Here is a 110,827-nt window from a genome sequence, read left to right as displayed (position 1 = left end):
CAACCGTTCGCCCTATCCCATCCTTCACCTGCTGCGCGAGGACAGCATCGACAAGGCCGTCGAAGCCTTTCCCGAGGCCGAGGCGATCTACGAGCACAACATGCAGACGCTGGAAAAGCTGGGCATCGAAGGCTGGCTGGACCTGGGCGTGGGCCCGCGCTGCCCCGTGACCGGCCAGGCGGCCAAGGACGCCAGGTAATGGCGCGCTCGGACAAGCAGGGCGCGAAGAAGGCGCCGCAGGATCCGTTCGAGCAGCTCGAGCTGCGCCCCGGCCAGTCGATCGAGCTGCTCAAGGCGCTGCACATCCTCACGCGCGAGGGCAAGATCAACCAGGATTCGCGCCGCAAGCTCAAGCAGGTCTATCACCTGTACCAGTTCATCGAGCCGCTGCTCAAGGAACTGTCGGCCAACGAGCACGCGGTGAAGCTGGCCGACCATGGCGCGGGCAAGTCGTATCTGGGCTTCATCCTGTACGACCTGTTCTTCAAGCCGCTTGGCCGCGGCGAGATCTACGGCATCGAGACGCGCGCGCCGCTGGTCGAGGCATCGCAGGCGCTGGCCGCGCAGCCGGGCTTCGAGCGCATGCACTTCCTCAACATGTCGGTGGCCGAATCCGCGCGCGTGGAATCGATGCCCGAACGCTTCGATATCGTCACCGCGCTGCATGCCTGCGATACCGCGACCGACGATGCGATTGCCTTCGGCCTCGAAAAGAAGGCCAGGGCCATGGTGATCGTGCCCTGCTGCCAGGCCGAGGTCGCGGCCTGCCTGCGCGAAACCAAGGCGCTGAGCCTCACGCGCACCCCGCTGGCCGAACTCTGGCGCCACCCCATCCACACGCGCGAGATGGGCAGCCAGATCACCAACGTGCTGCGCTGCCTGTACCTCGAAGCCTCGGGCTACCAGGTCACGGTGACCGAGCTGGTCGGATGGGAGCACAGCATGAAGAACGAACTGATCGTCGCGCGCTTCACGGGCAACAGGAAACGCAGCGCGGCCGAGCGGCTGCAGCTGCTGCTGCAGGAGTTCGGGCTGGACAGCCTGGGCGAGTCGCGGTTTCGATTGCCGGTGGCGCAGCAGGCCTGATTTGTCGGTGGGGACGTTCACCCTTCGACGCGCTCAGGGCGAACGGTGTGCTCGATGGGCTTGTGTCCTGGCACAAGACGGGCGGCTTTTGATTCCGATCGTCCTGAGCTTGTCGAAGGATGACGGTCTGACGTAAGCTCGTGCGCCGCCGCCCAGGCACGCAAGAAATACGAATCACCCATGGCCCGTCTCCCCCGCCTGACCCTCGCGTCTCTACCGCACCACCTGATCCAGCGCGGCAACAACGGCGCCCAGATCTTCGTCGACGCCGCCGATTACACGCAGATGCTCGATCTGCTGCGCGAGATGGCCCGGCGCTTTGGCGTGGACATCCATGCCTATGCGCTGCTGCCCAGCGAATTCCAGCTGCTCGCGACACCCGAGACCGCCGAGGGGCTGCCGCAGTTCATGCAGTCGGTGGGGCGCAGCTACGTGCGCTATTTCAACAACCGCCATGGCCGCAGCGGCACGCTGTGGAACGGCCGCTACCGCGCGAATGTCGTCGATCCCAAGCAGTTCCTGCTCGACAGCATGGTGGCTCTCGACTGGCTGCCGGTGCGCGCGGGGCTGGCGCGCGAGCCTGCCGACTATGCGTGGTCCAGCTACGGCCACAACGCAGGCCTGCGCTACACGACGCTGGTGCACGCGCATCCGTCGTTCTGGGCACTCGGCAATACGCCGTTTGCGCGCGAGGCGGGCTACAAGGCCGCGGTGGAGCAAGGCCTGTCCGCGGAGCAGGTCGAGACCATTGAACAGTCCGCGTTGCGCGGCTGGGCGCTGGGTTCGCCGCAATTTGTCGCGGAGCTGCAAAACCGTACCCAGCGCCGTGTGGTGCGCCAGCGCGCGGGACGTCCGCCGAAATTAGATAGCACCCCCTGAGCGGCTTCGCCGCTTCCCCCTCTCAACCTTCGGTGGAGGGGGACGGCAGCCTCGGTGCGGGGCGGCCCTTCCTCGCTGCCCCCTGGCTGGAGCACGCCAGTTTTCAAGCTCGGTGGTTGCGGACAGGCAGTGAATCAAAGAGATCAGCGTGTACCTGTTTTGCCGACAAGTTTTTGGAGCGCTTTTCTGCTCTTAATTTTGATGTGTCCCTTATTTAATTTCCGAAGAATTTCCTTGGTTAATAATTGAATCTGACCCTAATTATATTTTCTTGCATAGGTTCATGCTCTGTCGTACTCTCGGGCTCCCTGCGAAAATAACTGAGGATTCCGCCATGACGACGGCTGCCGAGATTTCCCATCTCCAAGAACACGGTCTGTATTCCAAGAGCAATGAGCACGATGCCTGCGGCTTGGGATTCGTCGCCCATATCAAGGGTGTCAAACGCCATGACATCGTCACCGGTGCGCTGAAGATCCTCGAGAACATCGACCACCGCGGCGCCGTCGGCGCCGACAAGCTGATGGGCGATGGCGCGGGTATCCTGATCCAGATCCCCGACCAGCTGTACCGCGAAGAAATGGCGCTGCAGGGCGTCGCGCTGCCGCCCGCGGGCGAGTACGGCGTGGGCATGATCTTCCTGCCCCAGGAACACGCTTCGCGCCTGGCCTGCGAGCAGGAGATGGAGCGCGCGATCAAGGCCGAAGGCCAGGTGCTGCTGGGCTGGCGCGATGTGCCCGTGAACCTCGACATGCCGATGTCGCCCACGGTGCGCGCCAAGGAACCCGTGCTGCGCCAGGTGTTCATCGGCCGCGGCAACGACGTGATCGTGCAGGACGCGCTCGAGCGCAAGCTGTACGTGATCCGCAAGACCGCGAGTGCCGCCATCCAGGGCCTCAAGCTCAAGCACAGCAAGGAATACTACGTTCCCAGCATGAGCAGCCGCACCGTGGTCTACAAGGGCCTGCTGCTGGCCGACCAGGTGGGCGTGTACTACAAGGACCTCGAAGACGAACGCTGCGTCTCGGCCATCGGCCTGGTGCACCAGCGCTTTTCGACCAATACCTTCCCCGAGTGGCCGCTGGCCCACCCGTACCGCTATGTCGCGCACAACGGTGAGATCAACACCGTCAAGGGCAACTACAACTGGATGCGTGCGCGCGAAGGCGTCATGGCCTCGCCGGTGCTCGCCGAAGACCTGAAGAAGCTCTATCCCATCAGCTTTGCCGACCAGTCCGATACCGCGACCTTCGACAACTGCCTGGAACTGCTGACCATGGCCGGCTACCCGATCAGCCAGGCCGTGATGATGATGATTCCCGAGCCCTGGGAACAGCACGAGTCCATGGACGAGCGCCGCCGCGCGTTCTATGAATACCACGCGGCGATGATGGAGCCCTGGGACGGCCCGGCCTCGATCGTGTTCACCGACGGCCGCCAGATCGGCGCCACGCTGGACCGCAACGGCCTGCGCCCCTCGCGCTACGTCATCACCGATGACGACCTCGTGATCCTGGGCTCCGAAGTCGGCGTGCTGCCCGTGCCCGACAGCAAGATCATCCGCAAGTGGCGTCTGCAGCCCGGCAAGATGCTGCTCATCGACCTGGAGCAGGGCCGCCTGATCGAAGACGACGAGCTCAAGGCCAACATCGTCAACACCAAGCCCTACAAGCAGTGGATCGAGAACCTGCGCATCAAGCTCGACAACGTCGGCGGCCAGGCTGCCGTGCAGCCGCCCGAAGCCGCGCTGCCGCTGCTCGAGCGCCAGCAGGCCTTTGGTTTCACGCAGGAAGACATCAAGTTCCTGCTGGCGCCGATGGCCGCCAAGGGCGAGGAGGGCGTGGGCTCGATGGGCAACGACAGCCCGCTGGCCGTGCTGTCGGACCGCAACAAGCCGCTGTACAACTACTTCCGCCAGATGTTCGCGCAGGTCACGAACCCGCCGATCGACCCGATCCGCGAAGCCATCGTGATGTCGCTGGTGTCCTTCATCGGCCCCAAGCCCAACCTGCTGGACATCAACCAGGTCAACCCGCCGATGCGCCTTGAAGTGCACCAGCCGGTGCTCGACTTCGCGGCCATGGACAAGCTGCGCAACATTGCCGAGCACACGCAGGGCAAGTTCAAGAGCGAGACCATCGACATCACCTACCCGCTCGCATGGGGCAAGCAAGGCGTCGAAGCCAAGCTGGCGTCGCTGTGCGCGCAGGCCGTCGATGCGATCCGCGGCGGCGCCAACATCCTGATCATCAGCGACCGCGGCCTGTCGGCCACCCAGGTGGCGATTCCCGCGCTGCTGGCGCTGTCGGCCATCCACCAGCACCTGGTTCGCGAAGGCCTGCGCACCACGGCCGGCCTGGTCGTCGAGACCGGCACCGCGCGTGAGATCCACCACTTCGCCGTGCTTGCCGGCTATGGCGCGGAAGCCGTGCATCCCTACCTGGCGATGGAAACGCTGCTGGCCATGGACAAGGACCTGCCGGCCGACCTGTCGGGCGAGAAGGCGGTCTACAACTACGTGAAGGCGATCGGCAAGGGCCTGGCGAAGATCATGTCCAAGATGGGCGTGAGCACCTACATGAGCTACTGCGGCGCGCAGCTGTTCGAGGCCATCGGCCTGAACACCGAAACCGTCGACAAGTACTTCACCGGCACCGCCAGCCGCATCGAAGGCATCGGCGTCTTCGAGATCGCCGAGGAAACCATTCGCAGCCACCTGGCCGCGTTCGGCGACGACCCGGTGCTTGAAACCATGCTCGAAGCCGGCGGCGAGTACGCCTGGCGCGCGCGCGGCGAGGAGCACATGTGGACGCCCGACGTGATTGCCAAGCTGCAGCACGCCACGCGTTCGAACAACTTCAGTACCTTCAAGGAATATGCCCAGCTGGTCAACGACCAGAGCCAGCGCCACATGACGCTGCGCGGCCTGTTCGAGTTCAAGTGCGAGCCGGCGCAGGCGATTGCGCTCGAGGAAGTCGAGCCCGCGGCGGAAATCGTCAAGCGCTTCGCCACCGGCGCGATGTCGCTGGGCTCGATCTCGACCGAAGCCCACGCGACGCTGGCCGTGGCCATGAACCGCATCGGCGGCAAGAGCAACACCGGCGAAGGCGGCGAGGACCCGACGCGCTACCGCAACGAACTCAAGGGCATCCCGATCAAGCAGGGCGAGACCCTGGGTTCGGTGATCGGTGCCGACCAGGTCGAAGTCGACGTCGAACTGCAGGCCGGCGATTCGCTGCGCTCGAAGATCAAGCAGGTGGCCTCGGGCCGTTTCGGCGTGACCGCCGAGTACCTGTCGTCCTCCGACCAGATCCAGATCAAGATGGCGCAGGGCGCCAAGCCCGGCGAAGGCGGCCAGCTGCCCGGCGGCAAGGTCACCGACTACATCGGCCGCATGCGCCACTCGGTGCCGGGCGTGGGCCTGATCTCGCCGCCGCCGCACCACGACATCTACTCGATCGAGGATCTGGCGCAGCTGATCCACGACCTGAAGAACGTGGCTCCGCATGCCGACATCTCGGTCAAGCTGGTGTCCGAAGTGGGCGTCGGCACCGTGGCCGCGGGCGTGGCCAAGTGCAAGAGCGACCACGTGGTGATTGCCGGCCATGATGGCGGTACGGGCGCTTCGCCGCTGTCGTCGATCAAGCATGCGGGCGGTCCCTGGGAAATCGGCCTGGCCGAAACCCAGCAGACGCTGGTGCTCAACCGCCTGCGCGGCCGTATCCGCGTGCAGGCCGACGGCCAGATGAAGACCGGCCGCGACGTCGTCATCGGCGCGCTGCTGGGCGCCGACGAGTTTGGTTTCGCCACCGCTCCGCTGGTCGTCGAAGGCTGCATCATGATGCGCAAGTGCCACCTCAACACCTGCCCGGTGGGCGTGGCCACGCAAGACCCGGTGCTGCGCAAGAAGTTCACCGGCAAGCCCGAGCATGTCGTGAACTACTTCTTCTTCATTGCCGAGGAAGTGCGCCAGATCATGGCCCAGCTGGGCATCCGCAAGTTCGACGAGATGATCGGCCGCTCCGACCTGCTCGACACCCGCAAGGGCCTGGAGCACTGGAAGGCCCAGGGCCTGGACTTCAGCCGCCTGTTCGCCCAGCCCATCGTGCCGGCCGACGTGCCGCGCTTCCATGTCGACACCCAGGACCACCTGCTGGACAAGGCGCTGGACGTCAAGCTGATCGAGCGCTGCAAGCCGGCCATCGAGAACGGCGAACCGGTGCGCCTGATGGAAGTCGCGCGCAACGTGAACCGCTCGGTGGGCGCGATGCTGTCGGGCGCCGTGACCCGCGCCCATCCCGAGGGCCTGCCGGACGACACCATTCGCATCCACTTCGAAGGCACGGGCGGCCAGTCGTTCGGCGCCTTCCTGTGCAAGGGCATCACGCTCAACGTCACCGGCGACGCCAACGACTACACCGGCAAGGGCCTGTCGGGCGGCCGCATCATCGTGCGCCCCAGCCATGCCTTCCGCGGCGCCTCGGTGGCCAACACCATCGTCGGCAACACCGTGATGTTCGGCGCGACCAGCGGCGAAGCCTTCTTCAGCGGCGTGGCCGGTGAACGCTTCGCGGTGCGCCTGTCGGGTGCGACGGCGGTGGTCGAAGGCACGGGCGACCATGGCTGCGAATACATGACCGGCGGCACCGTGGTGGTGCTGGGCAAGACCGGCCGCAACTTCGCGGCCGGCATGAGCGGCGGCGTGGCCTACGTCTATGACGAGGACGGCCTGTTCGCGCAGCGCTGCAACACCGCTTCGGTGACGCTCGAGAAGGTGCTGCCGCACAGCGAGTTCGCGGCCAGCGTGCACCCCGGCATCTGGCACCGCGGCGAGAGCGACGAGCAGCAGCTGCGCGCGCTGGTCGAAGCCCACAGCCGCTGGACCGGCTCCAAGCGTGCGCGCGACCTGCTCGACAACTGGGCGGCCGCACGTGCCAAGTTCGTCAAGGTGTTCCCGTCCGAGTACCAGCGCGCCCTGTCTGAAATCCATGAACGCAAAGCGAAGGAAGCCATTGCTGCGAAAGCAGAACTAGCTACGGAGTCCGAGCCCGTCGTTGCCATCTGAGCAGCCGACAAGCCACAGCCATTCGCCAATCATTCAAGGACAGTTTCATCATGGGAAAAGCCACCGGTTTTCTGGAGTACGAGCGCATCGAGGAGGGCTACAAGCCCGTTGCCGAGCGCCTGAAGAACTACAAGGAGTTCGTCATTGCCCTCACGCCCGAGCAGGCGCAGGTGCAGGGCGCACGCTGCATGGACTGCGGCACGCCGTTTTGCAACAACGGCTGCCCGGTCAACAACATCATTCCGGATTTCAATGATCTGGTGTACCGCGACGACTGGGCCAACGCGATCAAGGTGCTGCACAGCACCAACAACTTCCCCGAGTTCACGGGCCGCATCTGCCCCGCGCCCTGCGAGGCCGCCTGCGTCGTGAACATCAACGATGCGCCGATCGGCATCAAGAGCATCGAGCACGCGATCATCGACCGCGCCTGGGCCGAAGGCTGGGTCAAGCCCATGCCCGCGGCCGTCAAGACCGGCAAGACCGTGGCCGTCATCGGCGCCGGCCCCGCCGGCATGGCCGCGGCCCAGCAGCTGGCACGCGCCGGCCACAGCGTGACGCTGTTCGAGAAGAACGACCGCATCGGCGGCCTGCTGCGCTACGGCATTCCCGACTTCAAGATGGAGAAGTCGCACATCGACCTGCGCGCCAAGCAGCTCGAAGCCGAAGGCGTGGTCATCCGCACCGGCGTGCTGGTGGCGGGACCCGAAGGCCTGGGCAAGGGCTCCAAGGTCACCAACTGGGCCAAGGAAACCGTGTCGCCCGAGCAACTGATGGCCGAGTTCGACGCCGTGCTGCTGTCGGGCGGTGCCGAGCAGTCGCGCGACCTGCCCGTGCCGGGCCGCGAACTCAACGGCGTGCACTTCGCCATGGAGTTCCTGCCCCAGCAGAACAAGGTCAACGCCGGCGACAAGCTCAAGAACCAGATCCGCGCCGACGGCAAGACCGTGATCGTGATCGGCGGCGGCGACACCGGCAGCGACTGCGTGGGCACTTCCAACCGCCATGGCGCGGTCAGCGTGACCCAGTTCGAGCTGATGCCCATGCCGCCCGAGCACGAAGACAAGCCGCTGGTCTGGCCCTACTGGCCCTACAAGCTGCGCACCTCGTCGAGCCATGAGGAAGGCTGCGAGCGCGAGTTCGCGATTGCCACCAAGGAATTCATCGGCGAGAAGGGCCAGCTCACGGGCGTCAAGACCGTGCGCCTCGAATGGAAGGACGGCAAGATGGCCGAGGTTCCCGGTTCGGAGCAGATCCTCAAGGCCGACCTGGTGTTCCTTGCCATGGGTTTCGTGAGCCCGGTGGCGTCGATCCTCGAAGCCTTTGGCGTCGACAAGGACCAGCGCGGCAACGCCAAGGCCACGACCGATGCGGCCGTGGGCTACGCGACCAGCGTGCCCAAGCTGTTTGCCGCGGGCGACATGCGCCGCGGCCAGTCGCTGGTGGTCTGGGCCATCCGCGAAGGCCGCCAGGCGGCGCGCGCGGTCGATGCCTTCCTGATGGGCAAGAGCGCGCTGCCGCGTTGAGCTGTTTTGAACAGTTTAAGGCGTCTCTTCGGGACGCCCTTTTTTTGTCACCGTGTGCTTTTGCTGAGGGCGGAGGCCGGGTCTCGGCCCGGCAGCCGAGTTCATTTTCTTGTACGCACAAGAAAACGAACCAAAAGAAAGCGGCCCTGCTGTCTGCGACCCTGCGCTTCGCTCCGGGCAACCTGCCGTGCTCGGTCCCGGGCTGCACCGCAGAACTCGCTACGCGGCTGCGGCTAGGCGCCCCCGCCGCTCCGCTCGAACAACTGCGGTGAGTCAGTTTACGAAGCAGGTGTGTCCTACGGCACACCTGCCAGCCCGGGCCCTGCGCGCGGCAGGCGCAGCCAGAAGGGCGGGGCCGGGATAGCTTCTTTGTGGCGCGAGCGACGATGAACTTTTCCTAGCGCAGAAGCTGCAGGCGCGGGATGGCATGTTCTTCGCACCAGACCACGGCGTTCTGCTCGTAGAGACGGCCCCATTCACCTGCGGTTTTTTCGTTCATGTTTTCGACGAAGCAGCCGACTTCGGATGGCCAGGCGTTTTCAGGGTGCTTGCCCACTGCGCGTACCCATTTCCAGCCGGCTTGTTGCAGCGCCTGCTCCAGCCCGGCCTGGCGCGCCTGGTTGTCGGCATCGGACAAAGGCTGGCTATAGGGGTTCCAGGCGGTGATCAGACAGCCGGATTCGATTCCGCGCTGCTGGAAATACGCGGCCAGCGCAGCGCTGGGTGCGTCGACATGCAGCACGAAGTCGGGCCCGGCATGCACGATGTAGTCGGTCTCGCGGTAGGCCTGGAGCAGGGCGGGCGAAATGCTGGAAGAGGCAGATGTGGTCATGGCGTCACGAAAGTCAGGGTAAACCAGAGGCCGATTTGCAAGACCGGCATGCGTTTCCGGGCGGTCTGGGCGACAATAGCCGTCTTCACTGCAGGCCGGCGCGCTGAGCGCATCCTTGGTCGGCCTGCCCTTGTTTCCTCATCTGTACCGCCATGAAAAAACGTAACCTCGTCGCAATGCTGGCCCTGAGCGCCATTTTGGCTGCCTGTGGCAAGAACGAGCCGGCCAAGCCCGTTGCCACCGATGCACCGGCGCCCGCCGCCGCCGTGACCAAGGTGGTCGTGGGCCTGGACGACAATTTCCCGCCCATGGGATTTCGCGACGAGAAGAACGAACTGGTCGGCTTCGACATCGACCTGGCGCGCGAAGCCGGCAAGCGCATGGCCGTCGACATGGAGTTCAAGCCCATCGACTGGAGCGCCAAGGAAGCCGAGCTCGCGGGCAAGCGCGTCGACATGCTGTGGAACGGCCTGACCATCACCGAGCAGCGCAAGGAAAAGATCGCGTTCTCCGCGCCCTACATGGAGAACCACCAGATCATCGTGGTGCTGGCCAATGGCGCGATCAAGACCAAGGCCGATCTGGCCGGCAAGGTCGTGGGCGCGCAGGACGGCAGCTCGGCCGTCGACGCGATCAAGAAGGACGAGGCCGTGGCCGCGAGCTTCAAGCAGCTCAAGACCTTCGGCGACAACATCACCGCGCTGATGGACCTGTCCGCAGGCCGCCTCGATGCCGTGGTGGTCGATGAGGTCGTGGGCCGCTTCCACGTCGCCAAGAAGGCCGAGGAGTACCGCGTGCTCGACGAGAACTTCGGCGTCGAGGAATACGGCGTGGGCCTGCGCAAGGAAGATGCGGACCTGCTGGCACGGCTCGAATCGGCCATGGCCGACATGAAGAAGGACGGCAAGGCCGCCGAAATTGCCACCAAGTGGTTTGGCAAGGACATCATCAAGTAAGCGGACCGTCCAAAGCTTCGCACCGGCTGCGCCGTCACAGGCCTGCCGGTGTTTTGCGTTTCTGGACCACAAGGCAATCGCATGGAATACGTTCTCTCACTGCTGGGGCCCCTGTCCCAGGGAGCGCTGGTCACCCTCAAGCTGTTCGTGATCACGCTGGCGCTGGCAGTGCCGCTCGGGCTGGCGCTGGCGCTGGTGCGCGTGTCGCGCTTCCGTGCGCTCGCGCGCCTGGTCGGCGGCTACATCTGGCTGATGCGCGGCACGCCGCTGATGCTGCAGATGCTGTTCATCTACTTCGCGCTGCCCTTCGTGCCGGTGGTCGGCGTGCGCTTCGACGATTTTCCTGCGGCCGTCGTGGCCTTCGCGCTCAATTACGCCGCCTATTTCGCCGAGATCTTCCGCGCCGGCATCCAGTCGATCGACCGCGGCCAGTACGAGGGCGCCAAGGTGCTGGGCCTGAGCTACGGCCAGACCATGCGCCGCATCGTGCTGCCGCAGATCTGGCCGCGCATCCTGCCGCCGCTGAGCAACGAGACCATCACCCTGGTCAAGGACACTTCGCTGATCTACGTGCTGGCGCTCAACGACCTGCTGCGCGCGGCGCGCGGCATCGTGCAGCGCGACTTCACGACCACGCCGTTCATCGTGGCTGCGTGCTTTTATCTCGTCATGACCCTGGTGCTGACCTGGGGCTTCCAGTACCTGGAGAAACGCTATGCCAAATACGATGCCTGAAGCGTTGCCGGAAAGCCGCGAGGTGATGATCAGCGCGCAGGACATCTGCAAGGCCTTCAACGGCCAGCCGGTGCTGCGCAAGGTCTCGCTGGACCTGATGCGCGGCGAGGTCGTGGCCGTGATCGGCCCCTCGGGCTCGGGCAAGAGCACCCTTCTGCGCTGCCTCAACCACCTCGAGACCATCGACAGCGGCCAGCTGCTGATCGAGGGCGAGGTGCTGGCCGAGACCAATGCCGCGGGTGTGTGCAGCTATGTGCCCGAAGCGCAGATCCGCCGCATCGGCCGCAAGATGGGCATGGTGTTCCAGTCGTTCAACCTGTTTCCTCACCTCACGGTGCTGGAGAACGTGATCGAGGCGCCGATGGTCGTCAAGGGCCTGGCGCGCGCCCAGATCGTGCCGCGCGCCGAGGCGCTGCTGGCCAAGGTCGGCCTGTTGGAAAAGCGCAACAGCTACCCGGCACGCCTGTCGGGCGGTCAGAAGCAGCGCGTGGCGATTGCGCGCGCGCTGGCGATGGAGCCCGACATCCTGCTGTTCGACGAGCCCACCTCGGCGCTCGATCCCGAGCTCACGGGCGAGGTGCTGCGCACCATGCGCGAACTTGCGCAGGAAAAGATGACCATGCTGGTCGTGACGCATGAAATGGGCTTTGCACGCGAGGTCGCCAACCGCGTGGCGTTCATGGACCGGGGCGAATTGATCGAGTCGGGTCCGGCTGCGGAATTCTTTGCGCAACCAAAACACGCACGCACGCAGGCGTTTCTGCACAATATGCTTTGACCTCGGTACCGGCTTGGGTGGAGCCTGTCCATGCCGGTACGCTGCCGGGGTTTGTGTCAGCAAACATACACGAATGTATGTAATCGTTTAAAATCCAACCCGTGAAGCATTTTCCCCTTTCCCTGTAGGAGCCGAAGGTCGATGACAGTCCCCGCGCCCCTGGTTGAACTGCGCAACGTAACTTTTGGTTATGGCGAGCGGGTGATCCTGCGCGACCTCAGCTTGCAGATTCCGCGCGGCAAGGTCACGGCGCTGATGGGCGCCTCCGGTGGCGGCAAGACCACGGTGCTGCGCCTGATCGGCGGGCAGCAGCGCGCCCAGCAGGGACAGGTGCTGTTCGATGGCCAGGACGTGGGCCGCATGACCCAGAACCAGCTCTACCAGGCGCGCCGGCGCATGGGCATGCTGTTCCAGTTCGGTGCGTTGTTCACCGACATGAGCGTGTTCGACAACGTTGCCTTTCCCCTGCGCGAGCACACCGACCTGCCCGAGGACCTGGTGCGCGACATCGTGCTGATGAAGCTCAACGCGGTGGGCCTGCGCGGCGCGCGCGCCCTCAAGCCCAGCGAGATCTCGGGCGGCATGGCGCGGCGCGTGGCCCTGGCGCGCGCGATCGCGCTCGATCCCGAACTGATCATGTATGACGAGCCGTTTGCGGGGCTCGATCCGATTGCCCTGGGCACGGCCGCGCAACTGATCCGCCAGCTCAATGACGCCATGGGGCTGACCACGGTGCTGGTATCGCACGATGTGGTGGAAACCTTCCAGGTGGCCGACCATGTGATCATCCTGGGCCCGGCCTGCGTGGCCGCGCAGGGCACGCCAGCCGAGGTGCTGGCCAGCACCGATCCGCTGGTCGAGCAATTCGTGCATGCGCGGGCCACGGGGCCGGTGCCTTTCCATTACCCCGGGCCCGACGCGGCCCAGGATTTCGGCCCGGGAGCGCGCCTGTGAACCGTCTGCATCCTGCCCGCATCGGCCGCGCCGCGCGCGAACATTGCGCCGCCATCGGCCGGGCCGCGCGCCTGCTGCTGCAGCTGTTCCTGCTGCTGGGCGCTGCGCTGCGCCGGCCGCGCCTGATGGGCGACCAGATCCATTTCCTGGGCAATTATTCGCTGGCCATCATTGGCGTGTCGGGCCTGTTCGTCGGCTTCGTGCTGGGGCTGCAAGGCTATTACACGCTGCAGCGCTACGGTGCCTCCGAGGCGCTGGGCCTGCTGGTGGCGCTGTCGCTGGTGCGCGAACTCGGTCCGGTGGTCACGGCGCTGCTGTTTGCGGGCCGCGCGGGCACGGCGCTCACGGCGGAGATCGGCTTGATGAAGGCCGGCGAGCAGCTCAGCGCGATGGAAATGATGGCTGTCGACCCGGTGCGCCGGATCCTCGCGCCGCGCTTTTGGGCCGGCGTGATCGTCATGCCGCTGCTGGCCGCGGTGTTCAGTGCCGTCGGCGTGATCGGCGGCTGGATCGTGGGCGTGCTGATGATCGGCGTGGACGGCGGCGCGTTCTGGGGCCAGATGCAGCAGGGCGTCGACTGGTGGGCCGACCTGGGCAACGGCGTGATCAAGAGCGTGGTGTTCGGTGTGGCCGTGACCTTTGTCGCGCTGCTCCAGGGCTACCTGGCGAAACCGACGCCCGAAGGCGTTTCCCGCGCGACAACGCGCACCGTGGTCATGGCCTCGCTGGCCATCCTGGGGCTGGACTTCCTGCTCACGGCCACGATGTTCAGTATTTGATGCTCCCACCAGGTGGGTGAGAGGAAAAAGTCATGCAGCAATCGAAAAGTGACGTGTGGGTGGGCCTGTTTGTACTGCTGGGCGCAGCCGCACTGGTGTTCCTGGCCCTGCAGTCGGCCAACCTGCTGAGCCTGAGCTTCCAGCAGACCTATGATGTGACGGCACGGTTCGACAACATCGGCGGGCTCAAGCCCAAGGCCGCGGTGCGCAGCGCCGGCGTGGTCGTGGGCCGCGTGCAGGCCATCACCTTTGACGACACGACCTTCCAGGCCAATGTCCACATGGCGCTGGAAAAGCGCTACAGCTTTCCCAAGGACAGCTCGCTGAAGATCCTGACCACCGGCCTGCTCGGCGACCAGTACATCGGCATCGAGGCCGGTGCGGATGAAGCCAACCTGGCGCCTGGCGACCGGATCGTCGCCACGCAATCGGCCGTGGTGCTGGAAAACCTCATCGGGCAATTCCTCTACAACAAGGCGGAAGAGGGTGGCACCAGCGCGCCTGCACCGGAAAAACAATGAATTTCACATCCCTGGCGGGCGCGTCCCGCACCCCGGCGTCCATCGCCCTGGCGCTGACGCTGGCACTTGCCGGCTGTGCCACCACGGCGCAGCCGCAGCCCATGGGCGAAGCGGCCACCGAAACGGCTGGCACTGCTGCGCCTGCGGCGGCCAATCCCGCCGACCCGTTCGAGTCTTTCAACCGCAGCATCTACAGCTTCAACACGGCGGTGGACGATGCCGTGGTCAAGCCCGTGGCCACGCTCTACCGCGACATCACGCCGGCCGTTGCGCGCGAAGGCGTGGGCAATTTCTTCGCCAACCTGAGCGATGCCTGGTCGTTCCTCAACAACCTGGCCCAGGCCAAGGGCGAGGGCGCGTACTACAGCATCGTGCGCTTCACCGTGAACACGGTGTTCGGCATTGGCGGGCTGTTCGACGTCGCCTCGGAAATGGGCGTGCCGCGCAGCACGCAGGATTTCGGCCTGACGCTGGGCCGCTGGGGCGTGCCTTCCGGCCCCTACCTGGTGCTGCCGGTGCTGGGCCCCTCGACGGTGCGCGACGCCGCGGCGCTGCCCGTGGACGTCAAGGGCAACCCGCTGGGCTACATGGACGATGTGAGCGCACGCAACAGCCTGGCCGTGCTGGGCCTGGTGGACAAGCGCGCGCGGCTGCTGCAAGCCGGCGACATGCTCGATGCCGTGGCGCTCGACAAGTACAGCCTCACGCGCGACGTCTACCTGCAGCTGCGCCAGCAGCGTGCGCAGGGCGCCGACAGCGGCTATTCGGAAGATTTTTCCGAAGACGACGATGCCGGCATGCTGCCGCCCGAAGAGTAAGGACGGCTTGCATCCGCTTGCATCCGCTTGCAACCCTTGACATGCGCGTCATCATCCCCGGCGCGCGCTGAAGCACAATCGAAGCCGACCAGGTCTATCCGGCCTGCGCTTCAAAAAGGAAAAAGACGATGATGAATCGACGTATCTGGGCAGCCACCGCTGCCGCCTGGCTGGCCCTTTCGGCAGGCCTGCCGATGACGGCCGCGGCTGCCGAGGAAACGCCCGACGCGTTGGTCAAGCGGGTCTCGGCCGACGTGCTCGAGACCATCCGCAAGGACCCTTCGCTCAAGACCGGCGATGTGGCGCGCATTGGCGCGCTGGTCGACAAGATGGTCATGCCGCATGTGAACTTCCAGCGCATGACGGCCGCCGCCGTGGGCCCGCAGTGGCGCCAGGCCACGCCCGAGCAAAAGCAGCGCCTGCAGGCCGAGTTCAAGTCCTTGCTGATCCGCACCTATGCGGGCGCGGTGGCCCAGGTCAACGACCAGACCGTGGTCGTGAAACCGATGCGCGCGGCCGCGGGCGACAAGGACGTGCTGGTGCGCACCGAAGTGCGCGGCAAGGGCGACCCGATCCAGCTCGACTACCGCCTCGAGCAGAGCGCGGATGGCGCCTGGCGCATCTACAACCTGAACGTGCTGGGCGTGTGGCTGGTCGAGACCTACCGCAGCCAGTTCGCGCAGGAAGTCAATGCGCGCGGCATCGACGGCCTGATCCAGGCCCTGTCTTCGCGCAACAAGGGTTGAGGCGCAGCGCCATGGCCGACGCAAGCCTGCAACTGCCCGCGCAGCTGACGCATGCCCAGGCCGGCGCCTGCGCGCAGGCACTGGCGGCGCAGGTCGCCGCTGCCACCCACGCCCGGGTGGAGATCGATGCCTCGCCGCTGCGCGACTTCGATTCCTCGGCGCTGGCCGTGCTGCTGGCGTGCCGGCGTGCGGCGCTGTCCGCGGGCAAGTCGCTGGCCGTGACCGGGCTGCCCGCCGGGCTGCAATCGATTGCCACGCTGTATGGCGTGCGCGCCCTGCTCGAGTCCGGGGCCGGCACGCAGCCTGCGTGAGGCAGGTGGCCGCGCCCGGCTTTAGCGGGCGCCGGCAGCGCACATTGCGGGGCCGGGCTTAAAATGCCAAGTTCCCATGCCCGCTGTCTCATTCCAATCCATCTCCAAGACCTACCGCACGCCCAAGGGCGTGTTCCGGGCCCTCAATGACGTCAACCTGGACATCGAGGAGGGCGAGTTCTTCGGACTGCTCGGCCCCAACGGTGCCGGCAAGACCACGCTGATCAGCATCCTCGCGGGCCTGGCGCGCGCCGATGGCGGCCGCGTGCTGGTGCAGGGCAGCGACGTGCAGGCCGATTACGCCGAGGCGCGGCGCAAGCTGGGGATCGTGCCGCAGGAACTGGTGTTCGATCCGTTCTTCAACGTGCGCGAGGCGCTGCGTTTCCAGTCGGGCTATTTCGGCGTCAAGCACAACGATGCCTGGATCGACGAGTTGCTGCACAGCCTGGGCCTGAGCGACAAGGCCGAATCCAACATGCGCCAGCTGTCGGGCGGCATGAAGCGCCGCGTGCTGGTGGCGCAGGCGCTGGTGCACAAGCCGCCGATCATCGTGCTGGACGAACCCACGGCCGGCGTCGACGTGGAATTGCGCCAGACACTCTGGCATTTCATTGCCAAGCTCAACAAGCAGGGCCACACGGTGCTGCTCACCACTCATTACCTCGAAGAAGCCGAAGCGCTGTGCAGCCGCGTCGCCATGCTCAAGCAAGGCGAGATCGTGCGCCTGTCGAGCATGTCCGATCTGCTCAAGTCGGCTTCGGCCAACGTGCTGCAGTTCAAGACCAACCACCCGCTGCCCGAACACCTGCGCACGCTGGCGCGCGTCACCGGGCGCATCGTGCAGATCCCCGCGCATGACGCGGGCGACATCGAGGGCTACCTGTCCGCGCTGCGCGAAGCCGGCGTGGCCGTCGAAGACATGGAAATCCGCCGCGCCGACCTCGAAGACGTGTTCCTCAACATCATGGGCGAAGCCCGGACAGCTACCGGGAGCGTCGCATGAGAGGCTGGCAGACCCTGTTCTACAAGGAAGTGCTGCGTTTCTGGAAGGTCAGCTTCCAGACCGTGGCGGCGCCGGTGCTGACCTCGGTGCTCTACCTGCTGGTGTTCGGCCATGTGCTCGACGGCCGGGTGCTGGTCTATGACCGCATCAGCTACACCGCGTTCCTGATTCCCGGCCTGGTGATGATGAGCGTGCTGCAGAATTCGTTTGCCAACAGCTCGTCGAGCATCGTGCAGAGCAAGATCATGGGCTCGATGGTGTTCATCCTGCTCACGCCGCTGTCGCACTGGGCCTGGTTCACGGCCTATGTCGGCTCGTCGGTGCTGCGCGGGCTGCTGGTCGGCCTGGGGGTCTTCATCGTCACGCTGTTCTTTGCCGTGCCGGAATTCGCCGCGCCGCTGTGGATCCTGGTGTTCGTGGTGCTGGGCGCGGCGCTGCTCGGCACGCTGGGGGTCATTGCCGGGCTCTGGGCCGACAAGTTCGACCAGATGGCGGCGTTCCAGAACTTCCTGATCATGCCCATGACCTTCCTGTCGGGCGTGTTCTACTCCATCCACTCGCTGCCGCCGTTCTGGCAGACCGTGAGCCATATGAACCCGTTCTTCTACATGATCGACGGCTTCCGCTACGGTTTCTTCGGACAGAGCGACGTCTCGCCCTGGATCAGCCTGGCCATCGTCGGCGGCGCCTGGCTGGCCGTGAGCGCGCTGGCCATCCACTTGCTGCGCACCGGCTACAAGATCCGCCATTGAGTCGCCATGGCGCGCCTTCCCTGCAATCCTTTCCCGGCGCCGGCCATTTGTGCGGCGCCAACCCTGACATGACTGCCGACCAACTCAAAGCCATCATCGGCGCGGGCCTGCCCTGCGAATACCTCGAACTCGAAGGCGACGGACGCCACTGGTTTGCGACCATCGTCTCCGCCAGCTTCGAGGGCCAGCGCCTGGTGCAGCGCCAGCGCCTGGTCTATGCGACGCTGGGCAACAAGATGCACACCGACGAGGTGCATGCCCTGTCGATGAAGACCTTCAGCCCGGCCGAGTGGGCCAACCGCGCCTGAGCGCTGCGGGTCATGCCCTTGCGGCCGTTTTAACCTTTTTTTGGGCTTACCAGCCATGGACAAACTCTTGATTCGCGGCGGTCATCCGCTGCACGGCGAGGTCACGATTTCCGGCGCCAAGAATGCCGCCCTGCCTGACCTGTGCGCCGCGCTGCTCACGGCCGAACCGGTGGTGCTGCGCAATGTGCCGCGGCTGCAGGATGTCGCGACCATGCTCCAGCTGATCCGCAACATGGGCGTCGAAGCCGAGCATGCGTCCGACGGCTCGGTGCGCATCGATGCCAGCCGCCTGTCGACTCCCGAGGCGCCGTACGAGCTGGTCAAGACCATGCGCGCCTCGGTGCTCGCGCTGGGCCCGCTGCTGGCACGCTTCGGCGAAGCCACGGTGTCGCTGCCCGGCGGCTGCGCCATCGGTTCGCGCCCGGTCGAGCAGCACATCAAGGGCCTGCAGGCCATGGGCGCGCAGATCGTCGTCGAGCATGGCTACATGATCGCCCGGCTGCCCGAAGGCCGCACGCGCCTGCAAGGCACGCGCATCACGACCGACATGGTCACCGTGACCGGCACCGAGAACTTCCTGATGGCCGCGGCGCTGGCCGAAGGCGAGACGGTGCTCGAGAACGCGGCCATGGAGCCGGAGATCGTCGATCTGGCCGAGATGCTGATCAAGATGGGCGCGCGCATCGAAGGCCACGGCACGAGCCGCATCACCATCCAGGGCGTGGAGCGCCTGCATGGCTGCGACCACCAGGTGGTGGCCGACCGCATCGAAGCCGGCACCTTCCTGTGCGCCGTCGCGGCCACGGGCGGCGATGTCGTGCTGCGCCATGCGCGTGCCGACCATCTGGGCGCGGTGCTCGACAAGCTGCGCGACGCGGGCGTGCAGATCGAGGCGGTGGAGGGTGGCCTGCGCGTGAAGTCCGCGGGCCGGCTCAAGGGCCAGAGCTTCCGCACGACCGAATACCCGGGTTTTCCGACCGACATGCAGGCGCAGTTCATGGCGCTCAACGTGATCTCGCGCGGCGCGGTATCGGTGACCGAGACGATTTTCGAGAACCGCTTCATGCACGTCAACGAACTGGTGCGCCTGGGCGCGAAGATCCAGATCGACGGCAAGGTGGCCATGGTCGAAGGCGTCGAGCGCCTGTCGGGCGCCACCGTGATGGCCACCGACCTGCGCGCGTCCGCGAGCCTGGTGATTGCGGGCCTGGTGGCGACGGGCGAGACCGTGGTCGACCGCATCTACCACCTCGACCGCGGCTACGACTGCATGGAAGCCAAGCTGCGCGCGATCGGCGCCGATATTGAAAGAATCTGATGATTACCCTTGCCCTGTCCAAAGGCCGCATCTTTGAAGAAACCCTTCCGCTGCTGGCGGCCGCCGGCATCGAGGTGCTGGAAGACCCGGAAAAGACGCGCAAGCTGATCCTGCCGACCAACCAGCCCGACCTGCGCGTGGTGCTGGTGCGCGCCACCGACGTGCCGACCTACGTGCAGTACGGCGGCGCCGACCTGGGCGTGACCGGCAAGGACACGCTGATCGAGCATGGCGCCGAAGGCCTGTACCAGCCGCTGGACCTGCAGATCGCGCAGTGCCGCGTGAGCGTGGCGGTGCGCGCCGATTTCGACTACGCCCATGCCATGACGCAGGGCTCGCGCCTCAAGGTCGCGACCAAGTACACCGCCATCGCGCGCGACTTCTTCGCCAGCAAGGGCGTGCACGTCGACATGATCAAGCTCTACGGCAGCATGGAACTGGCGCCGCTCACCGGCCTGGCCGATGCCATCGTCGATCTGGTGTCCACGGGCAATACGCTCAAGGCCAACCAGCTGGTCGAGGTCGAGCGCATCATGGACATCAGCTCGCACCTGGTCGTGAACCAGGCCGCGCTCAAGCTCAAGCAGGCGCCGATGCGCCGCCTGATCGACGTGTTCGCACGCGCCACGCAGGCCAAGGCCTGAATCCCACGCCCTCCACCGTTGCCTGAAGCCGCCCACATGAAAGCCACGCCTCTTCGCCTGCGCACCGACAGCGCCGATTTTGAAACCGCCTTCCAGGCCCGCCTGCATTGGTCGGCCGACACCGATGCGGCCATCGAGCAGCGCGTGGCCGACATCCTGGCCGACGTGCAGCAGCGCGGCGACGCCGCGGTGCTCGAGTACACGCAGCGTTTCGACGGCCTCGCCGCCACCGAGATGCACGCGCTGGAGCTCACCGCCGCCGAACTCAAGGCTGCATTCGACGGCCTGCCAGACGTCCAGCGCCAGGCGCTGCAAGCGGCGGCCGAACGCGTGCGCCGCTACCACGAGGCGCAGAAGAAGGCCAGCGGCGAGAGCTGGAGCTACCGCGACGAGGACGGCACGCTGCTGGGCCAGAAGGTCACGCCGCTGGACCGCGTGGGCATCTACGTGCCCGGCGGCAAGGCCGCCTATCCCTCCAGCGTGCTGATGAACGCGATTCCCGCGCAGGTCGCCGGTGTCGGCGAGATCATCATGGTCGTGCCCACGCCCCAGGGCGCGAAGAACGCGCTGGTGCTGGCCGCGGCGCATGTGGCTGGCGTGCACCGCGCGTTCACGATTGGCGGCGCGCAGGCCGTGGCCGCGCTGGCCTACGGCACGCAGACCGTGCCCAAGGTCGACAAGATCACCGGCCCGGGCAATGCGTATGTGGCCAGCGCCAAGAAGCGCGTGTTCGGCACGGTGGGTATCGACATGATTGCCGGGCCCTCGGAAATCCTGGTGCTGGCCGATGGCAGCACGCCCGCCGAATGGGTCGCCATGGACTTGTTCAGCCAGGCCGAGCACGATGAACTCGCGCAAAGCATCCTGCTGAGCCCCGACGCCGCCTACCTCGATGCCGTGCAGCGCGAGATCGACCGCCTGCTGCCCGAGATGCCGCGCGCCGGGATCATTGCCAAGAGCCTCAACGACCGCGGCGCGCTGATCCTCACGCGCGACATGGAAGAAGCCTGCGCGATCAGCAACCGCATCGCGCCCGAGCACTTGGAAGTCTCGAGCCAGGACCCGCAGCGCTGGGAGCCGCTGCTGCGCCACGCGGGCGCGATCTTCCTCGGCGCCTATACCAGCGAATCGCTGGGCGACTACTGCGCCGGTCCCAACCACGTGCTGCCGACCAGCGGCACGGCGCGCTTTTCCTCGCCGCTGGGCGTCTATGACTTCCAGAAGCGCTCGAGCCTGATCGAGGTCAGCAAGGCCGGCGCGCAGACCCTGGGGCGGATCGCCTCGGTGCTGGCGCATGGCGAAGGCTTGCAGGGGCATGCCCGCGCCGCCGAGATGCGCTTGAAGGATTGAGGCAAAGCTGGCACAGGACTCGTGTAACACGAACTTCGTGTCACACGAATCTCGTGTAAAATCACGTCCATGAAAAACGTGACCATTACCGTGGACGACAATGTGCTGGAATGGGCGCGTGTCGAAGCCGCGCGGCGTGGCACCAGCGTGTCGCGCATGGTCGGAGACTTCCTGGCCGAGATGCAGCGCCGCGAGGACGCTTATGAACGCGCCTACTTGGCGTGGCGCACCGATGAGCGCACCTGGCAGGCCGGTCCGGCCAAGGAGGCCGCGCGCAGCGTGTGCCTGGCGCGCACGGGCGCCGGAGAACGCGCATGAGCCGCGCCAATGCCTTGCGCCAGCCGGTGTTCGTCGATACCTCGGTGCTGGTCAGCGCCGAGAATGCCGCCGATCCTTCCCACGAAGCCGTGCTCGGCTGGCTCGACCGGCTGTGGCGCGAGCGCCTCGGGCGCGTGAGCTCGCAGGGGCTGGCCGAGTTCTATGAAGCCGTGACCGGCGCCGAGCCGCGGCCCATGTCGCAAGGCGATGCGCGCGCCGCGATCCGCCGCTACAACACCTGGACGCCGTGGCAGATCGATGCCGCGACGCTCGAAACCGCCTGGGCCGTCGAGGCCCGCCACCAGCTGGCCTGGGGCGACTGCCTGGCGCTGGCCGCGGCCCAGCACAGCGGCTGCGAGAGCCTGCTGTCGCTGCAGCTGCCGCACGGCGCGCAGTTTGGCGGCGTGCAGATCATTCATCCCGGCCGCCAGCCTCTTGCGGATGCGCCCGGGACACAGGACTGAAGACCAATGACAGAACCCGAGAACCTGGCGCGTGCACTGCAGCGCATCCGTCCCGACGTGCGTGCCATGCATGCCTATGTGGTGCAGCCCGCGGGCGGCATGCTCAAGATGGACGCGATGGAAAATCCGTTTGGCTTGCCGCCGCAGTTGCAGGCCGCGCTGGGCGCGCGCCTCGGGGCGCTGGCGCTCAACCGCTATCCCGGCGAGCGGCTCGAAGACCTCAAGCAGGCACTGATGCAGTACGCGGGCGCGCCCGCGGGCTCGGCCATCGTGCTGGGCAATGGCTCCGATGAGCTGATCTCGCTGCTGGCCCTGGCCTGCGCCCAGGCCGGCGCGGGCCAGCGTGCCAAGCTGCTCGCGCCCATGCCCGGCTTCGTGATGTACCCGATGAGCGCCCAGCTCCAGGGCCTGGACTTCGTCAATGTGTCGCTGACGGCCGATTTCGAGCTGGACGAAGCCGCGATGCTGGCGGCCATTGCCGAGCACCGCCCGGCCATCACCTATCTGGCCTATCCCAACAATCCCACGGCCACGCTCTGGGACGAAGCCGTGGTGCAGCGCGTGATCGACGCCGTGGGCGCGCAGGGCGGCATCGTGGTCATGGACGAGGCCTACCAGCCGTTTGCAAGCCGCAGCTGGCTCGCGCGCATGCAGGCCGAGCCGGCACGCAACGCCCATGTGCTGCTGATGCGCACGCTCAGCAAGTTCGGCCTGGCCGGTGTGCGCCTGGGCTACCTGATCGGCCCGGCCGCGCTGGTCGGCGAGATCGAGAAGGTGCGCCCGCCCTACAACGTGAGCGTGCTCAACTGCGAGGCCGCGCTGTTCGCGCTCGAGCATGCCGAGGTGTTTGCCGCCCAAGCCGCCGAGCTGCGCGCCGCGCGCAGCGAACTGCTGGCCGCGCTGCGCCGCATGCCCGGCGTGCTCAAGGTCTGGGACAGTGAAGCCAACATGGTGCTGATCCGCGTGGCCGACCCGGCTGCCGCCCATGCGGGCATGAAGGCCCGCGGCGTGCTGGTGAAGAATGTCGCGGCCCTGCATCCCCTGCTGGCCCAATGTTTGCGTCTGACCGTTGGCAGCTCGGCCGACAATGCCCTTATGCTTGCCGCACTGGAAGCTTCGATATGACCTCCTCCGCCCTCATTCCCTCCACCTCCGGCGCGCCGCGCGTGGCCGAAGTCAGCCGCAACACGGCCGAGACCCGCATCAGCGTGCGCATCAACCTCGATGGCACGGGCCAGAACCAGCTCAGCAGCGGCATTGGCTTTCTCGACCACATGCTCGAGCAGATCGCGCGCCACGGCCTGATCGACATGGACGTGCAGTGCGAAGGCGACCTGCATATCGACGGCCACCACACGGTCGAGGACATCGGCATCACGCTGGGCCAGGCCTTTGCGCGTGCCGTTGGCGACAAGAAGGGCCTGCGCCGCTACGGCCACGCCTATGTGCCGCTCGATGAGGCGCTGTCGCGCGTGGTCATCGACTTCTCGGGCCGCCCGGGCCTGCACATGGATGTGAAGTTCACCGCCGGGCGCATCGGCCAGCTCGATACGCAACTGGTCTACGAATTCTTCCAGGGCTTCGTGAACCACGCCGGCATGACGCTGCACATCGACAACCTCAAGGGCTTCAACGCCCACCACCAGTGCGAATCGGTGTTCAAGGCCTTTGCGCGTGCGCTGCGCGCGGCGCTGGAGATCGATCCGCGCGCCGCGACTTCCATTCCTTCGACCAAGGGTTCGCTGTGAACAAGGCCATCCAAGCCAAGACCGTTGCCGTGGTCGACTACGGCATGGGCAATCTGCGCTCGGTGTCGCAGGCGGTGAAGGCCGCCGCGCAGGATACCGGCTGGCAGGTCGTGGTGACCGCCGATCCCGACGTGGTGCGCGCCGCCGACCGCGTGGTGTTGCCCGGCCAGGGCGCGATGCCCGACTGCATGCGCGAGCTGCGCAGCTCGGGCCTGCAGGAGCCGGTACTCGAAGCCGCGCGCAGCAAGCCGCTGTTCGGCGTGTGCGTCGGCATGCAGATGCTGCTCGACCACAGCGAGGAGGGCGATACGCCCGGCCTGGGCTTGATTCCGGGCGTGGTGCGCAAGTTCCAGCTCGAAGGCCGGAGCCAGCCCGACGGCAGCCGTTTCAAGGTGCCGCAGATGGGCTGGAACCAGGTCCAGCAAAGCCAGCCGCATCCGGTCTGGCAGGGCGTGCCCGATGGCAGCTTCTTCTATTTCGTGCACAGCTTCTATGCCCAGCCCGAAGCGGCCGCGCATTGCGCCGGTGAAACCGACTTCGGAGGCCGCTTTGCCGCCGCCATCGCGCGCGACAATATTTTCGCCACCCAGTTCCACCCCGAGAAGAGCGCCGACCAGGGCCTGGCCCTGTTTCGCAACTTCCTGCACTGGAAACCCTGATTCCCGTTCCCCGCCGGCGCCGCCGGCAACCTTTCCTTTCGAACCATCATGCTGCTCATTCCCGCCATTGACCTCAAGGACGGCCACTGCGTTCGCCTCAAGCAGGGCGACATGGACCAATCGACCACTTTCGGTGAAGACCCCGCGGCCATGGCGCGCAAGTGGGTCGATGCCGGCGCACGCCGCCTGCACCTGGTCGATCTGAACGGCGCGTTCGCGGGCGCGCCCAAGAACAATGCGGCCATCAAGTCGATCCTGGCCGAAGTTGGCAGCGAGATCCCGGTGCAACTGGGCGGCGGCATCCGCGACCTCGACACCATCGAACGCTACATCGATGCCGGCATGCGCTACCTGATCATCGGCACGGCCGCGGTGAAGAACCCGGGTTTCCTGCAGGACGCCTGCACGGCGTTCGCGGGCCACATCATCGTCGGCCTCGACGCCAAGGACGGCAAGGTTGCGATCGACGGCTGGAGCAAGCTCACCGGCCAGGACGTGCTGAGCGTGGCCAAGCGTTTCGAGGACTGGGGCGTCGAGTCCATCATCTACACCGACATCGGCCGCGACGGCATGCTCTCGGGCATCAACATCGATGCCACCGTGAAGCTCGCGCAATCGCTGTCGATTCCGGTCATCGCTTCGGGCGGCCTGGCCGGCATGAGCGATATCGAGCAGCTGTGCGCGGTCGAGAGCGAAGGCGTGCAGGGCGTGATCTGCGGCCGCGCGATCTATACCGGCGACCTGGACTTCGCGGCCGGCCAGGCGCGGGCCGACGAGCTCAACGGTGCTTGATTCGGGCTTTGCGGCCGGAGCCGCCGAATGGCAGGACCTGCCGGCCATCCGGCTGGCGCTGCCCGGCGGCGACAGCGCGCTGGTGGCCTTGCAGGGCGCGCAGGTGCTGTCGTGGGTGGCGGACGGCGCCGAGCAGCTGTTCCTGAGCCCGCTGGCCGCGCATGACGGCCACACGCCGATCCGCGGCGGCATTCCACTGTGCTTTCCGCAGTTCAACCAGCGCGGTCCGCTGGTCAAGCATGGGTTTGCGCGCACGCTGGCCTGGCAGGCCCGCGCCGAGGAGGCGCGCACCGACGGCGACGGCCTGCGGCTCACGCTGCGGCTCGAAGACAGCGCCGCGACGCGCGCGGTCTGGCCGCATGCGTTTGCCGCCGAACTCGAGGTCTGGCTGCAACCCGGTGCGCTGACGGTGCAGCTGTCTGTGCACAACCCGGGCGACGCCCCGCTGGCCTTCACGGCCGCGCTGCACAGCTATCTGCGCGTCGATGACGTGGCCACCACCACGCTGTCCGGTTTCGACGGCCTGCGCTACTGGGATGCGGTCGAAGACACGCATCCGCAGCAGCAGGGCGCACTGGCGTTTGGCGCCGAACTCGACCGGGTCTACCCGCGGCCCGCGCAGCCCATGGTGATCCATGCTGCGGGCGTGGAGCGGCTGCGCATCGCGCAGGACCCGGCCTGGGCCGACACCGTGGTCTGGAACCCGGGCCCGCAGCTGTGCGCGCGCCTGGCCGACATGCCAGCCGACGGCTATCGGCATATGCTGTGCGTGGAGGCCGCGGCCATCGATGCGCCGGTGATGCTTGCGCCGCAGGGCCGCTGGCACGCGGCGCAGCGCCTCGAACGGCTGCCGCGCAGTGCGCACACCGCAAAGGAAACCCCATGATTCTCGTGACCGGCGGAGCCGGCTTCATCGGCTCGCATACCTGCGTGGAGCTGGCCGCGGCCGGCGAAGCGTTTGTCATTCTGGACAATTTCAGCAACAGCCAGCGCGGCGTGCTCGAGCGCCTGGCGCAGATCACCGGCCAGGCACCGCTGTTCGAGGAAGGCGATGTACGCGATGGCGCCTTGCTGGCCCGGCTGTTTGCCAAGTACCCGATCGATGCGGTGATCCATTTCGCGGCCTTCAAGGCCGTGGGCGAATCGGTGGCCAAGCCGCTGGCCTATTACGACAACAATGTCGGCGGCACGGTCACGCTGCTGCAGGCCATGCAGCAGGCCGGTGTGCGCACGCTGGTGTTTTCGTCCTCCGCCACGGTCTATGCTGAATCGGCCGTCCAGCCGATCGCCGAGGATTTCCCGCTGTCGCCGAGCAACCCCTATGGCCAGACCAAGCTGATGATCGAGCAGGTGCTGGCCGACCTTGATGCGTCCGAGCCCCAGGCCTGGCGCCTGGCGCGGCTGCGCTATTTCAACCCGGTCGGCGCGCATGAAAGCGGGCTGATCGGCGAGGATCCGCAGGACACGCCCAACAACCTGATGCCTTTTGTCGCCCAGGTCGCCACCGGCCAGCGCGCGCAATTGCGCGTCTTCGGCAACGACTACCCCACGGTCGACGGCACGGGCATGCGCGACTACATCCATGTGACCGACCTGGCCAAGGGCCACCTGGCCGCACTGCGCTACCTGCGCCAGCACCCCGGCCTGCTGACCGTGAACCTGGGTTCGGGCCGGCCGGCATCGGTCTTGCAACTGGTCGACAGCTTTGCGCGCGCCAGCGGCCGGCCGATTCCCTACGAAGTCGCCGAACGCCGCGCTGGCGACCTGGCCCAGTACTGGGCCGAACCCGCGCTGGCCGAGCGCCTGCTGGGCTGGCGCGCCGAACTCGACCTCGATCGCATGTGCGCCGATGCCTGGCGCTGGCAGGACGGCGAAGCCCGCCGCCGCGCCGCCGCCGCACCGGCCGCCTGACCCTTTTTCCTTTCCGAGAGCCACAGCGCCATGCTTGCCAAACGCATCATTCCCTGCCTTGACGTGACCGGCGGCCGCGTCGTCAAGGGCGTCAATTTTCTCGAGCTGCGCGATGCCGGCGATCCGGTGGAGATCGCCGCGCGCTACAACGGGCAGGGCGCGGACGAACTGACCTTTCTCGACATCACCGCCACCAGCGACGGCCGCGACCTGATCCTGCCGATCATCGAGGCCGTGGCCAGCCAGGTCTTCATTCCGCTCACCGTGGGCGGTGGCGTGCGTACCGTCGAAGACGTGCGCCGCCTGCTCAATGCGGGCGCCGACAAGACCAGCTTCAACTCCGCCGCGCTGGCCAACCCCGATGTGATCAACGCCGCTTCGCAGAAGTACGGCGCGCAGTGCATCGTGGTGGCCATCGATGCCAAGCGCCGCACGCCCGAGGACGCGCAGCGCCCCGGCGCCGACGGCCTGCCCGTGGGGCCGGGCTGGGATGTCTACAGCCATGGCGGCCGCAAGAACACCGGCCTCGACGCCGTGCAGTGGGCCAGCGAAATGGCGCGCCGCGGCGCGGGCGAGATCCTGCTGACCAGCATGGACCGCGACGGCACCAAGTCGGGATTCGACCTGGCGCTCACGCGCGCCGTGAGCGACGCCGTGGGCGTGCCGGTCATTGCCTCGGGCGGCGTCGGCAATCTCGACCACCTCGCCGATGGCGTGCAGCAGGGCGGCGCCGATGCAGTGCTGGCGGCCAGCATCTTCCACTATGGCGAATACACCGTCGGGCAGGCCAAGCAGCGCATGGCCGACCGCGGAATCCCTGTTCGGCTGTGACGTAACCCCCACGCTTGCCCACTGCGTGTGGCTGCGCTGCCTCCCCGAGGGGGCCGTGCCCCGCCTTGGGGGGGCCGCCCAGGCGCGGCCCGGCGGCGGCGCTGACTTCAACGAAAACTCAACGACAATCAAAGCATGAACTGGCTCGATCAAGTGAAATGGGATGCGCAGGGCCTGGTGCCCGTCATTGCGCAGGAGCACGCCACGGGCGACGTGCTGATGTTTGCCTGGATGAACCGCGAAGCGCTCGAGAAGACCGCCGAGCTGGGCCGTGCGGTCTATTTCAGCCGCTCGCGCAACCGCTTGTGGTTCAAGGGCGAGGAGTCGGGCCATGTGCAGCAGGTGCATGAGATGCGCCTGGACTGCGACAACGACGTGGTGCTGCTGAAGATCACCCAGCTGGGCCACGAGCCCGGCATCGCCTGCCATACGGGCCGCCACAGCTGCTTCTACAGCGTGCTCAAGGACGGCGCCTGGACACCGGTGGAGCCGGTGCTCAAGGACCCTCAAACCATTTACCGGTAATTTCCAGATGACTGCTCCCGAAAATCATTCCAGCGAAGGCGCGCTCGCGCGGCTGGCCGCGGTGATCGAAAGCCGCAAGGTGGCCAATGGCGGCGACCCCGAGAAAAGCTATGTCGCGCGCCTGCTGCACAAGGGGCCCGACGCCTTCTTGAAGAAGATCGGCGAGGAGGCCACGGAAGTGGTGATGGCGGCCAAGGATGTCGACCATGGGGCCGATCCGGGGAAACTGCTTTACGAGGTGGCCGATCTCTGGTTTCATACGATGGTGGCACTGTCCCACTACGGGCTCGATCCCGCAGAGGTGATTGCCGAGCTCGAGCGCCGCGAAGGCACGAGCGGCCTGGAGGAAAAAGCCCTGCGCAAAGCGCAAAAGCGCGCCATTGATGAAGGAGAAGTTGCATGCGTGATGACATCGTCGACGTCCAAACCGTAGATCCGGAGCGCTTTGAAGGCCTCAAAGCCTGGGGCTGGGTCAGCTATGTCCTGCACCTGGTCGTGGCGGTGGCTGCCGTGGTGCCTGCGGCGCAACCCAGCATCGCGCTGTTGGTGATCGCACTGGTGATCGATCTGGTCAAGCGCAGCGATGCCGCCGGCACCTGGCAGGCCAGCCATTTCTCCTGGCGCATCCGCAGTGTGGTCTGGGCCGGTGTGCTGTACCTGGTCACGGCGCCGCTGTGGCTGCTGTTCTTCTTCCCCGGCTGGATTGCCTGGGTGGTCATTTCCATCTGGTTCCTGTACCGCATCGTGCGCGGCATGGTGGCAATGAACCGGAACCAGGCCGTCGAAGCCTGAAGAAGCGTTTTTCCCCTGCGCGGCAGGCCGCCAGGCCGGCCGCGGCCCTTTTCCTGTGTTCACACTGACATGCACGATCCCGACTGCCTTTTCTGCAAGATCATTGCCGGCCAGATTCCCTCGCGCAAGGTGTACGAGGACGATCAGGTCTTTGCGTTTCACGACATCCACCCCGGCGCGCCGATCCACTTCCTGATGCTGCCGAAAAAGCACATTGCATCGATGGCCCAGGTCCAGCCCGAGGATGCCGGCCTGCTGGGCCACATGCTCACGCTCGCGCCCCAACTGGCGCAGGAACAGGGCGCGAATCCCTATCCCGAAGGCGGCTTCCGCGTGGTGATCAACACCGGCACCGAGGGCGGGCAGGAAATCCACCACCTGCACATGCACATCATGGGCGGTCCGCGTCCGTGGCTCAAAGGTTAATGACGGCTGTGTGGCGAAAAGGGCGATTCATCAAGCCTTCACGCACGCCGTCTAAAATGTTCCGAATTCGTTAGGAGATACACATGGGTTCCTTTTCCATCTGGCACTGGCTGATCGTGCTGCTCATCGTCGTCATGGTGTTCGGCACCAAGAAGCTCAAGAACCTCGGCTCCGATCTGGGCGGCGCGGTCAAGGGCTTCAAGGATGGCGTCAAGGACGGCGGTACGGATCCGGCAGCGCCGGGCACTGCCACGCCGGGCGTCACGCCGGCTCCTGGCCAGGTCGTCAACCAGACCGCGGCCGACAAGGCCACCATCGACGTCGAAGCCAAGCAAAAGCTCTGAAGCGCTGAGGCGCTGCATGCATGATTGATATTGGCCTGTCCAAGATGGCGCTGATCGGCGCGGTGGCATTGATTGTCATCGGGCCGGAGAAGCTGCCGCGCGTGGCGCGTACCGTGGGGACCTTGCTTGGCAAGGCCCAGCGCTATGTCGCCGATGTGAAAGCCGAGGTCAACCGCTCGATGGAGCTCGATGAGCTCAAGAAGATGAAGGAATCGGTGGAAGGGGCGGCGCGCGATGTCGAGCAGACCATTCACACCAGCGCCAGCGACTTCGAGAAGGACTGGAATTCCAGCCTCGGCGATGCGTCGGACACCGCTTCCGGCAGCTACACGCCGTCGTATGAAGACCTGGGGCGCAGCGTGGTGCCCGCCTACACCCATCCGCGCAAGAACTGGCGCGTCAAGCGTGCCGCCGTGCCCCAGTGGTACAAGGCGCGTGCGGGCGTGCGCAGCAAGGCACAATCGGGTGCGGCGCGCGTGGCGCGCTTTCGTCCGCAGAAATTCCGCTAGGCCTGCCTTTGGGCAGGCACGGGGCGAGGGCCGCGCAGTCATCGTGCTGCGCGCTTTTTTATTGGTCTTTCCGAAATGTGTCAGGGCCTGACGGCCCGCAACCCCACCATGGCAGACAATTCCTCCAAAGAAGACGAGCTGGCCGGCACCGAGCAGCCATTCGTGCAGCACCTGCTGGAGCTGCGCAACCGCCTGCTGTATTGCATCTACGGCATTGCCATTGCCGTGGCGCTGCTGGCGCTGTGGCCCGGCCCGAACGGCCTGATCGATTTCATCTCGCATCCGATCAAGGCGCACATGCCGCCCGACGCCAAGCTGATTGCGGTTGGCGTGTTCACGCCGTTCTTCGTGCCGATCAAGGTGCTGGGCATGGTCGGCGTGCTGGCTACGCTGCCGTGGATCATGTACCAGATGTGGGCCTTCGTGTCTCCCGGCCTCTACAGCCATGAGAAGCGCTTCGCGCTGCCGCTGATCCTTTTCGGCAGCCTGCTGGCCTATGTCGGCATTGCCTTCGTGCAGTTCTTCGTGCTCGACAAGATGTTTGCCTTCATCCAGGGCTTCACGCCCGACAGCGTGGCGGCCACCCCGGACATCGCGTCGTATGTCGAGGCCATCCTGTCGCTGTATCTCGCGTTTGGCCTGGCGTTCCAGGTGCCGATCGTGGTGATGCTGCTGGTGCGTTTCAATCTGGTCGAAATCGCCAAGCTCAAGGCCTTCCGCGGCTACTTCGTCGTGGTGTCGTTCGTCATTGCCGCCGTGGTCACGCCGCCCGATGTGATCTCGCAGCTGGCGCTGGCGATTCCGATGTGCATTCTTTACGAAGTCGGCATTCTCGGCGCGGGCTGGTTCAACCGGGTCTCGCGCTCGCCAGGCAGCGAAGAGGAAGAAGCGTCGGCCTCACCGGACAAGTGATCCGGCTTTGCAGGACATGAAAAAAGCGGCCATCGGCCGCTTTTTTTCATGGCTTGCCTGGACCGTCAGCGCCGGGGTTGCGCGCCGCGTTGCGCCTGGTTGGGGCGCGCCGTTGGCGTGACCTTGATGGTGACTTCCGAATCACCGCGGCGCAGCTCGAAATCGGCGGCGGTGCCCGGTGTCAGGCCGGCCACCGTGGTGAGCAGCTCGGACACGGTGCGCACCGGTTTGCCGTCGACCTGCTGGATCACGTCGCCGGGGCGCATGCCGGCCTGGGCCGCGGGGCCGGCCTGGAGCACGCCGGTGACGATCACGCCCGCGCCCGGCTTGACGCCAAAGGTCTCGGCGAGTTCGGGCGAGAGCTCGTTGGGTTCGACGCCGATCCAGCCGCGCGTCACATGCCCGTCCTTGACGATGCTGTCGAGCACCATCTTGGCCGTGGACACCGGAATCGCGAAGCCGATACCCATGCTGCCGCCCGAGCGCGAGTAGATCGCGGTATTGATGCCCAGCAGGTTGCCGTTGACGTCGACCAGCGCGCCGCCCGAGTTGCCGGGGTTGATGGCGGCATCGGTCTGGATGAAGTTCTCGAAGGTGTTGATGCCCAGCTGGCTGCGGCCCAGCGCGCTGACGATGCCGCTGGTCACGGTCTGGCCCACGCCAAACGGGTTGCCGATGGCCAGCACCTGGTCGCCGACCGCGAGCTGGTCGGAATTGCCCAGCACGATGACCGGCAGCTTGTCGAGCGCGATCTTCAGGATCGCCAGGTCGGTTTCGGGGTCGGTGCCGATGACGCTGGCCTTGGCCTGGCGGCTGTCGGTCAGCGTGACTTCGATGTCGTCCGCGCCTTCGACCACATGGTTGTTGGTCAGGATGTAGCCGTCGGGGCTGATGATGACGCCGCTGCCCAGGCCGGTCTGCTCCTGCGTGCCCTGGTCGCCAAAGAAGAACTGGAACCAGGGGTCGTTGCTGCGCGGGTGGCGCACGGCCTTGCTGGTGTTGATGCTCACGACGGCAGGCGCGGCCTTGCGCGCGGCGCCGCTGAAGCTGCCCGGCGCGACGGTGCCCGCGGGGACCGGCGGCGCCTCGATCAGCGACACGCCGGCACTGGTCATGGTCGTACGGCCGCGCAACCAGTCAGGCTGCAGCGTGGCAACAACGAAATAGGCGGCAACCAGCACGGTCACGGCCTGGGAAAACAAAAGCCAGGTGCGCTTCATGAAATCCATCTGCAAGGTGAAACAAGCAGCCATTGTGCTGCAAGCGCATGGGCGCGCAAGCAGCATGGTCCGGCCCCGGAGTACCGGGGTTGCGCATACAGGTTAGGGTGAAACCCTAGAATTGCAACAACTGCGCCAGGCTGCGTTCACTAAAGTCCCGTTACATCCTTGCGGGAGGCTAGTCACTTTTTCCTCACCCAGGCATTGGAAGAACCGGTTGCCGTCCACCATCCGTGGTTGCGGCAGCTGCGCTGTTTTGTTGTTGACTCTTTTCTGCGAACGCCATGACTACGCTTGATTACTCCACCGGCAAGGCCTTGCCCGACGGTGCGCCGGCCCGACCGTTGACGAAGAAGGACTACAAGACCCTGGGGCTGTCGGCCCTCGGCGGAACGCTTGAGTTCTACGACTTCGTCGTCTACATCTTCTTTGCCAATGTGCTGGGCCGCCTGTTCTTCCCCGAGCAGATGCCCGAATGGCTGCGCCAGCTGCAGACGCTGGGCATCTTCGCCGCCGGCTACCTGGCACGGCCCCTGGGCGGCATCATCATTGCGCACTATGGCGACATCCTGGGCCGCAAGAAGATGTTCACGCTGTCGATCTTCCTGATGTCGCTGCCGACGCTGGTGATCGGCCTGTTGCCGACCTACGAGGCCATCGGCATTGCCGCGCCGCTGCTGCTGCTGGCGATGCGCGTGCTGCAAGGCGCGGCCATCGGCGGCGAAATGCCTGGCGCCTGGGTCTTCGTGGCCGAGCACGTGCCGCAAAAGCACTACGGCCTGGCCGTGGGCACGCTGACGGCCGGCATCACCGGCGGCATCCTGCTGGGCTCGCTGATTGCCGTGGGCATCAACAGCTGGTTCAGCACCAGCGAGATCAATGCCTATGCCTGGCGCATTCCGTTCATCCTGGGCGGCGTATTCGGCATGGTGTCGGTGTACCTGCGCCGCTTCCTGGAAGAGACGCCGATCTTCAAGGAACTCGCCGAACGCAAGAAGATCGGCCGCGAGCTGCCGCTCAAGACCATCCTGCGCGAGCACCGTCCGGCCATCGTGCTGGTGGCGCTGATGACCTGGGTGCTGTCCACGGCCATCGTCGTGGTGATCCTGTTCACGCCCGCCTATCTGCAGAAGGTGTTCCAGATTCCCGCGGCGCTGTCGCTGCAGGCCAACGTGGCCGCCACGCTGATGCTTACCATCGGCTGCCTGTTCACGGGCTGGGCCACCGACCGCTTCGGCACCAAGGCGGTGATGATCGTCGGCTGGGGCGGCATGACCGTGACCGCCTACCTGTTCTACCTGGGCCTGCCGGGTACGCCCACATCGCTCATCGCGCTGTACGCGCTGGTCGGTTTCTTCGTCGGCTCGATCTCGCTGCTGCCCATCGTCGGCGTGCGGGCTTTCCCGCCGGCCGTGCGCTTCTCGGGCTTGTCGTTCTCCTACAACATGGCCTATGCGGTGTTTGGCGGCCTGACGCCGGTGCTGATCAGCGTCGGCCAGCAATACGACCACCTGTTCCCGGCCCACTACGTCGGTGCGATGGGCATCCTGGGCGTGGCACTGGCTTTCTGGCCCCTGTCGTACAAGGGCTGGCAGGTCCGCAGCGAAAAGTCCTGAGGTTCGGGGGCATGGATGCGACAATCGCGCCATGACCCTCTCGCGCCAAGACCTGCTGGGCAGTCTCGATGACCTGCTGCAGCCCCAACGCTTCAAGGACTACGGACCCAACGGCCTGCAGGTCGAAGGCAAGCCCCGCATCTCCCGGCTGGTCAGTGGCGTCACTGCCAGCCGGGCACTGATCGAGGCCGCCATCGACCTGCAGGCCGATGCCATTTTCGTGCACCACGGCCTGTTCTGGCGCGGCCACGACGGCCGTGTCACGGGCTGGATGAAAGAGCGCCTGCGCCTGCTGCTGGCGCATGACATCAACCTGTTTGCCTACCACCTGCCGCTCGATGCGCACCCCGAGCTGGGCAACAACGCGCAGCTGGGCCTGCGCCTGGGCTGGGAGGCGCAAGGCCGCTTCGGCGAACAGGAACTGGGCTGGCTTGGCGCCTTGCCCGCGCCCGCCACCGATGCGGCGCAGGTCGCGACGCATGTGCAGCAGGTGCTGGGCCGCGAGGCGGTATGCCTGCCGGGCGACGGCCGGCCCATCCGCCAGATCGCCTGGTGCACGGGCGGCGCGCAGGGCTTCTTCGAGCCGGCCATTGCCGCCGGCGCCGACCTGTTCCTGACCGGCGAGATCTCCGAACCGCAAGCCCATCTGTCGCGCGAGACCGGCGTGGCCTTCATTGCCGCGGGCCACCATGCGACCGAACGCTATGGCGCGCCCGCGGTCGCGGCCCATGTCGCGGCCGCGCATGGCCTGGACCATGTGTTCGTTGAAATCGACAACCCGGCCTGAGCCATGACCCTGCCTGAATCCGCGGCCCGCGCCATTGCCATCACGCAGGGCGACTGCGCCGGCATCGGCCCCGAAACCATTGCCAAGGCATTCCGCGATGCGCCTGAAACGCTGCGCGGCTGCTTCATCGTCGGCGAGTTGCAAACGCTGCGGCGCGCCGCAGCCGCGGTGACGCGTGCCGGCGACACGGCGCTGCCGGTGGCGGTCATCGACCATCCCGAGGAGGCCTGGAGCGTGCCGCCGCGCTGCCTGCCTTTGCTGCCGCTGGCTGGCCTGCCCGGGCCCGCGCCCTGGGGCGAGATTTCACGCGATGCCGGCGTTGCGGCCGCGCGCTGCGTCGAATGGGCGGCCACGGCGGCGTTGCAGGGGCGTATCGCGGCGCTCGTCACCGCCCCATTGCACAAGGAAGCGCTGGCGCTGGCCGGCGTCGATTTCCCCGGCCATACCGAACTGCTGCAGGCCGCGGCCGCGGCCCATGCGGGAGTGACGCTGGCCGAGATGCCGGTGCGCATGATGCTGGCCAACGACGAGCTGCGCACGGTGCTGGTGAGCATCCACATGTCGCTGCGCGACGCGCTCGAGGCCGTCACCGAACCGCAGGTGCGCGAGACGCTGCGCATCACCCATCTGGCACTGTCGCGCACGCTCGGGCGCGCGCCGCGCATTGCCGTGGCCGGCCTCAATCCGCATGCGGGCGAGGGCGGATTGTTCGGCCGCGAGGAGATCGAGACCATCGCGCCGGCCATTGCCGCCGCGCGGGCGCAGGGCATGGATGTGCATGGCCCGTTTGCGCCCGACACGGTCTTCATGCGCGCGCGCAACGCGCCCGGCCATCCGGGCGAGTTCGACGTGGTGCTGGCGATGTACCACGACCAGGGCCTGATCCCGGTGAAGTACCTCGGAGTGGAGCAGGGCGTCAATGTGACCCTGGGCCTGCCGCTGGTGCGCACCAGCCCCGACCACGGCACGGCCTTCGACATTGCGGGCCAGGGCATCGCGGATGCATCGAGCCTGATTGCCGCCGTGCACATGGCACGGCAGCTTTTAGGATAAGCAGGACGTGCCCAATGGAACTGGTAGTTAGGCGCGGAGTGCCGTTTTCAGTCCCTGGCCTATAAAGCCACCTTGCTCCAGCAAGGGAACACCGAGCAAGGGCCGCCCCGCAGCGATGGTGGCGTCCCTCAGCCGGGCGCCCCCCTCCACCGAAGGTTGAGAGGGGGAAGCCGGGGCCCGCCCAGGGCGTGAGCGGCTCAGGGGGTGTTTCGAATGAGGCTGTCGCGGATCTCGCGCAGCAGGACCACATCCTCGGGCGTTTCCGCCACCACCACCACGGGCGGCGGCGCGTTGCGCTTGAGGCGGTTGATCTGCTTGATCATCAGGAAGATGATGAATGCCAGGATGAGGAAGTTGACGGCCACCGTGATGAAGCTGCCATAAGCCAGCACCGGCACGCCGGCCTTGCGCAGTGCGTCGAGCGTGCGCGCCGTGCCCTCGGGCACCGTTCCCAGCACCAGGAACAGGTTGGAGAAGTCGAGCTTGCCGAACACCAGGCCGACGACGGGCATGATCAGGTCGGATACGACCGAGTCGACGATCTTGCCGAACGCGCCGCCAATGATCACGCCTACCGCCAAGTCAATGACGTTTCCCTTGACGGCGAACTCACGGAATTCCTGCATCATGCCCATGCGAATGCTCCCGGTTGGTGGATCGGCAAATATCCCAGTATTGCTTGACCTAGGTCATTGTCAACGGGCAAATACCGCATGGAATAACCACACTCACCCCGCTACAATTTGCCGTTGACCCCCCAATAATAGCGATCTATATCGAGGATCCCCATGAGTGATACTCCAATCGACTCCAGCAAGCGCACGTGGATCATCACGTCGGCCTGCGCGGGTGCGGTGGGCGGCGTGGCAACTGCCGTCCCTTTTGTGAGCACCTTCCAGCCGTCCGAAAAGGCCAAGGCAGCAGGCGCGGCAGTTGAGGTGGATATCTCCGCCCTCAAGCCCGGCGAGAAGGTCACGGTGGAGTGGCGCGGCAAGCCGGTCTGGATCATCAAGCGCTCGCCCGAGCAGCTTGCCGACCTGCCCAAGCTCGATGCGCAACTGGCCGATCCCAAGTCCGAGCGCAAGCCCGCGGAACTGACCCCCGAATACGCACGCAACGAGCACCGCTCGATCAAGCCCGAGATCCTGGTCGCCGTGGGCATCTGCACCCACCTGGGCTGCTCGCCCACCGACAAGCTCCAGGCCGGCCCGCAACCCTCGCTGCCCGATGACTGGAAGGGCGGTTTCCTGTGCCCCTGCCATGGCTCGACCTTCGACATGGCCGGCCGCGTCTTCAAGAACAAGCCGGCTCCGGACAACCTGGAAGTGCCGCCCCACATGTACCTGTCGGAGACCAAGCTCCTGATCGGTGAAGACAAGGCCTGAGGGACCACGACATGGCACACGAATTCAAGGACATCTCCCCCAACGCCACGACGGGCGCGAAAGTCACGAACTGGTTCGAGAACCGGTTTCCCACGGCTTTCGATGCCTACCGCGTCCATATGTCGGAGTACTACGCTCCGAAGAACTTCAACTTCTGGTACATCTTCGGCTCGCTGGCGCTGCTGGTGCTGGTGATCCAGATCGTCACCGGCATCTTCCTGGTGATGCACTACAAGCCCGACGCGGCCAAGGCCTTCGAGTCGGTCGAGTACATCATGCGCGACGTGCCCTGGGGCTGGCTGATCCGCTATATCCACTCGACGGGCGCCTCGGCGTTCTTCGTCGTGGTCTACCTGCACATGTTCCGCGGCCTGCTCTACGGTTCGTACCGCAAGCCGCGCGAGCTGGTCTGGATCTTCGGCTGCGCGATCTTCCTGGCGCTGATGGCCGAAGCCTTCATGGGTTATCTGCTGCCCTGGGGCCAGATGTCGTACTGGGGTGCGCAGGTGATCGTCAACCTGTTTGCCGCGATTCCCTTCATCGGTCCCGACCTGGCGCTGCTGATCCGCGGCGACTACGTGGTGGGCGATGCCACGCTCAACCGCTTCTTCAGCTTCCACGTCATTGCCGTGCCGCTGGTGCTGCTGGGCCTGGTCGTGGCCCACCTGCTGGCGCTGCACGACGTCGGCTCGAACAACCCCGACGGCATCGAGATCAAGGGACCGAACGCACCCAAGGACGAAAAAGGCCGCCCGCTCGACGGCGTGCCCTTCCATCCCTACTACACGGTGCACGACATCCTCGGTGTCTGCGTGTTCCTGTTCCTGTTCTCGGCCGTGGTGTTCTTCGCGCCCGAGTTCGGCGGCTACTTCCTTGAATACAACAACTTCATCCCGGCCGATCCGCTGAAGACGCCGTCGCACATCGCGCCGGTGTGGTACTTCACGCCCTTCTATTCGATGCTGCGCGCGATCACCACCGAGATGATGTATGTGCTGATTGCCTGCGTGGCGCTGGGCGCCGGCTTCGGCGTGTTCAAGTCGCGCCTGCCGTCGGTCGTGAAGGGCGGGGTGGCCGTGGTCGCAGTCGTGGCCATCGCACTGATGCTGGCCATCGACGCCAAATTCTGGGGCGTGGTCGTGATGGGCGGCGCGGTGGTGATCCTGTTCGCGCTGCCCTGGCTCGACCACAGCCCGGTCAAGTCGATCCGCTACCGTCCCGACTGGCACAAGTATGTCTACGCGGTGTTCGTCGTGAATTTCATTGTGCTGGGCTACCTGGGCGTGAAGCCGCCGTCGCCGGTGTTCGAGCGCATCTCGCAGGTGGGCACGCTGTTTTATTTCGGCTTCTTCCTGCTGATGCCCTGGTGGAGCCGCCTGGGCACGCCCAAACCCGTGCCCGACCGCGTGACCTTCAAGCCGCACTGAGCCGGAGAACAAGAATGAAAAAACTGATCCTCACGCTGATCGCCGCCCTGGGATTCGTTGCCGGCGCGCAGGCTGCCGAAGGCGGCATCGCCTGGGACAAGGCGCCCGTCAAGACCAACGACCAGGCCTCGCTGCAAAACGGCGCCAAGCTGTTCGTCAACTACTGCCTGAGCTGCCACTCGGCGGCGTTCATGCGCTACAACCGGCTCAAGGACATCGGCCTGACCGACCAGGAGATCAAGGACAACCTGCTGTTCACGACCGACAAGGTCGGCGAGACCATGAAGGCCGCGATCGACCCGCGCCAGGCCAAGGACTGGTTCGGCGGCAATCCGCCCGACCTGACGGTGATCGCGCGCTCGCGTGCCGGCTCCGGCGGCTCGGGCGCCGACTACCTCTATACCTTCCTGCGCACCTTCTACCGCGACGAAACCAAGCCCACGGGCTGGAACAACCTGGCCTTCCCCAGCGTCGGCATGCCGCATGCGCTGTGGCAATTGCAGGGCGAGCGCCGCGCAGTGTTTGAAGAGCACGACGTCCACGGCAAGAAAACCCAGGTTTTCAAGGGCTGGGAACAGGTATCTCCGGGCGCGATGACGCCCGTGCAGTACGATCAGGCCGTTGGCGACTTGGTGAATTACCTCCAGTGGATGGGTGAGCCCGCACAGAACAGCCGTATTCGCATCGGTGTCGGCGTGCTGCTTTTCCTCGGAGTCTTCATCGTGATTGCCTGGCGCTTGAACGCCGCATTCTGGAAAGACGTCAAGTAACGGACGGTCCATGCCCGGGGACGCTTGCGTGTTCCCCGCCGGATCGGTGCAGAGTGGGCGCTTCAGGCGTCCCACTCTTTTTGATTTTTAGGAGCCTTCACCATGATGGTGCTTTATTCGGGAACGACCTGCCCCTTTTCCCACCGCTGCCGCTTCGTGCTGTTTGAAAAGGGCATGGACTTCGAGATCCGTGATGTGGACCTGTACAGCAAGCCCGAAGACATCAATGTGATGAACCCCTACGGCCAGGTGCCCATCCTGGTCGAGCGCGACCTGATCCTGTACGAGTCGAACATCATCAACGAGTACATCGACGAGCGCTTCCCCCATCCCCAGCTGATGCCCGGCGACCCGGTGGACCGCGCGCGCGTGCGCCTGTTCCTGCTGAACTTCGAGAAGGAACTGTTCGTGCACGTGAACATCCTCGAGGCGCGCAACGTCAAGGGCAACGAAAAGGCCATCGAGAAGGCGCGTGCGCACATCCGCGACCGCCTGACGCAGCTGGCGCCGGTGTTCCTGAAGAACAAGTACATGCTGGGCGAGAACTTCTCCATGCTCGACGTCGCGATCGCGCCGCTGCTGTGGCGCCTCGACTACTACGGCATCGAACTGAGCAAGAACGCCGCGCCGCTGCTGAAATACGCCGAGCGCATCTTCTCGCGTCCCGCCTACATCGAAGCGCTGACGCCTTCGGAAAAGGTGATGCGCAAGTAAGCTGGAGATCCACGCCATGACTGCCTCGGAATCCAGCTCCACCCGTCCGTACATGATCCGCGCGCTGCATGAGTGGTGCACGGACAACGGCCTGACCCCGTATCTCGCGGTGCGCGTTGACCACACGGTCCAGGTGCCGCGCGAGTTCGTCAAGGACGGCGAAATCGTGCTCAACACCAGCTACGACGCCACCGGCAGCCTGCAGCTGGGCAACGACTTCATCGCGTTCAAGGCCCGCTTCGGCGGCCAGCCGCGCGACATCATGGTGCCCGTGGGCCGGGTCATCGCGATCTATGCGCGTGAAACCGGCGAAGGCATGGCCTTCCCGTTGTCGGAGGAAACCGCGCAGCAGGTCGAAGCCGCCGACGAGGGCCGGGACGCCGCGCCCGCCGAAAGCGATGCCGAGGCACCGGTGATGCAACTCGTGACGCCGGACGACGACACGCCCGTGCCGCCGCGCCCGCCCACACCGGCAGGCGCGCGCCCGGCGCTCAAACGCGTCAAATAAAAATCCGCGTTTTGGATGGGTCCCCGTTTTCCATAGGCTAGAATCCGGGCTTCGCCGGTTTAGCTCAGTTGGTAGAGCACCCGCCTTGTAAGCGGTAGGTCGTCAGTTCGATTCCGACAACCGGCACCAGAAACAGAAACCCGCATGCGCACGCATGCGGGTTTTTTGTTTTCTTGCCGCTCGATCCTCGCTGGCTGAGCCTCACCGGCTGCGCCTTGCCGGCCGCACCTTGCCGGCCGCACCTATGCATTGACCTTCAGGCGGATTTCCGTCACATCCCAGCCCTTCACGCGCAGATGCGCCGCAAATGCCGGCAGCAGCTGGCGCAGCTTGGCGGCCGCGGCATTGCTGTTGACCAGCAGGCACCAGCAGCTGCCCTCGATCGGCCCGGCCTGCACCACCTTGCGCAAGGTGATGGGCATCAGCGGCTGGATGGCCTGCAGGCGGGCCGAGGAATCCTGCGTCATTGCCACCAGCTTGGCCAGCGTGGGCGAAGACGCGGCCGCCTGTTGCAGGGAAATGGGGTAGTTGCGTCGGTTCATTGGGCAAGGCATGCCCCGCACGGAATGAGGCAGTTAGAATCATTGAATCAATCAGTCTCCGCATTATGGATTCTTGCTGTAGAAATTCCATGGGGCGGCCCCATCTGAAATCCATTCTTCTTAGGGACTCTGGTTTCCTTGAATGCCCTGGTGCAGGCAAGGTGAATCTGTTTGCATGGCTACCAACTTCCTCACCAAACTATTCGGCAGCCGCAATGATCGGCTTCTCAAGCAATACCGCAAGACGGTGGCCCGCATCAATGCGATGGAGCCCGAACTTGAAAAGCTCAGCGACGAGGCGCTGCGTGCCAAGACGCAGGAGTTCAAGGAGCGCGTGAGCCAGGGGCAAAGCCTGGACGATCTGCTGCCCGAGGCCTTTGCCGTCGTGCGCGAAGGTTCCAAGCGCGTCATGAAGATGCGCCACTTCGACGTGCAGCTGCTGGGCGGCATGGCCCTGCACCACGGCAAGGTCGCGGAAATGCGCACCGGCGAAGGCAAGACGCTCACCGCCACGCTGCCGGTCTACCTGAATGCGCTGGCCGGTGTCGGCGTGCATGTGGTGACCGTCAACGACTACCTCGCCAACCGCGATGCGCAGTGGATGTCGCGGCTGTACAACTTCCTCGGCCTGACGGTGGGCATCAACCTGCCCAACATGCCGCGCGAGGAAAAGCAGGCCGCCTACCGCGCCGACATCACCTACGGCACGAACAACGAATACGGCTTCGACTACCTGCGCGACAACATGGTCTACGAGTCGGGCGACCGCGTGCAGCGCCAGCTCAACTTCGCCATCGTCGACGAGGTGGACTCGATCCTGATCGACGAAGCGCGCACGCCGCTGATCATCAGCGGCCAGGCCGACGACAACACCGCCATGTACCTGGCGATGAATGCCATCGTGCCGATGCTCACGCGCCAGATCGGTGAAGCCGATCCGCGCACCGGCGAGGGCGTGACCACGCCCGGCGACTTCACGCTGGACGAGAAGACGCAGCAGGTTTTCCTGACCGAGCAGGGCCATGAAACCGCCGAACGCGTGCTGGCCAATGCCAAGCTGATCGCCGAGGGCGCCTCGCTCTATGATCCGGCCAACATCACGCTGATGCACCACCTGTACGCCTCGCTGCGTGCCAATCACCTGTACCACCGCGACCAGCATTACGTGGTGCAAAACGGCGAGATCGTGATCGTCGACGAATTCACCGGCCGCCTGATGGCCGGCCGCCGCTGGAGCGACGGCCTGCACCAGGCCGTCGAAGCCAAGGAAGGCGTGACCATCCAGGCCGAGAACCAGACCCTGGCCTCGATCACCTTCCAGAACTATTTCCGCCTCTACAACAAGCTCGGCGGCATGACCGGCACGGCCGATACCGAAGCCTACGAATTCCAGGAAATCTACGGTCTTGAAACCGTGGTCATTCCGCCAAACCGCCAGAGCCGCCGCGAAGACCAGCTCGACCGCGTCTACAAGACCACGGCCGAGAAGTACGCGGCCGCGATCAAGGACATCCGCGAGTGCCACGAGCGCGGCCAGCCGGTGCTGGTCGGCACGACCTCGATCGAGAACTCGGAAATCATCGACCAGCTGCTCAACGAAGCCAAGCTGCCGCACCAGGTGCTCAACGCCAAGCAGCATGCGCGCGAGGCCGACATCGTGGCCCAGGCCGGCCGCCCGGGCATGATCACCATTGCCACCAACATGGCTGGCCGCGGCACCGACATCGTGCTCGGCGGCAACGTCGAGAAGCTGGTTGCCGAAGTCGAGGCCGATGCCTCGCTGGATGAAGCCACGCGCGCCCAGCGCATCGCCGAAGTGCGTGCGCAATGGCAGGTCGAGCACGAGAAGGTCGCGGCCCTGGGCGGCCTGCGCATCATTGCCACCGAGCGCCATGAGTCGCGCCGCATCGACAATCAGCTGCGCGGCCGTTCGGGCCGCCAGGGCGACCCCGGTTCGTCGCGCTTCTACCTGAGCCTGGACGACACGCTGCTGCGCATCTTTGCCGGCGACCGCGTGAAGGCCATCATGGAACGCCTGAAGATGCCCGATGGCGAAGCCATCGAAGCCGGCATCGTGACGCGTTCGATCGAATCGGCGCAGCGCAAGGTCGAGGCGCGCAACTTCGATGTGCGCAAGCAGCTGCTCGAGTACGACGACGTCGCCAACGACCAGCGCAAGGTGATCTACCAGCAGCGCAACGAGATTCTCGATGCGGTCGACCTGAACGACCTCATTGGCGTGATGCGCGAAGAGACCGTGACCGACATCGTGCGCCAGTACGTGCCCGCCGACTCGATGGAAGAGCAGTGGGACCTGCCCGGGCTGGAAAAGCATCTGCTCGACGAGTGGCGCCTGGAGCTGCCGCTGGTGCAGGAAGCCGGCACCGCCGAATCCATCACCGACGAGGAAATCCTCGACAAGGTGCTGCAGGCCGCGCAAGCCGCGTTCGATGCCAAGCTGCAGCTGATCGGCCGGGAGAACTTCACCCAGTTCCAGCGCGCGGTGCTGCTGCAGAGCTTCGACACGAACTGGCGCGACCACCTGGCCGCGCTCGACTACCTGCGCCAGGGCATCCATCTGCGTGGCTATGCGCAGAAGCAGCCCAAGCAGGAGTACAAGCGCGAGGCGTTCGAGCTGTTCCGCCAGCTGATCGACCAGGTCAAGACCGAAGTCACGCGCGTGCTGATGACGGTGCAGGTGCAATCCAACGAGCAGCTCGACCAGGCCACCGAGGTGCTGGGCCAGCGCGCCGAGCATATCTCCAACGTCACCTATACCTCGCCCACCGAGGACGGCAGCCAGACGACGGTGCGCGCCGACGAAGCCGCCGCCAGCGAAGGCGCGCCCATGGTGCGCGTCGGCCGCAACGATCCCTGCCCCTGCGGCAGTGGCCTGAAGTTCAAGCAATGCCACGGCAAACTGGCTTGAGCATCTTGTGACCATCGCAAGGCACGGGCTGCGGCCCGTGTTTTGCATTGAAGCACTGCGTTCTTCCGCATAATCCGTCTGACTCCCTTTTCACGAAAGACATTCGCATGCCTGTGAATCTCTCCGCCCCCGTTGCCGCCGAGCTGCTTGCCATCGACGGTGTCCGCATTGGCGTCGCCGAAGCTGGCGTGCGCAAGGCCAACCGCAAGGACCTGACGGTGTTCCTGCTCGATGAAGGCGCGGCCGTGGCCGGCGTGTTCACGCAGAACCGCTTCTGCGCCGCGCCGGTGCAGGTCAGCCGCGAGCATCTGGCGCAGGGCGCGGCAGTGCGCGCCATGGTCATCAACACCGGCAACGCCAACGCCGGCACGGGCGCGCAGGGCCTGGCCAACGCGCGCGCCACCAGCGCCGCGCTCGCCGAGCTGCTGGGCGTGGCTGCGCACCAGGTGCTGCCGTTCTCCACCGGCGTGATCATGGAACAGCTGCCCGTCGACCGCATTGCCGCCGGCCTGCCCGCGGCGCTGGCCGACGCCCAGCCCGACCATTGGGCGCGCGCCGCAGAAGGCATCATGACCACCGACACCCTGCCCAAGGCTTTCAGCCGCCAGCTGCAGATCGGCGGCGCGACGGTCTCGATCTCGGGCATCAGCAAGGGCGCGGGCATGATCCGTCCGAACATGGCCACCATGCTGGGTTTCCTGGCCACCGATGCCAACATCGCGCCCGAATTGCTGCAGCCGCTGGTGACCAGCCTGGCCGAAGGCTCGTTCAACCGCGTGACCATCGATGGCGACACCTCGACCAACGATTCGTTCGTGCTGATTGCCACGAACCGCGCCCAGCACGCGCAGATCACGTCGCTCACCAGCGCCGAAGGCCAGGCGCTGCAGGCCGCGCTGCTCGAAGTCTCGCAAAAGCTGGCCCAGGCCATCGTGCGCGACGGCGAAGGCGCGACCAAGTTCATCACGGTGCGCGTCGAAGGCGGCAAGACCGGCGCCGAATGCCGCCAGGTGGCCTATGCCATCGCGCACTCGCCGCTGGTCAAGACCGCGTTCTACGCCAGCGACCCGAACCTGGGCCGCATTCTCGCCGCCGTGGGCTATGCGGGCATTGCCGACCTGGAGCAGACCGGCATCGATCTCTACCTGGACGACGTGCACGTGGCGGTCAAGGGCGGCCGCAACCCCGACTACCGCGAGGAAGACGGCCAGCGCGTGATGCAGCAGCAGGAAATCACGGTGCGCGTGCTGCTGGGCCGCGGCGATGCCGTCGATACGGTCTGGACCTGCGATTTCAGCCACGACTATGTGACCATCAACGCTGACTATAGGTCTTGAGCCAGCGACGACCCTGCCCGATGGAGCCAGTGGGTTGAACCGTTCGTGATGAGCCTGTCGAACCATGGACGTCCATCCTTCGACAGGCTCAGGACGAAAGGTAACCGAACGGTAACCGAACGGTAACTTCCTACCGTCATGGCCTCGGCAGGGGCTACCCATAAAGACAGTCTGAGAGACAAGAACCCGTCATGACCCTGCCCGCCGATACCAACCCCCTCGAGCGCCTGGTGGCGCGCGCCGAACAGTTGATGCAGCGCATTGAATCCGTGCTGCCCCAGCCACTGCAATCGCCCCAGGACTGGAGCGAGGCCATTGCCTGGCGCTACCGCAAGCGCGCCAACGGCTGCGGGCTGCTCGAGCCGGTGCGGCATATCGGCGCGATGCAGTTGTCCGACCTGCAGAACATCGACGGGCAAAAGGAAAAGATCGCGCGCAACACCGAGCAGTTCGTGCAGGGCCGCACCGCCAACAACGTGCTGCTCACGGGGGCGCGCGGCACGGGGAAGTCGTCGCTGATCCGCGCCTGCCTGCATGCCTACGCGCCGCAGGGCCTGCGCCTGATCGAGGTCGACAAGCAGGACCTCACCGACCTGCCCGACATCGTCGATGTGGTCGCGGGCCGGCCCGAGAAGTTCATCATCTACTGCGATGACCTGAGCTTCGAGGAAGGCGAGCCCGGCTACAAGGCCATGAAGTCGATTCTCGACGGCTCGGTCTCTGCTGCGAGCCCCAACGTGCTGGTCTACGCGACCAGCAACCGCCGCCATCTGCTGCCCGAGTACATGACAGACAACCTGTCGGTGCAGCGCGGCGACGATGGCGAGATCCATCCCGGCGAGGTGATCGAGGAAAAGATCTCGCTGTCCGAACGCTTTGGCCTGTGGGTCAGCTTCTACCCGTTCAGCCAGGACGAATACCTGGCCGTGGTCGCGCAGTGGCTGTCGGCGTTGGGCGTCAATGAAGAAGCGATAGCCGCCGCGCGCCCCGAAGCCCTGGTCTGGGCGCTGGAGCGCGGCTCACGCAGCGGCCGTGTCGCGCACCAGTTCGCGCGCGATTATGCGGGCCGCGAAACGCACGCCGCAGCCACCAGAGGCATTGCCGATGTCAACGACCTGACCGAGGAAGCCGAGCTGTGAACGCGCATTCCACGCCGCGCAAGCACACCGAAGTCGCGGTGGGCGTGCTGATCCGCGCCGATGACGCGCTGTTGCTGACCTCGCGCCCCGAAGGCAAGCCTTGCGCGGGCTTCTGGGAGTTCCCGGGCGGCAAGCTCGAAGCCGGCGAATCGGTCGAGCAGGCGCTGCGCCGCGAACTGATCGAGGAGCTGGGCGTGACGATTGGCGCGGCCGAGGTCTGGAAGGTCACCGAGCATGACTATCCGCATGCGCTGGTGCGGCTGCACTGGTGCAAGGTACGCGATTGGGAAGGCAGCTTCGAGATGCGCGAAGGCCAGTGCATGGCCTGGCAGCAGCTGCCGCTCGATGTCAAGCCGGTGTTGCCGGGCGCGCTGCCGGTGCTGGAATGGCTGGCGCAGGAGCGTGGCCTGGCATTTGATGCCGAGCACTACACCCGGCATCTGCCCGTGGAGGCCTGAAGCCTGGCTTCAATCCTGCTCGCGCGGGTCGCCGTGGGGCGCGCCCTCGGGCGGGGTCGCCGAAGGCACGCGGAACTCTTCATTGGCCCAGGCGCCCAGGTCGATCTGGCGGCAGCGCTCGCTGCAAAACGGCCGCCAGCGGTTTTGCGGCCCAAAGACGCTCGGGCCGCCACAGGTCGGGCAGCGCACGATGGGTGCGGTGGACGGGGTCGTATCGGTCATCGGGGCATCAGGCACACAGGGTGATTTCAAAGGCTGCGTTTTCGGGGCAGGGCTGCAGCTTGCCGTTTTCATCCGCGCGCATCATGCGCACCGACACCAGCAGCCGGTTGCCGCTGATCTCGGGCACCAGGTCGAGTGTCGGGTCGATGCGCAGCCGCAGCAGCTGGAACGAGCGTCCCGTGGGCAGGTTCTGCTGGAACTGGCCGTTCTCGGCAACGACGCGCTGCGGCACGCCGGTGTCGCGCAGCATCTGCATCAGCACGAACAGCGCATCGGCCAGCGGACTCAGGGCCGCGGTCCAGCCTTCGAGCGCCTGTTGCCGCACTGCGGCGTCCTGGTGCTGCCACGCGTGATAGGCCGGCAGGTCGAAGCCGCAGGTGCCGCCCGGAATGCTGATGCGGCTGCGGATGGCCATCAGCCAGTCGTTCTCGGTCAGCACCTGGCCGGTCTTGCCATTTTGCGCATTGAGCGCGGCGAAGCACTCGTCCAGGCGGCCGATGATCTGGTCCAGCACTTCGGTGGCGATCGAGGGGTTGCCGCGGTAGCTGTCGAGCAAGGCCTTTTGCTTTTCAATGTCCTTGAGCACATCGGCCTTGAGATCGACCCGGGCCGCGACATCCATGATCTCGAAGATCGTGACCAGCGCGAAATGGTGGTCGGTGGGAGACGGGCGCGCAATCAGGTCGCCCAGGCGGCGAAACAGGCATTCGAGCCGGAGATAGGTTCTCAGGCGTTCGTTGAAAGGATATTCGTAGAGGATCACGCTTGCAGGGCTCCTAGGGCCTGTTCACCTTGTTCTCAGCGGTGGGAACGGGACAAAACCGCGCCAATCCTGGTGCGGGACGACGCCCACGCGGCGTGCGGCGGGAGGCCAAGCCATGGCCCATCATAGCCCGAACAACGCGGCGATCCGAACCGCATGCGCGCGCAAATGCTCCAGATCTTGCGTGTCATTGTAAATAATCATATCGGCCGCGGCCCGGCGCGCCTGGCGCGAGGCCTGGGCCGCAAGGATGCGCTCGATGGCTTCGGGCGCCAGCTGGTTGCGCTGCATGACGCGCTGGATCTGTGTCGCCTCGCGGCAATCGACCACCAGCACCTGGTCCAGTTGGGAGGTCCAGCGCCCGGACTCCACCAGCAGCGGAATGTCCAGCACCACCAGGGCGGCGCCGGATTGTTCGGCCAGCGCGATGCGCTCGGCCGTGGCCTGGCCCACCAGCGGGTGGACGATGGCTTCGAGGCGCGCGCGTGCCGACGCATCGGCGAACGCCAGCGCGCGCATGCGCTCGCGGTGCAGGCCGCCGCGCTCGTCGATCAGCTCGGGGCCAAACGCCGCGGCAATCGGCGCCATGGCCAGGCCGCCCGCAGTGGTAACGCTGCGCGCGATCTGGTCGGCATCGACATGCACCGCGCCGCGCGCGGCCAGCATTGCCGCGAAGCTGCTCTTTCCGCTGCCGATGCCGCCGGTCACGCCCAGGCGCGGCGTACGCCAGCGCAGATGGTGCAATTGCGCCGCGGCCATCACAGTCCCAGCACGCCCAGGAAGCGCTCGAGCATGCGCTGCGGCCCGAACAGCAGCGCCGCGAAACCGGCGCCCGCCAGGAACGGGCCGAAAGGAATGTAGCCGCCTTCGCGCAGCTGGCTGCGCAGCTTCATGGCAATGCCGACGATGGCGCCAATCACCGAAGCCGCGAGGATCATGGGCACCAGCGCCTGCCAGCCGAACCAGGCGCCGAGCGCGGCAAACAGCTTGAAGTCGCCATAGCCCATGCCGTCCTTGCCGGTGGCCAGCTTGAAGCCCCAGAACACCAGCCACAGCGACAGATAGCCCGCGGCCGCGCCCCACACGGCGTCGGCCAGCGCCACGTCCGTCCAGCGCAGCGCCGCGGCCAGCAGGCCGGCCCAGAGCAAGGGCAGGGTGATGTCGTCGGGCAGCAAGGTGGTGTCCCAGTCGATCAGCGCCAGCGCCAGCAGCGCGGCGCTGAAGCCGCACCACGCAAGGCCGGCCGGGGTGGGCCCCCAGTGCGCCAGGCAGAAGGCGAACAGCGCGCCGGTGGCCAGCTCCACGACGGGATAGCGCGCGCTGATGCGCGCCTGGCACGAAGCACAGCGCCCGCGCAGCGCGAGATAGCTCAGCACCGGAATGTTCTCGTACCAGCGGATCGCATGGCCGCAGTGCGGGCAGCGCGAACGCGGCTTGCTCAGGCTGATGCGCGGGCCGGCGTCGTCAGGCGACGCCAGCAAGGGCTGGCCTGCGGCCAGCGCCTGCTCCCGCGCGTGTTCGCGGCATTCCTCGGCCCACTGCTGCTCCATGATCTTCGGCAGCCGGTGGATCACGACATTCAGAAAGCTGCCGATGAGCAGACCCAGTACGCCGCCCAGGGCGGCCATTTCCCAACCCATGGACATCAGACCACCTGGCCCAACTGGAAGATCGGCAGATACATGGCCACCACGATGCCGCCGATGATGACGCCCAGGAACACGATGATGATCGGCTCCATCAGGCTGGACAGGCCGGCCACCATCTCGTCGACCTCCTCCTCGTAGAAGTCGGCAGCCTTGCCCAGCATGTGGTCGATCGAGCCCGACTCCTCGCCGATGGCGGTCATCTGCAGCACCATCGAGGGAAAGACATTGGTGGAGGTCATGGCCGCGGTGAGGCTGGTGCCGGTCGATACTTCCTGCTGGATCTTCTCGGTGGCCTGTGCATAGACCGCATTGCCCGCCGCGCCGCCGACCGAATCCAGCGCCTCGACCAGCGGCACGCCCGCGGCAAACATCGTCGACAGGGTGCGCGTCCAGCGCGCCACGGCGGATTTTTCGATCAGCACGCCGAAGATCGGCAGCTTCAGCAGCAGCCGGTCCATGGTCATCTGGATGCGCGGGCTGCGTTTCCAGGCCTGGATGAAGAAGTAGATGCCGCCGCCCAGCAGGCCGAAGATCAGCCACCACCACTGCACGAAGATCTCGCTGATGGCCATGACCAGCAGCGTGGGCGCCGGCAGGTCGGCGCCAAACGAGCTGAACACCTCCTTGAACGCCGGCACCACGAAGATCATGATCACCGCGATGACCACGAAGGTCACAACGATCACCGCGCTCGGATACATCAGCGCCGACTTGATCTTGCCCTTGATGGCTTCGGTCTTTTCCATGTAGACCGCGAGGCGGTCCAGCAGCGTCTCCAGGATACCCGCCGACTCGCCGGCCTCGACCAGGTTGCAGTAGAGGCTGTTGAAATACATCGGATGCTTGCGGAACGCCGCGTTCAGCGAGGTGCCGACCTCGACGTCCGCGCGGATGTCGTTGAGCAGCCGGGTCACGCTGGTGTTGGTGTTGCCGCGCGCGACGATGTCGAACGACTGCAGCAGCGGCACGCCGGCCTTCATCATGGTGGCCAGCTGGCGTGTGAACAGCGCGATGTCCTTGGGCTTGATCTTCTTGCCCGAGCGCATGCGGCGCTTCTTGATCTTGGTCGGGAAGATGCCCTGGCGGCGCAAGGTGGCCTGCACCTGGTTCTCGCCGCCAGCGCGCGTCTCGCCGCGCACGATCTTGCCATGCCGGTCCTTGCCTTCCCACTCGAAGACAAAATCCTGGATACCTGCAGTCGCCATGCCGTTCCCTCGTTTTTTTATTCGTTGGTCACGGCCAGCACTTCTTCCAGCGAAGTCAGTCCCAGGCGCGCCTTGTACAAGCCGGAGTCGCGCAGCGAACGCACGCCTTCGAGCTTGGCCTGGGCCGCGATCTCGAGCGCGCTGCCGTCGCGCAGGATGATGCGCTGGATTTCCTCGGAGATCGGCATGACCTGGTAGATGCCGACCCGGCCCTTGTAGCCGTTGTTGCAGGCCTTGCAGCCCACGGGCTTGTAGGTGACCCAGCTGCCATCGAGGTCGTTGGCGTCGTAGCCGGCATCGAGCAGCGCCTCGCGCGGGATGTCGGCTGGCTGCTTGCACTGCGGGCACAGGCGCCGGGCCAGGCGCTGCGCGGTGATCAGTATCACGCTCGAGGCAATGTTGAACGGCGCGATGCCCATGTTGCGCATGCGCGTGAGCGTGGTGGGCGCGTCGTTGGTATGCAGCGTGGACAGCACCAGGTGGCCCGTCTGCGCGGCCTTGATCGAGGTATCGGCGGTTTCCAGGTCGCGGATTTCACCGACCATGATGATGTCGGGGTCCTGGCGCAGGAAGGCCTTGAGCGCGGTGGCGAAGGTCAGCCCGGCCTTTTCGTTGACGTTGACCTGGTTCACGCCGGGCAGGTTGATTTCCGACGGGTCCTCGGCCGTGGCGATGTTGACGCCGGGCTTGTTGAGCAGGTTCAGGCAGGTGTAGAGCGAAACGGTCTTGCCCGAGCCCGTGGGGCCGGTGACCAGGATCATGCCGTAGGGGCGGCTGATCGCATGCATCAGCCGGTCCTTTTCCTCGGGCTCGTAACCCAGCGCCTCGATGCCCATCTTGGCGCTTTCGGGATCGAGGATACGGATCACGATCTTCTCGCCGAACAGCGTCGGCAGCGTGCTCACGCGGAAGTCGATGGTGCGGTTGGGGCCGACCTTGAGCTTCATGCGCCCGTCTTGCGGCACGCGCTTCTCGGAAATGTCCAGGCGCGAGATGACCTTGATGCGCGAGGCCAGCTTGTCCTTGATCGCAATTGGCGGCGAGGCGATCTCGCGCAGCTCGCCATCGACGCGGAAACGCACCCGGTAGTTGTGCTCGTAGGGCTCGAAGTGCAGGTCGGAGGCGCGCATGTTGAACGCGTCCAGCAGCATCTTGTGCAGAAACTTGACGACCGGCGCATCCTCGACATCGGAGCCTGCGGTATTGGCGCTGTCGTTGGCTTCCTCGGCTTCCTCGGCCTTGATGTCGTCGAAATTGAAGTCACCCGACGAGGTATAGGACTGCAGCGATTCGGAAACGCTCTTGTGCATCGACTCGCACAGTTGCACCAGCTTGTCGTACTCGGCAATGATCCAGTCGATCCCCATCTGGGAGGTGAACTTGATGCGTTCCGCGGCCTCCTGGTCGGTGGGATCGGCGGCGGCAATCGTCAGGCGGTTGTTGCGCTTGCTCAGCACCACCACGCGGTAGTTCAGGCAGAGCTTGGGCGCAAGCAGCCCCTGGGGCAGCAATGCGGGATCGATGGCGTCGAGATCGATCAGCGGCGCGCCGAAGACGCTCGACAGCGTATGCGCCACCTGCGCCGACGTCACGGTGCCGGAACCTATGAGTTCGGAGATGAAGCTGGTGCGCGCAGCCTGGGATTTGCGGTGCAGATCCTCGGCCACCTGGGCCGTGATCGTGCCGGCGGAAATCAACGCGCGTCCCAGGCCGGGAAGCGCCATGCTGGATGTGGACGGAGTGACGGAGTCAGCAGCGGGCATGAAGCAGGAGAGGGGCGGCGGAAGTGAAGTCTTCCTATCATCCCTCATTCGCGGTAGGCTGCATAGACGCGCGGCAAATTTTGCGGCCCATACCCAGGAAACCTGTGATGGCGCGTCGCGTCAGCGCACATAGGTCAATGGCAGGGCGGTGGTGTACTTGAGCTCCTCCATTGCAAAGCTCGAGGACACATCCAGCAGCTGGGTGCCGGCAATCAGGCGCTTGTAGACCTTGTCATAGGCGGCTATGTCGGGCACCACCACGCGCAGCAGGTAGTCCACGTCGCCGCTCATGCGGTAGAACTCCACCACTTCGGAAATCGCCTCGACCGTGGCGCGGAAGTTGTCGAACCATTCCTGGCTGTGGGTGCTGGTGCGCACCGCGACAAACACGGTGACGCTGACATTGGCGTGGCTGCGGTCGAGCAGCGCCACGTTGCGCGTGATCACGCCGGCCTCCTTGAGGCGCTGGATGCGCCGCCAGCACGAGGTCTGCGACAGGCTGGCTTCGGCGGCCAGATCGGCCAGCGGCATGTCGGCGTTCTGCTGGAGTTTTTCCAGCAACTGCCGATCGATGGAGTCAATTTTCATTTATGCATTCAAGCTCGGAAAATCATTGCGCAAATGTGCGCAATGAAGCGGTGTTTTGCAAGACCCATCCGGGGTTGGTGCTGGAAAATTTCCAGCCATGGAAATCTATCTCGACGCAAACGCCACTACGCCCGTTCTTCCCGCTGCGCAGCAGGCCGCGCTGGCCGCCATGGCCGACGGCTTCGGCAATCCCAGCAGCATCCACGGCAGCGGCCTAAAGGCCCGGTTCCTGGTCGACCAGGTGCGCGCCAGTGCGCGGCGCGTGCTGGGGGCGCCCACCGGGCAGTTGTTCTTCACCAGCGGCGCCACCGAAGGCATCCATACCAGCGTGCTGTCGGCACTGAGCGAGCTGCGCCGCCGGCGCGACGCGGGGGAGTGCGCGGCCCAGGCGCTGCTCTATGGCGCCACCGAACACAAGGCGGTGCCGCAGGCGCTGCACCACTGGAATGCGCTGCTCGGGCTGGATCTCCCGGTGCTGGCCATTCCCGTCGATGGCAATGGCCGCCATGACCTGGCCTGGCTGCGCGCGCAGGCGCCCAAGGCCGGACTGGTCTGCACCATGGCCGCGAACAACGAGACCGGCGTCATCAGCGACCTCGACGGCATTGCCGATGCCCTGCGCGGCAGCGCGGCGCTGTGGCTGGTCGACGGCGTGCAGGCGCTGGGCAAGCTCTCCCTGCAGCTGATCGAACGGCGCATCGACTACGCGCCGTTCTCGGGCCACAAGTTCTACGCTCCCAAGGGCATCGGGCTGCTGTACGTGCGCGCCGGCGCGCCCTTCACGCCGCTGCTGACGGGCGGCGGGCAGGAAGCCGGATGGCGCGGCGGCACGGAAAACATTGCCGGCATCGCGGCGCTGGGTGCGGTGCTGAGCGCCTGGGAGGCGGGAGACCTGTTCCAGCCGCCGGCGGCGCTGGCCGCGCACCGCGCGCAACTGGTCCAGGCGCTGCGCGAATCGTTTCCCGGGCTGGTGCTCAACTGCGGCGACGCGCCCTGCCTGCCGACCACCCTCAATTTTGCGGTGCGCGGCGTCGGCTCCCGGCTGCTGCTCGACCTGTTCGATGCTGCCGAAGTACGCGTCAGCGGCGGCTCGGCCTGCAGCGCCGCCAAGGCCGAACCCAGCTATGTGCTGCAGGCCATGGGCTTGCCCGAATGGCAGACCCAGGCCGCGGTGCGCCTGTCCTTTGGCGCCCTGGACGGCCCCGAATTCATTGCCGCGGCCTGCGCCCGGCTGCGGCGCTGCGGCCAGGTGCTGCGCGCGCGCGGCCTGAGCAGCGAGTCGCCGGCCCAGGCCTATGCGCCGCCGCTGGTCACGCGCATGCAGCATGGCAGCGCCTGCTGCTACCTGCTGGCCGATGGCGACAGCGGCGAATGCATCGTGGTGGATCCGGTCGCTGAACTGGTCGAGCCCATCACCCGCTGGCTGCATGGCCGGCATCTGGCGCTGCGCGCGGTGCTGTGCACCGAGGAGGCTCCAGCGATCGACGCCGCGGCCTGGCGGCTGCGCGAAGCCACCGGCCGGTGCCGCGCCGGCACCGGACCGGCGCACGCCTGGTCCGCTGACGCGGACCGGCCCGTGCTCGCGGGGCATGAGTTGATTGTGCTGCCGGGGTTGCCACGCGGCCGGCAAGCCTGGGGGCTGCGCCAGGACGCCAAGCTGCGCTACGTGCTGGCGGGCGACCTGCCGCAGAGCGCTGCGCCGACGCGCATGCCGTGGCTCGACCACTGGGCCGCACTCGGCGCGGTTTCCGGGACTCTGCTGTTGCCGCGCGCTGATGGCGCCGGACTGTTTGCCGCGCGGCTGGGTGCCGCGGGCAGCGCCTCGACCTGCATGGGCGATGACACCGCGGTCATGCTGGACGGCGCGGCGGCAACCGCCCTGCTGGCGCAGGGCGCAGGGCTGTGGGTGGATGTACGTGAAGCCCATGAGCGCGACGTGCAGGTGCCGGGCCGGGGGATTGCGGCCTCGCGGTCGGTGCCATTGTCGGGCTTGCTCTCGGCTTTGCCGCAGTGGCTGGAGCAGGAGGTGCATACGCCCGTGGTGTTCTATTGCCGCAGCGGCAACCGCAGCGCCCAGGCCGCCCGCGCGTTGCGCCGCCTGGGCCATGCATCCGCCTGGAGCCTCGCAGGCGGTTTGGCGTTGTGGAGCGCACCCGCGGTGGATTGCTCCCCGGAGTCCGTCGCCTGACCTTTGCTTTCGGAGGACATTGCCTCACAAGATGTGAACTATGTGTCGGATGGCATCCCAAAACACCGGGAAAACGCCTTTGCCATAGGGATGCTCGAACAGGGGCGCGGCGGAGCGCCTTCGGCCAGCGTGCTCAACCGGCTCGCAGAAAGTCTGTTGCTCACCGAACTGGAGCGCCAGCATCTGTTCATGCTGGCGCTGGGCAGGCCGCCCGAGTGGCGCTACCGTCCGGTCGAAGGCATCACGCCGCGCCTGCAACGGGTGCTGGATGCCTTTCCCGCCAGCGCCGCCATCGTCAAGACCGTCACCTGGGACGTGGTTGCGTGGAACCGCGTCGCGACCGTGCTGCTCACCGACTACGGCAAGCTCTCCCCACCAGAGCGAAACATCCTGCGACTCCTCTTCTGCAGCCCAAAGGCCCGACAGGCGCAGAAGGATTGGAGCAAGGTGGCCCGCGTGGTCGTCGGTGCGTTTCGCGCCGACGTGACCCGCGCTGGAAGCAGCCTGGAGGCATCGCGGCTCATCGATGAACTGTCCACTGTGAGCGCCGAGTTCAAGGCGTTGTGGGCCGATACCGATGTGGTGGGTATGAGCGAAGGGGTGAAGCGCCTGCGTCATCCTGTCGCAGGCATCATCAACCTGGAGTTCTCGAACTTCTCGGTAGAAGGTCGTCCGGAGCTGGGCGTGGTGGTATTCAACCCCGCCAAGCCGGCGGATGTTCGCCGGGTGCAGACGCTGCTATCTTCAGCATGAAGCCCGGCGCTCGAAAAGTTCGAACACACCCATGCCTGCCAGCATCGCGGCCACGAAGACAAGGGCCTTGACCTCACCCATTCCCAGCGAGACGAGACCTGGCCCCGGGCAGAAGCCCGCGATGCCCCAGCCGATGCCAAAGAGCACGCTTCCCGCGACTAGGCGGCGGTCAACATGGCGCGCCGACGGCAGGCGCATTTCAGCGCCCAGCAAGGAGGCGGTGCGTCGGCCAGCCAACGCGAAGGCGACTACGCCGACGGCAATGGCGCCCCCCATGACGAACGCAAGGGACGGGTCCCAGTGACCAGCCAAGTCCAGAAATCCGAGCACCTTGGCCGGATTGGCCATGCCCGACATGAGAAGGCCGAGGCCGAACACCAAGCCGGCGAGCAACGAAGCAATGACAGTCATGACGACCTCCTCAGAGACCCAGCAGATGGCGCGTCACGAATACCGTGGCGAAACCGGCGCCCATAAAGGCAGCCGTGGCAACGAGCGAGCGCGGCGAAAGTCGAGATAGCCCGCAGACCCCGTGCCCGCTGGTGCAACCGGAGCCATACCGTGTGCCGATGCCGACGAGTAGGCCAGCCAGAATCAGCGCGCCGTAATTTGCGTCGATCTCTGGTTGAGGCAACGCCGCGAACAGCGCGTAGACCCAAGGTGCGCCGATCAGTCCGAGGATAAAGGCGACGCGCCAAAGCGTGTCGCCCTTGCGGGTCCTGAGCAGCCCCCCGAGCACTCCGCTGATACCCGCGATGCGTCCGTTGAACAGAGCGAGCATCGCCACCGCAGTTCCGATAAGCACGCCTCCTGCCAGGGCGGCGAGCGGCGTGAAGTGGCTCCAGTCGATGGACATCATTCTTCCTTTGGACAGTAGAGACTGTAGAGCAGGGCGAGAATTTCGAGCATCGCAGGGTTGGCCACGCTGTAGAAGACGTTCTTGCCTTCACGGCGCGTGCTGACCACCCCCTCGTTGCGCAATACACCCAGCTGTTGCGATAGCGTCGGTTGGTGAATGTCCAAGGTTTCTTCAAGGTCGCTGACACACATCTCTCCCCGTGACAGCTGGCACAGCAGGAGCAGGCGGTCTTCATTGGCGAGCACCTTGAGCGCCGCCACTGCGGTGCCCGCGGCGCCGCGCAGGGCCTGTGGATCGATAACTGGTGACTGTTTCATTGGATGCTAGACGGTTTATATAGATATATTATATATAAATATATATTGTTAGCCAATAGATTTCATCTTCACGCTGCCTGATGCACTCATGGCGAACCGCACCACGGCCCAGAGCTTCTTCGACCCTTTGGACGTGGACCGTTTCTGACGTCGCATGGGACCACGCGACCAGGTGGGCCGTGGTCATTGACCCGATCGTGGACTTCGACCTGAAGCCGGGACGCACCAGCACCGCTTGCGCCGACTGCCTGTTGGCCTGCGTCCAAGACAATGGCCTGGAGGTCGACTGGATTCTGAAGACCCGTGCCCACGCCGACCCTCTGTCGAGGGCGTGCCATGTGTGGGACAAGATCGGAGGCGCATCGCCATTCGACGAACATCCGTGTCGTACAGGCGACCTTCAAGAAGCTTTTACCTAGCGCGCAGCTTTTTGCCGGATGGTATTCAAGATGGGGAAGACTGAAGCAACGGCGTTGCTGGTCCCTGGGTATGCGCCTGCCGACATGGCTTGTCTGAACGACGCTTTACGTCGGTAAAGCAACAAGGTTTGCCACCAAATGCCCACCAACAGCGCTGTAGAAACAACAAAGCCCCATGGCTGGGGCTTTGTAAGTCCTTGAATTTCAAGGAAAATCCTGGTCGGGGTGAGAGGATTCGAACCTCCGGCCTCTACGTCCCGAACGTAGCGCTCTACCAGGCTAAGCTACACCCCGAATGTCAGTTCCGGCAAACGCCTCAGGTGCGTCTGTCGAGTAGCTGAGCCGCCAATTGTAGCAAATTTGCGGTGTGCAAATTGTCTGGCAGCATTTTTAATGCATCGATCGCGCGCTCGGCCTCGGCGTGCGCCGCGGCACGCGCCACATCCAGGGCGCCGGTGGCTTGCACGATGGCAATCACCGCGGCCAGCTGCTCGGTCGAGCCCTGCTCGATGGCCTCGCGCACCACAGCGGCTTTCTCGGGCGTTGCGCGCTGCATCGCGGCGATCAGCGGCAGCGTGCACTTGCCTTCGCGCAGGTCGTCGCCCAGGTTCTTGCCCATCTCGGTGGTGTCGCCGGTATAGTCCAGCACGTCATCGATGATCTGGAACGCCGTGCCCAGCGCCTGGCCATAGGTGGCGCAGGCCTGTTCGACCTCGGGGCTGCTGCCGGCAAGCACCGCGCCCAGCTGGGCGCTGGCCTCGAACAGCTTGGCGGTCTTCGAGCGGATCACATGCAGGTAGCCGTCCTCGTCGAGCGAGGCGTCATGCATGTTCATCAGTTGCTGCACTTCGCCTTCGGCAATGATGTTGGTGGCATCTGACAGGATCTGCAGCACGCGCGTGCTGCCGGCTGCGACCATCATCTGGAACGAGCGGGTATGCAGGAAGTCGCCGACCAGCACGCTGGCCGGGTTGCCGAAGGCCTCGTTGGCGGTGGCGCGGCCGCGGCGCATGGTCGATTCATCGACCACGTCGTCGTGCAGCAGCGTGGCGGTATGGATCAGCTCGACCACGGCCGCAAGGTTGAAGCGCTGGCTTCCCTCGTAGCCCAGGGCCTTGCAGATCATCAACAACAGCGCCGGGCGCAGCCGCTTGCCGCCGGCGGCAATGATGTACTGGGAAATCTGGGAGATCAGCGGAACACTGGTATGCAGGCGGTCGGCGATGACGCTGTCCACCTCGCGCATGTCGTGGGCGATCAGGGAAAGGGGATTGTTGGGGGTGATAGCTGTGGTCAAGATTGTGGCCGCCCTGTGAGCCGCTGATTATAGGAACTGTCGGCCGCAAATGACGGCAGCGCGCGTTGGCCACCGTCGGTGGCCGGGCCGGGCGTGCCGCATGCACAGGAAATTCTGCCATGGTACAATCGCCGGCTCTGCGGAAATTCGTCTGCGGAAACTCTCAATTAAAGAGGTCAACATGTACGCGGTCATAAAAACCGGCGGCAAGCAGTATCGCGTTGCTTCCGGCGAAAACATCAAAGTAGAACAGATTGCTGCGGACGTAGGCCAGGAAATTGTGATCGACCAGGTTCTGGCAGTCGGCAACGGCGCTGAACTCAAGGTCGGCACACCCCTGGTGTCCGGCGCAACTGTGAAGGCAACTGTGGTTGCTCACGGCAAACACGACAAAGTGCACATCTTCAAGATGCGCCGTCGTAAGCACTATCAGAAGCGTCAGGGTCACCGTCAGCAGTTCACCGAACTGCAGATCGTGGCAATCGTTGCTTAATAGGAGCTGAGTCATGGCACAGAAAAAAGGCGGCGGCTCTACGCGAAATGGGCGCGATTCCAAGCCCAAGATGCTCGGCGTGAAGGCTTTCGGCGGTGAGTTGATCACGGCTGGTTCCATCATCGTTCGCCAGCGCGGCACCAAGTTCCATCCCGGCGAGAACGTCGGCGTGGGCAAGGACCACACGCTGTTTGCATTGGTCGAAGGCCATGTGTCCTTCTCCACCAAGGGCGCACTGTCCAAGCACACGGTCAATGTGACGCCTGCCTAAGGCCTGTCACTTCGACGCACGGCGAAGCCCCGACATGTCGGGGCTTTTCCGTTTGAGGGATATGCTCCCTCTTTCAGAGCCCCGTTCGCCGGGGCCTTATGCTTTTGCGCAGGGCGGATACGCCGACTGCTGCACGAAAGCACACTGTTTTGTAAACTGGATGCCTCATGAAGTTCGTCGATGAAGCTTATATTGACATTGCTGCCGGTGATGGCGGCAATGGCTGCGTCTCGTTCCGGCACGAGAAGTACAAGGAATTCGGCGGCCCCAATGGGGGGGACGGCGGCCGCGGCGGCCACGTCTTCGCGGTAGCGGATTCCAACCTCAACACCCTGGTCGACTTCCGCTATGCGCGCCGCCACGAAGCCAAGCGCGGCGAGCACGGCATGGGCTCGGACATGTTTGGCGCCGCGGGCGCCGACATCACGCTGCGCGTGCCGGTCGGGACCATCTTTTCCGACCAGGAAACGGGTGAAGTGCTCTATGAGCTGCTGACACCGGGCGAAGTCGTGACCATCGCCAAGGGCGGCGATGGCGGTTTCGGCAACATGCGCTTCAAGAGCGCGATCAACCGCGCGCCGCGGCAGAAGACACCGGGCTGGCCCGGCGAGCGCAAGAGCCTCAAGCTCGAGCTCAAGGTGCTGGCCGATGTCGGCCTGCTGGGCATGCCCAACGCGGGCAAGTCGACGCTGATCTCGGCGGTCTCGAACGCGCGCCCGAAGATCGCCGACTATCCTTTCACCACGCTGCACCCCAACCTGGGCGTGGTGCGCGTCGGTCCCGAGCAGAGCTTTGTCATTGCCGACATTCCCGGCCTGATCGAAGGTGCTTCGGAAGGCGCGGGCCTGGGCCATCTGTTCCTGCGCCATCTGCAGCGCACGCGCCTGCTGCTGCATGTGGTCGACATGGCTCCGTTCGACGACGCCGTGGACCCGGTGGCACAGGCCAAGGCGATTGTCGGCGAGCTCAAGAAGTACGACGCTGCGCTGTATGAAAAGCCGCGCTGGCTGGTGCTCAACAAGCTGGACATGGTGCCCGAGGACGAGCGCGAAGCGCGCGTGAAGGACTTCGTCAAGCGCTTCAAGTGGAAGGGCCCGGTGTTCGAGATCTCGGCGCTGACGCGTGAAGGCTGCGAGCCGCTGATCAAGACCATCTTCCAGCATGTGCAGGCCGAGCAGCGCGCCGAGAACATGCCGGTCGAAGTCGACCAGCGCTTCGTGGGCGATGCGCCCGCGGAAACCGATCCGCGCGACCCGCGCTTTGCGGGCGGCGACGAGTGACAGGGCCGGGCGGGCCGCAAGGCCTGCCGGGGGAGGGGCCCTCGGGCCGTTGACTGACCAGCGCCTGCGGCCTGCGGGGCAGGCGCCCAAGAACAATCTGAATCATGGCTTCCAGTGTTTTGCGTGATGCGCGGCGTATCGTGGTGAAGGTCGGCTCCAGCCTCGTGACCAACGAAGGCCGCGGGCTCGATGAAGAGGCGATCGCGCAGTGGAGCCAGCAGCTGGCGGCACTGGTGCGCGGCGATGGCGATGGCGTGCGCCGCGAAGTCGTGATGGTCTCGAGCGGCGCGATTGCCGAAGGCATGAAGCGCCTGGGCTGGAAAACACGTCCCAAGCAGGTGCATGAACTGCAGGCGGCCGCGGCCGTGGGCCAGATGGGCCTGGCGCAGATGTACGAGACCAAGCTGCGCGAGCAGAACGTGGGCAGCGCCCAGGTGCTGCTGACCCATGCCGACCTTGCCGACCGCGAGCGCTATCTGAATGCGCGCACCACGCTGCTGACGCTGCTGGGGCTGGGCGTGGTGCCGGTCATCAACGAGAACGACACCGTCGTCAACGATGAAATCAAGTTCGGCGACAACGACACGCTGGGCGCGCTGGTGGCGAATCTGGTCGATGCCGATGCGCTGGTGATCCTGACCGACCAGAAGGGCCTGTACACGGCCGATCCGCGCAAGAACCCCGATGCACGCTTCGTCGACGAAGCCCAGGCCGGCGATCCGGCGCTCGAGGCCATGGCCGGCGGCGCGGGCTCGAATATCGGCAGCGGCGGCATGATCACCAAGATCCTTGCCGCCAAGCGCGCCGCGGGCTCGGGCGCCTCGACGGTAATTGCCTGGGGCCGCGAGCCGAACGTGCTGGGGAGGCTGGTCGCGGGCGAAGCCATCGGCAGCCTGCTGGTGGCACAGACCGGCAAGAAGCAGGCGCGCAAGCAGTGGATTGCCGACCATCTGCAGCTCAAGGGCGCGGTCAGTGTCGACCAGGGCGCGGCCGACAAGCTGCTCGAGGAAGGCAAGAGCCTGCTGCCCATCGGCATGACGGGCGTGGAAGGCAATTTCTCGCGCGGCGACGTGATTGCCGTGCGCAATCCGCAGGGCCGCGAAATCGCGCGCGGCCTGGCCAACTACGCCAGCGCCGAAGCACGGCTGCTGTGCCGCAAGAGCTCGTCGGAGTTCGAGCACCTGCTGGGCTACAGCGCCGAATCCGAGATGATCCACCGCGACAATATGATCGTTGCCGGACATTGAGGCCATGCGCCAGGGCAGGGCCTGGCGCCAGGCTCAGGATGGTTTGCGCTGGCTCGCCGCGCTCAGATCGGTCTGCGGGTCGGGGTCGAAGCTGGCACCGGGCGGCAGTTCAAGGCCTGGATGCAGCAAGCCCAATGCGGTGCGTGACGGCAGGGCGGTGGCCGGCGCCGTGGTGCCGTCTTGCTCGCGGTTGCGCATGCCGCTGCGCAGGTAGCGGTTGCGCTGCTCCTGGCGCGGCACAAAGCGCGCCAGCTCGGTCAGCGCCATTTCATAGACGCCGCGCTTGAATTCGACAACCACCTCGAGCGGAACCCAGTAATCGTTCCAGCGCCAGGCGTCGAATTCCGGATGGTCTGTGGCCCTGAGGTTCAAGTCCCAGTCATGGCCCAGCAATTGCAGCAAATACCAGATCTGCTTTTGTCCGCGGTAATGCCCACGCGCATCGCGTCGGATATACCGGTCTGGCACCTCGTAGCGCAACCAGTCCCGGGTTCGGGCGACCACGCGGACGTGGTCGGGCCTCAGACCCACTTCTTCATGCAATTCCCGAAACATCGCCTGCTCAGGAGATTCCCCGCGGTCTATGCCGCCTTGCGGGAACTGCCAGCTGTGGGTGCGAATGCGTTTTCCCCAGAACACCTGGTTCTTGTGGTTGAGCAGGATGATGCCGACGTTCGGGCGAAATCCGTCCCGGTCAAGCATAATCGAACCCCAATTTTTTGAATTGCGTCCATTATGCATGGTGCCATGCCCCCGGCAAGCGCGCCCGCCTGATTTCCGCTGTACTGTCGCCCCATGAAAGCCTCTCAATTCTTCATCTCCACCTTCAAGGAAGCTCCGGCCGATGCCGAGGTGGTCAGCCACAAGCTCATGATGCGTGCGGGCCTGATCAAGCGCCTGGGTGCGGGCATCTACAACTACATGCCCATGGGCCTGCGCGTGATCCGCAAGGTCGAGGCCATCGTGCGCGAGGAGATGAATCGCGCCGGTGCCGTGGAGATCACCATGCCGGTGGTCCAGCCCGCCGAGCTGTGGCAGGAAACCGGCCGCTTCGAGAAGATGGGTCCCGAGCTGCTGCGCATCCAGGACCGCCATGGCCGTGACTTCGTCATTCAGCCGACCAGCGAGGAAGTGGTAACGGATATCGCGCGCCAGGAACTCCGCAGCCACAAGCAGTTACCCAAGAACCTCTACCAGATCCAGACCAAGTTCCGCGACGAGCGCCGCCCGCGCTTCGGTCTGATGCGTGGCCGCGAGTTCACCATGAAAGACGCCTACAGCTTCGACAAGAGCCGCGATGCGGCGCAAGTGAGCTACCAGAACATGCGCCAGGCCTACCAGCAGATCTTCGATCGCTTCGGCCTGCGCTACCGCGCCGTGCGCGCCGACAGCGGTGCGATCGGTGGCGACCTGAGCGAGGAGTTCCAGGTCATTGCCGCGACCGGCGAGGACGCGATCGTCTATTGCCCCGACAGCGATTACGCGGCCAATCTCGAAAAGGCCGAGGCACTCGCGCCCACGGGCACGCGCCCTGCGGCCTCGCTGCCCATGAGCCAGGTGGCGACACCGGGCAAGAGCACCTGCCCCGATGTGGCGGAGCTGCTGGGCGTGCCGCTGTCAACCACCGTCAAGTCGCTGGTGCTGGCCACCGATGAGCTCGACGACAAGGGCATCGTGGTCAAGAGCCAGGTCTGGCTGCTGCTGCTGCGCGGCGACCACGACATGAACGAGATCAAGGTCGGCAAGGTGCCCGGCCTCGACGCCGGTTTCCGCTTCGCGACACAGGCCGAGATCGAATCGCACTTCGGCTGCAAGCCCGGCTACCTGGGCCCGCTGAACCTGCTGCAGCCGGTGAACCTGGTGGTCGACCGCGATGTGGCGATCATGGCCGACTGGATCTGCGGCGCGAATGCCGAAGGCTTCCACATGATCGGCGTGAACTGGGGCCGCGACCTGCCCGAGCCCAGCGTCGTTGCCGATCTGCGCAATGTCGTGGCGGGCGACCTGTCGCCGGACGGCAAGGGCCAGCTGGCGATCGAGCGCGGCATCGAAGTCGGCCATGTGTTCTACCTCGGCGACAAATACTCCAAGGCCATGAACGCCACGTTCCTCGCCGAGAACGGCAAGCCTGCGTTCTTCGAGATGGGCTGCTACGGCATCGGCATCACGCGCCTGCCGGCTGCGGCCATCGAGCAGAACCATGACGAGCGCGGCATCATCTGGCCCGACGCGATCGCACCGTTCACCGTGGTGCTGTGCCCCATCGGCATGGCGCGCAGCGAAGCCGTGCAGGCCAGCGCCAGCGCGCTCTATGACGCGCTGCTCGCGCTGGGTGTCGATGTGATCCTCGACGACCGCGACGAGCGCCTGGGTGCGATGCTGGCCGACTGGGAACTGATCGGCGTGCCGCACCGCGTGGTGATTTCCGACCGCGGCCTGAAGGAAGGCACGGTCGAATACCAGCACCGCCGCGATACCGAAGCCACCAAGGTGGCGCAGGACGGCATCCTCGCCCATCTCAAGGGACGCCTGGGCCTGTGAACCCCGCCGGCCGCACCATCGCAGCGCTGCGGCCCCAAGCCGCGGGATTGCGACGGCGCGGCCTGCTTGCCGCGGTGCCGGCCTGGCTGGCCTTGCCGGCGCAGCCTGCGCACGCGGGCGGCCAGCTCGAGGAACCGCTGGCCGACTCGGTGCGCAGTGCGCTGCGCGCGGCCGTGGCCAGCGCCGGGCCGCCCGAGCTGCAGTTCGCGTCCACCGAAGCCAGGCTGTCCTATCTGCGCTGGCTCACGGCCATGAGCGACCGTCTGTACCGGCGCAAGCCCGACGATGCGTCGCGGCGCGAATTCCTGCAGACCATCTGGTACGAAGCGCGGCGCGCGGGCCTGGATGTGAGCCTGGTGCTGGGACTGGTCGAGGTCGAAAGCGCGTTCCGCAAATTCGCCATCTCCAGCGTCGGCGCGCGCGGCTATATGCAGATCATGCCGTTCTGGACGCGCGTGATCGGCGATGGCGACGCCGCAACGCTGTTCCACATGCAGACCAACCTGCGCTTCGGCTGCGTGATCCTGCGCCACTACCTGGACCGCGAGCGCGGCGACATGTTCATGGCGCTGGGCCGCTACAACGGCAGCCGCGGCCGGCCGCCTTATCCGAATGCGGTGTTCGCGGCGCAGCGCAAGTGGGCGTTCGATCCTGCAGGCCGGGCCTGATCAGTTCGACGCCGCCGCAGGCGCGGGCGCCTCGGGATCGATGCGCGAGACCATCACCTGGTCGATGCGGTAGCTGTCGACGTCCAGCACCTCGAACTTGTAGCCGCCCCAGTTCACGCTGTCGGTACGCCGCGGCACGCGGCGCAGCATCACCATCAGGAAACCGCCCAGCGTCTCGTATTCTTCCTCGTGCGGCAACTCGTCCAGCGACAACGCGCGCAGCACGTCCTGCACCGGCGTCACGCCGTCGATCAGCCAGGAGTTGGCATCGCGGCGCACGATCTGCTCCTCGTCGTCGGAGTCGATCATGTCGCCCATCACGGTGCTCATCACGTCGTTGAGCGTGACCACGCCGACCACCAGGCTGTATTCGTTGACGATGATGGCGAAGTCTTCGCGCACTTGGCGGAACTGGTCGAGCACCTCGGTCAGCGTGAGCCGGTCGGGGACCACCAGGGCCTTGTGCACCAGGCCCTCGTCGCGCAGGGAGATCGGCTGGTTGGTCAGCGCGCGCTGGAACAGGTCCTTGGCATCGACATAGCCCACCACATGGTCGATATCGCCATCGCAGACCGGGTAGGTCGAAAATGGCTCGGCGGCAATGCGCAGCCTCACCACCTCGTCGGAGTCGTCGCGCAGGAAATAGGCAATGCGGTCGCGCTGGGTCATGGCCGAAGACACCGTGCGCGACTCGAGCTCGAACACATTGGCGATCATCTGCTGCTCGCGCTGGCCCATCATGCCGGTGCGCGCACCGGCTTCGGTCATGGCCAGGATGTCGTCGGAAGTGATGCGCTCGTCGCGCTGCGTCGGCAGCTTGAACAGCTTGAAGATGCCGTCGGTACTGCGGCTGTAGAGCCAGACGATGGGCTTGAACAGCGTCATGCAGGTTTGCATGGGTCCGACCACGCGCAACGCCACGGCTTCGGACTCGGCCATGCTCAGGCGCTTGGGAATCAGGTCGGCAAACACGATGAACAACGACGTGATGATGAGAAATGACGCCAGGAAGCCGAGTGTTGCAGCCGTGCTCGCCGCAAACCAGAGTTCGAGCACGCGCGTGAAGTAAGGGCTGAAAGCGCCCTCGCCGACGATACCGCCGAGAATGGCGATCGCGTTCTGTCCAATCTGCACCACCGTGAAATAGTTGCCCGGCTGCTCCTGCATGCGCAGCACGGCGTCGGAGCGCGTGTCGCCCTCGTCGGCCAGCAGCCGCAGCCGCAGCCGCCGGGAGGCCGCCAGCGAGATCTCGGCCATGGAGAAGAAGGCGCTGAGGGCAATCAGCACGGCAACGGTGAACAGACTTTGGGACAGGCTCATAGGCAAAAGAACGAGATGCTGCGAAACAGCCCTCGCAGCAGGGACATTGGCGCCATTGCATCACAAAAGCGGTAGCTGCCGTGAAGGCGCGCAGCGCAAGCACAAAAAAACCGCCCTGGAGGGCGGTTAGCAGGAACAGGCCGGGCTCAGGCCTTGCTGTCGAGCAGTTGTTGCAGCTCGCCCGATTCGTACATCTCCATCATGATGTCCGAGCCGCCAATGAATTCGCCCTTGACATAGAGCTGGGGAATGGTCGGCCACTGGCTGTATTCCTTGATGCTCTGGCGGATTTCCTGGTCTTCGAGCACATTGACGGTGGCGATGGTCTTGGTGTCCACGCCGCAGGCCTTGAGGATCTGCAGCGCGCGGCCCGAGAAGCCGCACTGGGGGAAACTGGCGTTGCCCTTCATGAACAGCAGGATGTCGTTGGTCTTGACGAGTTCGTCGATGCGTTGGTGGGTAGTGCTCATGGTTGGCTCCAAAAGTGGGCGGCCGCGCGTGCGGCATGGGTACACCCGGGATTATTTCACTGTCTGCCCAGATCCGTCATGCACCCGCCGGTACAACGGGCAATGCCCGCCAGATCATTGCGGCTTTGCACCTGCGCAAAACCCGCAGTTTGCAGCAAAAGCTGCACCGCCGGCGCCTGGTCCCAGCCATGCTCGATCAGCAGCCAGCCGCCGGATGCCAGGTGCGCGGGCGCCTGCTCGACAATGGCGCGGATATCGTCCAGGCCATCGCGGCCACTGGCCAAAGCCGACAGGGGTTCGTGCGTCAGGTGGGTCAGATGGGGATCGTTGGCGGCAATATAAGGGGGGTTGGTGACGATCATGTCAAAAACCTGCGCGGGGGCGAGCGCTTCCAGCCATGAGCCCAGGGCAAACTGTACGCCCAGGTCGAGGCGCTGGGCATTCGCGCGCGCCACATCCAGTGCATCGGCGCTGGCGTCCACGGCCCATACCTCGGCATCCGGGCGCTCATGCTGCAACGCCAGCGCAATCGCGCCGCTGCCCGTGCCAAGGTCGACGATGCGCGGCGCGGGCCAGTCGCCCAGCACCTCCAGGGCCCAGTCGACCAACGTCTCGGTGTCGGGGCGCGGGTCGAGCACACGCGCATCGACCTGGAGCGCCAGGCCGTAGAACTCCTTGCGGCCCGTGAGATAGGCCACGGGCTCGCCCGCCAGCCGGCGTGCGCAGAGCGCATCGAAGGCCTGCTGCTGCGCGGGGGGCAGGGCATCGGTGTCGTGGGTCAACAACCAGGCGCGTCCGGCTTCGGGACGGCCCAGCACATGCAGCAGCAGCAACTGGGCGTCGATGCGCTCGAGGCCGGCCTGCTGCGCCTGGCGCAGGGCTTGCTGCAACGTCATGCGTTGACTTCCAGCTCGGCCAGCTGTTCGGCCTCGCGCGCATGCTGCAGTGCCTGCAGCACATCGCCGAGATCGCCTTCCATCACATACAGCAGCTTGTAGAGCGTGAGGTTGATGCGGTGGTCGGTGAGCCGGCCCTGGGGGAAGTTGTAGGTGCGGATGCGGTCGGAGCGGTCGCCGCTGCCGATCAGGCCCTTGCGCTGGGCGGCTTCCTTGGCGGCGCGTTCGCTGCGCTCCTTTTCCTGGATCCGCGCCTGCAGCACCTGCAGCGCCTTGGCCTTGTTGGCGTGCTGGCTGCGGCCGTCCTGGCATTCGGCGACGATGCCCGTGGGCAGGTGGACCACGCGCACCGCGGAGTCGGTCTTGTTGATGTGCTGGCCGCCGGCGCCGCTGGCGCGGAAGGTGTCGATGCGCAGGTCGGCCGGGTTCAGCGTGATGGCCTGGGCCTCGTCGGGTTCGGGCATCACGGCCACGGTGCAGGCGCTGGTGTGGATGCGGCCCTGGGTTTCGGTGGCCGGCACGCGCTGCACGCGGTGGCCGCCCGACTCGAAGCGCAGCGTGCCGTAGACCTGCTCGCCGGACACATGCAGCACGATTTCCTTGTAGCCGCCGATCTCGTTGTCGTTGGCGCTCATGACTTCGACCTTCCAGCCGATGCTTTCGCAGTAGCGCGTATACATGCGCGCCAGATCGGCCGCAAACAGCGCCGATTCGTCGCCGCCCGTGCCGGCGCGGATTTCCAGGTAGGCATCGCGCGCATCGTCGGGGTCCTTGGGCAGCAGCAGGCGCTGCAGCTCGTCTTCAAGCTGGGCCAGCTCGGCCGTGGCGCCGGCGATTTCCTCCTGCGCCATCTCGGCCATGTCGGGGTCGCCGAGCATTTCCTGCGCCGCGGCCAGATCGGCCTCGCGCTGCACGAAGCGCGCATAGCGCCCGGCCACGGCCGTGACCTCGGCGTGCTCGCGCGAAATCTTCCGGTACTGGGCCATGTCGGCCATGATGTCCTCGCGCGACAGCAGGAAGTCAAGCTCCTCGAGGCGCTGGGCGAAACGTTGCAGCTGGCTGCGGAGAAAGGTTTGCATGGCGAAGCAGGGCGGTTGCGCTATGCCGGGCATAGCTGGAGAAAAGGGCAACGGGACAGGCGCGCGCGGCGCAGAAAAGCCGGCGCGGGTGCGCCGCAGCAGGCCGCGTCGCTACAGCGTGCTCTTGCTTTGCGCGCGCAGGAACAGCCGCGAGACGGTCTGCACGGTCTGGGCACGCTGCTCGGCGTCACCCGAATGCAGCTCGGCCAGCGTGCCATGCAGCATTTTCTGCGTGAGGCCGCGCGACAGCGCTTCAAGCACGGCATCGATGTCCTCGCCCTTGGCCAGGCGCTTGCGGGCGCGCGCGATCTCGGCGGCGCGCCAGACATCGGTCTGCTCGTGCAGTTGCTGGATCAAAGGCACCACGCCGGCCTGCGGGCTGCGCTGGTCCATCCAGTGCAGGAAACTCTGCACGCCGCTGTCGATGATGGCTTCGGCCTGGGCCACGGCAGCCTGGCGGTGCGCCTGGGCGGTCTGCACCACATGCGCCAGGTCGTCGACGGTATACAGGTAGACGTCGCGCAGCGCCTTGACTTCGGGTTCGATGTCGCGCGGCACGGCCAGATCGACCATGAACATCGGCCGGTGCTTGCGCTTCTTCAGCGCGCGCTCGACCGCGCCCAGGCCGATGATAGGCAGGCTCGAGGCGGTGCAACTGATCACCGCATCGTATTCATGCAGGTGGTCGGGCAGCTCGGACAGGCGCATGACCTCGGCGCCGAAACGCGCGGCCAGCTTCTCGCCGCGCTCCATGGTGCGGTTGGCAATCGTGATGTGCTGCGGGTTCTTCGCGGCAAAGTGCGTGGTGGCGAGCTCGATCATCTCGCCGGCGCCGACGAACAGGATGCGGATCTTGCCCAGGTCCTCGAACAGCTGGCCGGCCAGGCGCACGGCGGCTGCGGCCATGCTGATGCTGTGCTCGCCGATCTCGGTCGAGCTGCGCACTTCCTTGGCGACCGCGAAGCTGCGCTGGAACAGCTGGTTGAGCGTGGTGCCCAAGGCGCCCGCGGTCTCGGCGGCGCGTACCGCGTTCTTCATCTGGCCCAGGATCTGCGCCTCGCCCAGCACCATCGAGTCGAGGCCGCTGGCCACGCGGAACGCATGGCGCGCGGCCAGGCCTTCTTCGAGCTGGTAGGAGTGCGAGCGCAGCACGTCGGGGCTCACGCCGCCGCTGCGCGCCAGCCAATCGAGCGTATGGCCGATGGCCGGCGTGTTGGCGGCGCAATAGATCTCGGTGCGGTTGCAGGTCGACAGGATGGCGGTTTCGACGCTGTCGTGCTGGCCGCCACCCGCCAGCGACTGGCGCAGGCCTTGCAGCGTCGGCGCGATCTGGTCGAGCGCAAACGCAAAACGACCCCGCAAATCAAGCGGAGCCGTGTGGTGGTTGATGCCTAACGCCCAGACTGCCATAGAACGCCATTATAAAATTTATGCGCCAGCTTGGCATCCTCCGCTTTCATAAGCCTTGATCTAGGTCATTCCATGGGTTTCGCCGCCGCGCTCGCACATCTGCTGAATTTCGTTGCTCCGGCCCTGCTGCTGGCTCTGGGGCTGGCTGCGGCTGCGCGCCTTCTGGCACCGAAAACCATGCAGATCACTGGCTGGTGGCAGCAGGTTGCTATCAATTTCACAGTCGGCAGCGGCGTGCTGCTGGCCGGGCTGGCCTGGTTCGGGAGCGATGGCAAGCTCGCCACCTATGGCGCGCTGGTGCTGCTATGTGCTTGCTGCCAGTGGGTTCTCTCGGGCGGCTGGCGCCGCTGAGGACGGCAGCGCGGCCTGCTCCAGCAGCCAGCCGCGAAAATCCAGCAGCGCCGGCGCCGGTGCGCGGCCCGCAGGCCGGCACAGGAAGTAGCCGCGCTCGATCTGCACCGGCTGGTCGATGGCCACCACGATGCGGCCCGCGGCGAGGTCGTCATCGATCAGGCAGCGCTGCACCACGGCCACGCCCATGCCGGCAATCACTGCCTGCACCAGCATCGACACCAGTTCGAAGTCGGCCGCGGGCGCTGGCACTTCGCCTGGCCAGCCGGCATGCGCTGCCCACTGCGCCCAGTTGCGCGGGTAATTGGTGTGCGCCAGCAGCGGGCGGCGCAGCAGGTCGGCGGCGCTGCGGATGGCGCTCGCACCCTCCAGGTCCCGGGGACGGCAGATCGGCACCAGTTCGCGTCCGACGATGTAGTCGGCGGCGATGTGCGCAGGCCAGGGGTCCTGGCCGATGCGCAGCCAGCCGTCGATTTCGGGCGCGCTCAGAGGGTCGTCGCGGCGGTACGGCGCAAACGACAGCATGACGCCGGGAAACCGCGCGCTGAAATCGGGCAGCCGCGGAATCAGCCAGTGGCTGAACAGCGTGGGTGTGGCCGACAGCCGCAGCTGCATGCCCGGCTGCGGGCGGCGCAGATGGGCCGAAGCCGATTCAATGGTCACGATGGCCGGCCCGACCGCATCGAGGTAGGCGCGGCCCGCGGCGGTGAGCACGCTGCGCCGGCCCTGGCGCTCGAACAGCGCCACGCCCAGATGCTCCTCCAGCCGCGCAATGGCCCGGCTGATCGCTCCTTGCGTCACATGCAGGTCGTCGGCCGCAAGCGAGTAGTTGCCCAGGCGCGCTGCCGTGGCAAAGGCGTGCAGTTCGGACAGGGAAGGGGAGTGCATGCGCATGGCGCGGCAATTATGACGGCTGGTAATAGTTGCTTTGCCATTTTGTCGCTTTTCGCCGCATGGCCCGCTGCCGAGAATCTGTGCTTCATAACCACATTCCAAAGAGAGACCCCCGATGGCCCTGCGTCGTACCCTGTTGTCCAGCCTTGCCGCCTGCGCTGCCGGCGCCGTGCTGGCGCCTCTGGCCCATGCCCAGGCCGACTATCCCAACCGTCCGCTGCGCCTGATCGTGCCGTTTGGCGCAGGCGGCTCGACCGACATGGTCGCACGCCTGCTGGCCGACAAGATGGGCCAGGTGCTGGGCAAGCCCATCGTGGTCGAGAACCGCGGCGGCGCGGGCGGATCGATCGGCGCCGACGCGATTGCCAAGGCCGCGCCCGATGGCTACACCATCGGCATGGCCACGGTGTCCACGCATGGCGCCAACCCGGCCATCATGGCCAAGCTGCCCTACAGCGCGACCAAGGACTTTGCGCCGATCACCAACGTGATGTCGGTGCCCAGCGTGTTCGTGGTGCACAGCAGCGTGCCGGCGAAAACCATGCCGGAATTCATTGCGCTGGCCAAGGCCAGCCCCGGCAAGTACACCTTCGCCTCGCCCGGCACGGGCTCGCTGGGCCACGCCAACATCGAGAACTTCATGAACCTCGCGGGCATCGACCTGCTGCACATTCCCTACAAGGGCGCGGGCCAGGCGATCAACGACGCGCTCGCGGGCCAGGTCTCGGCCATGACCGACAACCTGCCCTCGACGCTGCCGCACATCAAGTCCGGCAAGCTGCGCCCGCTGGCCGTGCTGGCGCTCAAGCGCAGCGAGGTGCTGCCCGATGTGCCGACCTATGCCGAACTGGGCTATCCCGGCATGGGCGACGGCGGCTGGTTCGGCCTGGTCGCGCCCGCGGGCACGCCGCCGGCCATCATCGCCAAGCTCAATGCCGCGGCGCACAAGGTCATGGCCATGCCCGACTACCTGGAAAAGCAAAAGGGCATCTCGGGCGAATCCATGGGCAACACGCCCGCCGAGTTCGGCAAGCAGATCACGGCCGCGATCGAGCGCTACACCGCCGTTGCCAAGCGCGCCAACATCCGCATTGATTGATGCAGCTGCCTGACTTCCTGCAACCCCGGCCGTGCACTCCGGTCGAGGTCTTCGCGCCCTGCGCGCCAGCGCTGCCGCTGGTCTGCGACTCGCCGCACAGCGGCACCGCCTACCCCGCAGATTTCGGCCATTGCGTGCCGATGGAGTTGCTGCGCCGCGGCGAGGACACCGATGTGCACCGGCTGTGGCAGCGCTGGCCGGCGCATGGCGCGACGCTGCTGGCGGCGACCTTTCCGCGCACCTATATCGACGTCAACCGCTCGGCCGACGATATCGACCCGGAGCAGCTCGAGTCGGAATGGCCGACGCCGCTTGCGCCGGGCATCAAGACGCGCCAGGGGCTGGGCTTGATCTGGCAGCGCATCGTGCGCGACGGCGTGGCCACGCCGCTCTACGACCGCAAGCTCGGCGTGGCCGAGGTGCAGTCGCGGCTGCTGCGCTACTGGCATCCGTACCACCGCGCGCTGCAGCAGGCCATCGACGACAGCGTCGCGCGCTTCGGCGGCGTCTGGCATCTGAACCTGCATTCGATGCCCAATGACGTCTATCGCCGGCTGGGCCGCACGGACGCCCAACTGGCTGACTTCGTGCTGGGCGACCGCGACGGCACGACCTGCGCGCCCGGGTTCATCCGGCTGGTCGGCGAGCTGCTGCAGTCCGGCGGCTACAGCGTCGCCTACAACGAGCCCTACAAAGGGGTGGAGCTGATCGGCCGCATCGGCCAGCCGCAGCTCAACCGTCACAGCCTGCAGATCGAGATCCGCCGCCCGATCTACATGGATGAAGACACGCGCGAGCCCAATGCCGGCTTCGCGCCGCTGCAGGCGCATCTGGAAAAGGTGATGCAGGGCGTGGCCGAGCATGTGCGCGCGCAACTGCCGCTGCGCCGCCCATGAAAAATCCCGGCCATGGCCGGGATTCCTTCTTGCGGGGCGGTGATCAGGCCGCGGGACTGAACAGATCCACCCGGTCGCTGATGATGCCGTCCGTGCCCAGGTCCAGCAGCCGCTGCACGGCCCAGTCGTCGTTGACCGTGTAGCTGATGCAGCGCATGCCCAGGTCGTGGACCTGCTGCACGCGCCCGGCATCCCACAGCGCGTGGTTGAAGACCATGGCCACGCAGCCCAGGTCTTGCGCCGTCTGGAAGTCGGCGTCGCCCTCAGCCAGCTTGTCGACCAGCAGGCCGCGCGGGATGTGCGGCGCGGCTTGCCGGGCGGCCTGCAGCGCCGCGGGCTTGAACGAGGTGAAGAACGGCTGGACGATGTCGCGCGGCCAGATGCGGTTCATCAGCTCGGCGACCACGCGCCCGGTTTCGGCTTCCTGGCCGGGCGTGGGCTTGATCTCGACGTTCAGGAAGAAATGGTTGGCCAGGCACCAGCGCGCGAGCGCCTCGAGCGTGGGCAGGGCCTCGCCCGCGTAGGCGCGCGAATGCCAGCTGCCGGCGTCGAGCTGGGCGATCTCTCCCAGGCTCAGCGCGCTGCCCGTGCCGCGGCCGTTGGTGGTGCGCTCGAGCGTCGCGTCATGCAGCAGAAAGGGCACGCCGTCGCTGCTGAGCTTGGCGTCGCATTCGAACATGCGCCAGCCATGCGCCGCGCCCAGGCGGAAGGCGCTCATGGTGTTCTCGGGGGCGAGCTTACCGGCGCCGCGGTGGGCGATCCAGCGGGGATAGGGCCAGGAAGTAGAGGGGGCGGTCATCGCAGATCCAGTAAAAGTCGATGGGGAATGTGAAAAGAGAGCCGCTAGGGCTCTCTTCGGGGCAGTGCTTAGATGCGCTTTCCTGTTTCAGCGTTGAACCAGTGCAGCCGGCGCTCTTCACGGGGTTGGATGCGGATGGTGTCGCCGGCCTTGGGGAAGGATTGGGCTTCCTCGATGCGCACGGTGACCATTTCACCGCCCACGGTGCCGTAGACCAGGCGCTCGGCGCCCAGCAGTTCGACGGTGATGACGTCCATTTCCCAGCCGCCGCTGGCAACGATGTCGATGTGCTCGGGGCGGATGCCCAGGATCTGGCCGGCGCGGCCGCCCGGAGCGTTCTTCAGCAGGTTCATCGGCGGCGAGCCGATGAAGCTCGCAACGAAGGTCGTGGCCGGGGTGTTGTAGACCTCTTCGGGCGTGCCGAACTGGTCCATGACGCCGCCGTTCATCACGATCATGCGCTGCGCCAGCGTCATGGCTTCGACCTGGTCGTGGGTCACGAACAGGCTGGTGATGCCCAGCTCGTTGTGCAGCTTCTGGATCTCGATGCGGGTCTGCGCGCGCAGCTTGGCGTCGAGGTTGGACAGCGGTTCGTCGAACAGGAAGACCTTGGGCTGGCGCACGATGGCGCGGCCCATGGCCACGCGCTGGCGCTGGCCGCCGGACAGCTGGCGCGGCTTGCGGTCGAGCAGGTGGCCCAGCTCGAGGATCTTCGCGGCCTTGTCGACGCGCTGCTTGATCTCGTCGGCCGGCACCTTGGCGATCTTCAGGCCGTAGGCCATGTTTTCGTAGTTCGTCATGTGCGGGTACAGCGCATAGTTCTGGAAAACCATGGCGATGTCACGCTGGGCGGGCTCGAGGTTGTTGACCACGCGGTCGCCGATGCTGATGTCGCCGCCGGAGATTTCTTCCAGGCCGGCAATCATGCGCAGCAGCGTCGACTTGCCGCAGCCCGAGGGGCCGACGATGACGATGAATTCGCCGTCCTTGATGTCGGCGTTGACGCCGTGGATCACGGGCACTGCGGTCTTGCCGCTGCCGTAGCGCTTGACGACGTTCTTGAGGGTAATGGATGCCATGGGAGTATTCGTTCAGATCGTTCGTAGATTCAAAAGGAGCGGATGCAGGGCTTACTTCTCGGTATCGACCAAGCCCTTCACGAACCACTTCTGCATCAGCATCACCACGGCCGCGGGCGGCAGCATGGCGACGATGGCGGTGGCCATCACGATGTTCCAGTCAACAGCGGCTTCGCCACCGGCCAGCATGCGCTTGATGCCGATCACCACCGGGTACATGTCTTCGCTGGTGGTCATCAGCAGCGGCCACAGGTATTGGTTCCAGCCATAGATGAACTGGATCACGAACAGCGCCGCGACCGAAGTCTTGGACAGCGGCACCAGCACGTCCTTGAAGAAGCGCATCGGGCCCGCGCCGTCGATGCGCGCGGCTTCGACCAGCTCGTCCGGCACCGTCAGGAAGAACTGGCGGAACAGGAAAGTGGCGGTGGCCGAGGCAATCAGCGGCAGCGTGAGGCCGGCGTAGCTGTTGAGCATGCCGAGTTCGGCGACGACCTTGTAGGTCGGCAGGATGCGCACTTCCACGGGCAGCATCAGCGTCAGGAAAATCGCCCAGAAGCACAGCATCTTGAACGGGAAGCGGAAGTAGACGATGGCAAATGCCGACAGCAGCGAGATCGCGATCTTGCCGACGGTGATGACCATCGCGGTCACGAAGCTGACCCACATCATGTGCATGACGTTGGTGTTCGAGCCCAGCTTGCCCGAGCCGAACAGCGCGGCCTGGTAGTTTTCCCACAGGTGCGCGCCGGGCAGCAGCGGCATCGGGGACTGGACGATCGCATCCGCGGTGTGCGTGGATGCGACAAAGGCCAGGTACAGGGGGAAGGCCACGATCAGCACGCCCACGATCAGCACGAGGTGGGAGAGGACGGTGATCCAGGGACGGCGGTCAACCATGGGAGGACTCCAGATTCACAAAGAGAGGTGCGGCAGAGAGGGCGGACATCAGTACTGCACCTTCTTTTCGACATAGCGGAACTGCACCACCGTCAGCACCACCACGATGACCATCAGGATCACCGACTGGGCTGCGGAGCTGCCCAGGTCCAGCGACTTGAAGCCGTCCTGGTAGACCTTGTAGACCAGGATCGAGGTCGACTGGCCGGGGCCGCCGGCCGTCGCCGCGTCGATGATGCCGAAGGTATCGAAGAACGCGTAGACGATGTTGATCACCAGCAGGAAGAAGGTGGTCGGCGACAGCAGCGGCAACTGGATGTTCCAGAAGCGGCGCCATGGGCCGGCACCGTCGATGGACGCGGCCTCGATCAGCGACTTGGGGATCGACTGCAGGCCGGCCAGGAAAAACAGGAAGTTGTACGAGATCTGCTTCCACACCGAAGCCAGGACCACCAGCGCCATGGCCTGGTTGTCGTTCATGATGTGGTTCCAGTTGTAGCCCAGCTCGCCCAGGTAGTGGGCCACGACGCCCAGCGAGGGCGAGAACATGAACATCCACAGCACGCCGGCAATGACCGGAGCCACGGCGTAGGGGACGATCAGCAGGGTCTTGTAGAGCATGGCCGCACGCACGATGCGGTCGGCAAAGATCGCCAGGATCAGCGATACCGAAATCCCCAGGCCCGCCACCAGCACCGAGAACAGTGCGGTGCGCATGAAGGAATTGAGGTAGGTCGGATCGTCCAGCAGGTTGGCGAAGTTCTCCAGGCCGACCCATTCCGTGCTCATGCCGAAGGCATCTTCGATCTGGAACGACTGGAGCACGGCCTGGCCTGCAGGCCAGAAGAAGAAGATGCCAATGATCAGCAGCTGGGGCAGCAGCAAGACCCAGGGCAGCCATGTAGAGCGGAAAAGTACGCGTTTTTCCATGGGGTTCACAAACAAAAAAAACCGCCGAACCCCTTGTCTTGGGATTCGGAGGATTGGAAGGCGCTGGCCACCACGGGTGTAAAAAGCGAATCTAAACGAACCGAGTCGAAACGCTTAATCCAGCGAATATGCGCGTATTGTGCCTAGCTGGCAGCGGCTGTGCCAGCGTAAAAACCGCTAGGCCCTCAAATAAAGGGCTTTAGCTTGTATAAATTGCTTACTTCTTGTTGGCGCGCTCGAAACGCACCAGCAGTTCGTCGCCACGCTTGACGATGGAGTCCAGCGCGTCCTTGGCGGACTTCTTGCCGCTCCAGACCTGTTCGAGTTCTTCGTCCTCGATGGTGCGGATCTGCACGTAGTTGCCCAGGCGGATGCCGCGCGAGTTGTCGGTGACCTTGCGGATCATCTGTTGCACGGCCACATCGGTGCCGGGGTTCTTCTGGTAGAAGCCCGACTTTTCCGTCAGGTCGTAAGCCGCCATGGTGACCGGCAGGTAGCCGGTGCGCTGGTGGCTCGCGGCCTGGACCTTGCTCTGCGACAGGAAGTCGAAGAACTTGGCCACGCCCTTGTACTCTTCGGCCTTCTTGCCGGCCATGACCCACAGCGAGGCACCGCCGATGACGGTGTTCTGCGGCGCGCCCTTGACATCGGGGTAGTAGGGCAGGGGAGCCAGCGCGTAGGCGAACTTGGCGTTCTTGGCCACGTCGCCGTAGAAGCCCGACGAGGTCTGGATCATGGCGCATTCACCCGAGGTGAACGAAGCCTGGGCCGAGGAGGCGCGGCCCTTGTAGACGAATTCGCCGGCGGCGGCAGCCTTGCCCAGCGCGTCGATGTGCTTGACGTGCAGCGGCGAGTTGATCTTCAGGCGCGCGTCCATGCCGGCCAAGCCGTTGGACTTGGTGGCGAACTCGACGTTGTGCCAGGTCGAGAAGCTCTCGAGCTGGGTCCAGCCTTGCCAGGCCAGCGTCATCGGGCAGCTGTGGCCGCTGGCCTTGAGCTTCTTGGCGGCTTCGAACACTTCGGGCCAGGTCTTGGGCGCGACGTCGGGGTTCAGGCCGGCCTTCTTGAAGGCGTCCTTGTTGTAATAGAAGATCGTGGTCGAGCTGTTGAACGGGAAGCTCAGCATCTGGCCGTTGGGCGCGGTGTAGTAGCCAGCGACGGCGGGGATGTAGGCCTTGGGGTCGAACGTCAGGCCGGCGTCGGTCATGACCTTGCCCACGGGCACGGTGGCGCCCTTGGAAGCCATCATGGTCGCGGTGCCGACTTCGAACACTTGCAGGATGTGGGGCGCGTTGCCCGAGCGGAAGGCGGCGATCGCGGCCGTCATGCTTTCGTCGTAGACACCCTTGAAGGTGGGTACGACCTTGTATTCCTTCTGGCTTTCGTTGAACTGCTTGGCCAGGTCATTGACCCACTCGTTGTTCACGGCCGTCATCGAATGCCACCACTGGATTTCGGTTTGGGCTTGGGCAGAGGCGCAGGTGGCGGCGATGGCCGCAGCAATGGCCAAAGATTTGAAATGCATGAAGACTCCTGGGGTCAGTCGAAGGAACAATCCGCCCATGCTAGGCAGGACGTGTGACAGATTTGTGTCCTGATTGTGCGCATATGCCGCTGGTCACATCAACGCGTAAACCCGAAATCCGCTGGAGCGGGCCGAGGATTTGTGGCAAAAATATGAAAGAGGCGTAACGCGGGCGTGTTGGCATTCTAGGGCCCGCAACCCGGTTGACCAGCGCGACGACCTAGGGAAAACACCGATTGCGACTGCATCGATTGCGTTCCTTTTGCGCTCCTTTGTGCGCGCTTTTGATCGCTGCAAACGCCCGCGGCGCCGGGGGCCATCGCCGGGGTGGATGCATAAGGTAACAGTCCACCGCTTAAAATCCATATCCCCCATGGTCAAAGGGCGTACCAAACGCCCAACACGGTCTACCTCCATGAATCTTCCGATTGCGCAGGCCGCCTTGCTCGCCAAGGCCGCCGAACCTGCCCGTCTCCGAGAAATCCCCTATAACTACACCTCGTTCTCCGACCGGGAGATCGTGATCCGGTTGCTGGGCACGTCCATGTGGGATGTATTGAACCAGCTGCGCGAGGAGCGCCGCACGGGCCGCTCGGCACGCATGTTGTACGAGGTGCTGGGCGATATCTGGGTGGTGCAGCGCAACCCCTATCTGCAAGACGATCTGCTGGACAACCCCGACCGCCGCAAGGCGCTGGTCGATGCGCTCCAGCACCGCCTGGCCGAGGTCGACAAGCGGCGCGAGCCCGGCATGGATGCCGAGCGCGACGCGCTGGTGGGCCAGCTGGTCGAGGCCGCACGCGGCGCGATCGCTGAATTCAATACCACCTTCGAGGCCGCCGCCGAGCTGCGCCGGCGCGTGCAGCGCACGCTCAAGCGCCTCACGGCCAAGGACAACATCAAGTTCGACGGCCTGTCGCGCGTGAGCCACGTGACGGACGCCACCGACTGGCGCGTCGAGTATCCGTTCGTGGTGCTGACTCCCGATACCGAGGCCGAGATGGCCGGTCTGGTCAAGGGCTGCATCGAGCTGGGGCTGACCATCATTCCGCGTGGGGGCGGCACGGGCTACACCGGCGGCGCGATTCCGCTGACCTGGCGCAGCGTGGTGATCAACACCGAGAAGCTCGAGGCCATGACCGAGGTCGAGATGCTGCGCATTCCCGGCCAGGAGCAGGAAGTCGGCACGATCTGGACCGAAGCCGGCGTGGTCACGCAGCGCGTGGCGGATGCGGCCGAGCGCGGCGGCTTCGTGTTTGCCGTCGACCCGACCTCGGCCGAGGCGTCGTGCATCGGCGGCAACGTGGCGATGAATGCGGGCGGCAAGAAGGCCGTGCTGTGGGGCACGGCGCTCGACAACCTGGTCAGCTGGCGCATGGTCACGCCCAACGCGCAGTGGCTCGAAGTCACGCGCACCGACCACAACATGGGCAAGATCCACGATGCCGAGGTCGCGACGTTCGAGCTGCGCTATTTCGAAGCCGATGGCAAGACGCCGGTGCGCAGCGAGACGCTGAGCATTCCCGGCAAGAGCTTCCGCAAGGAAGGCCTGGGCAAGGACGTGACCGACAAGTTCCTGTCGGGGCTGCCAGGCATCCAGAAGGAAGGCTGCGACGGCCTGATCACCAGCGCGCGCTGGGTCGTGCACCGCATGCCCCAGCACACGCGCACCGTCTGCATGGAGTTCTTCGGCAATGCCAAGGACGCGGTGCCGAGCATCGTCGAGATCAAGGACTTCATGTTCGCCGAGCAAAAGCGCTCGGGCGTGCTGCTGGCCGGCCTCGAACACCTGGACGACCGCTACCTCAAGGCCGTGGGCTATGCGACCAAGAGCAAGAAGGGCAACGGCCATCTGCCGAAGATGGTGCTGCTCGGCGACATTGCCGGCGACAACGCCGACGACGTGGCGCGCGTGGCGGCCGAGGTCGTGCGCATCGCCAACTCGCGCAATGGCGAAGGCTTCACGGCCGTGAGCGCTGAGGCGCGCAAGAAGTTCTGGCTCGACCGCAAGCGCACGGCCGCGATCTCGCGCCACACCAACGCCTTCAAGATCAATGAAGACGTGGTGATTCCGCTGCCGCGCATGGCCGAGTACACCGACGGCATCGAGCGCATCAACATCGAGCTGAGCCTGCGCAACAAGATCCAGCTGTGCGACGCGCTGCATGACTTCTTCGCGCACGGCAACCTGCCGCTGGGCAAGCAGGACGACGCGGGCGAGATCCCTTCGGCCGAACTGCTCGAAGACCGCGTGCAGCAGGCGCTGGAGCTGATTGCCGGCGTGCGCGCCGAGTGGGCCGGCTGGCTGGCCGATGTCGAAGCGCTGTTCCCGCAGCTGCAGGACCACAGCCTGCGCGCGAGCTGGAAAACGCAGCTGCGCGCGCCGCTGGCGCAGGTGTTCTCGGGCGGCGCGTTCAAGCCCATCCTCGACGAGATCCAGGCCATCCACCAGAAGGTGCTCAAGGGCCGTGTCTGGGTGGCGCTGCACATGCATGCCGGCGACGGCAACGTGCACACCAATATTCCGGTCAACAGCGACAACTACGAGATGCTGCAGACCGCGCACGAGGCCGTGGCGCGCATCATGGTGCTGGCGCGCAGCCTCGACGGCGTGATCTCGGGCGAGCATGGCATCGGCATCACCAAGCTCGAATTCCTCACGGACGAGGAACTGGCGCCGTTTGCCGCCTACAAGCAGCGCGTCGACCCCGAGGGCCGCTTCAACAAGGGCAAGCTGATCCGCGACGCCCACCTCACGGCGGGCGAGATGGCGCACGACGGGCAGGCGGCGCGCGAATCGCTGATGTATTCGGACCTGACCAATGCCTATACGCCGAGCTTCGGCCTGATGGGCCATGAATCGCTGATCATGCAGCAGTCCGATATCGGCGCGATTGCCGATTCGGTCAAGGACTGCCTGCGCTGCGGCAAGTGCAAGCCGGTCTGCGCCACGCACGTGCCGCGCGCCAGCCTGCTCTACAGCCCGCGCAACAAGATCCTCGCGACCTCGCTGCTGGTCGAGGCCTTCCTCTACGAGGAACAGACGCGGCGCGGCGTGTCGCTCAAGCACTGGCAGGAATTCGAGGACGTGGCCGACCACTGCACGGTGTGCCACAAGTGCTTCAATCCCTGCCCGGTGAAGATCGACTTCGGCGACGTGACCATGAACATGCGCAATCTGCTGCGCAAGATGGACAAGAAGAGCTTCAATCCGGGCAACAAGCTCACGATGACCTTCCTGAACGCGACCAACCCGGACACCATCAAGGTGATGCGCCAGGCCATGGTCGGCGTCGGCTTCAAGGCCCAGCGCCTGGCCGTGGACGTGTTCAAGGCCGTGGGCCGCAAGCAGACCAATCATCCGCCGTCGACGGTGGGCAAGCCGCCGCTCAAGGAGCAGGTGATCCACTTCGTCAACAAGAAGCTGCCGGGCGGCCTGCCGAAGAAGACCGCGCGCGCGTTGCTGGACATCGAGAACAAGGACTACGTCCCGATCATCCGCAATCCCAAGACCACGCAGGCGGAAACCGAGGCGGTGTTCTACTTCCCGGGCTGCGGCTCGGAGCGCCTGTTCAGCCAGGTCGGCCTGGCCACGCAGGCCATGCTGTGGCACGCAGGCGTGCAGACCGTGCTGCCGCCGGGCTACCTGTGCTGCGGCTACCCGCAGCGCGGCAGCGGCCAGTTCGATGTCGCGGACAAGATGATCACGGACAACCGCGTGCTGTTCCACCGCGTGGCCAACACGCTCAACTACCTCGATATCAAGACCGTGGTGGTGAGTTGCGGAACCTGCTACGACCAGCTCCAGGGCTACGAGTTCGACAAGATCTTCCCGGGCAGCCGGATCATCGACATCCACGAGTTCCTGCTGGAAAAGGGCATCACGCTGGGCCAGGCCGGTGGTTACCTGTACCACGACCCCTGCCATACGCCAATGAAGCTGCAGGACCCGATGAAGACCGTCAAGGGCCTGATGGGCGACCAGGTGCTCAAGAGCGAGCGCTGCTGCGGCGAGTCGGGCACGCTGGGCGTGAGCCGGCCCGACATCTCGACGCAGATCCGCTTCCGCAAAGAGGAGCAACTGCGCAAGGGCGAGGCCGAACTCAAGGCCAACGGCGCGCTCGCGGCCGACGACAACGTCAAGATCCTGACCAGCTGCCCGAGCTGCCTGCAAGGCCTGAGCCGCTACGGCGACGACCTGCAAAACGGCTTGCTCGAAGCCGACTACATCGTGGTCGAGATGGCGCGCAAGATCCTGGGCGAGAACTGGATGCCCGAATACGTCGCGCGCGCCAACGCCGGCGGCATCGAACGGGTGCTGGTATGAGCGAGCGCAACTGCGTGCTGTGCACCACGCCGGGCGGAGCGCTGGTCTGGCAGGGCGCGCGCTTGCGCGTGATCCGTGCCGACGAACCGGGGTTCCCGGCGTTCTACCGCGTGGTCTGGACCGACCACGCGGCCGAGTTCTCCGACCTGTCGCGTGACGAGCGCGTGCTGTGCATGGAGGTCGTGGCGGCCGTCGAGAGCGTGCTGCGTGCGCAGTTGCAGCCGACCAAGATCAATCTCGCGGCGCTGGGCAACATGGTGCCGCACCTGCACTGGCATGTGGTGGCGCGCTTTGAGTGGGACAGCCACTTTCCCGCGCCGATCTGGGCCGCGGCCCAGCGCGAACGCCCCCTGGAGCAGGAGGCCGCAATCGCGGCGCGCCTGTCCGAAGTGGATGCGCTGCTCGTGGCAGCATTGCAGCCCTGGTCTTGAACTTTTTACCAACACAGGTGACGCCATGGCAGGCTTGAAGTCCACAACCCCGACCCCCAAATCGCTGACCGTGCATGGCGCCTCGCGCGTGCTCGAAGTCGGCTACTCCGATGGCGCGCAGTTCCGGCTGCCGTTCGAGCTGCTGCGCGTCTATTCGCCCTCGGCCGAAGTCCAGGGCCACGGCCCGGGCCAGGAAGTGCTGCAGTACGGCAAGCGCCATGTCGAGATCGTGGCCGTCGAGCCGGTGGGCAACTACGCGATCAAGCCGGTCTTCAGCGACGGCCACGAAAGCGGCCTGTTCACCTGGGCCTACCTCTACGAGCTGGGCAGCCAGCAGGACGAGCTGTGGGCGCAATACCTGCAGCGGCTGGAAGCCGCGGGCGTGGACCGGGATACGCCGATGCCGCCAAAATCCTCGGGCCACGGCTGCTCGAGCCACTGAGCAGGCCAGGCCTCGTCGTGAGCGCGGGCCGTTCATGGTTCGACAGGCTCACCGCGAACGGGGGCAGGCTCATCACGAACGGGGGCAGGCTCACCGCGAATGGGGGGCAGGGTCACCCAATGGGCTAAGGACAATCCCCTGGGCAGGCAGCGCCGGATGCTATATTAATAGTAGCTTCAGCCGCAGAATCAGCCTGCGCTGTAGACGAATTTCCATTTTGATGCAGGCCTGGCAAGCCCTGCGACGCCACGGGGTTGTCGCTGTACGCCAGGCGCATGCTCGGCTTAGCATGGATGGCATATGAGCACCACACATTTCGGTTTCGAGTCGGTCGATGAAAAGGACAAGGCACGCCATGTGCGCGGCGTCTTCGACTCGGTCGCGTCCAAGTACGACGTCATGAACGACCTGATGTCGGGCGGCCTGCACCGCGCCTGGAAGGCCTACACCGTCATGGTGGCCAACCTGCGCGAAGGCAGCAAGGTGCTCGACATCGCAGGCGGCACGGGCGACCTGGCGCTGGCGTTTTCCAAGAAGGTCGGCAGCACCGGCGAGGTCGTGCACACCGACATCAACGAGGCCATGCTGCGCGTGGGCCGCAGCCGGCTGATCGACAAGGGGGTGCTGCTGCCGACGCTGGTCTGCGATGCCGAGCACCTGCCGTTTCCCGATGCGCATTTCGACGTCGTGAGCGTGGCCTTCGGCCTGCGCAACATGACGCACAAGGACCAGGCGCTGCGCGAGATGTGCCGCGTGCTCAAGCCCGGCGGCCGGCTGCTGGTGCTGGAGTTCTCGCGCGTCGCCAAGCCGCTCACCAAGGCCTATGACTGGTATTCGTTCAAGGTGCTGCCGACGCTGGGCAAGCTGGTCGCGGGCGACGACGCCAGCTACCGCTATCTGGCCGAATCGATCCGCATGCACCCGAGCCAGGACGAACTCAAGCTCCTGATGAAGCAATGCGGCTTCGGCCATGTCGACTACCACAACATGACCGGCGGCATCGTGGCGCTTCATGTGGGTATCAAGTGCTGAGTAGGATAGGAGGCAAGCGTCGAGATGGCGTTTCTTACAATGAATAATGGAAGGAAGATGACATGATGAAGCTTTGGTCTGTCGTACTGGTGGCGATGCTGTCAGTGGTGCATCTGGATGCCGACGCCAAGCGCATGGGCGGCGGCAAGTCCATGGGACAGCAGTCGAACAACGTGACGCAGCGCAATTCCGCCGCGCCCGGCAATTCCGCTGCGCCGACGCAGAATGCCACCAACAACGCGGCGGCCCGTCCCGGCACGCCCGCGCCCGCAGCGGCGGCGCCGAAGAAGCCCTGGGGCGCCATGCTTGGCGGCTTGGCCGCGGGCCTGGGCCTGGCCTGGCTCGCGAATTCGCTGGGCTTTGGCGAGGCGTTTGCCAACATGCTGATGTTCGGCCTGCTGGCAGCGGCCATCATGGTGGTCGTGGGCATGGTGATGCGCGCCCGCAAGGCCAAGGCGGCCAATGCGCCCGCAGCCCGCAGCCCGTTTGCCTTCCAGGGCGCAGGCACCGGCGCAGGCACTGGCGCGGGCGGTGCCGCCGAAGTGCCCATGGCGCGCCAGTACAGCCCGGACAAGGTCGGCAACGATGCCTCGGCCCGTCCCTGGGAAAACCAGGCCGCGGCCTTCGAGTCGGCGGCTCCCGCGGCTGCCGGCGGTTCGCTGATCGGTTCCGGCCTGGCGGCGAACTGGAGCGTGCCCGAAGGCTTCGACGCCCAGGGTTTCCTCACGGCCGCCAAGCGCAACTTCGTGACGCTGCAAGCCGCCTGGGACCGTTCCGACATCGCCAGCCTGCGCGCGATGATGACCGACGGCATGCTGTCGGAAATCCGCACCCAGCTGGCCGAGCGTGAAGCCGAGCATCCCGGCGCCGTGAACCAGACCGACGTGCTGATGATCGAAGCCCAGCTGCTGGGCATCGAGGACCTGGGCGACGGCTACATGGCCAGCGTCGAGTTCTCCGGCATGATCCGCGAGGAGGCTTCGGCCAGCCCGAGCCCCTTCCGCGAAGTGTGGAACATGACCAAGCCCAAGAGCGGCAACAGCGGCTGGCTCGTGGCCGGCGTGCAGGCTTTGCAGTGATTTGCGCGCAAGCGCCCGAGGGAACCTGACGCAACGGCGTTTCAAGGGTTTTGTCGGGCGCGACAACTAGGGAATAATCGGGGACTATGGCAACACAGTCCCCTTTCTCTTTCCTGAACGGCCTCCTGGAACGCGTTGTGACAGGCCCACAACTTCCGTCCTGGCTGGTGCACGAAGTGCAGCAGCGTACGGTGCTGTTCCTCAACCATGTGCTGATGCAGGAAAAGGCGGCAATGGAGCGCCTGGTACGGCAAAAGGGCCGTGTCGCGCGCGTGCAGTGGCGCTCGTACACGATGGCGCTGGCCATCACGCCTGCGGGCCTGCTGGATCTGGCCGAAGCCGATGCCGTGCCAGACCTGCAGCTTGAAGTCACCGACACCTCGCCGCTGGCGCTGGCCCAGGCCGCGCTGCGCGGCGACAAGCCGGCCATCCGCATCGAAGGCGATGTGCAACTGGCGGCCGATATCAACTGGCTGGTCGACAACGTGCAGTGGGACATCGAGGAAGACCTGGCGCGCGTGATCGGCGATGCTCCCGCGCATACCGTATCGCAGGTCGCGCGCAAGGCGGCGCAGACGCTGCGCCAGTTCGTCGGCGCACGCGCGGCAGACAAGACCCGCAGCGGGGAAATCGGCGGCCGGAACCTGCCATGAGCCGCATGCTGCGTGGGTTGACCATCCTCTGGGTGGTGTTTCGGTACGGGCTCGATGAACTGGTACTGTCGGGCTTCAAGCATCCTTCGCTGCGCCTGCTGAGCCGCGTGCTCACCGTGGGGCGGCGCTTCCACACCCCGCGCGGCGTGCGCCTGCGCCAGGCGCTGGAGCAGCTCGGCCCGATCTTCGTCAAGTTCGGCCAGGTGCTGTCGACGCGCAGCGACCTGCTGCCGCCCGACGTGGCGCTCGAGCTGGCCAAGCTGCAGGACCGCGTGCCGCCGTTTCCGCCCGAAATTGCGGTGGCGACCATCGAGCGCTCGTTCCAGCGCCCGCTGTCCGAGATCTTCGTCAGCTTCGAGCTCGAGCCCGTGGCCAGCGCCTCGATTGCCCAGGTGCATTTCGCCGTGCTGCGCGACCGCCATGGCGCGGAGCACGAAGTCGCGGTGAAGGTGCTGCGTCCCGGCATGCTGGCCGTGATCGACAAGGACTTGCAGCTGATGCACATGATGGCGCGCTGGGTGGAGCGCCTGTCGGCCGATGCCAAGCGCCTCAAGCCGCGCCAGGTGATTGCCGAGTTCGACAACTACCTGCATGACGAGCTCGACCTGATCCGCGAAGCCGCGAATGCCGCGCAGCTGCGCCGCAACATGGAAGGCCTGGACCTGGTGCTTATTCCCGAGATCTACTGGGATTTCTGCCATCCGCAGGTCATGGTCATGGAGCGCATGAAGGGCGTGCCGATCAGCCAGGTCGAGCGCCTGCGCGAAGCCGGCGTCGACATCCCGCAGCTGGCGCGCGACGGCGTCACGCTGTTCTTCACCCAGGTGTTTCGCGACGGCTTCTTCCACGGCGACATGCACCCGGGCAACATCCAGGTCAGCCTCGATCCGCAGACCTTCGGGCGCTATATCTCGATCGACTTCGGCATCGTCGGCACGCTGACCGAGTTCGACAAGGAATACCTCGCGCAGAACTTCACCGCCTTCTTCCGCCGCGATTACAAGCGCGTGGCGCAGCTGCACATCGAGAGCGGCTGGGTGCCGCCGACCACCCGCGTCGAGGAGCTGGAGTCGGCCATCCGCTCGGTCTGCGAGCCGTATTTCGACCGTCCGCTCAAGGAGATCTCGCTGGGCATGGTGCTGATGCGCCTGTTCCAGACCTCGCGGCGCTTTCAGGTCGAGATCCAGCCGCAGCTGGTGCTGCTGCAGAAGACGCTGCTCAACATCGAAGGCCTGGGCCGCCAGCTCGACCCCGACCTCGATCTGTGGAGCACGGCAAAACCCTTCCTCGAGAAGTGGATGCTTGACCAGATGGGGCCGCAGCGCCTGTGGCGCGAACTGCGCAACGAGGCGCCGACCTATGCCAAGCTGCTGCCCGAGCTGCCGCGCCTGCTGTACCGCGCGCTGCAGCACAACAACGACGACCAGACCAAGGCCTTGCACGAGCTGGTCAAGGCCCAGCACCGCACCAACAGCCTGCTGCAGGCGCTGGTCTATGGCGGCGTCGGTTTCCTGCTGGGACTGCTGGTGATGCAGATCCTGGTGCGCGTGCGTTTCTACTGAGGCGCACGGGATTGCCTTGAAAGCCCTGCGGGCCCGGGTCGCGGCGCGCAGGGCTTTTTCATGCGCGCATCATTTGCACCACAGATGGCCGGAGGATGGCAAGGAGGGCGCCTATTGCCTTGATAATCCGCAGCGGTTTTGACAATACCCGGGGTTGGAAAGAGCTGCCATGCTGATCACATTCATCGTCCTGTACCTGCTGGCGTCCATCGCGATCGGCTTGTACGCGGCCACGCGCGTGAAGAACACGTCCGACTATGCGGTGGCCGGCCGCAGCCTGCCGCTGGCGGTGGTGGTGGCCACCACGTTCGCCACCTGGTTCGGCTCGGAGACGGTGCTCGGGGTCTCGGCGCAGTTCGTCAAGCAAGGCCTGGGCGGCGTGGTCGAGGACCCGTTCGGCGCCGGCATGTGCCTGGTGCTGGTCGGCCTGTTCTTCGCGTACAAGCTCTACCAGAAGAACCTGATCACCATCGGCGACTACTACCGCCTGCGCTTCGGCCGCACCATCGAGATGCTGTGCTCGATCATCATCATCTTCAGCTACCTGGGCTGGGTCGGCGCGCAGGTCACGGCGCTCGGGCTGGTCTTCAACCTGCTGACCCAGGGCGCGATGTCGGTCACGACCGGCATGGTGGTCGGCACGCTGATCGTGCTGGTCTACACGCTGTTTGGCGGCATGTGGTCGGTGGCCATGACCGACTTCGTGCAGATGATCGTGATCGTCGTCGGCCTGGTGCTGATTGCCTGGTATGCGGCGGACCTCGCCGGTGGCGCGGGCCGCGTGATCGACTATGCGGCCACCGCGGGCAAGTTCCGCTTCTTTCCCGAGAACGCGAGCGCGCACGACTGGCTGTTCTTCATTGGCGCGGGCATCACCATGATGCTGGGCTCGATCCCGCAGCAGGACGTGTTCCAGCGCGTGATGTCGGCGAAGAATGCCTCGACGGCGCGGCGCGGCCCGATCATCGGCGGCATCTGCTACATCCTGTTTGCGTTCGTGCCGATGTTCGTCGTGACGGCGGCGGTGCTGGTCATGCCCGAAACCGCGGCGGCGCTGCTGGCCGACGACCCGCAGAAGCTGCTGCCGACGCTGGTGCTCGAGCGCATGCCGCTGGCGCTGCAGATCGCATTCTTCGGCGCGCTGCTGTCGGCCATCATGTCGACGGCCTCGGCCACGCTGCTCGCGCCGTCGACGGCATTTGTCGAGAACATCCTGCGCAACCTGCGCCCGAACATGTCCGACCAGGCCACGCTCAAAGCCATGCGCCTGTCGGTGCTGGCGTTCACGCTTTGCGTGCTGACCTATTCGATCACCATGCAGGGCAGCTCGATCTACGAGATGGTCTCGGGCGCCTACCAGGTGCCGCTGGTCGGCGCGCTGGTGCCGCTGGCCGCGGGCCTGTACTGGAAGCGCGCCACGACCCAGGGCGCGCTGGCCGCGGTGTTCCTGGGCCTGGGCGTGTGGCTGCTGTTCATCGTCGTGCCGGGCTGGAGCGAGTTGTTCCCGCAGCAGCTCGCCGGCCTGCTGGCCGCGGCGTGCGGCATGTGGGCCGGATCGCTGCTGCCGCAGTGGTTCGGCAACCAGCGCGAGGCGGTGCAGCATTTCGCCCAGAGCGCAGCCTGACAGTGCGGACGGGGCTTGCCAAGCCCTGCCGGCCCCGGGTTCGGGGCGCACGCCTATAATTGAAGGTTTTGCACTTTCCCTCGATTCAAGCGCCATGCCCATTTACGCGTACAAGTGTGCCTCCTGTGGTCACGCCAAGGATGTGCTGCAGAAAATGTCCGATGCTGCGCTGACGCAGTGCCCGGCCTGCAATGCCCAGGCTTTCTCGAAGCAGCTCACGGCTCCGGGCTTCCAGCTAAAGGGCACGGGCTGGTATGCCACCGATTTCAAGAACGGCGGCAGCAAGTCCGCGCCGGCCGCCGCTCCCGCGGCTGAGGCCGCTGCGCCCGCCGCTGCTGCCGCGCCGGCCGCCGCACCTGCCACGCCGGCTCCCGCAGCCGTCGCGGCCGATTGAGTCCCATGGCTGCCTTGCGCAAATGGCTGTTCACCGGCCTGCTGGTGATCGTTCCCGGCGTCATCACCGTGTGGGTGCTGAACTGGATCGTCGGCACGCTCGACCAGACGCTGACCATCCTGCCCGAGAGCTGGCAGCCCGACCGGCTGCTGGGCCTGCACATTCCCGGCTTCGGCGTGCTGTTGACGCTGGCCATCTTGCTGCTGGTCGGTTTCGCCGCCAGCAACTTTGCGGGCCGCAAGCTGGTATCCTGGGGCGATGCCGTGGTCAGCCGCATCCCTGTGGTGCGCTCGATCTATTCGAGCGTCAAGCAGGTGTCGGACACCTTGTTCTCCGAGACCGGCAATGCGTTCCGCACGGCCGTGCTGGTGCAGTGGCCGCGCGAGGGCGTCTGGACCGTGGCCTTCGTCACCGGTTCGCCCAGCGGCGAGATCGCAGCCTATCTGCGCGACGAATACCTCAGCGTGTTCGTGCCCACGACACCCAACCCCACCGGGGGCTACTTCGTGATCGTGCGCAAGAGCGACTGCATTGAACTCGACATGAGCGTGGATGCCGCGCTCAAATACATCGTTTCGATGGGCGTGGTGACGCCACCCGACACCACGCTCGCGGATAAATAACAAACCTTGTCGCGTCCCAAGAGGGCGCAGGAAGACTAGCCATGGCCATGCGCTCCCACTATTGCGGTCTTGTGACCGAAGCCCTGCTGGGCGAAACCGTCACCCTGTCGGGTTGGGTGAACCGTCGCCGCGACCACGGCGGCGTGATCTTTATCGACCTGCGCGACCGCGAAGGCTATGTGCAGGTGGTCTGCGACCCCGACCGTGCCGAGATGTTCGCCACCGCCGAAGGCGTGCGCAACGAGTTCTGCGTGCAGGTCAAGGGCCTGGTGCGCGCGCGCCCCGCGGGCACGACCAACGACAAGCTCAAGAGCGGCCAGATCGAAGTGCTGTGCCATGAGCTCAACGTGCTCAACGCATCGGTGACGCCGCCGTTCCAGATCGACGACGAGAACCTGTCGGAAACCGTGCGCCTCACGCACCGCGTCCTCGACCTGCGCCGCCCCTACATGCAGAAGAACCTGATGCTGCGCTACAAGGTCAGCATGGAAGTGCGCAAGTTCCTCGACGCCAACGGCTTCGTTGACATCGAGACCCCGATGCTCACCAAGAGCACGCCCGAAGGCGCGCGCGACTACCTCGTGCCCAGCCGCGTGCACGACGGCCAGTTCTTTGCGCTGCCGCAGTCGCCCCAGCTGTTCAAGCAGCTGCTGATGGTGGCCGGCTTCGACCGCTACTACCAGATCACCAAGTGCTTCCGCGACGAAGACCTGCGCGCCGACCGCCAGCCCGAATTCACCCAGATCGATATCGAGACATCGTTCATGGATGAGCAGGACATCCGTGACATGTTCCAGGGCATGATCAAGAACGTGTTCCAGACCGCGCTGGGCGTGGACCTGGGCGATTTCCCGGTCATGACCTACCAGGAAGCCGCGCGCCTCTATGGCTCGGACAAGCCCGACCTGCGCGTCAAGCTCGAGTTCACCGAGCTGACCGACGTGATGGCCGATGTCGACTTCAAGGTGTTCTCGGCCCCCGCCACGACGCCCGGCGGCCGCGTGGTTGCCTTGCGCGTGCCCGGCGGCGCGGCCATCAGCCGCGGCGAGATCGACGGCTACACCGAGTTCGTCAAGATCTACGGCGCCAAGGGCCTGGCATGGATCAAGGTCAATGAAGTCGCCAAGGGCCGCGAAGGCCTGCAGTCGCCCATCGTCAAGAACCTGCACGACGCGGCGCTGGCCGAGATCGTCAAGCGCACCGGCGCACAGGATGGCGACCTGATCTTCTTTGGCGCGGACAAGGAAAAGATCGTCAACGACGCCATTGGCGCGCTGCGCATCAAGGTCGGCCACAGCGAATTCGGCAAGGCCAGCGGCCTGTTCGAAGACCGCTGGGCGCCGCTGTGGGTGGTCGACTTCCCGATGTTCGAACACGACGAGGAAAACGACCGCTGGGTCGCCGTGCACCATCCCTTCACCGCGCCCAAGGACGGCCATGAAGACCTGATGGTCACCGACCCGGGCAAGTGCATTGCGAAGGCCTACGACATGGTGCTCAACGGCTGGGAAATGGGCGGCGGCTCGGTGCGTATCCACCGCGCGGAAGTGCAGAAGAAGGTGTTCGATGCCCTCAAGATCACGCCCGAAGACGCGCAAGCCAAGTTCGGCTTCCTGCTCGACGCCCTGCAGTACGGCGCGCCCCCGCACGGCGGCCTGGCCTTCGGTCTGGACCGCATCGTCACGCTGATGACCGGCGCCGAGTCGATCCGCGACGTGATTGCCTTCCCCAAGACCCAGCGCGCCCAGTGCCTGCTGACCCAGGCGCCGAGCCCGGTCGACGAAAAGCAGCTGCGCGAGCTCCACATCCGCCTGCGCAACCCCGACGCCATCAAGGCTTGATGGTTTCGCCGAGCCTGTCATCCTTCCACGGGCTCCGGACGAACGATATGACGGCACCGCCCTGAATCAGGCCGGTGCCGTTTTTTCCTGGCCGCGCGCGGATGGCACGAAAATTACATCTGCCGACAGGGGTAAGCGCGCACAATGTCAGCCATGGCAAAGATTCCCCAATCCGTGCTGGTGGTCATCCACACGCCGCAGCTTGACGTGCTGCTGCTCAAGCGCACCGGGCAGGAGTTCTGGCAGTCGGTTACGGGCAGCAAGGATTTCGAGGACGAACCCTGGCCGGCCGTGGCGGCGCGCGAAGTACTGGAGGAAACCGGCATCGATGCCCATGGCCCGGGCTGCCGGCTGCACGACTGGCAGCTCGAGAACGTCTACACCATCTACCCCGAATGGCAGCACCGCTATGCGCCTGGGGTCTGGCACAACACCGAACGGGTGTTCGGCCTGGAGGTTCCGTCCTACGCTGGTGTGCGCTTGAATCCGCGCGAACACACCGCATTTGCTTGGCATCCTTGGCACGAAGCGGCGGACCGCTGTACCGCAGCATCGAACGCCGAAGCCATCCTGCATCTGCCCCGAATGGCTGTTTCTTCTCTCTGATCATCCGCTGTACATGACTGCTGCCAACCCATCCGACTCCGGCATTTTGCGTGTTGCCACCTACAACATCCACAAGGGTGTGCAGGGACTCGGGCCTGCGCGGCGGCTGGAAATCCACAACCTGGGCCTGGCCGTCGAGCAGCTCGACGCCGATATCGTCTGCCTGCAGGAAGTGCGCAAGATGAACCACCGCGAAGCGCTGTACTTCGAGCGCTGGCCCGAGGTGTCGCAGGCCGAATACCTTGCGCCCGAAGGCTACGAGTCGGTCTACCGCACCAATGCCTATACACGCGATGGCGAGCACGGCAATGCGCTGCTGACGCGCTGGCCCGTCGTAGGGCACAAGCACGAGGACATCTCCGACCACCGTTTCGAGCAGCGCGGCCTGCTGCATGTCGAGATCGAGGTGCAGGGGCGGCGCGTGCATGCGATCGTGGTGCACCTGGGCCTGATCCGCGGCAGCCGCATGCGCCAGATCGCGCAGCTGCAGCGCTTCATCGAGCGCGAGGTGCCGCCGGGTCAGCCGCTGGTGGTGGCCGGCGACTTCAACGACTGGGGTGGGCAGATCAAGCGCATGCTGGCCGGTTTCGGCCTGTACGAGTACGACGATGCGCCGGATGTGCTGACCTATCCCTCGCGCCTGCCGCTGGCCCAGCTCGACCATGTCTATGTGCGCGGCCTCACGCCCTGCGGCCTGCATGTGCCCAAGGGCAAGATCTGGTGGCGCATGTCGGACCATCTGCCGCTGATTGCCGAATTCCAGCTGTGATGCGCGGCTGATTCGCGCGCCGGGCGCCGAAGTCCTTTGCAGGGGCATAAGCGGCAATCGCTGGTAGGATGCCCGCATGCTCAGAGAACCCGCTGCCGACATGACCACAGCCAGCCCCGACGAAGGCACGCCCGTTTCCGTGAAGATCCGCGAGCGGCTTGCCGCGGCACGCAAGCGCTACAACGCCAACGACAACATCGCCGAGTTCATCGAGCCCGGCGAACTCGAGAAACTGCTCGATGAAGTCGAGCACAAGATGCAGGGCGTGCTCGACAGCCTGGTGATCGACACCGCCAAGGACCACAACACGCGCACCACGGCGCGGCGCGTGGCCAAGATGTATGTCAACGAAGTGTTCAAGGGCCGCTATACGCAGGCGCCGGCGATCACCGAGTTTCCCAATGCCGAGCACCTCAATGAATTGATGATCGTCGGCCCGATCACCGTGCGCAGCGCCTGCAGCCACCATTTCTGCCCGGTCATCGGCAAGATCTGGATCGGCGTGCTGCCCAACGAGCACACCAATGTGATCGGACTGTCGAAGTATGCGCGCCTGGTCGATTGGGTCATGGGCCGCCCGCAGATCCAGGAAGAGGCGGTGGTGCAGCTGGCCGACCTGATCATGGAAAAGACCCAGCCCGATGGCCTGGCCATCGTCATGGAAGCCTCGCATTTCTGCATGTCCTGGCGCGGTGTGCGCGAGATGGACTCGAAGATGCTCAACTCGGTGATGCGCGGCGTGTTCCTCAAGGACCCGACGCTGCGCCGTGAATTTCTCTCGTTGATTCCAGGAAGGAACTGATCGATGCTGGTGCGCCTGATCTATGCAAGCCGTGCGGCGGACGACTCCCCCGCGGCGATCGAAGCCATTCTGACCCAGGCGCGCGAGCACAATCCGGCCTCGGGCATCACCGGCGTGCTGTGCTACGGCGGCGGCGTGTTCCTGCAAGCCATCGAAGGCGGGCGCTCGCAGGTCAGCGCGCTGTTCGGCCACATCCAGCGCGATGCGCGCCACCGCGACGTGGAACTGCTGCATTACGAGGAAATCAATGAGCGCCGCTTTGGCGGCTGGACCATGGGCCAGGTCAACCTGTCGCGCATCAACCATGCGATCGTGCTCAAGTACTCCGAGACCATGGAACTCGATCCCTATGCGGTGTCGGGGAAGATGTCGCTGGCGCTGCTGGAGGAGCTGATGGCGACGGCGTCGATCATGGGCAGGGCTTAACTACAGCCCCCACGCTTGCTCGCTTCGCGTAGCTGCGCTGCCCCCAGGGGGGCCCTCGCCGCCTTGGGGCGGCCCGGCGGCGGCTCGATCCGCCCTTCTCGAACTCTCTGCCTGATCGTACCGGCCCTGCGCTTGGCCTCTTGCCGCTCACCATAGAGGGTGTGGTGACCCTGGCTGGTGACGAGCGCCGCGGTTCAAGAGCGCCTGAAAGCCTTTCCATGCCCACTGCCGAAACCCTCATCGCCTTCTTTGGCGTCTCCGTGCTGCTGGCCTTCAGTCCCGGGCCGGACAATGTGTTCGTGCTGCTGCAGTCGATTCGCCATGGCGCGCGTGCCGGCATTGCCGTGGTCGTGGGACTTTGCGCCGGGCTGGTGGTGCACACGGCAGCCGTGGCGCTGGGGCTGGCCGCGGTGTTTGCGTCATCGCCGGTGGCGTTCACGGCGCTCAAGTATTGCGGCGCGGCCTATCTCGCCTATCTGGCCTGGCAGGCCTGGCGTGCACCCGTCACCCAGGCGGATACGGGCGTGGCGCCGGCGGCGCAACGCATGGACGGGCGCGCGCTGCGGCGCATGAGTGCGCGCGGCATGCTCATGAGCCTGACCAATCCCAAGCTGCTGATCTTCTTCCTGGCCTTCCTGCCGCAGTTCGCCGACCCGGCGCGCGGCAGCCTGGCGCCGCAGATCCTGGTGCTGGGCGGCGTGTTCATGCTGGCCGCGTTCCTGGTGTTTGGCGCGATGGCCTGCTTCTCGGGCGCATTTGGCCGCGTGCTGCAGCGCTCGGCCAACGCCCAGCGCTGGCTCAACCGCGCGACCTCGCTGGTGTTTGTCGGCCTGGCCGTGCGGTTAGCCTCTCTACAACGCTGAATAGGCTCCGCATCTACGCCATGACGCGTAGTTCATAGAAACTGGCGTGACCCAGCAAGGGGGCAGCGAGGAAGGGCCGCCCCGCACCGATGCTGCCGTCCCTAGCCGGGCGCCCCCCTCCACCGAAGGTTGAGAGGGGGAAGCGACGTAGTCGCTCAGGGGGTGCTTTAGTTTATGCCCAGGAAAGGGCGGACAGGTCGTTGACGAACACCGGCATGTCCTTCCACAGTCCGCGCAGGCCCTTCTTGGCCACCGTGACCCACTGCGGCTGGTAGAGGAAGGCGTGCACCGAATCCTGCGCAATCAGGCGCTGGGCGTCGCCGAGCAGGCGCGCGCGGTCGGCGGGGCGTTGCGCGCGCTTGATCTGGTCGTACAAGGTGTTGAACGCCTGCGACTGGTAGCCCCAGTAGTAGTCGGTCTTGGCGAAGTTGCCCAGGTCGAAGGGCTCGACATGCGAAATGATCGTCAGGTCATAGTTCTTGTTGCCATAGGTGCCGCTGAGCCACTGCGCCCATTCGACGTTCTGCAGCTTGACCTGGATGCCGATCTTGGCGAGCTGCGCGGCGATGATTTCACCGCCCTGGCGCGCATAGGGGGCCGGCGGCAGCGTCATGGTCAGCGTCAGCGGCAGCTTCACACCGGCCTCCGCCAGCAGCGCCTTGGCCTTCTCGAGGTCGAAGGGATTGACGCCCGTGGTGTCGACGTAGCCAAAGGCCGTGGGCACGTAATAGCTGCCGATGGGCACGCCATAGCCTTCGGCCGCGCCATCGATCACCACCTTGCGGTCGATGGCGGCGGCGATCGCGCGGCGCACGCGCACGTCATTGAGGGGCTTGCGCGCATTGTTCATCGCCATGATGGTCTTCGCGCGCGAGCCGCTGACCTGTACCTCGAAGCGCGGGTTCGACTTGAACTGCGCGACGCTGCGCGGCGACACGCGCGGGAAGCAGTCGATGTCGCCGGCCATCAGCGCCGCGACCTGGGCCGCGGGATCGGGAATGAAGCGGAAGGTGGCGCGCTGGATGTGGATGTCGCGCGCTGCGCGGTAGTCCTTCCAGGCGTTGAGCGTGACGGACGCGCCCTTGCTCCAGCGGCCGACCTGGTAGGGGCCGGTGCCCACGGGCTGGGTGGCGTTGGTGGCCGCGCTCTTGGGCTCGACGATGATCGAGGTGGCCTGGCCCAGCACGAACAGGAAGTCGGGGTCGATGTCTTCATTGGTGATGACCACGGTGTGCGGATCGACGATCTTGATGCCGAGCCCGCTGAAGTTGCGCTTGTCCTTGTTGGTGCTTTTCTCGGCCGCCGCACGCTCGAAGGAGAACTTCACGGTCTCGGCATTGAAGGGCTCGCCGTTGTGGAAGCGCACGTTCTTGCGCAGCTTGAAGGTGAAGGTCTTGAGGTCGGCGCCGACCTCCCAGCTCTCGGCCAGCAGCGGCGAGACGCTGCCGTCGGAATTGATCTTGGTCAGCGTCTCGAACAGGTTGTACTGGACGATCTCGGCAATCGAAGACGCGGCGTTGGCCGTGGGATCGAGCCCTGGCGGCTCGAGCGTGAGCGCAATCACCACGCTGTTCTTCTTTTCCTGGGCCATGGCGCTCCAGGGCGCAAGAAGGGTCGTGCTGGCCAGGGTGCTGGCGGCCAGGACGTGGCGGCGGTTCAACATGGGAGATCTCCGGCGGAATGTTCTGGGGGCGGGCCCGGCCGATGGGGCGGGCGTGCTGACCCCGCTTTTTACACTATTCGGCTGCGGGCTGCCGCGCCAGCGCATCAACCCGCTCGCGCCGGCGCGCACGTGCGCGTCCGGGCGCGATCTGCGGCACGGCCGCGACCAGCGCGCGGGTGTAGGGGTGCTCGGGCGCGGCAAACAGCTGGGCCGGCGCGCCGCGCTCGACGATCCGCCCCTGGTAGAGCACGACAACCTCATCGCACAGCTGCTGCACCACCGCCAGGTCATGGCTGATCAGCAGATAGCCCAGGCCGTGCTGCTGCTGCAGATCGCGCAGCAGGTTCAGCACCTGGGCCTGCACCGACACGTCGAGCGCGCTGACCGGCTCGTCGGCGACGATCAGGCGCGGACGCGTGATCAACGCGCGCGCAATGGCAATGCGCTGGCGCTGGCCGCCCGAGAACTCGTGCGGGTACTTGTCCAGATCGGCGCTGCGCAGCCCGACTTCGGCCAGCGCCTGCGCGGCGCGCTCGCGCTGTTCGGCGCGGCTGCCCGCGCCCAGCGCCTGCAGCGGCTCGGCGACGATGCGCGCCACGCGCTGGCGCGGATCGAGCGAGCCATAGGGGTCCTGGAACACCATCTGGAAATGGCGCCGCGCGCTGCGCAGTTCCTGCGGCGCCAGGCGGTGCACATCCTGGCCCAGCAGCTTGACCTGGCCCGCATCGGGCTTGTCGAGCGCCATGACCAGCCGCGCCAGCGTCGACTTGCCCGAACCCGATTCGCCGACGACGCCCAGGCTACGACCATGATCCACGCGCAGGCTCACGCCGCGCAGGGCCTCGACGGTCGGCGCAGCGCTGAACAGCTGCCGGCGTGGCAGGCGGTAGCTGCGCGCCAGGTCGGTGACTTCGAGCAGCGGCGGCATGGAATCCGGCGGCATCATGGCGCCTCCGCGGTAAACGGCGCGTGCACCACCTCGGGCCGCAGGCAGCGGCTCCAGTGATCGGGCGCGGCATCGGCGCGCACCAGGGCCGGGCGCTGCTGCAGGCACAGGTCGACGGTATGCGCGCAGCGGCCCGCGAACGGGCAACCCGGCGGCAGGTCGGCCAGCGCCGGAACGCTACCCGGAATGGTGGGCAAGCGCCGCTGGGCGCTGCCGATCTGCGGCCGGGCCGCGAGCAGCGCGCGCGTATAGGGGTGGCCCAGATGGCCGAAGATCGCCTCGGTCGGGCCGCTCTCGACCACGCTGCCGCCATACATCACCAGCATCTGGTCGACGTTCTGCGACACCACGGCCAGGTCGTGCGAGATCAGGATCAGCGCCATGCGGCGTTCGTCGACCAGGTCGCTGATCAGGTCGAGAATCTGCTGCTGGATGGTCACGTCCAGCGCCGTGGTCGGCTCGTCGGCGATCAGCAGGTCGGGTTCGCAGGCCAGCGCCATGGCGATGGTGACGCGCTGGCGCTGTCCGCCCGAGAACTCGTGCGGGTAGGCGTCGGCGCGGCGCGCGGCATCGGCAATGCCCACGCGGTCGAGCAGGGCGATGGCCTGGCGCCGGGCGGAGCGCGCATCGAGACCGCGATGGCGGCGCAGCGGCTCGGCCACCTGGCGCACGATGCTGTGCAGCGGATTGAGCGCGGTCATCGGCTCCTGGAAGACCATGGCCATGCGGTTGCCGCGCAGCGCGCCCAGTGCCTTGTCCCCCAGGCCGATGAGTTCCTGGCCGTCGAAGCGGATGCTGCCCGACAGCTGCGCGTTGTCGGGCAGCAGTCCCATCAGCGCCATGGCGGTGAGCGACTTGCCGCTGCCCGATTCGCCGATGATGCCCAGCGTGGCGCCGCGTTCGAGCGTCAGTTCCAGGTCGCGCACCGCCACGACCGGGCCGCGCGGCGTGGCCAGCGTGAGCTGCAGTTGGGAGACTTCAAGCAATGCCATGGTGTCAGCGCGCGCGTGCGAGGCGTGGATCGAGCCAGTCGCGCAGGCCGTCGCCCAGCAGGTTCAGGCCCAGCACCGCGAGGGCAATCGCCAGGCCCGGCCAGATGGCCAGCAGCGGTGCCTCGAACATCAGCGTCTGGGCTTCGCTGAGCATGCGGCCCCACGAGGGCTGGGGTGGCTGCGTGCCCAGGCCCAGGTAGGACAGCGCGGCTTCGGCCAGGATGGCAATCGCAAACTGGATGGTGGCCTGCACGATCAGCATGGGCAGGATGTTGGGCAGCACATGCTCCCAGGTGATGGCCCAGCGGCTTCTGCCGCAGGCGCGCGCTGCAAGAATGTAATCGCGCGACCAGACCGCATTGGCCGAGGCGCGCGTGACGCGCGCAAAGGTCGGAATGTTGAAGATGCCGATGGCGATGATGGCGTTGACGATGCCCGCGCCAAAGACGGCCGTGAGCATGATGGCCGACAGGATGGCGGGAAACGCAAACGTGAAGTCGGCCAGGCGCATGATCAGTTCCTCGACCCAGCCGCGCCGCGCTGCCGCCAGCAGGCCCAGCGCCGTGCCCAGCAGCAGGCCTATGCCCACGGCGATCAGGCCAACGAGAATCGAACTGCGCGCGCCCACCAGCAGCAGCGAGGCGACATCGCGGCCAAAGGCGTCCGTGCCGAGCCAATGCGCGGCGCTGGGCGGCAGCAGCTTGAGCTCCAGGTCGATCTCATACGGCGACCACGGGGTCCAGACCAGCGACAGGCCCGCAGCCAGCAGCAGCAGCAGCGTCAGCGCCGCGCCCAGCACCAGGCTGCGCTGGCGCAGCGCGCGCTGCCAGGCGCTGGGAGGGACAAGGGCGAGGGGCGTGCTCATAGGTCGCTGGCTTTGAGGCGTGGATCGATGGCCGCATACAGCAGATCGACAATGAAGTTGACGATGACCACCATGGCCGCGAGCAGCATCACACAGTTGCGCACCACGATCAGGTCGCGGTTGGCAATCGACTGGAAGATCAGCCGGCCCAGGCCCGGCAGGTAGAAGACATTCTCGACCACGATGGTGCCGGCCAGCAGGTTGGCGAACTGCAGGCCCATTACGGTGACCACGGGCACCATGGCATTGCGCAGCACATGGCCCCACAGCACGCCGCGCCGCGACAGCCCCTTGGCGCGCGCGGTGCGCACGAAGTCCTCGCGCATGACGTCCAGCACCGCCGAGCGCGTGATGCGCGCCAGGATCGCGGCCTGCACCACGGCCAGCGAGATTGCCGGCAGCAGCAAGGCCTTGAACGCCTGCCAGAAGCCGCCGCCCGCGTCTTCGGTCCAGCCCGGAAATCCGCCGGCCGAGAACCATTGCAGCTTCACCGAGAACAGCAGGATCAGCAGGATCGCAAACCAGAAGTTGGGAATGGCGATGCCCAGCTGGGCCAGGCCCATCACGCCCATGTCGCCCCAGCGGTTGTGGCGCGAGGCCGCATAGACGCCGGCCGACAGGGCCAGCACGGTGGTGATCAGCATGGCCAGCACCGCCAGCGGCACGGTGAGCGCGAGGCGTTCTAGCACCAGGTCGACGACCGGGCTGCCATAGGCATAGCTGTTGCCCAGATCGAGCACCAGCAGGCCCTGCACCCATTGCAGGTAGCGCTGCCAGGCCGGCTGGTCCAGGCCCAGCTGCTGCGCCAGCGCCTGCACGGCTTCGGGCGCCGCGTCCGGGCCCATCAGCACCTGCGCGGCATTGCCCGGCAGCACGTCCAGCACCACGAACACCACGGCCGATGTGGCGGCCAGGGTGGCAATCAGGGTGAGGAAGCGTTTGAGGAGAAAGACACTCATGGGGCGGTGGGGCCAGGCGCTGCGGCCCGGAGGTGCAGAGCATAGCGGGAAATGCGCATCCGCGAGCCCGGTGGCCATGTCCGCAGCGGCGGCGGGATTATGGCGACGGCGGGATAATCGCGCTCATATGAAACCTGTGCCGTTCTTTTCGTCGGATGCCCAGGCGCCGCGCTGCGCCTGCGGGAGGCTGCCATGGCTTTGATGATCACCGACGAATGCATCAACTGCGACGTCTGCGAACCTGAGTGCCCGAATGACGCGATCTACATGGGCGAGCTGATCTACGAGATCGCACCGTCCAAGTGCACCGAATGCGTCGGCCATTTCGACGAGCCGCAGTGCGTGCAGATCTGCCCGGTGGCCTGCATTCCGGTGAATCCGGAGCATGTGGAGTCGCGCGAGACGCTGTTCGAGAAATTCACGCGGCTGGAAGCGGCGAAGGCGCAGGGCGTTTGAGTCGTTTGTAGGGCAGGTCGTTCATGGTTCGACCGGGCCGCGCAGGCAAGCTCACCACGAACGGACACCCGATCGCCCTGAGCTTGCCTGGGCGGCCCCGTCGAAGGGTGGACGGCCTGCAGTCCAGTTGTTTCAAGGCCTTTTTTTAGTCACCACACTCGTCTTAGCCGATTTTTACATTTCCGCCCTCAGCCATCGGCTTCGCCGGTTTCGGCCGTGGCGGCTTGGTGGTATGGATCTGCAGCGTGGCCTTGTCCATGTCACCGGCCTGCAGCAGGCGCCAGGCCTTGAGCGAGTGCGCGATGCTGTCCTCGATCAGCGTGCGCTGGTCGGGGGCGGGTTTCTTCAATACCCAGTTGGCGACTTCGGCGCGGTCGCCCGGGTGGCCGATGCCGATGCGCAGGCGCCAGTAGTCGGGCGTGCCGAGTTGCGCATGGATGTCGCGCAAGCCGTTGTGGCCCGCGTGGCCGCCGCCGCGCTTGAGCTTGGCCTGGCCCGGCAGCATGTCGAGTTCGTCATGCACCACGAGCACTTCCTCGGGCAGGATCTTGAAGAAGCGCGCCAGCGCGCCCACCGATTTGCCCGACAGGTTCATATAGGTCTGCGGCTTGAGCAGCCACACATTCTGGCCGTCGACGCTGGCGCGCGCCGCCAGGCCGAAGTAGCTGCGCTCGGGCTGCAGCGTCACCTTGAGTTCGCGCGCCAGCCCGTCGATCCACCAGAAACCGGCGTTGTGGCGCGTGTCTTCGTACTCGGGGCCGGGGTTGCCCAGGCCGACAAACAATTTGATCATCTGTGAATTATCTCCGTGGACCGCAGCCAGCGGCTTCCCAAAGCAAACGGCCCACGCGCGCGAAGCGGTGGGCCGTTGGCTTTGGGGCCGCCACCGGCCCCGGGGGGCCGTTGGCGGCGCTCAAGAAGTGATTACTTCTTGCCCTTCTTGGCGGGAGCAGCGGGTGCAGCGCCTTCGGCGGGCGTGGCGATCTCATCAGCCGGGGGCACGATGGAAACCAGGGCCGGGTTGTTTTGCGTGCCGCGGATGTGGGCTTCCACGCCCTTGGGCAGCTTGACGTTCTTCAGCGTGAACGAACCACCCTTTTGCAGGTTGCTCAGGTCGACGGTGATGAATTCGGGCAGGTCCGAAGGCACGCAGACCACGGGCAGAGCGGTGACCAGGGGGGTCACGATGCACTTGTCTTGGGCAACTGCGGGCGACTTCTCGGCGCCTTCGAAGTGCAGGGGCACGTTCAGGTGCAGCTTGGTGTTTTCGTCCACGCGCTGGAAGTCAACGTGCAGCACGAGTTGCTTGTAGGGGTGGAATTGCACGTCACGCAGCACGACCTTGCTGACTTGACCGGCGATGTCCATTTCCAGCACGCTGGAGTGGAACGCTTCCTTCTTCAGGGCGTGCCACAGGTTGTTGTGGTCCAGTTCGATGGCCAAAGGCTCGGCGGAACCGCCAAACACGATGCCGGGGGTCTTGCCCGAATTACGCAGACGGCGGCTCGCACCCGTACCTTGCTTTGCGCGCTCTGTAGCGACGATGTTCATAGTTAACTCCTGTGTGGGCCGACCGCGACCAGTGCGACCCGTTTGAAAAAAAGACAGGCCGGAAAATGCCGGACCGTCCTTGGTATGTCCCGAAACACACAAAACCTCCCGAGGGAGGTTTGCGCCAGCCGCGAGGCTGGAGATTCCGCAAGCGGAGTCTTATTCCGAGAACAAGCTGAGCACCGAATCACCCGTGGAGATGCGCTTGATCGTTTCGGCGATCAGCGGGGCCACGGAGAGTTGGCGAATCTTGCTGCAACCCTGGGCGTTCGCGCTCAGGGGAATGGTGTTGGTGACGACGACTTCATCAAGTGCCTCGCCGCCGGCAATGCGCTCGATGGCCGGGCCCGAGAAGATCGGGTGCGTGCAATAGGCGTAGACCTTCTTGGCGCCGCGCTGCTTGAGCACTTCGGCGGCCTTGACCAGCGTACCGGCGGTGTCGATCATGTCGTCCATGATCACGCAGTTGCGGCCTTCGATGTCGCCGATCACGTGCATCACTTCGGAGACGTTGGCCTTGGGGCGGCGCTTGTCGATGATGGCCAGGTCGCAGCCGAGCTGCTTGGCCAGCGCGCGGGCACGGACCACGCCGCCGACGTCGGGCGACACGACGATCAGGTCTTCGTAGTTCTTCTGGCGCAGGTCGCCGAGCAGCACGGGCGAAGCGTAGATGTTGTCGACCGGAATATCGAAGAAGCCCTGGATCTGGTCGGCGTGCAGGTCCATGGTCAGGACGCGCTCGACGCCCACGGCCTGGAGCATGTTGGCCACGACCTTGGCCGTGATCGGCACGCGCGACGAGCGCGGGCGGCGGTCTTGGCGGGCATAGCCGAAGTAGGGGATCACGGCGCAGATGCGTTCAGCGGATGCGCGCTTGAGCGCATCGACCATCACCAGCAGTTCCATGAGGTTGTCGTTGGTCGGCGCGCAGGTCGACTGAACGACGAAAACGTCGCGCGTGCGGACGTTCTGCTTGATTTCGACGGTGACTTCACCATCGGAGAAGCGACCCACTTCGGCGGCGCCGAGCTTGGTGCCGAGATGGCCGGCAATCTCATCGGCAAGGCCACGGTTGGCATTGCCGGTAAAAATCATGAAATCTGAATGATTGGTCTGCATGAGCGTCCCAGTGTTTATGGGTTTGCTTGTACGCAAAAGACATTTGGCAGGGGAAGAAGGATTCGAACCTTCGCATGCTGGAATCAAAATCCAGTGCCTTAACCAACTTGGCGACTCCCCTACACGGGCCAATTGCTGATGCAACCAACCGGTAACCTTTAATCCCTGGCCCAACCCTGAAGCGGATGAACGTCGAGATTGTGGCAAACCTTGATCATCCAGTCGCTGGGTGCGCCCGTCATCTCAATCGTTTGCGTCATCGGTGCAAACACTGCACTTCCTGAGCCCGTCATCCTACCATGCAATCCGTGTGCTTCAAGCCAATCAAGGGCTTTTTTCACATCGGGGCACAGGGTTTGTGCGACCGGCTGCAAGTTGTTTTGACCGTAGTCATAGTGCATTGCAGCGAAGTCCAAGATTGTAGCACGCTCCGAATCGCGTTTCAGCGCGGCTGACGAAAAAATCGATTTCGTCTCCAATCCCGCGCCGGGCTTGAGCACCAGGAAGCGCTGCGGCGGCAACTGCTGCGAGCCTTCCAGCGGCGTGATGATGTCGCCAATGCCTTCGACCCAGGCATTGCGCCCGCGCAGGAAGAACGGCACGTCGGCGCCCAGTTGCACGCCAATCGCTTCGAGCGCGGGGCGCGGCAGGTCCAGCTTCCAGAGCCGGTTGAGTGCCAGCAGCGTGCTGGCCGCGTCGGAGGAACCGCCGCCCATGCCGGCCTGCGCGGGAATGCTTTTTTCCACGCCGATATGCGCGCCGGCGCGGCAGCCGGTCGCGGCCTGCAGCGCGCGCGCGGCGCGCGTGATCAGGTCGTCATCGGGCAGGCGCATGCCGCTCAGGTCTTCGCGCGTGATGCGGCCATCGGCGCGCAGGTCGAAATGCAGGCGGTCCTGCCAGTCGATCAGCATGAACACCGATTCGATCAGGTGGTAGCCATCGGCGCGGCGGCCGGTGATGTGCAGGAACAGGTTGAGCTTGGCCGGAGCCGGCACGTCGTGAAGCGAACGCATGGAATGGGAAACGGAAAGGGGGACCGGGCGCGGCCCGGCTTCAGCGGTCGAGCACCAGGCGCAGCGTGGCGCGCGGCAGCGGATCGGTGCGCTCGGCGCGCAGCCGGCCTTCGGCCAGTTGCGACAGGTCGGCGCGCCAGCCCGGCGCCGCGGCCTGCTCGCCCGCGAGCCACGCAAACAGCGCGCCCAGGGGCAAGGGCGTGCCGATGGTGTCCTGCACCAGCGCCTCGAGCGATGGGGATTCGCGCAGCTCGCCGCCCTGGCGCAGCTGCGCACCCGCGGGGCTCCACAGCAACTCGGCCAGCGCCGCGCCAAACGGCGTCAGCAGGATCAGCTGGCCTTCGGATTCAGAGCCCTGCAATTCAAACGCGGCACTGAAGGACTGGTCTTCGGCCTGGGCATCATGCACTTGCAGCGCCAGCCGGCCGCTCCAGTGCGCCGCGGCGTTCTGGGGGCGCAGGCGCGGCTGGGCGCAGCCGCCGAGCACCAGCGCCAGCGGCGCGGCCGCGAGCAGCAGCGCGCGCCGGGTCGGAGACTGCGCCCTCATGGCTTGACGCCCAGGCGTTGCAGGGTTTCGCGCAGCGTGTCGTTGTCGGGATTGAGCGCCAGCGCCTTCTTCCAGACATCGCGCGCCTGGCGCTGCTGGCCGCTGCTCCACAGCACTTCACCCAGGTGCGCGGCGATCTCCGCATCGGGGCGCAGCGCAAAGGCCTTTTCCAGCAGGGATTGCGCCAGCGGCAGGTTGCCGCTGCGGAATTCCGTCCAGGCCAGGCTGTCGATGATGAACGGGTCGTTGGGCGCGGCTTCGAGCGCCTTGGTGATCAGCGTGCGGGCTTCGTCCAGGCGGATGCCGCGCTCGGCAAACGAGAAGCCCAGCGCGTTGTAGGCGTGGTGGAAGCTCGGGTCGCGCGCGATGAGCGCGCGCAGCAGGTCTTCCATCTCCTGGTAGCGGCCGATCTTCTCGGCCAGGATGGCGGTGTCGTAGGCAATCTCGCTGTCCTGCGGAAACTGCTGGAGCAGCGTGGACTGCAGCGCATAGGCCAGCGCCGGCTGGTCGGCCTCGCGCACCAGCTGCACTTCGGCCTGCAGGCGCTGGCGCTGCTGCTGCGGCGTCGCGGCGGGCACGGCCTGGATGACGGCGCGCGCCTGGTCGAGCTGGCCCTGCTGGGCCAGGATCGAGGCCCGGCGCACCTGGACGTTGAGCATCTGCGCGCCGTCTTCAATGCTGTCGAGCCATTGCAGCGCCGGTGCGTAGCGGTTTTCCTTCTGCGCGATCAGCGCATGCAGCAGGGCTGACTCGGTGCGGGCGCTGCGCTGCGTGCCGGCATTGGGCAGTTGCGGAATCAGTGCATCGAAGCGCTGCAGCGCGGCTTCGGCCGCGGGCCAGCGCTGCTGCTGCGCATTCAGCCGCGCCAGGGTGAACCAGGCGTCGGCGTAATCAGGGGTTTCACGCGTGATCGCGGTCAGCTGTGCCTCGGCCGGCTCGAGCCGGTCCTGGCCCAGCAGCACGCGCGCGTAGGCCATGCGCATGTCGGCGCCGCGCTGCTTCTCGACATAGCGTGCGACCAGCGGTTCGGCGCCGCGGTGGCCGTTTTCCAGCAGCTCGAGCGCGAGCAGCGCGGAGGCGCCGTTGCCCGGGGACAGGACTTCGGCCTTCTGGACGGCTTCCAGCGCGGCCGTGGGATTGCTCGCGGCCAGCTGCATGTGGCCGATCGCGGCATAGGCCGAAGGGCCGGCGGCGGCGTCGGACAGCTGGCTTTGCAGTGCCTGCTCGACGACCTGCGCCGCCAGTGCCTTGTCGCTGGCGCGGCTGTAGAGTTGCGTGATGCTCAGGAATACCACCGGCTTGCTGGGCGCGGGCGTGGTTTCGACTTCCTGGCGCAGATAGGGCACGGTGTCGCCGATGCGGTTGAGCGCGACCAGGATCTGCAGCACGAAGCGGTTGGCGTTGCGCGATTCGGGAAACGCCTCGCGCCAGGCCTGCGCCGCCAGCAGCGCCTGGTTGCCGGCGCGTGCCTGCAAGGCCATCTCGGTGGCGCGGCGGTACAGCTGGGGGCTGTTGCTCTGGCGTGCGGCGTTGAGGATCAGCGCCTGTCCACTGCCCGGGTCGCCGACGCCCACCGCCATCTCGCCGACCAGCACTTCGTAGAACAGCCCGGCGTTGAACGCCGCGGCATCGTCGACTTCATTGCTCGCCGGCGGCGTCAGCGTGCCGCCCGCGGGAGGCAGGGGCTCGGCCTGGCTCCAGGCGGTTGCGGGAACGGCAGCCAGCGCCGCCAGTGCGGCGGCCAGCGCCAGGGCCCGAGGGCGTAGAGGATGAACCATCGAATCATAATAATCGAACCAAGCCGTCCTGCAAGGTAAGCGGGCAGCGCTTGCATTGCCGCAAAAAAACCTCATCTGCGAGGCTTGCCGGCACCGCTGCCGGCCCATTTGCGCAGGAGTGCCATGCCCGAGTTACCCGAAGTCGAAGTCACGCGCCGCTCGTTTGCACCGTCCATCGCGGGGGCACGCATCCTGGACGTGCGCCTGGGCAAGCCGCTGCGCTGGCCGCTGGGCCTGGCGCCCGAGGCGCTGGCCGGGCGCGCGGTGCGCAGCGTGCGCCGCCGCGGCAAGTACCTGCTGGTCGATCTGAGCGATGGCCTGCTGCTGCTGCATCTGGGCATGTCGGGCAGCCTGCGCTTCGCGCCCACGGACAGCCTGCCTGCGCCCGGCACGCATGACCATTTCGATCTGGTGACCACGCAGGGCACGCTGCGGCTGCATGATCCGCGCCGCTTTGGCGCCGTGGTGTACGCCGCGGGCGAGGACGACCCGGTGGCGCGCAAGCTGCTGGGCGGTCTGGGCATGGAGCCGCTGGAAGACACGTTTGCGCTGCAGGCGTTCCATGCCGGCCTGCAGGCCAGCCGCACGCCGATCAAGCTGCTGCTGCTGGGCGGCAAGCTGGTGGTGGGGGTGGGCAACATCTATGCGTCGGAAGTGCTGTTCATGGCGCGCATCTCGCCGCTGGCGCCGGCCAACACCATCGGCCCGCGGCGCGCGCAGCGGCTGTACGAGGCCATCCGCGTGGTGCTGGCCGCGGCCGTGGAGAAGGGCGGCACCACGCTCAAGGATTTCTCCAATGCCGATGGCATGCCAGGTCACTTCCAGCTGCAGACCCAGGTCTATGACCGCGAAGGACTGCCCTGCACGCGCTGCGCGGCGCCGCTGCGCATGCTGCGCCAAGGCCAGCGCAGCACCTTCTACTGCAGCCACTGCCAGAGACAATGAGCAGCCCCTGAGCGGCGTATGTGGCCGGGCCACCCCGCGCTTGCTGCTCTCACTGCCACATGGCTTATATTTTGTGACGCCGGGCGCTGTGCCCGCAGCAGATCCGCGGGAGAGCGACGTTGGCCACACCTTTCAATGCACAGTTCGACCAGCACGGCCGCTGGCGCCGGAATTTCGCGCGCCGGCTGCAGCAACTGCGCGAATGGCTCGACGGCCATGAACTGCTGGATGCGGCCGTCGCCGAGCGTCTGCAGCGCCTGCAGGCGCAGGTGCAGGGCGACAAGGTCATGGTGGCGTTCGTGGCCGAGTTCTCGCGCGGCAAGTCCGAGCTGATCAATGCGGTGTTCTTTGCCGGGTATGGCCGGCGGCTGATGCCCGCGGGCGCGGGGCGCACCACCATGTGCCCCGCGGAACTCGCCTGGGAGCCGGAGCGCGCGCCCAGCCTGCGCCTGCTGCCGGTGGAAACCCGCGCGCACGCCAGCAGCCTGGCCGAATGGCGGCTGCGGCCCGAAGCCTGGCAGCAATTGCCGCTCGATGTCGATGATGGGGCGCAACTCGCGGCCGCGCTGGCCAGGATTGCCGAGGTGCGCCGCGTGCCGCTGGCCCAGGCGCGCGCCTGGGGGTTCTGGCAGGACCCGGCGCAGGACGATGCACAGCCCGTGGCCGATGCGCAAGGCCTGGTCGAAGTGCCCGCATGGCGCCATGCACTGATCAACCTGCCCCATCCGCTGCTGCAGGATGGGCTGGTGATTCTCGACACGCCCGGCCTGAATGCCATCGGCGCCGAGCCCGAACTCACGGTCGGTCTGCTGGCCCAGGCGCATGCCGTGGTTTTTCTGGTGGCGGCCGACACCGGCGTGACGCAGTCGGA

General features: G+C 65.8%; 115 protein-coding genes, 3 tRNA genes and 1 pseudogene (2 of these 119 cut by a window edge). 79 read left to right on the top strand and 40 right to left on the bottom strand.

Annotated features, from left to right (window positions below; all coding sequences use genetic code 11):
- The 5 genes from HUK68_RS16005 to HUK68_RS15985 all read left to right on the top strand — a co-directional run.
- Positions 1-199: the end of a DUF1415 domain-containing protein gene (locus HUK68_RS16005; RefSeq protein ID WP_175505087.1), read on the top strand. The gene continues 419 nt to the left of window position 1, outside the view; the window shows 199 of its 618 coding nt (coding positions 420-618); the start codon falls outside the window, past its left edge; it ends in the stop codon at positions 197-199.
- Positions 199-1,086, top strand: a complete 888-nt coding sequence (locus HUK68_RS16000) for a class I SAM-dependent methyltransferase (RefSeq protein ID WP_175505086.1) — start codon at positions 199-201, stop codon at positions 1,084-1,086. Before HUK68_RS16005 ends, HUK68_RS16000 begins: the two co-directional genes overlap by 1 nt.
- 180 nt (positions 1,087-1,266) lie before the next feature.
- Positions 1,267-1,965, top strand: coding sequence for a transposase (locus HUK68_RS15995; protein ID WP_175505085.1), 699 nt, complete (start codon positions 1,267-1,269; stop codon positions 1,963-1,965).
- Between the two features lie 334 nt (positions 1,966-2,299).
- Entirely contained in the window at positions 2,300-7,030 is a 4,731-nt protein-coding gene (locus HUK68_RS15990) for a glutamate synthase-related protein (RefSeq protein WP_175505084.1), read from the top strand.
- Between the two features lie 50 nt (positions 7,031-7,080).
- Positions 7,081-8,556 (top strand): glutamate synthase subunit beta, encoded by a 1,476-nt coding sequence (locus HUK68_RS15985; protein ID WP_175505083.1) that lies wholly within the window; start codon positions 7,081-7,083, stop codon positions 8,554-8,556.
- Between the two features lie 397 nt (positions 8,557-8,953).
- Here HUK68_RS15985 and HUK68_RS15980 read toward each other — a convergent pair whose 3' ends face one another.
- Complete coding sequence (locus HUK68_RS15980; RefSeq protein ID WP_175505082.1) at positions 8,954-9,388, bottom strand: DUF3293 domain-containing protein; 435 nt, start codon at positions 9,386-9,388, stop codon at positions 8,954-8,956.
- A gap of 152 nt (positions 9,389-9,540) precedes the next feature.
- On the opposite strand from HUK68_RS15980, the gene HUK68_RS15975 reads away from it, so the two are divergent.
- The 31 genes and pseudogenes from HUK68_RS15975 to tatC all read left to right on the top strand — a co-directional run bounded on the left by HUK68_RS15975 (position 9,541) and on the right by tatC (position 31,592).
- Positions 9,541-10,344 (top strand): amino acid ABC transporter substrate-binding protein, encoded by an 804-nt coding sequence (locus HUK68_RS15975; RefSeq protein ID WP_175505081.1) that lies wholly within the window; start codon positions 9,541-9,543, stop codon positions 10,342-10,344.
- Positions 10,345-10,425: 81 nt separating this feature from the next.
- Positions 10,426-11,079, top strand: coding sequence for an amino acid ABC transporter permease (locus HUK68_RS15970; RefSeq protein WP_175505080.1), 654 nt, complete (start codon positions 10,426-10,428; stop codon positions 11,077-11,079).
- Positions 11,060-11,857, top strand: coding sequence for an amino acid ABC transporter ATP-binding protein (locus HUK68_RS15965; protein ID WP_434082443.1), 798 nt, complete (start codon positions 11,060-11,062; stop codon positions 11,855-11,857). Before HUK68_RS15970 ends, HUK68_RS15965 begins: the two co-directional genes overlap by 20 nt.
- Before the next feature lie 141 nt (positions 11,858-11,998).
- Positions 11,999-12,811 (top strand): ABC transporter ATP-binding protein, encoded by an 813-nt coding sequence (locus HUK68_RS15960; protein ID WP_175505079.1) that lies wholly within the window; start codon positions 11,999-12,001, stop codon positions 12,809-12,811.
- Positions 12,808-13,590, top strand: a complete 783-nt coding sequence (gene mlaE, locus HUK68_RS15955) for a lipid asymmetry maintenance ABC transporter permease subunit MlaE (protein ID WP_175505078.1) — start codon at positions 12,808-12,810, stop codon at positions 13,588-13,590. The genes HUK68_RS15960 and mlaE overlap by 4 nt, the downstream gene beginning before the upstream one ends.
- 32 nt (positions 13,591-13,622) lie before the next feature.
- On the top strand, positions 13,623-14,111 hold the full coding sequence (mlaD, locus tag HUK68_RS15950; RefSeq protein ID WP_175505077.1) for an outer membrane lipid asymmetry maintenance protein MlaD: 489 nt from the start codon (positions 13,623-13,625) through the stop codon (positions 14,109-14,111).
- On the top strand, positions 14,108-14,929 hold the full coding sequence (locus HUK68_RS15945; protein WP_175505076.1) for an MlaA family lipoprotein: 822 nt from the start codon (positions 14,108-14,110) through the stop codon (positions 14,927-14,929). The genes mlaD and HUK68_RS15945 overlap by 4 nt, the downstream gene beginning before the upstream one ends.
- A 128-nt stretch (positions 14,930-15,057) precedes the next feature.
- Positions 15,058-15,675: an MlaC/ttg2D family ABC transporter substrate-binding protein gene (locus HUK68_RS15940; RefSeq protein ID WP_175505075.1), complete on the top strand. Its 618-nt coding sequence runs from the start codon at positions 15,058-15,060 to the stop codon at positions 15,673-15,675.
- Positions 15,676-15,686: 11 nt separating this feature from the next.
- Positions 15,687-15,986 (top strand): STAS domain-containing protein, encoded by a 300-nt coding sequence (locus HUK68_RS15935; RefSeq protein WP_175505074.1) that lies wholly within the window; start codon positions 15,687-15,689, stop codon positions 15,984-15,986.
- A 76-nt stretch (positions 15,987-16,062) separates the two neighbouring features.
- A complete protein-coding gene (locus tag HUK68_RS15930) occupies positions 16,063-16,989 on the top strand; it encodes an ABC transporter ATP-binding protein (protein WP_175505073.1) in 927 nt (308 codons plus the stop codon).
- Entirely contained in the window at positions 16,986-17,741 is a 756-nt protein-coding gene (locus HUK68_RS15925) for an ABC transporter permease (protein ID WP_175505072.1), read from the top strand. The genes HUK68_RS15930 and HUK68_RS15925 overlap by 4 nt, the downstream gene beginning before the upstream one ends.
- Before the next feature lie 68 nt (positions 17,742-17,809).
- Complete coding sequence (locus HUK68_RS15920; RefSeq protein ID WP_175505071.1) at positions 17,810-18,049, top strand: BolA family protein; 240 nt, start codon at positions 17,810-17,812, stop codon at positions 18,047-18,049.
- 55 nt (positions 18,050-18,104) lie between these two features.
- Positions 18,105-19,367 carry a UDP-N-acetylglucosamine 1-carboxyvinyltransferase gene (gene murA / locus HUK68_RS15915; protein ID WP_175505070.1) on the top strand — a complete coding sequence of 421 codons (1,263 nt, stop codon included), beginning with the start codon at positions 18,105-18,107 and terminating at the stop codon, positions 19,365-19,367.
- Complete coding sequence (gene hisG / locus HUK68_RS15910; protein ID WP_175505069.1) at positions 19,367-20,011, top strand: ATP phosphoribosyltransferase; 645 nt, start codon at positions 19,367-19,369, stop codon at positions 20,009-20,011. Before murA ends, hisG begins: the two co-directional genes overlap by 1 nt.
- A gap of 36 nt (positions 20,012-20,047) precedes the next feature.
- Entirely contained in the window at positions 20,048-21,361 is a 1,314-nt protein-coding gene (hisD, locus tag HUK68_RS15905; protein WP_175505068.1) for a histidinol dehydrogenase, read from the top strand.
- Positions 21,362-21,430: 69 nt separating this feature from the next.
- Positions 21,431-21,679: a DUF6364 family protein gene (locus HUK68_RS15900; RefSeq protein ID WP_175505067.1), complete on the top strand. Its 249-nt coding sequence runs from the start codon at positions 21,431-21,433 to the stop codon at positions 21,677-21,679.
- The gene (locus HUK68_RS15895; RefSeq protein ID WP_175505066.1) at positions 21,676-22,143 is read left to right on the top strand and encodes a PIN domain-containing protein; all 468 of its coding nucleotides are present in this window, start codon (positions 21,676-21,678) and stop codon (positions 22,141-22,143) included. Before HUK68_RS15900 ends, HUK68_RS15895 begins: the two co-directional genes overlap by 4 nt.
- A 6-nt stretch (positions 22,144-22,149) precedes the next feature.
- Positions 22,150-23,268 (top strand): pyridoxal phosphate-dependent aminotransferase, encoded by a 1,119-nt coding sequence (locus HUK68_RS15890; protein WP_175505065.1) that lies wholly within the window; start codon positions 22,150-22,152, stop codon positions 23,266-23,268.
- Positions 23,265-23,891: an imidazoleglycerol-phosphate dehydratase HisB gene (gene hisB / locus HUK68_RS15885; protein WP_175505064.1), complete on the top strand. Its 627-nt coding sequence runs from the start codon at positions 23,265-23,267 to the stop codon at positions 23,889-23,891. The genes HUK68_RS15890 and hisB overlap by 4 nt, the downstream gene beginning before the upstream one ends.
- Before the next feature lie 8 nt (positions 23,892-23,899).
- Positions 23,900-24,550, top strand: coding sequence for an imidazole glycerol phosphate synthase subunit HisH (gene hisH / locus HUK68_RS15880; RefSeq protein WP_175505868.1), 651 nt, complete (start codon positions 23,900-23,902; stop codon positions 24,548-24,550).
- A gap of 48 nt (positions 24,551-24,598) precedes the next feature.
- The gene (gene hisA / locus HUK68_RS15875; protein ID WP_175505063.1) at positions 24,599-25,342 is read left to right on the top strand and encodes a 1-(5-phosphoribosyl)-5-[(5-phosphoribosylamino)methylideneamino]imidazole-4-carboxamide isomerase; all 744 of its coding nucleotides are present in this window, start codon (positions 24,599-24,601) and stop codon (positions 25,340-25,342) included.
- Positions 25,335-26,228 carry a D-hexose-6-phosphate mutarotase gene (locus tag HUK68_RS15870; RefSeq protein ID WP_175505062.1) on the top strand — a complete coding sequence of 298 codons (894 nt, stop codon included), beginning with the start codon at positions 25,335-25,337 and terminating at the stop codon, positions 26,226-26,228. The genes hisA and HUK68_RS15870 overlap by 8 nt, the downstream gene beginning before the upstream one ends.
- Complete coding sequence (gene galE, locus HUK68_RS15865) at positions 26,225-27,253, top strand: UDP-glucose 4-epimerase GalE (RefSeq protein ID WP_175505061.1); 1,029 nt, start codon at positions 26,225-26,227, stop codon at positions 27,251-27,253. Before HUK68_RS15870 ends, galE begins: the two co-directional genes overlap by 4 nt.
- Before the next feature lie 30 nt (positions 27,254-27,283).
- Positions 27,284-28,084: an imidazole glycerol phosphate synthase subunit HisF gene (hisF, locus tag HUK68_RS15860; protein WP_175505060.1), complete on the top strand. Its 801-nt coding sequence runs from the start codon at positions 27,284-27,286 to the stop codon at positions 28,082-28,084.
- Positions 28,085-28,216: 132 nt separating this feature from the next.
- Positions 28,217-28,609: pseudogene (gene hisI, locus HUK68_RS15855) on the top strand (phosphoribosyl-AMP cyclohydrolase); the annotation flags it as partial.
- A 7-nt stretch (positions 28,610-28,616) separates the two neighbouring features.
- Positions 28,617-29,042, top strand: a complete 426-nt coding sequence (locus HUK68_RS15850; RefSeq protein WP_175505058.1) for a phosphoribosyl-ATP diphosphatase — start codon at positions 28,617-28,619, stop codon at positions 29,040-29,042.
- A complete protein-coding gene (locus HUK68_RS15845) occupies positions 29,009-29,401 on the top strand; it encodes a DUF4870 family protein (RefSeq protein WP_175505057.1) in 393 nt (130 codons plus the stop codon). The genes HUK68_RS15850 and HUK68_RS15845 overlap by 34 nt, the downstream gene beginning before the upstream one ends.
- 69 nt (positions 29,402-29,470) lie before the next feature.
- On the top strand, positions 29,471-29,827 hold the full coding sequence (locus HUK68_RS15840; protein WP_175505056.1) for a histidine triad nucleotide-binding protein: 357 nt from the start codon (positions 29,471-29,473) through the stop codon (positions 29,825-29,827).
- A gap of 83 nt (positions 29,828-29,910) precedes the next feature.
- Positions 29,911-30,171, top strand: coding sequence for a Sec-independent protein translocase subunit TatA (gene tatA / locus HUK68_RS15835; RefSeq protein ID WP_175505055.1), 261 nt, complete (start codon positions 29,911-29,913; stop codon positions 30,169-30,171).
- A 20-nt stretch (positions 30,172-30,191) separates the two neighbouring features.
- Positions 30,192-30,680: a Sec-independent protein translocase protein TatB gene (gene tatB, locus HUK68_RS15830; protein WP_175505054.1), complete on the top strand. Its 489-nt coding sequence runs from the start codon at positions 30,192-30,194 to the stop codon at positions 30,678-30,680.
- A 108-nt stretch (positions 30,681-30,788) separates the two neighbouring features.
- Positions 30,789-31,592 (top strand): twin-arginine translocase subunit TatC, encoded by an 804-nt coding sequence (gene tatC / locus HUK68_RS15825; RefSeq protein ID WP_175505053.1) that lies wholly within the window; start codon positions 30,789-30,791, stop codon positions 31,590-31,592.
- A 65-nt stretch (positions 31,593-31,657) separates the two neighbouring features.
- Here tatC and HUK68_RS15820 read toward each other — a convergent pair whose 3' ends face one another.
- Positions 31,658-32,812 carry a Do family serine endopeptidase gene (locus HUK68_RS15820; protein WP_175505052.1) on the bottom strand — a complete coding sequence of 385 codons (1,155 nt, stop codon included), beginning with the start codon at positions 32,810-32,812 and terminating at the stop codon, positions 31,658-31,660.
- 284 nt (positions 32,813-33,096) lie between these two features.
- On the opposite strand from HUK68_RS15820, the gene HUK68_RS15815 reads away from it, so the two are divergent.
- The 3 genes from HUK68_RS15815 to pdxA are packed head-to-tail and all read left to right on the top strand — an operon-like array spanning position 33,097 to position 36,268.
- Complete coding sequence (locus HUK68_RS15815) at positions 33,097-34,428, top strand: MFS transporter (protein WP_175505051.1); 1,332 nt, start codon at positions 33,097-33,099, stop codon at positions 34,426-34,428.
- Positions 34,429-34,459: 31 nt separating this feature from the next.
- Complete coding sequence (locus tag HUK68_RS15810) at positions 34,460-35,215, top strand: Nif3-like dinuclear metal center hexameric protein (protein WP_175505050.1); 756 nt, start codon at positions 34,460-34,462, stop codon at positions 35,213-35,215.
- A gap of 3 nt (positions 35,216-35,218) precedes the next feature.
- Positions 35,219-36,268 (top strand): 4-hydroxythreonine-4-phosphate dehydrogenase PdxA, encoded by a 1,050-nt coding sequence (pdxA, locus tag HUK68_RS15805; protein WP_175505049.1) that lies wholly within the window; start codon positions 35,219-35,221, stop codon positions 36,266-36,268.
- 197 nt (positions 36,269-36,465) lie between these two features.
- Here pdxA and mscL read toward each other — a convergent pair whose 3' ends face one another.
- Positions 36,466-36,903, bottom strand: coding sequence for a large conductance mechanosensitive channel protein MscL (gene mscL / locus HUK68_RS15800; protein WP_175505048.1), 438 nt, complete (start codon positions 36,901-36,903; stop codon positions 36,466-36,468).
- A gap of 153 nt (positions 36,904-37,056) precedes the next feature.
- Between mscL and petA the strand changes: the two genes are divergently transcribed.
- The 6 genes from petA (at position 37,057) to HUK68_RS15770 (ending at position 41,201) form a co-directional block, all read left to right on the top strand.
- Entirely contained in the window at positions 37,057-37,653 is a 597-nt protein-coding gene (gene petA / locus HUK68_RS15795) for a ubiquinol-cytochrome c reductase iron-sulfur subunit (protein ID WP_175505047.1), read from the top strand.
- A gap of 11 nt (positions 37,654-37,664) precedes the next feature.
- Entirely contained in the window at positions 37,665-39,080 is a 1,416-nt protein-coding gene (locus tag HUK68_RS15790; protein ID WP_175505046.1) for a cytochrome b, read from the top strand.
- A gap of 14 nt (positions 39,081-39,094) precedes the next feature.
- The gene (locus tag HUK68_RS15785; RefSeq protein ID WP_175505045.1) at positions 39,095-39,850 is read left to right on the top strand and encodes a cytochrome c1; all 756 of its coding nucleotides are present in this window, start codon (positions 39,095-39,097) and stop codon (positions 39,848-39,850) included.
- Positions 39,851-39,952: 102 nt separating this feature from the next.
- Entirely contained in the window at positions 39,953-40,564 is a 612-nt protein-coding gene (locus tag HUK68_RS15780; protein ID WP_175505044.1) for a glutathione S-transferase N-terminal domain-containing protein, read from the top strand.
- 16 nt (positions 40,565-40,580) lie between these two features.
- Entirely contained in the window at positions 40,581-41,072 is a 492-nt protein-coding gene (locus tag HUK68_RS15775) for a ClpXP protease specificity-enhancing factor (RefSeq protein ID WP_175505043.1), read from the top strand.
- A 53-nt stretch (positions 41,073-41,125) separates the two neighbouring features.
- Positions 41,126-41,201 (top strand) — tRNA-Thr (locus HUK68_RS15770).
- A 113-nt stretch (positions 41,202-41,314) separates the two neighbouring features.
- Here the strand turns inward: HUK68_RS15770 and HUK68_RS15765 are convergent.
- Positions 41,315-41,614: a hypothetical protein gene (locus HUK68_RS15765; protein WP_175505042.1), complete on the bottom strand. Its 300-nt coding sequence runs from the start codon at positions 41,612-41,614 to the stop codon at positions 41,315-41,317.
- Positions 41,615-41,789: 175 nt separating this feature from the next.
- On the opposite strand from HUK68_RS15765, the gene secA reads away from it, so the two are divergent.
- The 4 genes from secA (at position 41,790) to HUK68_RS15745 (ending at position 47,477) form a co-directional block, all read left to right on the top strand.
- Complete coding sequence (gene secA, locus HUK68_RS15760) at positions 41,790-44,543, top strand: preprotein translocase subunit SecA (protein WP_175505041.1); 2,754 nt, start codon at positions 41,790-41,792, stop codon at positions 44,541-44,543.
- A gap of 107 nt (positions 44,544-44,650) precedes the next feature.
- Entirely contained in the window at positions 44,651-45,880 is a 1,230-nt protein-coding gene (gene argJ, locus HUK68_RS15755; RefSeq protein ID WP_175505040.1) for a bifunctional glutamate N-acetyltransferase/amino-acid acetyltransferase ArgJ, read from the top strand.
- Positions 45,881-46,071: 191 nt separating this feature from the next.
- Positions 46,072-47,019, top strand: a complete 948-nt coding sequence (locus HUK68_RS15750; RefSeq protein ID WP_175505039.1) for an ATP-binding protein — start codon at positions 46,072-46,074, stop codon at positions 47,017-47,019.
- The gene (locus HUK68_RS15745) at positions 47,016-47,477 is read left to right on the top strand and encodes an NUDIX domain-containing protein (protein WP_175505038.1); all 462 of its coding nucleotides are present in this window, start codon (positions 47,016-47,018) and stop codon (positions 47,475-47,477) included. The genes HUK68_RS15750 and HUK68_RS15745 overlap by 4 nt, the downstream gene beginning before the upstream one ends.
- Before the next feature lie 9 nt (positions 47,478-47,486).
- Here the strand turns inward: HUK68_RS15745 and HUK68_RS15740 are convergent, their stop codons facing one another.
- The 7 genes from HUK68_RS15740 to HUK68_RS15710 form a co-directional block, all read right to left on the bottom strand.
- Positions 47,487-47,699, bottom strand: coding sequence for a DNA gyrase inhibitor YacG (locus HUK68_RS15740; protein ID WP_175505037.1), 213 nt, complete (start codon positions 47,697-47,699; stop codon positions 47,487-47,489).
- A 7-nt stretch (positions 47,700-47,706) separates the two neighbouring features.
- Positions 47,707-48,462: a cell division protein ZapD gene (gene zapD / locus HUK68_RS15735; protein ID WP_175505036.1), complete on the bottom strand. Its 756-nt coding sequence runs from the start codon at positions 48,460-48,462 to the stop codon at positions 47,707-47,709.
- Positions 48,463-48,585: 123 nt separating this feature from the next.
- Positions 48,586-49,221: a dephospho-CoA kinase gene (gene coaE, locus HUK68_RS15730; protein ID WP_175505035.1), complete on the bottom strand. Its 636-nt coding sequence runs from the start codon at positions 49,219-49,221 to the stop codon at positions 48,586-48,588.
- A complete protein-coding gene (locus HUK68_RS15725) occupies positions 49,221-50,108 on the bottom strand; it encodes a prepilin peptidase (protein WP_434082442.1) in 888 nt (295 codons plus the stop codon). The genes coaE and HUK68_RS15725 overlap by 1 nt, the downstream gene beginning before the upstream one ends.
- On the bottom strand, positions 50,108-51,316 hold the full coding sequence (locus HUK68_RS15720) for a type II secretion system F family protein (RefSeq protein ID WP_175505034.1): 1,209 nt from the start codon (positions 51,314-51,316) through the stop codon (positions 50,108-50,110). The genes HUK68_RS15725 and HUK68_RS15720 overlap by 1 nt, the downstream gene beginning before the upstream one ends.
- A gap of 17 nt (positions 51,317-51,333) precedes the next feature.
- Complete coding sequence (gene pilB, locus HUK68_RS15715; protein WP_175505033.1) at positions 51,334-53,079, bottom strand: type IV-A pilus assembly ATPase PilB; 1,746 nt, start codon at positions 53,077-53,079, stop codon at positions 51,334-51,336.
- Positions 53,080-53,199: 120 nt separating this feature from the next.
- Positions 53,200-53,661: an Lrp/AsnC family transcriptional regulator gene (locus HUK68_RS15710; protein WP_462676445.1), complete on the bottom strand. Its 462-nt coding sequence runs from the start codon at positions 53,659-53,661 to the stop codon at positions 53,200-53,202.
- A 103-nt stretch (positions 53,662-53,764) separates the two neighbouring features.
- Here HUK68_RS15710 and HUK68_RS15705 point away from each other — a divergent pair, with 103 nt between their 5' ends.
- Positions 53,765-55,855 carry an aminotransferase class V-fold PLP-dependent enzyme gene (locus tag HUK68_RS15705; protein ID WP_175505031.1) on the top strand — a complete coding sequence of 697 codons (2,091 nt, stop codon included), beginning with the start codon at positions 53,765-53,767 and terminating at the stop codon, positions 55,853-55,855.
- A 33-nt stretch (positions 55,856-55,888) separates the two neighbouring features.
- Positions 55,889-56,608 (top strand): MmyB family transcriptional regulator, encoded by a 720-nt coding sequence (locus tag HUK68_RS15700; protein ID WP_244146187.1) that lies wholly within the window; start codon positions 55,889-55,891, stop codon positions 56,606-56,608.
- Here HUK68_RS15700 and HUK68_RS15695 read toward each other — a convergent pair.
- From HUK68_RS15695 to HUK68_RS15675, 5 genes are all read right to left on the bottom strand, one after another.
- Positions 56,600-57,019: a DUF6691 family protein gene (locus HUK68_RS15695; RefSeq protein ID WP_175505030.1), complete on the bottom strand. Its 420-nt coding sequence runs from the start codon at positions 57,017-57,019 to the stop codon at positions 56,600-56,602. The two genes, HUK68_RS15700 and HUK68_RS15695, sit on opposite strands and share 9 nt — an antisense overlap.
- 10 nt (positions 57,020-57,029) lie before the next feature.
- Positions 57,030-57,464 (bottom strand): YeeE/YedE family protein, encoded by a 435-nt coding sequence (locus HUK68_RS15690; protein ID WP_175505029.1) that lies wholly within the window; start codon positions 57,462-57,464, stop codon positions 57,030-57,032.
- On the bottom strand, positions 57,464-57,784 hold the full coding sequence (locus tag HUK68_RS15685) for an ArsR/SmtB family transcription factor (RefSeq protein ID WP_175505028.1): 321 nt from the start codon (positions 57,782-57,784) through the stop codon (positions 57,464-57,466). The genes HUK68_RS15690 and HUK68_RS15685 overlap by 1 nt, the downstream gene beginning before the upstream one ends.
- Positions 57,785-58,420: 636 nt before the next feature.
- A tRNA-Pro gene (locus HUK68_RS15680) sits at positions 58,421-58,497 on the bottom strand.
- Between the two features lie 22 nt (positions 58,498-58,519).
- Positions 58,520-59,449, bottom strand: a complete 930-nt coding sequence (locus HUK68_RS15675; RefSeq protein ID WP_175505865.1) for a polyprenyl synthetase family protein — start codon at positions 59,447-59,449, stop codon at positions 58,520-58,522.
- Between the two features lie 232 nt (positions 59,450-59,681).
- On the opposite strand from HUK68_RS15675, the gene rplU reads away from it, so the two are divergent.
- The 4 genes from rplU (at position 59,682) to proB (ending at position 62,791) form a co-directional block, all read left to right on the top strand.
- A complete protein-coding gene (gene rplU, locus HUK68_RS15670) occupies positions 59,682-59,993 on the top strand; it encodes a 50S ribosomal protein L21 (RefSeq protein WP_175505864.1) in 312 nt (103 codons plus the stop codon).
- Between the two features lie 13 nt (positions 59,994-60,006).
- On the top strand, positions 60,007-60,264 hold the full coding sequence (rpmA, locus tag HUK68_RS15665; RefSeq protein WP_175505027.1) for a 50S ribosomal protein L27: 258 nt from the start codon (positions 60,007-60,009) through the stop codon (positions 60,262-60,264).
- A gap of 167 nt (positions 60,265-60,431) precedes the next feature.
- Positions 60,432-61,544, top strand: coding sequence for an Obg family GTPase CgtA (gene cgtA / locus HUK68_RS15660; protein ID WP_175505026.1), 1,113 nt, complete (start codon positions 60,432-60,434; stop codon positions 61,542-61,544).
- 104 nt (positions 61,545-61,648) lie between these two features.
- A complete protein-coding gene (gene proB, locus HUK68_RS15655; RefSeq protein WP_175505025.1) occupies positions 61,649-62,791 on the top strand; it encodes a glutamate 5-kinase in 1,143 nt (380 codons plus the stop codon).
- A gap of 33 nt (positions 62,792-62,824) precedes the next feature.
- Here the strand turns inward: proB and HUK68_RS15650 are convergent, their stop codons facing one another.
- On the bottom strand, positions 62,825-63,493 hold the full coding sequence (locus HUK68_RS15650; protein WP_175505024.1) for an RNA pyrophosphohydrolase: 669 nt from the start codon (positions 63,491-63,493) through the stop codon (positions 62,825-62,827).
- Positions 63,494-63,586: 93 nt separating this feature from the next.
- Here HUK68_RS15650 and HUK68_RS15645 point away from each other — a divergent pair, with 93 nt between their 5' ends.
- Both HUK68_RS15645 and HUK68_RS15640 read left to right on the top strand, forming a co-directional pair.
- On the top strand, positions 63,587-65,332 hold the full coding sequence (locus HUK68_RS15645) for a proline--tRNA ligase (RefSeq protein ID WP_175505023.1): 1,746 nt from the start codon (positions 63,587-63,589) through the stop codon (positions 65,330-65,332).
- A gap of 47 nt (positions 65,333-65,379) precedes the next feature.
- Entirely contained in the window at positions 65,380-66,000 is a 621-nt protein-coding gene (locus HUK68_RS15640; protein ID WP_244146359.1) for a lytic transglycosylase domain-containing protein, read from the top strand.
- Here the strand turns inward: HUK68_RS15640 and paeA are convergent, their stop codons facing one another.
- From paeA to hemA, 5 genes are all read right to left on the bottom strand, one after another.
- The gene (gene paeA / locus HUK68_RS15635; protein WP_175505022.1) at positions 66,001-67,320 is read right to left on the bottom strand and encodes a polyamine export protein PaeA; all 1,320 of its coding nucleotides are present in this window, start codon (positions 67,318-67,320) and stop codon (positions 66,001-66,003) included.
- A gap of 146 nt (positions 67,321-67,466) precedes the next feature.
- Positions 67,467-67,790: a Grx4 family monothiol glutaredoxin gene (grxD, locus tag HUK68_RS15630; RefSeq protein WP_175505021.1), complete on the bottom strand. Its 324-nt coding sequence runs from the start codon at positions 67,788-67,790 to the stop codon at positions 67,467-67,469.
- 56 nt (positions 67,791-67,846) lie between these two features.
- Positions 67,847-68,686, bottom strand: coding sequence for a peptide chain release factor N(5)-glutamine methyltransferase (prmC, locus tag HUK68_RS15625; RefSeq protein ID WP_175505020.1), 840 nt, complete (start codon positions 68,684-68,686; stop codon positions 67,847-67,849).
- Entirely contained in the window at positions 68,683-69,765 is a 1,083-nt protein-coding gene (gene prfA / locus HUK68_RS15620; RefSeq protein ID WP_175505019.1) for a peptide chain release factor 1, read from the bottom strand. Before prfA ends, prmC begins: the two co-directional genes overlap by 4 nt.
- 111 nt (positions 69,766-69,876) lie before the next feature.
- Complete coding sequence (hemA, locus tag HUK68_RS15615) at positions 69,877-71,175, bottom strand: glutamyl-tRNA reductase (protein ID WP_175505018.1); 1,299 nt, start codon at positions 71,173-71,175, stop codon at positions 69,877-69,879.
- A 72-nt stretch (positions 71,176-71,247) separates the two neighbouring features.
- Between hemA and HUK68_RS15610 the strand changes: the two genes are divergently transcribed.
- Positions 71,248-71,526 carry a hypothetical protein gene (locus tag HUK68_RS15610; RefSeq protein WP_175505017.1) on the top strand — a complete coding sequence of 93 codons (279 nt, stop codon included), beginning with the start codon at positions 71,248-71,250 and terminating at the stop codon, positions 71,524-71,526.
- Here HUK68_RS15610 and HUK68_RS15605 read toward each other — a convergent pair.
- Positions 71,479-72,420 (bottom strand): LysR substrate-binding domain-containing protein, encoded by a 942-nt coding sequence (locus HUK68_RS15605; protein ID WP_175505016.1) that lies wholly within the window; start codon positions 72,418-72,420, stop codon positions 71,479-71,481. The genes HUK68_RS15610 and HUK68_RS15605 overlap by 48 nt on opposite strands.
- Positions 72,421-72,535: 115 nt before the next feature.
- Between HUK68_RS15605 and HUK68_RS15600 the strand changes: the two genes are divergently transcribed.
- Both HUK68_RS15600 and HUK68_RS15595 read left to right on the top strand, forming a co-directional pair.
- Entirely contained in the window at positions 72,536-73,519 is a 984-nt protein-coding gene (locus tag HUK68_RS15600) for a tripartite tricarboxylate transporter substrate binding protein BugE (RefSeq protein WP_175505015.1), read from the top strand.
- Positions 73,519-74,415, top strand: a complete 897-nt coding sequence (locus HUK68_RS15595) for an N-formylglutamate amidohydrolase (RefSeq protein WP_175505014.1) — start codon at positions 73,519-73,521, stop codon at positions 74,413-74,415. The genes HUK68_RS15600 and HUK68_RS15595 overlap by 1 nt, the downstream gene beginning before the upstream one ends.
- A 43-nt stretch (positions 74,416-74,458) precedes the next feature.
- Here the strand turns inward: HUK68_RS15595 and ugpQ are convergent, their stop codons facing one another.
- The 5 genes from ugpQ to ugpB all read right to left on the bottom strand — a co-directional run bounded on the left by ugpQ (position 74,459) and on the right by ugpB (position 79,648).
- Positions 74,459-75,214, bottom strand: a complete 756-nt coding sequence (ugpQ, locus tag HUK68_RS15590; RefSeq protein ID WP_175505013.1) for a glycerophosphodiester phosphodiesterase — start codon at positions 75,212-75,214, stop codon at positions 74,459-74,461.
- Between the two features lie 68 nt (positions 75,215-75,282).
- Complete coding sequence (locus HUK68_RS15585) at positions 75,283-76,293, bottom strand: sn-glycerol-3-phosphate import ATP-binding protein UgpC (RefSeq protein ID WP_175505012.1); 1,011 nt, start codon at positions 76,291-76,293, stop codon at positions 75,283-75,285.
- A gap of 51 nt (positions 76,294-76,344) precedes the next feature.
- The gene (gene ugpE / locus HUK68_RS15580) at positions 76,345-77,193 is read right to left on the bottom strand and encodes a sn-glycerol-3-phosphate ABC transporter permease UgpE (protein WP_175505011.1); all 849 of its coding nucleotides are present in this window, start codon (positions 77,191-77,193) and stop codon (positions 76,345-76,347) included.
- A 48-nt stretch (positions 77,194-77,241) separates the two neighbouring features.
- On the bottom strand, positions 77,242-78,123 hold the full coding sequence (gene ugpA, locus HUK68_RS15575) for a sn-glycerol-3-phosphate ABC transporter permease UgpA (RefSeq protein ID WP_175505010.1): 882 nt from the start codon (positions 78,121-78,123) through the stop codon (positions 77,242-77,244).
- 217 nt (positions 78,124-78,340) lie between these two features.
- Positions 78,341-79,648 carry a sn-glycerol-3-phosphate ABC transporter substrate-binding protein UgpB gene (gene ugpB, locus HUK68_RS15570; protein WP_175505009.1) on the bottom strand — a complete coding sequence of 436 codons (1,308 nt, stop codon included), beginning with the start codon at positions 79,646-79,648 and terminating at the stop codon, positions 78,341-78,343.
- A gap of 415 nt (positions 79,649-80,063) precedes the next feature.
- On the opposite strand from ugpB, the gene HUK68_RS15565 reads away from it, so the two are divergent.
- The 16 genes from HUK68_RS15565 (at position 80,064) to HUK68_RS15490 (ending at position 97,122) form a co-directional block, all read left to right on the top strand.
- Complete coding sequence (locus tag HUK68_RS15565) at positions 80,064-83,975, top strand: DUF3683 domain-containing protein (protein ID WP_175505008.1); 3,912 nt, start codon at positions 80,064-80,066, stop codon at positions 83,973-83,975.
- Positions 83,972-84,406, top strand: a complete 435-nt coding sequence (locus HUK68_RS15560; protein WP_175505007.1) for an HIT family protein — start codon at positions 83,972-83,974, stop codon at positions 84,404-84,406. The genes HUK68_RS15565 and HUK68_RS15560 overlap by 4 nt, the downstream gene beginning before the upstream one ends.
- A gap of 25 nt (positions 84,407-84,431) precedes the next feature.
- Entirely contained in the window at positions 84,432-84,848 is a 417-nt protein-coding gene (locus HUK68_RS15555) for a gamma-butyrobetaine hydroxylase family protein (protein ID WP_175505006.1), read from the top strand.
- Positions 84,849-85,148: 300 nt separating this feature from the next.
- Positions 85,149-85,880 (top strand): bifunctional demethylmenaquinone methyltransferase/2-methoxy-6-polyprenyl-1,4-benzoquinol methylase UbiE, encoded by a 732-nt coding sequence (gene ubiE / locus HUK68_RS15550; RefSeq protein WP_175505005.1) that lies wholly within the window; start codon positions 85,149-85,151, stop codon positions 85,878-85,880.
- Positions 85,881-85,942: 62 nt separating this feature from the next.
- Positions 85,943-86,959 carry a Tim44 domain-containing protein gene (locus HUK68_RS15545; protein ID WP_175505004.1) on the top strand — a complete coding sequence of 339 codons (1,017 nt, stop codon included), beginning with the start codon at positions 85,943-85,945 and terminating at the stop codon, positions 86,957-86,959.
- Positions 86,960-87,045: 86 nt separating this feature from the next.
- Complete coding sequence (locus HUK68_RS15540) at positions 87,046-87,612, top strand: ubiquinone biosynthesis accessory factor UbiJ (RefSeq protein WP_175505003.1); 567 nt, start codon at positions 87,046-87,048, stop codon at positions 87,610-87,612.
- Complete coding sequence (ubiB, locus tag HUK68_RS15535) at positions 87,609-89,174, top strand: ubiquinone biosynthesis regulatory protein kinase UbiB (RefSeq protein WP_175505002.1); 1,566 nt, start codon at positions 87,609-87,611, stop codon at positions 89,172-89,174. The genes HUK68_RS15540 and ubiB overlap by 4 nt, the downstream gene beginning before the upstream one ends.
- 169 nt (positions 89,175-89,343) lie before the next feature.
- Positions 89,344-90,798: a high affinity choline transporter 1 gene (locus HUK68_RS15530; protein WP_175505001.1), complete on the top strand. Its 1,455-nt coding sequence runs from the start codon at positions 89,344-89,346 to the stop codon at positions 90,796-90,798.
- Positions 90,799-90,892: 94 nt separating this feature from the next.
- Complete coding sequence (locus tag HUK68_RS15525; protein ID WP_175505000.1) at positions 90,893-91,192, top strand: FmdB family zinc ribbon protein; 300 nt, start codon at positions 90,893-90,895, stop codon at positions 91,190-91,192.
- 5 nt (positions 91,193-91,197) lie between these two features.
- Positions 91,198-91,815, top strand: coding sequence for a DUF502 domain-containing protein (locus HUK68_RS15520; protein WP_175504999.1), 618 nt, complete (start codon positions 91,198-91,200; stop codon positions 91,813-91,815).
- A 41-nt stretch (positions 91,816-91,856) separates the two neighbouring features.
- Complete coding sequence (gene aspS, locus HUK68_RS15515; protein ID WP_175504998.1) at positions 91,857-93,656, top strand: aspartate--tRNA ligase; 1,800 nt, start codon at positions 91,857-91,859, stop codon at positions 93,654-93,656.
- 153 nt (positions 93,657-93,809) lie between these two features.
- Entirely contained in the window at positions 93,810-94,262 is a 453-nt protein-coding gene (gene nudB / locus HUK68_RS15510) for a dihydroneopterin triphosphate diphosphatase (protein WP_390887814.1), read from the top strand.
- Positions 94,263-94,275: 13 nt separating this feature from the next.
- Positions 94,276-95,031 (top strand): endonuclease/exonuclease/phosphatase family protein, encoded by a 756-nt coding sequence (locus HUK68_RS15505; RefSeq protein ID WP_175504996.1) that lies wholly within the window; start codon positions 94,276-94,278, stop codon positions 95,029-95,031.
- Between the two features lie 76 nt (positions 95,032-95,107).
- Complete coding sequence (gene folE / locus HUK68_RS15500; RefSeq protein WP_175504995.1) at positions 95,108-95,833, top strand: GTP cyclohydrolase I; 726 nt, start codon at positions 95,108-95,110, stop codon at positions 95,831-95,833.
- 3 nt (positions 95,834-95,836) lie between these two features.
- Complete coding sequence (locus HUK68_RS15495; RefSeq protein ID WP_175504994.1) at positions 95,837-96,259, top strand: BLUF domain-containing protein; 423 nt, start codon at positions 95,837-95,839, stop codon at positions 96,257-96,259.
- 218 nt (positions 96,260-96,477) lie between these two features.
- Complete coding sequence (locus HUK68_RS15490; RefSeq protein ID WP_175504993.1) at positions 96,478-97,122, top strand: LysE family translocator; 645 nt, start codon at positions 96,478-96,480, stop codon at positions 97,120-97,122.
- 172 nt (positions 97,123-97,294) lie between these two features.
- Here the strand turns inward: HUK68_RS15490 and HUK68_RS15485 are convergent, their stop codons facing one another.
- The 5 genes from HUK68_RS15485 to HUK68_RS15465 all read right to left on the bottom strand — a co-directional run bounded on the left by HUK68_RS15485 (position 97,295) and on the right by HUK68_RS15465 (position 102,547).
- Positions 97,295-98,785: an ABC transporter substrate-binding protein gene (locus HUK68_RS15485; RefSeq protein WP_175504992.1), complete on the bottom strand. Its 1,491-nt coding sequence runs from the start codon at positions 98,783-98,785 to the stop codon at positions 97,295-97,297.
- Between the two features lie 73 nt (positions 98,786-98,858).
- Complete coding sequence (locus HUK68_RS15480; RefSeq protein ID WP_175504991.1) at positions 98,859-99,731, bottom strand: ATP-binding cassette domain-containing protein; 873 nt, start codon at positions 99,729-99,731, stop codon at positions 98,859-98,861.
- Positions 99,728-100,723 (bottom strand): ABC transporter ATP-binding protein, encoded by a 996-nt coding sequence (locus HUK68_RS15475; protein WP_175504990.1) that lies wholly within the window; start codon positions 100,721-100,723, stop codon positions 99,728-99,730. The genes HUK68_RS15480 and HUK68_RS15475 overlap by 4 nt, the downstream gene beginning before the upstream one ends.
- Positions 100,724-100,727: 4 nt before the next feature.
- Complete coding sequence (locus HUK68_RS15470; RefSeq protein ID WP_175504989.1) at positions 100,728-101,588, bottom strand: ABC transporter permease; 861 nt, start codon at positions 101,586-101,588, stop codon at positions 100,728-100,730.
- Complete coding sequence (locus HUK68_RS15465) at positions 101,585-102,547, bottom strand: ABC transporter permease (RefSeq protein ID WP_175504988.1); 963 nt, start codon at positions 102,545-102,547, stop codon at positions 101,585-101,587. The genes HUK68_RS15470 and HUK68_RS15465 overlap by 4 nt, the downstream gene beginning before the upstream one ends.
- A 192-nt stretch (positions 102,548-102,739) precedes the next feature.
- On the opposite strand from HUK68_RS15465, the gene HUK68_RS15460 reads away from it, so the two are divergent.
- Positions 102,740-103,003: a YfhL family 4Fe-4S dicluster ferredoxin gene (locus tag HUK68_RS15460; protein WP_175504987.1), complete on the top strand. Its 264-nt coding sequence runs from the start codon at positions 102,740-102,742 to the stop codon at positions 103,001-103,003.
- Positions 103,004-103,166: 163 nt separating this feature from the next.
- Here HUK68_RS15460 and pth read toward each other — a convergent pair whose 3' ends face one another.
- From pth to HUK68_RS15425, 7 genes are all read right to left on the bottom strand, one after another.
- Complete coding sequence (pth, locus tag HUK68_RS15455) at positions 103,167-103,796, bottom strand: aminoacyl-tRNA hydrolase (protein ID WP_175504986.1); 630 nt, start codon at positions 103,794-103,796, stop codon at positions 103,167-103,169.
- A gap of 131 nt (positions 103,797-103,927) precedes the next feature.
- Complete coding sequence (locus HUK68_RS15450) at positions 103,928-104,554, bottom strand: 50S ribosomal protein L25/general stress protein Ctc (RefSeq protein WP_175504985.1); 627 nt, start codon at positions 104,552-104,554, stop codon at positions 103,928-103,930.
- A gap of 159 nt (positions 104,555-104,713) precedes the next feature.
- A complete protein-coding gene (locus HUK68_RS15445; RefSeq protein WP_175504984.1) occupies positions 104,714-105,673 on the bottom strand; it encodes a ribose-phosphate pyrophosphokinase in 960 nt (319 codons plus the stop codon).
- 44 nt (positions 105,674-105,717) lie between these two features.
- Positions 105,718-105,794, bottom strand: a tRNA-Gln gene (locus tag HUK68_RS15440).
- Positions 105,795-105,831: 37 nt separating this feature from the next.
- Positions 105,832-106,686, bottom strand: coding sequence for a 4-(cytidine 5'-diphospho)-2-C-methyl-D-erythritol kinase (ispE, locus tag HUK68_RS15435; protein ID WP_175504983.1), 855 nt, complete (start codon positions 106,684-106,686; stop codon positions 105,832-105,834).
- Between the two features lie 40 nt (positions 106,687-106,726).
- On the bottom strand, positions 106,727-107,233 hold the full coding sequence (locus tag HUK68_RS15430; RefSeq protein ID WP_175504982.1) for a lipoprotein insertase outer membrane protein LolB: 507 nt from the start codon (positions 107,231-107,233) through the stop codon (positions 106,727-106,729).
- Positions 107,230-109,011: a tetratricopeptide repeat protein gene (locus tag HUK68_RS15425; RefSeq protein WP_175504981.1), complete on the bottom strand. Its 1,782-nt coding sequence runs from the start codon at positions 109,009-109,011 to the stop codon at positions 107,230-107,232. Before HUK68_RS15425 ends, HUK68_RS15430 begins: the two co-directional genes overlap by 4 nt.
- Positions 109,012-109,134: 123 nt before the next feature.
- Here HUK68_RS15425 and mutM point away from each other — a divergent pair, with 123 nt between their 5' ends.
- Positions 109,135-109,956: a bifunctional DNA-formamidopyrimidine glycosylase/DNA-(apurinic or apyrimidinic site) lyase gene (mutM, locus tag HUK68_RS15420; RefSeq protein WP_175504980.1), complete on the top strand. Its 822-nt coding sequence runs from the start codon at positions 109,135-109,137 to the stop codon at positions 109,954-109,956.
- 119 nt (positions 109,957-110,075) lie between these two features.
- Positions 110,076-110,827, top strand: partial view of a dynamin family protein gene (locus HUK68_RS15415; protein ID WP_175504979.1) — the start only. Its footprint extends 1,216 nt past the window's final position; the window shows 752 of its 1,968 coding nt (coding positions 1-752); it begins with the start codon at positions 110,076-110,078; its stop codon lies beyond the right edge, outside the window.

The sequence above is a fragment of the Comamonas antarctica genome, assembly GCF_013363755.1.
GTDB classification, from domain to species: domain Bacteria; phylum Pseudomonadota; class Gammaproteobacteria; order Burkholderiales; family Burkholderiaceae_C; genus Comamonas; species Comamonas antarctica.
The sequence above is the reverse complement of the archived record's forward strand: the minus strand, read 5'-3'. Positions and strand labels throughout refer to the sequence as shown.

Coding starts and splice junctions, on each gene's coding strand:
- HUK68_RS16000 (WP_175505086.1), top strand. CDS start 199: ATGGCGCGCTCGGACAAGCAGGGCGCGAAGAAGGCGCCGCAGGATCCG.
- HUK68_RS15995 (WP_175505085.1), top strand. CDS start 1,267: ATGGCCCGTCTCCCCCGCCTGACCCTCGCGTCTCTACCGCACCACCTG.
- HUK68_RS15990 (WP_175505084.1), top strand. CDS start 2,300: ATGACGACGGCTGCCGAGATTTCCCATCTCCAAGAACACGGTCTGTAT.
- HUK68_RS15985 (WP_175505083.1), top strand. CDS start 7,081: ATGGGAAAAGCCACCGGTTTTCTGGAGTACGAGCGCATCGAGGAGGGC.
- HUK68_RS15980 (WP_175505082.1), bottom strand. CDS start 9,388: ATGACCACATCTGCCTCTTCCAGCATTTCGCCCGCCCTGCTCCAGGCC.
- HUK68_RS15975 (WP_175505081.1), top strand. CDS start 9,541: ATGAAAAAACGTAACCTCGTCGCAATGCTGGCCCTGAGCGCCATTTTG.
- HUK68_RS15970 (WP_175505080.1), top strand. CDS start 10,426: ATGGAATACGTTCTCTCACTGCTGGGGCCCCTGTCCCAGGGAGCGCTG.
- HUK68_RS15965 (WP_434082443.1), top strand. CDS start 11,060: ATGCCAAATACGATGCCTGAAGCGTTGCCGGAAAGCCGCGAGGTGATG.
- HUK68_RS15960 (WP_175505079.1), top strand. CDS start 11,999: ATGACAGTCCCCGCGCCCCTGGTTGAACTGCGCAACGTAACTTTTGGT.
- mlaD (WP_175505077.1), top strand. CDS start 13,623: ATGCAGCAATCGAAAAGTGACGTGTGGGTGGGCCTGTTTGTACTGCTG.
- HUK68_RS15945 (WP_175505076.1), top strand. CDS start 14,108: ATGAATTTCACATCCCTGGCGGGCGCGTCCCGCACCCCGGCGTCCATC.
- HUK68_RS15940 (WP_175505075.1), top strand. CDS start 15,058: ATGATGAATCGACGTATCTGGGCAGCCACCGCTGCCGCCTGGCTGGCC.
- HUK68_RS15935 (WP_175505074.1), top strand. CDS start 15,687: ATGGCCGACGCAAGCCTGCAACTGCCCGCGCAGCTGACGCATGCCCAG.
- HUK68_RS15930 (WP_175505073.1), top strand. CDS start 16,063: ATGCCCGCTGTCTCATTCCAATCCATCTCCAAGACCTACCGCACGCCC.
- HUK68_RS15925 (WP_175505072.1), top strand. CDS start 16,986: ATGAGAGGCTGGCAGACCCTGTTCTACAAGGAAGTGCTGCGTTTCTGG.
- HUK68_RS15920 (WP_175505071.1), top strand. CDS start 17,810: ATGACTGCCGACCAACTCAAAGCCATCATCGGCGCGGGCCTGCCCTGC.
- murA (WP_175505070.1), top strand. CDS start 18,105: ATGGACAAACTCTTGATTCGCGGCGGTCATCCGCTGCACGGCGAGGTC.
- hisG (WP_175505069.1), top strand. CDS start 19,367: ATGATTACCCTTGCCCTGTCCAAAGGCCGCATCTTTGAAGAAACCCTT.
- hisD (WP_175505068.1), top strand. CDS start 20,048: ATGAAAGCCACGCCTCTTCGCCTGCGCACCGACAGCGCCGATTTTGAA.
- HUK68_RS15900 (WP_175505067.1), top strand. CDS start 21,431: ATGAAAAACGTGACCATTACCGTGGACGACAATGTGCTGGAATGGGCG.
- HUK68_RS15895 (WP_175505066.1), top strand. CDS start 21,676: ATGAGCCGCGCCAATGCCTTGCGCCAGCCGGTGTTCGTCGATACCTCG.
- HUK68_RS15890 (WP_175505065.1), top strand. CDS start 22,150: ATGACAGAACCCGAGAACCTGGCGCGTGCACTGCAGCGCATCCGTCCC.
- hisB (WP_175505064.1), top strand. CDS start 23,265: ATGACCTCCTCCGCCCTCATTCCCTCCACCTCCGGCGCGCCGCGCGTG.
- hisA (WP_175505063.1), top strand. CDS start 24,599: ATGCTGCTCATTCCCGCCATTGACCTCAAGGACGGCCACTGCGTTCGC.
- galE (WP_175505061.1), top strand. CDS start 26,225: ATGATTCTCGTGACCGGCGGAGCCGGCTTCATCGGCTCGCATACCTGC.
- hisF (WP_175505060.1), top strand. CDS start 27,284: ATGCTTGCCAAACGCATCATTCCCTGCCTTGACGTGACCGGCGGCCGC.
- HUK68_RS15850 (WP_175505058.1), top strand. CDS start 28,617: ATGACTGCTCCCGAAAATCATTCCAGCGAAGGCGCGCTCGCGCGGCTG.
- HUK68_RS15845 (WP_175505057.1), top strand. CDS start 29,009: ATGCGTGATGACATCGTCGACGTCCAAACCGTAGATCCGGAGCGCTTT.
- HUK68_RS15840 (WP_175505056.1), top strand. CDS start 29,471: ATGCACGATCCCGACTGCCTTTTCTGCAAGATCATTGCCGGCCAGATT.
- tatA (WP_175505055.1), top strand. CDS start 29,911: ATGGGTTCCTTTTCCATCTGGCACTGGCTGATCGTGCTGCTCATCGTC.
- tatB (WP_175505054.1), top strand. CDS start 30,192: ATGATTGATATTGGCCTGTCCAAGATGGCGCTGATCGGCGCGGTGGCA.
- tatC (WP_175505053.1), top strand. CDS start 30,789: ATGGCAGACAATTCCTCCAAAGAAGACGAGCTGGCCGGCACCGAGCAG.
- HUK68_RS15820 (WP_175505052.1), bottom strand. CDS start 32,812: ATGAAGCGCACCTGGCTTTTGTTTTCCCAGGCCGTGACCGTGCTGGTT.
- HUK68_RS15815 (WP_175505051.1), top strand. CDS start 33,097: ATGACTACGCTTGATTACTCCACCGGCAAGGCCTTGCCCGACGGTGCG.
- HUK68_RS15810 (WP_175505050.1), top strand. CDS start 34,460: ATGACCCTCTCGCGCCAAGACCTGCTGGGCAGTCTCGATGACCTGCTG.
- pdxA (WP_175505049.1), top strand. CDS start 35,219: ATGACCCTGCCTGAATCCGCGGCCCGCGCCATTGCCATCACGCAGGGC.
- mscL (WP_175505048.1), bottom strand. CDS start 36,903: ATGGGCATGATGCAGGAATTCCGTGAGTTCGCCGTCAAGGGAAACGTC.
- petA (WP_175505047.1), top strand. CDS start 37,057: ATGAGTGATACTCCAATCGACTCCAGCAAGCGCACGTGGATCATCACG.
- HUK68_RS15790 (WP_175505046.1), top strand. CDS start 37,665: ATGGCACACGAATTCAAGGACATCTCCCCCAACGCCACGACGGGCGCG.
- HUK68_RS15785 (WP_175505045.1), top strand. CDS start 39,095: ATGAAAAAACTGATCCTCACGCTGATCGCCGCCCTGGGATTCGTTGCC.
- HUK68_RS15780 (WP_175505044.1), top strand. CDS start 39,953: ATGATGGTGCTTTATTCGGGAACGACCTGCCCCTTTTCCCACCGCTGC.
- HUK68_RS15775 (WP_175505043.1), top strand. CDS start 40,581: ATGACTGCCTCGGAATCCAGCTCCACCCGTCCGTACATGATCCGCGCG.
- HUK68_RS15765 (WP_175505042.1), bottom strand. CDS start 41,614: ATGAACCGACGCAACTACCCCATTTCCCTGCAACAGGCGGCCGCGTCT.
- secA (WP_175505041.1), top strand. CDS start 41,790: ATGGCTACCAACTTCCTCACCAAACTATTCGGCAGCCGCAATGATCGG.
- argJ (WP_175505040.1), top strand. CDS start 44,651: ATGCCTGTGAATCTCTCCGCCCCCGTTGCCGCCGAGCTGCTTGCCATC.
- HUK68_RS15750 (WP_175505039.1), top strand. CDS start 46,072: ATGACCCTGCCCGCCGATACCAACCCCCTCGAGCGCCTGGTGGCGCGC.
- HUK68_RS15740 (WP_175505037.1), bottom strand. CDS start 47,699: ATGACCGATACGACCCCGTCCACCGCACCCATCGTGCGCTGCCCGACC.
- coaE (WP_175505035.1), bottom strand. CDS start 49,221: ATGGCCGCGGCGCAATTGCACCATCTGCGCTGGCGTACGCCGCGCCTG.
- HUK68_RS15725 (WP_434082442.1), bottom strand. CDS start 50,108: ATGTCCATGGGTTGGGAAATGGCCGCCCTGGGCGGCGTACTGGGTCTG.
- HUK68_RS15720 (WP_175505034.1), bottom strand. CDS start 51,316: ATGGCGACTGCAGGTATCCAGGATTTTGTCTTCGAGTGGGAAGGCAAG.
- pilB (WP_175505033.1), bottom strand. CDS start 53,079: ATGCCCGCTGCTGACTCCGTCACTCCGTCCACATCCAGCATGGCGCTT.
- HUK68_RS15705 (WP_175505031.1), top strand. CDS start 53,765: ATGGAAATCTATCTCGACGCAAACGCCACTACGCCCGTTCTTCCCGCT.
- HUK68_RS15695 (WP_175505030.1), bottom strand. CDS start 57,019: ATGACTGTCATTGCTTCGTTGCTCGCCGGCTTGGTGTTCGGCCTCGGC.
- HUK68_RS15690 (WP_175505029.1), bottom strand. CDS start 57,464: ATGTCCATCGACTGGAGCCACTTCACGCCGCTCGCCGCCCTGGCAGGA.
- HUK68_RS15685 (WP_175505028.1), bottom strand. CDS start 57,784: ATGAAACAGTCACCAGTTATCGATCCACAGGCCCTGCGCGGCGCCGCG.
- HUK68_RS15675 (WP_175505865.1), bottom strand. CDS start 59,449: ATGCGCGAGGTGGACAGCGTCATCGCCGACCGCCTGCATACCAGTGTT.
- rplU (WP_175505864.1), top strand. CDS start 59,682: ATGTACGCGGTCATAAAAACCGGCGGCAAGCAGTATCGCGTTGCTTCC.
- rpmA (WP_175505027.1), top strand. CDS start 60,007: ATGGCACAGAAAAAAGGCGGCGGCTCTACGCGAAATGGGCGCGATTCC.
- cgtA (WP_175505026.1), top strand. CDS start 60,432: ATGAAGTTCGTCGATGAAGCTTATATTGACATTGCTGCCGGTGATGGC.
- proB (WP_175505025.1), top strand. CDS start 61,649: ATGGCTTCCAGTGTTTTGCGTGATGCGCGGCGTATCGTGGTGAAGGTC.
- HUK68_RS15650 (WP_175505024.1), bottom strand. CDS start 63,493: ATGCTTGACCGGGACGGATTTCGCCCGAACGTCGGCATCATCCTGCTC.
- HUK68_RS15645 (WP_175505023.1), top strand. CDS start 63,587: ATGAAAGCCTCTCAATTCTTCATCTCCACCTTCAAGGAAGCTCCGGCC.
- paeA (WP_175505022.1), bottom strand. CDS start 67,320: ATGAGCCTGTCCCAAAGTCTGTTCACCGTTGCCGTGCTGATTGCCCTC.
- grxD (WP_175505021.1), bottom strand. CDS start 67,790: ATGAGCACTACCCACCAACGCATCGACGAACTCGTCAAGACCAACGAC.
- prmC (WP_175505020.1), bottom strand. CDS start 68,686: ATGACGTTGCAGCAAGCCCTGCGCCAGGCGCAGCAGGCCGGCCTCGAG.
- prfA (WP_175505019.1), bottom strand. CDS start 69,765: ATGCAAACCTTTCTCCGCAGCCAGCTGCAACGTTTCGCCCAGCGCCTC.
- hemA (WP_175505018.1), bottom strand. CDS start 71,175: ATGGCAGTCTGGGCGTTAGGCATCAACCACCACACGGCTCCGCTTGAT.
- HUK68_RS15610 (WP_175505017.1), top strand. CDS start 71,248: ATGGGTTTCGCCGCCGCGCTCGCACATCTGCTGAATTTCGTTGCTCCG.
- HUK68_RS15605 (WP_175505016.1), bottom strand. CDS start 72,420: ATGCGCATGCACTCCCCTTCCCTGTCCGAACTGCACGCCTTTGCCACG.
- HUK68_RS15600 (WP_175505015.1), top strand. CDS start 72,536: ATGGCCCTGCGTCGTACCCTGTTGTCCAGCCTTGCCGCCTGCGCTGCC.
- HUK68_RS15595 (WP_175505014.1), top strand. CDS start 73,519: ATGCAGCTGCCTGACTTCCTGCAACCCCGGCCGTGCACTCCGGTCGAG.
- ugpQ (WP_175505013.1), bottom strand. CDS start 75,214: ATGACCGCCCCCTCTACTTCCTGGCCCTATCCCCGCTGGATCGCCCAC.
- HUK68_RS15585 (WP_175505012.1), bottom strand. CDS start 76,293: ATGGCATCCATTACCCTCAAGAACGTCGTCAAGCGCTACGGCAGCGGC.
- ugpE (WP_175505011.1), bottom strand. CDS start 77,193: ATGGTTGACCGCCGTCCCTGGATCACCGTCCTCTCCCACCTCGTGCTG.
- ugpA (WP_175505010.1), bottom strand. CDS start 78,123: ATGGAAAAACGCGTACTTTTCCGCTCTACATGGCTGCCCTGGGTCTTG.
- ugpB (WP_175505009.1), bottom strand. CDS start 79,648: ATGCATTTCAAATCTTTGGCCATTGCTGCGGCCATCGCCGCCACCTGC.
- HUK68_RS15565 (WP_175505008.1), top strand. CDS start 80,064: ATGAATCTTCCGATTGCGCAGGCCGCCTTGCTCGCCAAGGCCGCCGAA.
- HUK68_RS15560 (WP_175505007.1), top strand. CDS start 83,972: ATGAGCGAGCGCAACTGCGTGCTGTGCACCACGCCGGGCGGAGCGCTG.
- HUK68_RS15555 (WP_175505006.1), top strand. CDS start 84,432: ATGGCAGGCTTGAAGTCCACAACCCCGACCCCCAAATCGCTGACCGTG.
- ubiE (WP_175505005.1), top strand. CDS start 85,149: ATGAGCACCACACATTTCGGTTTCGAGTCGGTCGATGAAAAGGACAAG.
- HUK68_RS15545 (WP_175505004.1), top strand. CDS start 85,943: ATGATGAAGCTTTGGTCTGTCGTACTGGTGGCGATGCTGTCAGTGGTG.
- HUK68_RS15540 (WP_175505003.1), top strand. CDS start 87,046: ATGGCAACACAGTCCCCTTTCTCTTTCCTGAACGGCCTCCTGGAACGC.
- ubiB (WP_175505002.1), top strand. CDS start 87,609: ATGAGCCGCATGCTGCGTGGGTTGACCATCCTCTGGGTGGTGTTTCGG.
- HUK68_RS15530 (WP_175505001.1), top strand. CDS start 89,344: ATGCTGATCACATTCATCGTCCTGTACCTGCTGGCGTCCATCGCGATC.
- HUK68_RS15525 (WP_175505000.1), top strand. CDS start 90,893: ATGCCCATTTACGCGTACAAGTGTGCCTCCTGTGGTCACGCCAAGGAT.
- HUK68_RS15520 (WP_175504999.1), top strand. CDS start 91,198: ATGGCTGCCTTGCGCAAATGGCTGTTCACCGGCCTGCTGGTGATCGTT.
- aspS (WP_175504998.1), top strand. CDS start 91,857: ATGGCCATGCGCTCCCACTATTGCGGTCTTGTGACCGAAGCCCTGCTG.
- nudB (WP_390887814.1), top strand. CDS start 93,810: ATGGCAAAGATTCCCCAATCCGTGCTGGTGGTCATCCACACGCCGCAG.
- HUK68_RS15505 (WP_175504996.1), top strand. CDS start 94,276: ATGACTGCTGCCAACCCATCCGACTCCGGCATTTTGCGTGTTGCCACC.
- folE (WP_175504995.1), top strand. CDS start 95,108: ATGCTCAGAGAACCCGCTGCCGACATGACCACAGCCAGCCCCGACGAA.
- HUK68_RS15495 (WP_175504994.1), top strand. CDS start 95,837: ATGCTGGTGCGCCTGATCTATGCAAGCCGTGCGGCGGACGACTCCCCC.
- HUK68_RS15490 (WP_175504993.1), top strand. CDS start 96,478: ATGCCCACTGCCGAAACCCTCATCGCCTTCTTTGGCGTCTCCGTGCTG.
- HUK68_RS15485 (WP_175504992.1), bottom strand. CDS start 98,785: ATGTTGAACCGCCGCCACGTCCTGGCCGCCAGCACCCTGGCCAGCACG.
- HUK68_RS15480 (WP_175504991.1), bottom strand. CDS start 99,731: ATGATGCCGCCGGATTCCATGCCGCCGCTGCTCGAAGTCACCGACCTG.
- HUK68_RS15475 (WP_175504990.1), bottom strand. CDS start 100,723: ATGGCATTGCTTGAAGTCTCCCAACTGCAGCTCACGCTGGCCACGCCG.
- HUK68_RS15470 (WP_175504989.1), bottom strand. CDS start 101,588: ATGAGCACGCCCCTCGCCCTTGTCCCTCCCAGCGCCTGGCAGCGCGCG.
- HUK68_RS15465 (WP_175504988.1), bottom strand. CDS start 102,547: ATGAGTGTCTTTCTCCTCAAACGCTTCCTCACCCTGATTGCCACCCTG.
- HUK68_RS15460 (WP_175504987.1), top strand. CDS start 102,740: ATGGCTTTGATGATCACCGACGAATGCATCAACTGCGACGTCTGCGAA.
- pth (WP_175504986.1), bottom strand. CDS start 103,796: ATGATCAAATTGTTTGTCGGCCTGGGCAACCCCGGCCCCGAGTACGAA.
- HUK68_RS15450 (WP_175504985.1), bottom strand. CDS start 104,554: ATGAACATCGTCGCTACAGAGCGCGCAAAGCAAGGTACGGGTGCGAGC.
- HUK68_RS15445 (WP_175504984.1), bottom strand. CDS start 105,673: ATGCAGACCAATCATTCAGATTTCATGATTTTTACCGGCAATGCCAAC.
- ispE (WP_175504983.1), bottom strand. CDS start 106,686: ATGCGTTCGCTTCACGACGTGCCGGCTCCGGCCAAGCTCAACCTGTTC.
- HUK68_RS15430 (WP_175504982.1), bottom strand. CDS start 107,233: ATGAGGGCGCAGTCTCCGACCCGGCGCGCGCTGCTGCTCGCGGCCGCG.
- HUK68_RS15425 (WP_175504981.1), bottom strand. CDS start 109,011: ATGGTTCATCCTCTACGCCCTCGGGCCCTGGCGCTGGCCGCCGCACTG.
- mutM (WP_175504980.1), top strand. CDS start 109,135: ATGCCCGAGTTACCCGAAGTCGAAGTCACGCGCCGCTCGTTTGCACCG.